Origin of the sequence: Duncaniella sp. B8 (assembly GCF_005304985.1) — a bacterium.
Lineage (GTDB): Bacteria > Bacteroidota > Bacteroidia > Bacteroidales > Muribaculaceae > Duncaniella > Duncaniella muris.
Genome location: NZ_CP040121.1, coordinates 1,499,460 through 1,614,802 on the forward strand (window position 1 = coordinate 1,499,460; position 115,343 = coordinate 1,614,802).

The 115,343-nt window shown below is 52.3% G+C and carries 91 protein-coding genes, 2 tRNA genes and 2 pseudogenes (2 of these 95 cut by a window edge); 37 read left to right on the forward strand and 58 right to left on the reverse strand.

All coding sequences use genetic code 11. The annotated features are described in order from the left end of the window. The 12 genes from FDZ78_RS06600 to FDZ78_RS06655 form a co-directional block, all read right to left on the reverse strand. A protein-coding gene (locus FDZ78_RS06600) for an outer membrane beta-barrel protein (RefSeq protein WP_107032076.1) crosses the window boundary here: on the reverse strand, positions 1-159 show its 5' portion. Its footprint begins 396 nt before the window's first position; the window shows 159 of its 555 coding nt (coding positions 1-159); its start codon is at positions 157-159; its stop codon lies off the left edge, out of view. Between the two features lie 433 nt (positions 160-592). Continuing rightward, the gene (locus FDZ78_RS06605) at positions 593-1,549 is read right to left on the reverse strand and encodes a hypothetical protein (protein ID WP_133166513.1); all 957 of its coding nucleotides are present in this window, start codon (positions 1,547-1,549) and stop codon (positions 593-595) included. A gap of 197 nt (positions 1,550-1,746) precedes the next feature. Next, entirely contained in the window at positions 1,747-5,310 is a 3,564-nt protein-coding gene (nifJ, locus tag FDZ78_RS06610) for a pyruvate:ferredoxin (flavodoxin) oxidoreductase (RefSeq protein WP_136408265.1), read from the reverse strand. 201 nt (positions 5,311-5,511) lie between these two features. Beyond that, on the reverse strand, positions 5,512-6,522 hold the full coding sequence (locus FDZ78_RS06615) for an aspartate-semialdehyde dehydrogenase (protein WP_136408266.1): 1,011 nt from the start codon (positions 6,520-6,522) through the stop codon (positions 5,512-5,514). A gap of 77 nt (positions 6,523-6,599) precedes the next feature. Continuing rightward, the gene (locus tag FDZ78_RS06620; RefSeq protein WP_240740358.1) at positions 6,600-8,444 is read right to left on the reverse strand and encodes a long-chain fatty acid--CoA ligase; all 1,845 of its coding nucleotides are present in this window, start codon (positions 8,442-8,444) and stop codon (positions 6,600-6,602) included. Between the two features lie 253 nt (positions 8,445-8,697). Further along, positions 8,698-9,588, reverse strand: a complete 891-nt coding sequence (locus FDZ78_RS06625) for a GLPGLI family protein (protein WP_168190007.1) — start codon at positions 9,586-9,588, stop codon at positions 8,698-8,700. A 14-nt stretch (positions 9,589-9,602) separates the two neighbouring features. Then, positions 9,603-10,532, reverse strand: coding sequence for a serine protease (locus tag FDZ78_RS06630; RefSeq protein WP_168181960.1), 930 nt, complete (start codon positions 10,530-10,532; stop codon positions 9,603-9,605). An 81-nt stretch (positions 10,533-10,613) separates the two neighbouring features. Next, complete coding sequence (locus FDZ78_RS06635) at positions 10,614-11,699, reverse strand: thioredoxin fold domain-containing protein (RefSeq protein ID WP_123398446.1); 1,086 nt, start codon at positions 11,697-11,699, stop codon at positions 10,614-10,616. A 221-nt stretch (positions 11,700-11,920) separates the two neighbouring features. After that, a complete protein-coding gene (locus FDZ78_RS06640) occupies positions 11,921-13,504 on the reverse strand; it encodes a PKD-like family lipoprotein (RefSeq protein ID WP_136408269.1) in 1,584 nt (527 codons plus the stop codon). 30 nt (positions 13,505-13,534) lie between these two features. Further along, entirely contained in the window at positions 13,535-14,407 is an 873-nt protein-coding gene (locus tag FDZ78_RS06645) for a DUF4843 domain-containing protein (protein WP_160630470.1), read from the reverse strand. Between the two features lie 19 nt (positions 14,408-14,426). Next, positions 14,427-15,983, reverse strand: coding sequence for a RagB/SusD family nutrient uptake outer membrane protein (locus FDZ78_RS06650; RefSeq protein ID WP_107032068.1), 1,557 nt, complete (start codon positions 15,981-15,983; stop codon positions 14,427-14,429). A 24-nt stretch (positions 15,984-16,007) separates the two neighbouring features. Continuing rightward, the gene (locus tag FDZ78_RS06655; RefSeq protein WP_136408271.1) at positions 16,008-19,097 is read right to left on the reverse strand and encodes a SusC/RagA family TonB-linked outer membrane protein; all 3,090 of its coding nucleotides are present in this window, start codon (positions 19,095-19,097) and stop codon (positions 16,008-16,010) included. 425 nt (positions 19,098-19,522) lie between these two features. Between FDZ78_RS06655 and FDZ78_RS06660 the strand changes: the two genes are divergently transcribed. Further along, positions 19,523-20,458, forward strand: a complete 936-nt coding sequence (locus FDZ78_RS06660; RefSeq protein WP_107032066.1) for a malate dehydrogenase — start codon at positions 19,523-19,525, stop codon at positions 20,456-20,458. A gap of 179 nt (positions 20,459-20,637) precedes the next feature. Next, positions 20,638-21,069 carry a co-chaperone YbbN gene (locus FDZ78_RS06665; RefSeq protein ID WP_123398443.1) on the forward strand — a complete coding sequence of 144 codons (432 nt, stop codon included), beginning with the start codon at positions 20,638-20,640 and terminating at the stop codon, positions 21,067-21,069. Between the two features lie 170 nt (positions 21,070-21,239). Here the strand turns inward: FDZ78_RS06665 and FDZ78_RS06670 are convergent, their stop codons facing one another. The 5 genes and pseudogenes from FDZ78_RS06670 to rlmN form a co-directional block, all read right to left on the reverse strand. Continuing rightward, entirely contained in the window at positions 21,240-21,464 is a 225-nt protein-coding gene (locus FDZ78_RS06670; protein ID WP_136408272.1) for an exo-alpha-sialidase, read from the reverse strand. Further along, positions 21,437-21,958 (reverse strand): annotated as a pseudogene (locus tag FDZ78_RS06675) (alpha-rhamnosidase); the annotation flags it as partial. The gene FDZ78_RS06670 and the pseudogene FDZ78_RS06675, both read right to left, overlap by 28 nt. 147 nt (positions 21,959-22,105) lie before the next feature. Next, positions 22,106-23,293, reverse strand: a complete 1,188-nt coding sequence (locus FDZ78_RS06680) for a TlpA disulfide reductase family protein (RefSeq protein ID WP_123398441.1) — start codon at positions 23,291-23,293, stop codon at positions 22,106-22,108. 270 nt (positions 23,294-23,563) lie between these two features. After that, the gene (gene pckA, locus FDZ78_RS06685) at positions 23,564-25,162 is read right to left on the reverse strand and encodes a phosphoenolpyruvate carboxykinase (ATP) (RefSeq protein ID WP_107032062.1); all 1,599 of its coding nucleotides are present in this window, start codon (positions 25,160-25,162) and stop codon (positions 23,564-23,566) included. 293 nt (positions 25,163-25,455) lie between these two features. Next, on the reverse strand, positions 25,456-26,535 hold the full coding sequence (gene rlmN, locus FDZ78_RS06690; protein ID WP_107032097.1) for a 23S rRNA (adenine(2503)-C(2))-methyltransferase RlmN: 1,080 nt from the start codon (positions 26,533-26,535) through the stop codon (positions 25,456-25,458). 275 nt (positions 26,536-26,810) lie between these two features. Between rlmN and FDZ78_RS06695 the strand changes: the two genes are divergently transcribed. Continuing rightward, a tRNA-Ala gene (locus tag FDZ78_RS06695) sits at positions 26,811-26,887 on the forward strand. A gap of 453 nt (positions 26,888-27,340) precedes the next feature. Here FDZ78_RS06695 and FDZ78_RS06700 read toward each other — a convergent pair. Further along, positions 27,341-28,753, reverse strand: coding sequence for an amidophosphoribosyltransferase (locus FDZ78_RS06700; protein ID WP_136408273.1), 1,413 nt, complete (start codon positions 28,751-28,753; stop codon positions 27,341-27,343). 197 nt (positions 28,754-28,950) lie between these two features. Here FDZ78_RS06700 and FDZ78_RS06705 point away from each other — a divergent pair, with 197 nt between their 5' ends. From FDZ78_RS06705 to FDZ78_RS06715, 3 genes are all read left to right on the forward strand, one after another. Next, positions 28,951-29,553, forward strand: a complete 603-nt coding sequence (locus FDZ78_RS06705; protein ID WP_123398756.1) for a Crp/Fnr family transcriptional regulator — start codon at positions 28,951-28,953, stop codon at positions 29,551-29,553. A 116-nt stretch (positions 29,554-29,669) separates the two neighbouring features. After that, a complete protein-coding gene (locus FDZ78_RS06710) occupies positions 29,670-31,475 on the forward strand; it encodes a transglutaminase family protein (protein ID WP_123398755.1) in 1,806 nt (601 codons plus the stop codon). Positions 31,476-31,521: 46 nt separating this feature from the next. After that, positions 31,522-33,720, forward strand: coding sequence for a DUF3857 domain-containing protein (locus FDZ78_RS06715; RefSeq protein WP_136408274.1), 2,199 nt, complete (start codon positions 31,522-31,524; stop codon positions 33,718-33,720). Positions 33,721-33,857: 137 nt separating this feature from the next. On the opposite strand, the gene gadC is transcribed toward FDZ78_RS06715, so the two are convergent. Beyond that, positions 33,858-35,477 (reverse strand): putative glutamine/gamma-aminobutyrate antiporter GadC, encoded by a 1,620-nt coding sequence (gene gadC / locus FDZ78_RS06720; protein ID WP_136408275.1) that lies wholly within the window; start codon positions 35,475-35,477, stop codon positions 33,858-33,860. Between the two features lie 158 nt (positions 35,478-35,635). After that, positions 35,636-35,710 (reverse strand) — tRNA-Pro (locus FDZ78_RS06725). A gap of 228 nt (positions 35,711-35,938) precedes the next feature. On the opposite strand from FDZ78_RS06725, the gene FDZ78_RS06730 reads away from it, so the two are divergent. The 8 genes and pseudogenes from FDZ78_RS06730 to recA all read left to right on the forward strand — a co-directional run. Then, the gene (locus FDZ78_RS06730) at positions 35,939-36,625 is read left to right on the forward strand and encodes a tol-pal system YbgF family protein (RefSeq protein WP_107032057.1); all 687 of its coding nucleotides are present in this window, start codon (positions 35,939-35,941) and stop codon (positions 36,623-36,625) included. A 184-nt stretch (positions 36,626-36,809) separates the two neighbouring features. Beyond that, entirely contained in the window at positions 36,810-40,742 is a 3,933-nt protein-coding gene (locus FDZ78_RS06735) for a pectinesterase family protein (protein WP_168181965.1), read from the forward strand. A 192-nt stretch (positions 40,743-40,934) separates the two neighbouring features. Next, positions 40,935-41,888 (forward strand): phosphoribosylaminoimidazolesuccinocarboxamide synthase, encoded by a 954-nt coding sequence (locus FDZ78_RS06740; RefSeq protein WP_123398752.1) that lies wholly within the window; start codon positions 40,935-40,937, stop codon positions 41,886-41,888. Then, a complete protein-coding gene (gene ubiE, locus FDZ78_RS06745; RefSeq protein ID WP_240740359.1) occupies positions 41,885-42,628 on the forward strand; it encodes a bifunctional demethylmenaquinone methyltransferase/2-methoxy-6-polyprenyl-1,4-benzoquinol methylase UbiE in 744 nt (247 codons plus the stop codon). Before FDZ78_RS06740 ends, ubiE begins: the two co-directional genes overlap by 4 nt. A 53-nt stretch (positions 42,629-42,681) precedes the next feature. After that, on the forward strand, positions 42,682-43,011 hold the full coding sequence (locus FDZ78_RS06750) for a DUF3467 domain-containing protein (protein WP_107032054.1): 330 nt from the start codon (positions 42,682-42,684) through the stop codon (positions 43,009-43,011). Positions 43,012-43,044: 33 nt separating this feature from the next. Next, positions 43,045-44,520 (forward strand): cysteine--tRNA ligase, encoded by a 1,476-nt coding sequence (gene cysS, locus FDZ78_RS06755; RefSeq protein ID WP_107032094.1) that lies wholly within the window; start codon positions 43,045-43,047, stop codon positions 44,518-44,520. Next, positions 44,505-45,728, forward strand: coding sequence for a mechanosensitive ion channel family protein (locus tag FDZ78_RS06760; RefSeq protein ID WP_136408277.1), 1,224 nt, complete (start codon positions 44,505-44,507; stop codon positions 45,726-45,728). The genes cysS and FDZ78_RS06760 overlap by 16 nt, the downstream gene beginning before the upstream one ends. A 589-nt stretch (positions 45,729-46,317) precedes the next feature. Beyond that, positions 46,318-47,301 (forward strand): annotated as a pseudogene (gene recA, locus FDZ78_RS06765) (recombinase RecA); the annotation flags it as partial. A gap of 286 nt (positions 47,302-47,587) precedes the next feature. Here the strand turns inward: recA and metF are convergent. The 9 genes from metF to FDZ78_RS06810 all read right to left on the reverse strand — a co-directional run bounded on the left by metF (position 47,588) and on the right by FDZ78_RS06810 (position 56,913). Then, positions 47,588-48,541, reverse strand: a complete 954-nt coding sequence (metF, locus tag FDZ78_RS06770; protein WP_107032051.1) for a methylenetetrahydrofolate reductase [NAD(P)H] — start codon at positions 48,539-48,541, stop codon at positions 47,588-47,590. An 88-nt stretch (positions 48,542-48,629) separates the two neighbouring features. Continuing rightward, complete coding sequence (locus FDZ78_RS06775) at positions 48,630-49,907, reverse strand: tetratricopeptide repeat protein (protein ID WP_136408282.1); 1,278 nt, start codon at positions 49,905-49,907, stop codon at positions 48,630-48,632. Positions 49,908-50,134: 227 nt separating this feature from the next. Next, entirely contained in the window at positions 50,135-51,067 is a 933-nt protein-coding gene (locus FDZ78_RS06780) for a glycosyltransferase family 2 protein (RefSeq protein ID WP_136408283.1), read from the reverse strand. A 36-nt stretch (positions 51,068-51,103) separates the two neighbouring features. Continuing rightward, complete coding sequence (locus FDZ78_RS06785; RefSeq protein ID WP_136408284.1) at positions 51,104-52,093, reverse strand: glycosyltransferase; 990 nt, start codon at positions 52,091-52,093, stop codon at positions 51,104-51,106. 23 nt (positions 52,094-52,116) lie between these two features. Continuing rightward, the gene (locus FDZ78_RS06790) at positions 52,117-52,740 is read right to left on the reverse strand and encodes a WbqC family protein (protein ID WP_136408285.1); all 624 of its coding nucleotides are present in this window, start codon (positions 52,738-52,740) and stop codon (positions 52,117-52,119) included. After that, positions 52,733-54,211 carry a signal peptidase I gene (gene lepB, locus FDZ78_RS06795; protein WP_136408286.1) on the reverse strand — a complete coding sequence of 493 codons (1,479 nt, stop codon included), beginning with the start codon at positions 54,209-54,211 and terminating at the stop codon, positions 52,733-52,735. The genes FDZ78_RS06790 and lepB overlap by 8 nt, the downstream gene beginning before the upstream one ends. A 27-nt stretch (positions 54,212-54,238) precedes the next feature. Continuing rightward, positions 54,239-55,033: a 4-hydroxy-tetrahydrodipicolinate reductase gene (locus FDZ78_RS06800; protein WP_136408287.1), complete on the reverse strand. Its 795-nt coding sequence runs from the start codon at positions 55,031-55,033 to the stop codon at positions 54,239-54,241. A 510-nt stretch (positions 55,034-55,543) separates the two neighbouring features. Then, on the reverse strand, positions 55,544-56,269 hold the full coding sequence (locus tag FDZ78_RS06805) for a hypothetical protein (protein ID WP_124075734.1): 726 nt from the start codon (positions 56,267-56,269) through the stop codon (positions 55,544-55,546). Positions 56,270-56,277: 8 nt separating this feature from the next. Next, positions 56,278-56,913 (reverse strand): hypothetical protein, encoded by a 636-nt coding sequence (locus FDZ78_RS06810; protein WP_124075735.1) that lies wholly within the window; start codon positions 56,911-56,913, stop codon positions 56,278-56,280. A 375-nt stretch (positions 56,914-57,288) separates the two neighbouring features. On the opposite strand from FDZ78_RS06810, the gene FDZ78_RS06815 reads away from it, so the two are divergent. From FDZ78_RS06815 to FDZ78_RS06830, 4 genes are all read left to right on the forward strand, one after another. Next, on the forward strand, positions 57,289-58,152 hold the full coding sequence (locus FDZ78_RS06815) for a hypothetical protein (RefSeq protein ID WP_136408288.1): 864 nt from the start codon (positions 57,289-57,291) through the stop codon (positions 58,150-58,152). A 55-nt stretch (positions 58,153-58,207) separates the two neighbouring features. Beyond that, positions 58,208-59,230, forward strand: a complete 1,023-nt coding sequence (locus FDZ78_RS06820) for a hypothetical protein (RefSeq protein ID WP_136408289.1) — start codon at positions 58,208-58,210, stop codon at positions 59,228-59,230. A 48-nt stretch (positions 59,231-59,278) separates the two neighbouring features. Beyond that, the gene (gene ribH / locus FDZ78_RS06825; RefSeq protein WP_136408290.1) at positions 59,279-59,758 is read left to right on the forward strand and encodes a 6,7-dimethyl-8-ribityllumazine synthase; all 480 of its coding nucleotides are present in this window, start codon (positions 59,279-59,281) and stop codon (positions 59,756-59,758) included. 84 nt (positions 59,759-59,842) lie between these two features. Continuing rightward, positions 59,843-61,126 carry a DUF2851 family protein gene (locus FDZ78_RS06830; RefSeq protein WP_107032036.1) on the forward strand — a complete coding sequence of 428 codons (1,284 nt, stop codon included), beginning with the start codon at positions 59,843-59,845 and terminating at the stop codon, positions 61,124-61,126. Positions 61,127-61,194: 68 nt separating this feature from the next. Here the strand turns inward: FDZ78_RS06830 and FDZ78_RS06835 are convergent, their stop codons facing one another. Next, complete coding sequence (locus FDZ78_RS06835; protein ID WP_107032035.1) at positions 61,195-62,349, reverse strand: MFS transporter; 1,155 nt, start codon at positions 62,347-62,349, stop codon at positions 61,195-61,197. Between the two features lie 140 nt (positions 62,350-62,489). On the opposite strand from FDZ78_RS06835, the gene FDZ78_RS06840 reads away from it, so the two are divergent. Beyond that, positions 62,490-63,257: an EFR1 family ferrodoxin gene (locus FDZ78_RS06840; protein ID WP_123398739.1), complete on the forward strand. Its 768-nt coding sequence runs from the start codon at positions 62,490-62,492 to the stop codon at positions 63,255-63,257. Between the two features lie 212 nt (positions 63,258-63,469). On the opposite strand, the gene FDZ78_RS06845 is transcribed toward FDZ78_RS06840, so the two are convergent. From FDZ78_RS06845 to pyrH, 9 genes are all read right to left on the reverse strand, one after another. Beyond that, on the reverse strand, positions 63,470-63,895 hold the full coding sequence (locus tag FDZ78_RS06845) for a hypothetical protein (protein ID WP_107032033.1): 426 nt from the start codon (positions 63,893-63,895) through the stop codon (positions 63,470-63,472). A 104-nt stretch (positions 63,896-63,999) separates the two neighbouring features. After that, on the reverse strand, positions 64,000-65,811 hold the full coding sequence (gene uvrC / locus FDZ78_RS06850; RefSeq protein WP_124075736.1) for an excinuclease ABC subunit UvrC: 1,812 nt from the start codon (positions 65,809-65,811) through the stop codon (positions 64,000-64,002). Positions 65,812-65,840: 29 nt separating this feature from the next. After that, positions 65,841-66,359 (reverse strand): adenine phosphoribosyltransferase, encoded by a 519-nt coding sequence (locus FDZ78_RS06855; RefSeq protein ID WP_107032031.1) that lies wholly within the window; start codon positions 66,357-66,359, stop codon positions 65,841-65,843. 65 nt (positions 66,360-66,424) lie between these two features. Next, complete coding sequence (gene mnmG, locus FDZ78_RS06860; RefSeq protein WP_136408291.1) at positions 66,425-68,305, reverse strand: tRNA uridine-5-carboxymethylaminomethyl(34) synthesis enzyme MnmG; 1,881 nt, start codon at positions 68,303-68,305, stop codon at positions 66,425-66,427. After that, positions 68,306-68,740: an rRNA maturation RNase YbeY gene (ybeY, locus tag FDZ78_RS06865; protein ID WP_136408292.1), complete on the reverse strand. Its 435-nt coding sequence runs from the start codon at positions 68,738-68,740 to the stop codon at positions 68,306-68,308. It abuts the gene before it with no gap. Positions 68,741-68,987: 247 nt separating this feature from the next. Beyond that, on the reverse strand, positions 68,988-69,905 hold the full coding sequence (locus tag FDZ78_RS06870; protein WP_136408293.1) for an LD-carboxypeptidase: 918 nt from the start codon (positions 69,903-69,905) through the stop codon (positions 68,988-68,990). Then, a complete protein-coding gene (locus tag FDZ78_RS06875; RefSeq protein ID WP_123398734.1) occupies positions 69,902-70,681 on the reverse strand; it encodes a radical SAM protein in 780 nt (259 codons plus the stop codon). The genes FDZ78_RS06870 and FDZ78_RS06875 overlap by 4 nt, the downstream gene beginning before the upstream one ends. Positions 70,682-70,939: 258 nt before the next feature. Next, on the reverse strand, positions 70,940-71,497 hold the full coding sequence (gene frr, locus FDZ78_RS06880) for a ribosome recycling factor (RefSeq protein ID WP_107032026.1): 558 nt from the start codon (positions 71,495-71,497) through the stop codon (positions 70,940-70,942). 101 nt (positions 71,498-71,598) lie between these two features. After that, the gene (gene pyrH / locus FDZ78_RS06885) at positions 71,599-72,309 is read right to left on the reverse strand and encodes a UMP kinase (RefSeq protein WP_107032093.1); all 711 of its coding nucleotides are present in this window, start codon (positions 72,307-72,309) and stop codon (positions 71,599-71,601) included. A 242-nt stretch (positions 72,310-72,551) separates the two neighbouring features. Here pyrH and FDZ78_RS06890 point away from each other — a divergent pair, with 242 nt between their 5' ends. Together FDZ78_RS06890 and FDZ78_RS06895 are read left to right on the forward strand one after the other, a co-directional pair. Then, entirely contained in the window at positions 72,552-73,223 is a 672-nt protein-coding gene (locus FDZ78_RS06890) for a response regulator transcription factor (RefSeq protein ID WP_136408294.1), read from the forward strand. Continuing rightward, the gene (locus tag FDZ78_RS06895; RefSeq protein WP_136408295.1) at positions 73,220-73,879 is read left to right on the forward strand and encodes a ribonuclease HII; all 660 of its coding nucleotides are present in this window, start codon (positions 73,220-73,222) and stop codon (positions 73,877-73,879) included. The genes FDZ78_RS06890 and FDZ78_RS06895 overlap by 4 nt, the downstream gene beginning before the upstream one ends. 83 nt (positions 73,880-73,962) lie before the next feature. Here the strand turns inward: FDZ78_RS06895 and FDZ78_RS06900 are convergent, their stop codons facing one another. Then, positions 73,963-74,724: a glycosyltransferase family 2 protein gene (locus tag FDZ78_RS06900; protein WP_136408296.1), complete on the reverse strand. Its 762-nt coding sequence runs from the start codon at positions 74,722-74,724 to the stop codon at positions 73,963-73,965. A 1,327-nt stretch (positions 74,725-76,051) separates the two neighbouring features. Between FDZ78_RS06900 and nadA the strand changes: the two genes are divergently transcribed. Both nadA and leuS read left to right on the forward strand, forming a co-directional pair. Further along, positions 76,052-77,017, forward strand: coding sequence for a quinolinate synthase NadA (gene nadA, locus FDZ78_RS06905; RefSeq protein ID WP_136408297.1), 966 nt, complete (start codon positions 76,052-76,054; stop codon positions 77,015-77,017). 18 nt (positions 77,018-77,035) lie between these two features. Then, positions 77,036-79,810, forward strand: coding sequence for a leucine--tRNA ligase (gene leuS, locus FDZ78_RS06910; RefSeq protein ID WP_123398730.1), 2,775 nt, complete (start codon positions 77,036-77,038; stop codon positions 79,808-79,810). Between the two features lie 96 nt (positions 79,811-79,906). On the opposite strand, the gene trmD is transcribed toward leuS, so the two are convergent. The 9 genes from trmD to FDZ78_RS06955 all read right to left on the reverse strand — a co-directional run bounded on the left by trmD (position 79,907) and on the right by FDZ78_RS06955 (position 88,097). Beyond that, positions 79,907-80,590 carry a tRNA (guanosine(37)-N1)-methyltransferase TrmD gene (gene trmD / locus FDZ78_RS06915; RefSeq protein WP_107033362.1) on the reverse strand — a complete coding sequence of 228 codons (684 nt, stop codon included), beginning with the start codon at positions 80,588-80,590 and terminating at the stop codon, positions 79,907-79,909. Between the two features lie 6 nt (positions 80,591-80,596). Beyond that, positions 80,597-81,994: a hypothetical protein gene (locus FDZ78_RS06920; protein ID WP_136408298.1), complete on the reverse strand. Its 1,398-nt coding sequence runs from the start codon at positions 81,992-81,994 to the stop codon at positions 80,597-80,599. A gap of 11 nt (positions 81,995-82,005) precedes the next feature. Then, a complete protein-coding gene (locus tag FDZ78_RS06925) occupies positions 82,006-82,470 on the reverse strand; it encodes a thioesterase family protein (RefSeq protein ID WP_107033360.1) in 465 nt (154 codons plus the stop codon). A gap of 16 nt (positions 82,471-82,486) precedes the next feature. Further along, on the reverse strand, positions 82,487-82,777 hold the full coding sequence (locus tag FDZ78_RS06930; RefSeq protein WP_136408299.1) for a DUF721 domain-containing protein: 291 nt from the start codon (positions 82,775-82,777) through the stop codon (positions 82,487-82,489). After that, complete coding sequence (locus FDZ78_RS06935; protein WP_123398757.1) at positions 82,774-83,877, reverse strand: DNA replication/repair protein RecF; 1,104 nt, start codon at positions 83,875-83,877, stop codon at positions 82,774-82,776. Before FDZ78_RS06935 ends, FDZ78_RS06930 begins: the two co-directional genes overlap by 4 nt. Before the next feature lie 23 nt (positions 83,878-83,900). Then, entirely contained in the window at positions 83,901-85,289 is a 1,389-nt protein-coding gene (locus tag FDZ78_RS06940; protein WP_123398727.1) for an alkaline phosphatase, read from the reverse strand. A 34-nt stretch (positions 85,290-85,323) separates the two neighbouring features. Next, positions 85,324-86,832: a GH3 auxin-responsive promoter family protein gene (locus FDZ78_RS06945; RefSeq protein ID WP_136408300.1), complete on the reverse strand. Its 1,509-nt coding sequence runs from the start codon at positions 86,830-86,832 to the stop codon at positions 85,324-85,326. An 80-nt stretch (positions 86,833-86,912) separates the two neighbouring features. After that, the gene (locus FDZ78_RS06950; RefSeq protein WP_123398725.1) at positions 86,913-87,620 is read right to left on the reverse strand and encodes a DUF4919 domain-containing protein; all 708 of its coding nucleotides are present in this window, start codon (positions 87,618-87,620) and stop codon (positions 86,913-86,915) included. A 3-nt stretch (positions 87,621-87,623) separates the two neighbouring features. Further along, entirely contained in the window at positions 87,624-88,097 is a 474-nt protein-coding gene (locus FDZ78_RS06955; protein ID WP_123398724.1) for a hypothetical protein, read from the reverse strand. Positions 88,098-88,366: 269 nt separating this feature from the next. Here FDZ78_RS06955 and FDZ78_RS06960 point away from each other — a divergent pair, with 269 nt between their 5' ends. From FDZ78_RS06960 to FDZ78_RS06990, 7 genes are all read left to right on the forward strand, one after another. Next, positions 88,367-89,374, forward strand: a complete 1,008-nt coding sequence (locus tag FDZ78_RS06960; RefSeq protein ID WP_168181973.1) for a lysylphosphatidylglycerol synthase transmembrane domain-containing protein — start codon at positions 88,367-88,369, stop codon at positions 89,372-89,374. Next, positions 89,371-89,952 carry a hypothetical protein gene (locus FDZ78_RS06965; RefSeq protein ID WP_107033352.1) on the forward strand — a complete coding sequence of 194 codons (582 nt, stop codon included), beginning with the start codon at positions 89,371-89,373 and terminating at the stop codon, positions 89,950-89,952. The genes FDZ78_RS06960 and FDZ78_RS06965 overlap by 4 nt, the downstream gene beginning before the upstream one ends. Positions 89,953-90,019: 67 nt before the next feature. Then, positions 90,020-91,285: a 3-phosphoshikimate 1-carboxyvinyltransferase gene (locus tag FDZ78_RS06970; protein ID WP_136408301.1), complete on the forward strand. Its 1,266-nt coding sequence runs from the start codon at positions 90,020-90,022 to the stop codon at positions 91,283-91,285. Positions 91,286-91,332: 47 nt separating this feature from the next. Continuing rightward, positions 91,333-91,731 (forward strand): phospholipase, encoded by a 399-nt coding sequence (locus FDZ78_RS06975; RefSeq protein ID WP_136408302.1) that lies wholly within the window; start codon positions 91,333-91,335, stop codon positions 91,729-91,731. Positions 91,732-91,754: 23 nt separating this feature from the next. Further along, on the forward strand, positions 91,755-92,558 hold the full coding sequence (locus FDZ78_RS06980) for a metal ABC transporter permease (RefSeq protein ID WP_240597853.1): 804 nt from the start codon (positions 91,755-91,757) through the stop codon (positions 92,556-92,558). A gap of 135 nt (positions 92,559-92,693) precedes the next feature. Next, positions 92,694-94,721 (forward strand): hypothetical protein, encoded by a 2,028-nt coding sequence (locus FDZ78_RS06985; RefSeq protein WP_136408303.1) that lies wholly within the window; start codon positions 92,694-92,696, stop codon positions 94,719-94,721. A gap of 201 nt (positions 94,722-94,922) precedes the next feature. Further along, positions 94,923-96,818 (forward strand): DNA polymerase III subunit gamma/tau, encoded by a 1,896-nt coding sequence (locus FDZ78_RS06990; RefSeq protein ID WP_124075737.1) that lies wholly within the window; start codon positions 94,923-94,925, stop codon positions 96,816-96,818. 436 nt (positions 96,819-97,254) lie between these two features. Here the strand turns inward: FDZ78_RS06990 and FDZ78_RS06995 are convergent, their stop codons facing one another. Next, entirely contained in the window at positions 97,255-99,327 is a 2,073-nt protein-coding gene (locus FDZ78_RS06995; protein WP_124075738.1) for a SurA N-terminal domain-containing protein, read from the reverse strand. A 288-nt stretch (positions 99,328-99,615) separates the two neighbouring features. Between FDZ78_RS06995 and FDZ78_RS07000 the strand changes: the two genes are divergently transcribed. Continuing rightward, positions 99,616-100,293, forward strand: coding sequence for an SGNH/GDSL hydrolase family protein (locus FDZ78_RS07000; RefSeq protein WP_107033250.1), 678 nt, complete (start codon positions 99,616-99,618; stop codon positions 100,291-100,293). Between the two features lie 82 nt (positions 100,294-100,375). Further along, positions 100,376-101,845, forward strand: coding sequence for a DUF1846 domain-containing protein (locus tag FDZ78_RS07005; RefSeq protein WP_124075739.1), 1,470 nt, complete (start codon positions 100,376-100,378; stop codon positions 101,843-101,845). Between the two features lie 166 nt (positions 101,846-102,011). Here FDZ78_RS07005 and FDZ78_RS07010 read toward each other — a convergent pair whose 3' ends face one another. The 5 genes from FDZ78_RS07010 to FDZ78_RS07030 form a co-directional block, all read right to left on the reverse strand. Beyond that, positions 102,012-102,344, reverse strand: coding sequence for a DUF4491 family protein (locus tag FDZ78_RS07010; protein ID WP_124075740.1), 333 nt, complete (start codon positions 102,342-102,344; stop codon positions 102,012-102,014). Positions 102,345-102,373: 29 nt separating this feature from the next. After that, a complete protein-coding gene (locus FDZ78_RS07015; RefSeq protein WP_124075741.1) occupies positions 102,374-102,880 on the reverse strand; it encodes a hypothetical protein in 507 nt (168 codons plus the stop codon). Between the two features lie 61 nt (positions 102,881-102,941). Beyond that, on the reverse strand, positions 102,942-103,607 hold the full coding sequence (locus FDZ78_RS07020; RefSeq protein WP_124075742.1) for a hypothetical protein: 666 nt from the start codon (positions 103,605-103,607) through the stop codon (positions 102,942-102,944). A gap of 59 nt (positions 103,608-103,666) precedes the next feature. Beyond that, the gene (locus FDZ78_RS07025) at positions 103,667-105,064 is read right to left on the reverse strand and encodes a DUF3078 domain-containing protein (protein WP_124075743.1); all 1,398 of its coding nucleotides are present in this window, start codon (positions 105,062-105,064) and stop codon (positions 103,667-103,669) included. A 226-nt stretch (positions 105,065-105,290) separates the two neighbouring features. Continuing rightward, positions 105,291-106,697, reverse strand: coding sequence for an OmpP1/FadL family transporter (locus FDZ78_RS07030; RefSeq protein ID WP_124075744.1), 1,407 nt, complete (start codon positions 106,695-106,697; stop codon positions 105,291-105,293). Between the two features lie 818 nt (positions 106,698-107,515). Here FDZ78_RS07030 and FDZ78_RS07035 point away from each other — a divergent pair. Continuing rightward, on the forward strand, positions 107,516-108,304 hold the full coding sequence (locus FDZ78_RS07035) for a hypothetical protein (protein ID WP_124075745.1): 789 nt from the start codon (positions 107,516-107,518) through the stop codon (positions 108,302-108,304). A gap of 17 nt (positions 108,305-108,321) precedes the next feature. After that, positions 108,322-108,591, forward strand: coding sequence for a fimbrillin family protein (locus FDZ78_RS07040; protein ID WP_205747846.1), 270 nt, complete (start codon positions 108,322-108,324; stop codon positions 108,589-108,591). Between the two features lie 23 nt (positions 108,592-108,614). Here the strand turns inward: FDZ78_RS07040 and FDZ78_RS07045 are convergent, their stop codons facing one another. Then, complete coding sequence (locus tag FDZ78_RS07045) at positions 108,615-109,841, reverse strand: transposase (RefSeq protein ID WP_136408044.1); 1,227 nt, start codon at positions 109,839-109,841, stop codon at positions 108,615-108,617. 18 nt (positions 109,842-109,859) lie between these two features. Here FDZ78_RS07045 and FDZ78_RS07050 point away from each other — a divergent pair, with 18 nt between their 5' ends. The 3 genes from FDZ78_RS07050 to FDZ78_RS07060 are packed head-to-tail and all read left to right on the forward strand — an operon-like array spanning position 109,860 to position 112,681. Then, a complete protein-coding gene (locus tag FDZ78_RS07050; protein ID WP_136408304.1) occupies positions 109,860-111,341 on the forward strand; it encodes a leucine-rich repeat domain-containing protein in 1,482 nt (493 codons plus the stop codon). Between the two features lie 28 nt (positions 111,342-111,369). Continuing rightward, complete coding sequence (locus FDZ78_RS07055) at positions 111,370-111,741, forward strand: transposase family protein (RefSeq protein WP_107037111.1); 372 nt, start codon at positions 111,370-111,372, stop codon at positions 111,739-111,741. After that, positions 111,716-112,681 (forward strand): transposase, encoded by a 966-nt coding sequence (locus tag FDZ78_RS07060; protein WP_240740261.1) that lies wholly within the window; start codon positions 111,716-111,718, stop codon positions 112,679-112,681. Before FDZ78_RS07055 ends, FDZ78_RS07060 begins: the two co-directional genes overlap by 26 nt. 264 nt (positions 112,682-112,945) lie before the next feature. Here FDZ78_RS07060 and FDZ78_RS07065 read toward each other — a convergent pair whose 3' ends face one another. Both FDZ78_RS07065 and yidC read right to left on the reverse strand, forming a co-directional pair. Then, positions 112,946-113,863 (reverse strand): ATP-binding protein, encoded by a 918-nt coding sequence (locus FDZ78_RS07065; protein WP_168181976.1) that lies wholly within the window; start codon positions 113,861-113,863, stop codon positions 112,946-112,948. A 246-nt stretch (positions 113,864-114,109) separates the two neighbouring features. Beyond that, a protein-coding gene (gene yidC / locus FDZ78_RS07070; protein WP_136408305.1) for a membrane protein insertase YidC crosses the window boundary here: on the reverse strand, positions 114,110-115,343 show its 3' portion. 854 nt of this gene lie beyond the right edge of the window; the window shows 1,234 of its 2,088 coding nt (coding positions 855-2,088); its start codon lies beyond the right edge, outside the window; it ends in the stop codon at positions 114,110-114,112.

Here is a 115,343-nt window from a genome sequence, read left to right on the forward strand (position 1 = left end):
TTTGAAATCACCGTAATCGGCACGTGCATTGGCCACGTCAAGACCTGCGCGGATACCGAGAGTCACTTTCTTGTCAGCTGCGTCAGAGTTCCAGAAAGTCTGTGCGGAAGCGCCTAGAGCGCATACTGCTGCAAAGGCAGCAATGAAAAACTTTTTCATGTGTGTAAATGAATTAATGATTGGTTTACTTAAGAGGGTGTTTCATAACAACAGTTAAAATCTGAGCGAAAGATTTGAGATGGATATGGCTCTGAATTGAAGGAGCATAGCGAGCTATGTGACTGAGATGAAGAGCCATATCCGCTCAAAACTTTCGGAGGCGATTGTATTGTCTTTTTGTAAATAGAGTATTCCATTTGTGAAAAATTTTAAGTTACCTGAGCCTTGGTGTCTCTTTTGCTAAATTGTTGAAGCTCGTCAGTCGCATAGCTCGCTATGCTTCTTCCTCCCTTGCAACAATTTATCTAAAAGATACACCACTCAGATTTTGACTCTTGTTATGAAACACCCTCTAAAACTTATTTTATGAAATTGCTTATAGCCGCTGTGTATTGAAAGGTTGCACAAAGTCAGCGTGGAGGTCAGGTCGAGGTCACTTCGCTTCCGAGAAATACCACGTGATCTTCTCGCGGTAGTTATCCCCGTCTTCTTCTTCAGAATATTCCTCCCAGATGGTCATATTCTTGCCGCTGAAGCTTGTGGTGATCAAGCCGGAGTCATCGTCGTCAAAGTCACCGATATCCCAGGAATAGCGGATGATGCCCTTGCTTTCGTTCTCCCAGCGCCATGAAGAGATGTCGAGTGAATTGTTAGAATAATCGTTGAGACCATAGAGGACCATGTAGGTGCCTGATTTGGTGAAGATGACCTGACGGGGAATCTCGTCTTCCTCCCAGCCGTCATCGCCCCACTCTTCCAATAAATCGTTTATCTTGTTGGCAGGTACGGTCCTGTCATACTTCTTTGACCCGTTGATCCAGACCTTGAGGTTGATCTTGTCGAAGTTCCAGGTGCGGCAGAGGGCATTTGTGCGGTCACTGTCTTTGTCAGCCACGGCCTTTGTTGCCGCAAGGGTCTGCGAACCTGACGAAGTGGTCACTGTCAGAGAATAAGCGTTGTCGCCGCCGGTATTGACGGTGATGGTGCCGAAGCCCTGGAGATTGTACTGGTTGTCACCGGTCTTGGTGTAGGTGCCGTAATAGATTCCGTTGAAATAGGCGCGCGACACTCGATCTGCCTCCTTCTTGCGGAACATGCCCGATGCCACTGTCTTGCTTGCCGCGGTCTGCTTTTCAGCTACAGCTGCCGCAGGGGCGTAGGAGTAATCCGAGGCTGAATTTGCGATGATCACATAGTTGCCGCTTGACGTGAATTCGATGGAACGGTAAGGACTGCCGGCCGACATTTCATACTTCGCACTTGAGCTTTCATACTCCGGAGTCGGGAGAGCGGGGATTCCATTGCCGTCATCATCACTGCCGCATGATGTCAACATAAATCCAAAACAAGCCACTACAGGCAACGCAATTGACAATAATCTTTTTTTCATAGCTAAAAAACTTAGTGTGTGAATTTTTATTATGATTGATTTGTGTTTGTTTGCAAAGGTAGACACTATTTAATAAATTACCCCCCCCAATAGTTAATTTTAGTTAATAACAACGTTTTTTACATAAAAAAGCCTCCCTGAGGCATCACTTCACGGATGCTTCAGGGAGGCGTCAGTTTTTATCTCAGAGTGAAAGATTATTTCACTTCGGGAGCGGGTTCAACACCCCACTGCTGCTGAGCGAGGCGACGGTAGTTGTTGTAGCGCCACTGAGCGTTTTCCTTGGCAGCTGCGAAGAGTTCGGCAGCTTCTGCAGGATACTGCTTCATTACGGAAGCGTAGCGCACCTCACCCTTGAGGAAGTCTTCGAACTTATCCCACTGCGGCTCCTTGGAGTCGAGAGAGAAGGGGTTCTTGCCTTCTTCTTCGAGTGCGGGGTTGTAGCGCCAGAGGTGCCAGTAACCGCATTCAACAGCCTTGGCCTGTTCTTCCTGGGCGTGGCCCATACCGGCGCGGATGCCGTGGTTGATACAGGGTGAGTAGGCGATTACCAGTGAGGGACCGTCATAAGCTTCAGCCTCGCGGAGGGCCTTGAGGGTCTGAGCGTTGTCGGCGCCCATAGCCACCTGTGCCACATATACGTAACCATAGGTAGAGGCGATGAGGCCGAGGTCTTTTTTACGGATGCGCTTGCCGGCAGCGGCGAACTTGGCGATAGCACCGATGGGGGTTGCTTTTGAAGACTGACCGCCGGTGTTTGAGTAAACCTCGGTGTCGAGCACGAGGACGTTGACGTTCTTGTTGCTTGCGAGCACGTGGTCGAGACCGCCGAAGCCGATGTCATAAGCGGCGCCGTCACCGGCGATGATCCACTGTGAGCGCTTGGCGATGTGTTCCTTGTTGGCGAGGATGCCTTTGCATACGTCGCAGCCACAGGCTTCGCAGAGAGGAACGATCTTTTCGGCAACTTCCGAAGTAACGGTGAAGTCGGTGCGGTTTTCGAGCCATTTGCCTGCGAGTTCCTTGATTTCGGCGCTGCAAGAGGGGCATTCGAGAGCCTGCTGCATGAGACCTGCGATGCGGGCCTGGAGTTTCTCGTGGGCGAGAGACATACCGAGACCGAATTCAGCGAAGTCTTCGAAGAGTGAGTTGGCCCATGCCACACCCTGACCCTTGGCGTTGGTGGTGTAGGGAGTCGAGGGAACAGAGCCTGAGTAGATTGAAGAACAGCCGGTGGCGTTGGCTACGATTTCGTGGTCGCCGTAGAGCTGAGAGATGAGTTTCACGTAGGGAGTCTCACCGCAGCCTGAGCAAGCGCCGGAGAATTCGAAGAGCGGAGTTGCGAACTGAGAGTTCTTGACGTTGCTCTTGATGTCAACGAGATCCTGCTTGGAAGCTACTTCCTTAACGCAGAAGTCCCATTCGTTCTGAACTTCGAGCTGGGTTTCGAGAGGCTTCATTTCGAGAGCCTTCACGCCCTTCTTGCCGGGGCAGACGAGCACACAGTTGCCGCAGCCGAGACAGTCGAGAACGTCGACGCTCTGGATGAAGCGCATACCGGTGAACTGCTTGCCGATTGCGGGGATGGTGTTGTCGTCGCCGAAGGGAGCTGCTGCCATTTCCTTTTCGTCAAGGACGAATGGACGGATAGCGGCGTGGGGGCAGACGAAAGCACACTTGTTACACTGGATACAGTTTTCTTCGAGCCATTCGGGGACGAAGGCTGCTACGCCACGCTTTTCGTAAGCGGCAGTGCCCTGTTCCCAGGTGCCGTCTTCGCGGCCTACGAAGTCGCTGACCTTGAGGAGGTCGCCGTCCTGGGCGTTGATGGGGCGAACGATCTTGTTGATGAATTCGGGATCGTTGTTTGCAGCGGCTGCTTCTTCAGCGAGGCTGCTCCAGGCCTTGTCGACGGGGAGCTGCTTGTATTCGCCACCGCGGTCAACGGCTGCGTAGTTCTTGTCGACAACGTCCTGACCTTTCTTGCCGTAGCTCTTGACGATGAATTTCTTCATCTGTTCTACAGCGAGATCAACGGGGATCACTTCGGTGATGCGGAAGAATGCGCTCTGGAGTATGGTGTTGGTACGGTTGCCGAGGCCGATTTCCTGAGCGATCTTGGTTGCGTTGATGTAGTAGACAGTGATGTCGTTGTCAGCGAAGTATTTCTTGATCTTGTTGGGGAGGTTCTTGGCAAGTTCCTCGCCTTCCCAGATGGTGTTGAGGAGGAATGTGCCGCCCTTGCGGAGACCGCGGGTAACGTCATACATGTGGAGGTAAGCCTGCACGTGACATGCCACGAAGTTAGGAGTGGTCACCAGGTAGGTAGAACGGATGGGATCGTCGCCGAAACGGAGGTGTGAGCAGGTGAAACCGCCTGACTTCTTTGAGTCATATGCAAAGTATGCCTGGCAGTATTTGTTGGTGTTGTCACCGATGATCTTCACGGAGTTCTTGTTGGCACCTACAGTACCGTCAGCACCGAGGCCGTAGAATTTGGCTTCGAAAGTACCTTCGCCGCCGAGAGCGATCTCTTCCTTCTGGGGAAGTGAAGTGAAGGTAACGTCATCCACGATACCCACTGTGAAGTGGTTCTTGGGAGTGGGGAGGGCGAGGTTTTCAAACACAGCGAGGATCTGTGCGGGAGTGGTGTCCTTTGAAGCGAGACCGTAGCGGCCACCGACGATAACGGGGGCATCGGCCTGGCCGTAGAAGCAGTCCTTGACGTCGAGATAGAGGGGCTCGCCGTTTGCTCCGGGTTCCTTGGTGCGGTCAAGCACGGCGATACGCTTTGCAGTCTTGGGGACAGCTGCGAGGAAGTGCTTTGCAGAGAAGGGACGATAGAGGTGAACGGAAACGAGACCTACCTTTTCGCCGTTTGCACGGAGGTGATCGATGGCTTCCTGAGCGGCCTGGGTAACAGAACCCATAGCGATGATTACGCGTTCGGCTTCGGGATCGCCGTAGTAGTTGAAGAGACCGTATTCACGACCGGTGATACGGGTGATTTCCTTCATGTATTCCTCAACGATTTCAGGAACGCGGTCGTAGTATTCGTTGCAAGCCTCACGGTGCTGGAAGAAAACGTCGCCGTTTTCAGCCATGCCGCGTGCGATGGGCTTTTCGGGGTTGAGGGCGCGTGAACGGAATTCAGCGAGAGCCTGCTGGTCAACCAGAGGAGCGAGATCGTTCTGATCCATCTCTTCGATCTTCTGGATTTCGTGAGAAGTACGGAAACCGTCGAAGAAGTTGATGAAGGGCACGCGGCTCTTGATGGTTGCGAGGTGGGCCACACCTGCGAGATCCATGACCTCCTGAACAGAACCTTCGGCGAGCATTGCGAAGCCTGTCTGACGGCAGGACATCACGTCCTGATGGTCACCGAAAATCGAGAGTGCGTGAGAAGCGAGTGTACGGGCCGAAACATGGAACACGCAGGGAAGAAGTTCACCGGCGATCTTGTACATGTTGGGGATCATCAGGAGAAGGCCCTGAGAGGCAGTGTAGGTTGTGGTGAGGGCACCGGCCTGAAGAGAACCGTGAACGGCTCCGGCGGCACCGCCTTCAGACTGCATTTCCTGTACCAGCACGGTTTCGCCAAAGATGTTTTTGCGACCGGCGGCAGCCCATTCGTCCACGTATTCAGCCATCGTTGACGAGGGAGTGATGGGGTAGATGGCGGCAACTTCCGAGAACATGTAGCTCACGTGAGCGGCAGCCTGGTTACCATCACAGGTCAAGAATTTTTTTTCTTTACTCATAGTGGTATGTAATCTATTTAAATAGAGATAATTATAATAAGTTTTGGTATCAGACATTGTCATCCTGAAGCGGAGGAGAGGTGTCATACCGTTTTGCTTATGGATGATTCGTCCGGCAAAAATACAAAAATTTTTCCTCCCTCACAAATAGGAAGGAGGAAAAATATCAGTGAGTTTCAGACAGATGTGTCAAAAAATGTATCAGCCGCGGGGGTGTGCGAGCATGTACTGTGCGATCTGTACGGCGTTGAGCGCTGCGCCTTTCTTGATCTGGTCGCCGACCAGCCAAAAGGTGAGTCCGTTGGGGTTGGCAATGTCTTTGCGCAGACGGCCGGCATAGACGGGATCATGGCCTGCGGCATCAAGAGGCATCGGATATTTCTTGGCTGCTGGTTCGTCGATAACCACCAGACCTTCAGCCTGTTCAAAGGCTTTGCGGGCCTGCTCGACGCTGATGGGCTGCTCGGTCTCTACCCAGACAGCTTCGCTGTGGGCGCGCATCACCGGGACACGGATGCAGGTGGCGCTGACTTCAAGCTCAGGAGCGTGCATGATCTTCTTGGTTTCGTTATACATCTTCATCTCTTCCTTGGTATAGTCGTTGTCAAGGAACACGTCGATGTGGGGAATGAGGTTGTAGGCAAGCTGATAGGCGAATTTCTCGACTGTGGGCTCTTTGCCTTCGGCGAGTTCGGCATACTGCTTTTCGAGCTCTGCCATAGCCACGGCGCCGGCACCGCTTGCTGCCTGATAGGTGGCGACATGGACGCGCTTGATTGGCGAGATGTCATTGAGTGGCTTGAGGGCCACTACCATGATGGCTGTGGTGCAGTTGGGGTTGGCGATGATGCCGCGAGGTGTGTTGAAGGCATCTTCGCCGTTGACTTCGGGTACTACCAGGGGCACGTCGGCGTCCATGCGGAATGCGCTTGAGTTGTCAATCATGATCGCACCGTGCTTGGTGATGGTCTCGGCGAATTCGCGCGAGACACCGGCTCCGGCCGATACGAATGCGAAATCAACACCCTGGAAGTCATCGTTGTGCTGGAGGAGTTTCACAGTGTGTTTCTCGCCACGGAATTCATAGGTGTTACCCGCACTGCGTTCCGATCCGAAGAGCAGAAGCTCGTCAATCGGGAAGTTCTGTTCGTCAAGGACCCTGAGAAACTCCTGACCTACGGCGCCACTGACGCCAACAATTGCTACTTTCATGCTTTAGAAGATTGTATGAAAAAATAATATGTGACTTGTTGATTTATTTTTCAGTTTATTCCGGATTGCTCTGCCGGTCAGTCTTCATACATGCTGTCGATGACTGATGCGTAGAGGCGGTTGACGGCCGCGCGGCGTATTTTCAGAGTGTTGGTCAGCTCGCCTTTCTCCATCGAGAACTCCTTGGGCAAAAGATTGAAGCGCTTGACTTTCTCATATGAGGCAAGGCGCTGCTGAAGGATTTCAAGGCGGTTGGTGTAGAGGCTTCTGACTTTCGGATCGGCCACAAGCTGTTCCATAGAGTCATAAGCTATTTTCTCTTTTGCCGCAAAGTCTTTAAGCACCTCGAAATCAGGAACAATGAGAGCGGAGACGAATTTGCGGCGGTCGCCTATGACTGCCACCTGGTCAATGTAACGGTCTTCACACAGAAGTGTCTCTATGGCCTGGGGCGCGATATATTTGCCGTTAGAGGTCTTGAAGAGGTCTTTAAGACGGTCGGTGAGGAAGAGGGCGCCGTGATCGTCGATATAGCCGGCATCGCCGGTGCGGAACCAGCCGTCGGCGGTGAATGCCTCGGCTGTTTCCTTGGGTTTGTTGTAGTAACCGCGCATGACCATCGGGCTTTTGACAAGGACCTCGTCGTTTTCACCGATGCGCACATTCACCAGAGGTATGGGGGTGCCGACAGAACCTATCTCCCACCCTGTCTGCGGGAAGCAGCACACGGTGGCTGTGGTTTCAGAAAGTCCGTAGCCTACCACTATATTGATGCCGCAGGCGTGAAAGAATTCAACTACTTTTGTCGAGACTGGAGCTCCGGCCGTAGGGAAGATGTTGCCGTGGTCAATGCCGATGGCTTCACGCAGGAGGCGGAACACACGGGCCTCAAAGAAGCGATAGCGTGTTTCGAGCCACCAGGGAGCCTTACGCCCGATACGGGCGTATTTCAGATTGCGCCGACGGCCCACTCTGAGAGCCTGACGGACCACCATGCGCATGAGCGGATTCATTGATGCGATCTTCTCGTGGACGGCGGTGTAGACTTTCTCCCAGAAGCGGGGCACCGAACACATGCAGGTGGGCCGCACCTGCTGGATAGTGGCCTGGATCTCCTGCGGATTACGGTTGACCGATACCTTGATTCCTTTGGTAAGACAGAAGTAGGTCCAGCCTTTTTCGAAAATGTGGCTTAAGGGGAGGAAGGCCATTGAGGTGTCATTTTCGTCAACCATAGTGATGCGCTGCCAATGGGCCTCCATTGCGGCATCGTAGTTGCCGTGGGTGAGGATGGCTCCTTTGGGCTCGCCGGTGGTGCCGGAGGTGTAGACCAGAGTGGCTATGTCATCAGGGACGGCCGCGGCTGCGCGGCTGTCGACTGTGGCCGCTATCTCTTCCGTGGCTGTCTCTCCGAGCTTCATGAAGTCAGTCCAAAGCATCGAGGTGCTGTCATTCTGATCAAGTTCGATGGTTTTGAGCGCCACAATGCGTTTGAGTGACTGACAGAGGGCCTGCGCCTCGCGGGCTATGCGGTATTGGGTCGTGTTGCCGACAAAGAGCAGCTCACAGCGAGCGTCGTTGATTATATAGACGAGCTGTTCGAGCGAACTGGTAGCATAGATCGAGACAGAGACGGCACGGTTGCGGAAACATGCAAAGTCGGTCACCAGATTCTCCGGACGGTTGGCGGAAAAGGTGGCCACATTATCGGACTCGCGGACTCCGAGAGCGGCAAGCGCAAGGGAGGCAGTGCGCACATCGGCGGCATAGCGTCGCCATGAGATGTCACGCCAGCGGTTTTCGTGGTCAGGGGCTGCAAGAGCGGCTTTATCGCCGAAGCGTTCTGCCTGACGTTCAGGCAGATCAGTCAGTATATTTGCTTTCAATACGTCAGATGCGGCAATCTTGGATTTCAAATTCATCAGCGCGGATTTTGGAGGCTGCATACACATATATTTATATGCAGCTATTTATGAGGGGGCAAAGTTAGCCACATTTTTTGCGCCACAGGCCTTTGGGATGCAAAAAAGTTTCTTTTTGTTAACATTTCCTCAGAAATTGCACATGCTGGTTAACATATCTTAATTCATCTTTGGCTAATCTTCACAAAATAAGGCATATAATGGAGCCGAGCCACATCTGCAATGTGCATCGCATCCATTATATGCCTGTTTATCAGCGCTCGATGGGATTGTCGATCTCGCAGGCATCGATTCCTGTCGAGGGGGTATATTTTTCGGGATAATGGCTTGAGTTCTTGCTCATCACACCTGACTGCTGCACATAACTGTTGTCAGAAAGCGAGAATACACGCAGTATTTTCCGGAATTCTTCAGGAGTGGCCTGAGCGAATTTTTCGGGCATCTTTATATAGAGCTTGCTGTCGGGGATGCTGTTGACAAGGCCGTTGAACATCCAGCAGACTTCGCGGTCGGCATCGGCGACTTCAAGCACCACGCCGGGCAGTCCGGTGAATGTCTGTGGTGCTCCCCTGTGTGGCAGATCGGTGGTGAACCATGCGGTCCAACGGCGTCCGCCGCGGTCAAGAGTTGCCTTGCGGCAGTTGTATTCACCGATTTTCTTTTCTTCATCTGTTATCTTCCAGTTGTTCTCGCACCTGGCATCGTCAAGAAGAAATTCTTCGGTGATTATGCGGTAGGTGCGGACCATGCGGCCTGACGAGGGATAGTAGAAATAGAAATTGGGTGTCAGATGATAGGCGAGGCTTCTGTCGCCGCCCTGTCCTTTCGGATTGGCCATGCGCCAGCGGGTCTCCCCTATTCCCTGATAGCTCATGTCAAGAGTCACATCAGGGCTTATGAGCACTACGCGGTCTTCTTCGAAACGGATGTTTTTCTTTTTGTTGCAGAGATAGCGCAGGCGGTAGCGCACGCCGTAGTCGGCTGTATCGGCTCCGGCATAGTAGGCGGCAGCCTCTTCTTTCATTTTGTTGACCATCTCATTGGCCTGCTGCGCTCCGGCATCTGGCTGCTTTTTCTGTTCCTGGGCGTTCACGCCGAGTCCCAGCATGAGGGCGACGGCTATTGCAAGTAGTTCTTTCTTCATTATCGTGCCGGGGATTAATCTGTGAAACATTCTCTGATCAGAAAGACGGGCACAGTCTGCTTGTATGCCATCTGAAAATTGCGATACTGCTGCGGCTGGGCATAGAGGGAGAATGTGGAGCTGACGAGCGCCACGAGGTTTCCGCAGTCATCGAAAATCGGGCCTCCGCTGGCTCCGACACCATAGTCGGAGGTGATTTCAAGGATATACTTGTCACGGCCGGTGCGCTTGTTGGTGCTGCGGGTGCAGTTAGACACCATTCCGTCGGTGAAATGATAGTAGGCTCCGGAGGGGTGCGACAGGCAGTAGACAGTAGTGCCCTGCGGGACATCTGTGCCGATGGAGGCCGGTGTGAGTTTGCGGCCGTTGGTGTCGACTCTGATGATGGCCATATCGTTTATCGGATCGACATGGAGCACCTGACGGAAGGGATAGATGTTGCCTTCATGGTCCATCAGGAAGCGCATCAGGTCGTTTTTGACTTCATGACCGAGGGCTCCGCTCAGCACCAGGTCGGCTACCACATGATAGTTTGTGGCACAGATTCCGTCAGAAGTGAGAGCTACAGCCGAGGCATTGCTGTAGGCCGAGTCAAGAGCATAGGCGTTGTTATGCTCGAAGCGGCAGACCACAAGCGAGCTTGGGCGGCAGAGCTCAAAGACCTCACGGGCCGAAAGCTTGCGCTTACGGGTCGGTGTCAGCACTCGCGATGAGGCCACGCGGCCATCGCTCAGTCCGGCTATGACATTGTGGCGCAAGGAGTCTGATCCCTGGCCGGGATGGGTCTTCATGTATTCACGCGCCAGAGCGGTAGCTGCCTCGACTTTGGCAGGATAGTCCTGGAAAAGTGCGTCATGGTCAGCATAAGCCTGTGGTGCCACACCCAGAAGAGCGAGCACCACAGCTATAAGTGACAAAGGCAGAGTAAACAGTTTCTTGTTCATCTGTTCTGTTTGATATGTTCGGGATTCTATTTTGAATTCATTTTGCGACATAATCGTGGTAGATCATGCTCCGGAAGAAGATCAGTCGCCAGACTCCATGCTGTTGAGCGAGCGGCCTACAACCTGGATGGCTACAGCTCCGAGTTCGCCGACGTGGGCACGGAGGAATTTTGAGAGCTGGAGTTTCATTGTGGCGTCCTTTTCATCGAAGAGACGGGGCACGTTGATAGCCAGAATATCTTTGGAACGAGCGCTCAGACGGCTGAAGTTGGATTCGCAGAAGGCAAGATAGTCGGCATCGTTCATCGAGGCGCGGTTTTCCACAAACTCATAGATGACGTGGTTGTCATTGTCTTTGTCAAATCCGAGATCGGCTATCTCTTTTTTGAGCTGGGCGAACTCTTCGGCCTTGTAGCCGCCTTCACGATACATGTAGCCAGAGAAATATGAACTGAGTTTGCGTCCGTAGAGGCTTGCAAGCACGGTGTTGATCTTGCTGGCTGTCTCACCTGTGAATTTGTTTTTGTGAGAGATCATGAAGCGGGCACGGTCATTGTCAAGATCAATGGTATAGACAGTGAAGATGAATTCATTCTCGGCTTTGAGACGGTCAGCTTCCGAGAGCGATGCGAAGTAGTCGTCAATCACCTTGAAACCTTCGTCTTCCTTGCGCTGTTCCATGAGCTGCATGGCGTAGCTGTTGACAACCTTCGGGGTGCGTTCGCCGGCTTCAAAGCGGGCGCGGATGCGTTCGGGCGACTGTTCGGGGTCAAGGTTGGCTGTGACTTTCTCAATGAATTTGGGACCGTCCATATAGCCTGAGAACTTGGCCACTTCCTTGCCGTCACCGTCCATCACTACGTAAGTGGGATAAGCTTTCACGCCATACTGCTTGGCAAGCGCGGCTCCTTCTTTTTCGGCATCAAGCTTGAGGGGGATGAATTTGGCGTTCATGAAATCGCCTACCTCCTTCTGTGGGAAGACTTTGTTTGACATCATCTTGCAAGGACCGCACCAAGTGGTGAAGAAGTCAACGAACACGAGTTTATTTTCTTTCTTTGCCGCTGCAAGAGCTTCTTCAAAAGAGACATGACGGAACTCTGTCTGAGCGGGAGCCACCAGGGCTGAAGCGCCTATAAGCAGAGAGGCAATGATAAATTTCTTCATAATTGTTGTTAGTGTAGGTGTTAAGGTTAATCTTGTTTTCTGAATATAAGACGGCCGAGTCTGCGGATCGTTACATCAACCGTCAAAAAAAATCTGTATTTCTGGCAGAGCCATTCCGGAGCCGGGGTCCGGAAAGGATATGAAAAGCCGCGTGAGGGCCTGACATCAGGGTCTTGTCCGCACGCGGCTCTATGATTGACTTCAATCGGATACAGAGCCCTTTAGTTAGGCCATTTCCATTCGATATCCTTGACTTTCAGTGTAGTTTCCCACTGCTGACCATCAAGGAAGCTGAAGCCGGCATTGGCGATATCAGGCACTTCCATCTTGTAGATCATGCCCTTGCCGGTGGCGTCATTATAGGTGGCCAAGAAGTACTCCTTGATCGAGCACTTTGACGAATAATCGGATTCAAGATAGGTGATGTCTCCGTCAAACTCATGGCTGATGCATGTGCCGCGGGTGTAGTCATACTGATAGAGGCGGTTGCCAACCGAGTAGAGCAAGACCAGACGGTTTGAGGAGAACATGTAGTGCGATGCCTTGTCTATGTCGACAGCCACAGCCTTATCCACGGCATAGAGCGGTGACTTTGTCGGATAGTAGCGGCGTGTCAGGTAGCTGTAATGGCCTGAGAAATACATAACGTAGTAGTTGTCTGCATCGTTGTCTTTGGCGAGAATATAGACAGGATTATCACCGTTGTAAAGATTCAGGCCGTTTTCACCATAAACCATAGTCCTGTTGTCTTGTCCGATTTCAAGATTCCATGTACCGCCGGGATAGTAATCGGTAATCTTCTCCATATATGTGGAATAAGCGCCCAGCATTCGTGCAAAGCACTGATTGTCGGTGTCATACACCAGCGCATTAAGCAGATTTGAATTGTTAAACGGGATGGTAGGCTGGATAAACGCCTTCGGATAGGGCTTGAAATAGTTATTTGACACGGCGCTGTAACGGTTGATGGCACCTCCATAGCCTCCAGAACTTACGTTACAGAACACTACGGCATCATCAAGTATCAGACCTCTGTAAGTTCTGGCACGGTTCTGCGTGGTTCCGTTGATAGCGTTTTTGGTGCCCTGACGAGGAAAGACATCGCGCACCTGCATCGGAGTCTGATGCGGAATTTCAAGCTCGACCAAGCCGGATTCATTGAATTCATCAATATATGATAGGGTCTCGCCAAATGTAAGTCTGTGGGCATAGTGGTCGGAAAGCAGCCAAAGGAACTGGTCATCTTCATTGGCCGAACCATAACCGCTGAAAACCATCTCTCTGGCACCGACAAGTCCTATCGGGTCCGTGATTACGCTTTCGGCATATGCTGTGTCGCGCTCCTGAGGCATGCAGAGCATGTCAAGACGCACTTGGCCAGTCTCCATATCGTCACCGAGCACAAGGAAACCGCGAAGGAAAGGTGAACCGACATTCAAGGTGGTTCTCTGCTGCTTTTCAAGCCCTGTCGTACGGTCTTTGACGGTGAAATAGAGCGAATAGACTCCGGGCGCTATATCAGCATGCCAGTCAAGATCCTTCTCGTTACTGATCACCACATGTGAAGCATGGGTGTTTATGCAGAAATGCCACTGATATTCGTAGTTGCTCAGATCCGTTCCGGCAAGCGAGCCGGAAAGCACCGGACTGATTTTCACATTGTCCATATAGGCAAGGGGTGCATATGATTCCTCTATGCCCTCGATCTCGATGACGTTGAGATGCTTATAGTTGTAATTGCCCTCGTCTTCTACACAGGCCGTCATCAGTCCGAGCGCCAGAAGGGGAAATATATATTTCTTCATTAATCCGATTTTTCTTTGATTCTACAATGTTTAGATCTCAGTCATATTGTCAGGCATTGTGCCGCTTGCCCATGAACAGCCTAAAACCCACATCATGGATCCGTCTTCGTCAATGACCCAGTGCTCGCGTCCCTTTTTGTATTGCTCAAGCAGATATTTCGAAACATAGTTGGCTATTCGCACAGAGCGGGTAGTCTTCATGACACTATTGGGATCTTTATCAAAATCTGAGACAGTCCATCCGAAGATTTCTTCAGAAATTTCCAGAATAAGCTTGTATTTTGTCTCTGAATATATACCGAACTTGTCATCGTTCCAGCCCTGGGGTTTGCGGAGATTACAATTTATAAAAATGTTGTGGATGGCGGGGTCAGCGTTTGTGCTCATAGGCTGAGTTTCCGTATTTTCATCGCGCAGAGGCATGTTCCCAATACCATTCGAACCAAAAGGCAGAGAGAAGTGCTCGCCGGGTATCAGCCGGAGCTGCAGCTGGATTGTTCCTTCCTCAGATCTGGGTGTGCGGTGTGTCATAAGTGATATATGGGTGCTGTTCTGACCTGCAAGAATAACGGCCTCATTAGAAGCAAGTTCATAATCTTCACCTGCCACAGCCGTTGTGCTGTCAGCCACAACTTCGATTCCGAACGGGCGGTCATAGTCGCGGATATGTCCGGCCACCTCTATCTTGATTCTCAACAGGGAATCTCTCTCGTCCATCACTCCGAAAGGTATGTAAGAGTAATTCTTGTGAGCCTGTCTCAGGGAGTCGTAATACGATACTCCATACTGCTGGTCAAAGAAAATGGCATCGACACCGTCATAAAACGCTATTTCATGCTCCTTACAGCTATAGGCGAGCGGAAGGGACACCAGGGCGCATATAAGATATATGATTTTTTTCATGATTTGTTCTGACTGTTTTTTACTTATTGGTTTCAGTTGCACGTTCGTCAAGCTCTTCCTGTGGGATAGGAACAACATAGTTTGTCTTGATCATTGAAGTAGTACCGTCTGCGCTGGTACCGGAGATTATCTGTTCTTCGCCACGGCGCTTGTAGAAGAAGAAGAGCTGTCCTTCTCCAATCACCTCGCGGGCCATCTCGTAGGTCAGAAGCTTGGCTAAATCTGTACTATTTTCATCTGCTTCCTCACACAGACGGTGGTGACGGATGGTGTTAATCAGACGGAATGCCTCTGAGCGGTCATTAGTACACTCGGCTGCAATCAGATAGACCTCGCTCAGACGCATGAGCGGCATCATGTAGCGATAGGTTTCACTTCCGTCAAGTACAGCGTCTTTTGTAAAGGATTCATATTTTGTCAGAGCCAGGGTGCTTTTGGCTTCTTCTCCATTTGACTCGGCTTCTTCAATTTCCGACTGGAGCGGCTCGACGAGTTTCCACATTTTCACACGGAGGTCATTGTCATCGTCATAGAACGTGCCGACCTTTGATTCATCTCCGGTAAGAGAGTTGCCGAAGAATGTCAGACGGCTTGAAAGAGCGCGAAGAGCAGAGCTGAAATATAAGCTTTGAATTTCAGAACGCTTGGTGTTGTAAAGCGAGAAGATAACTTCGGTCGAGAATAGGCAGTCCGGCTTTCCGGCTGCTTCTACCTGCTCTTTTGTAGCCCAGGGGAAAATCACAAGCTTGTCTGTTGTGACCTTGTCAAGAATTTCTTCAGTGGCGATACGGTAGGCTGTGGCCTTGTCACCCATCCAGAGATATGCGCGGGCCTGCAGAAGTTTGACAGCATAGTAGTTCATGCGCAACTGACGGAAAGAATAGTCATAGGCATAGACACCGTTGTCTTCTGTAACTTCGTTGCGCACACCGTCAGTGATGACCGGGTCATACTGACTCAGGAGTGTCTCGGCCTCGGCAAGATCTGCCAGAATCTTTTCCATGACTTCATTGGCAGGAAGCAAGGGCTGGATTTCACGCGATGATGAATTCTGATAAGGGATAGTCCGCATGGTCGGGTTTTCGGTGTAGATCGGACCGAACAGACGCAGAAGATCAAAGTGGAAGAAGGCACGAAGGGCCAGTGATTCTCCTCGGATTATGCCCAGCTGCGACTCAGTCAGCGGATTAGAGCCAGCGGTGTGCTCGATAACCACGTTGAGATTGGCGAGCAGCGTGTACATGTTGGCCCATATTGTGGCAAATGTTTTTTCAAGTTCCACATCGCTGTAGGCATATGTGGCATAGAGCTTCAGCGAGTGGTTTTTGTTTTCGGTCACATTGTAATATTGGGCCATCACGTCAATCGGGCCAGTCATGAGATTGCGTGAATAGACATCGTTCATGCTGAGATAGACACCGTTGAGAGCCGTCATATAACCACGGTAATCGGAAAACAGGGTGTTCTCCATGACCTTGTCTTCCATCTTCACTTCAAGCCAGTCGGCACATGAGGTGACGCTGACGGCAAGAAGCGAGGCGGCGAGTATTGATTTTACTTTATTTATAGTTTTCATAATAATGTCTGCTTTTTCAAGGGTTTAGAAGCTCAGGCCGAGCGAGATCGAGAATGAGCGCTGGAATGGATAGCTGAGGCCTCGTTCCTGCTTGATATTCGAGAGGCGGAATATGTCGTTCATATAAGCGCGGATGTCAAGTGACGATGCCCCGATAGTGCGGAGGAAAGGCATTGTTGTGGTGCGATAGCCAAAATTTATAGACGCGCAGCTGAGAGTGTGCTCTGTAGCCACGAAACGGCTGCTCTTATAGGTGGTCGATGTATCGTCGATTCGCTTGTATTTTGCGATATCGCCGGGCTTTTTCCAGCGGTCTGTCAGAGCGCGGAGGTCCTGGTTGTATCTGAGAGCCGATTTGGAAATGTTCTCTACTTTCTCCATCAGAGTGCTCAGGAAGATTTCAGCTCCGGAGCGGAAGGAGAATGTGGTTCCGAACGAGAATCCCTTATAGAGGAACGAGGTGCTGAGCGCGCCCGTGAAATCGGGGTTCGTATCTCCGTAAAGAACTTCGTCTTCAGAATTCCATTCGTAAGTATAGGTGCCGTCCTTGCGGATGAAAATTTCGTTACCGGTAGCAGGGTCGATGCCGGCCGAACGGACAATGTAGAGTCCGGATATGCTCGCACCGTCATACATGCGTTCGAGGCTCGAACTTCCTCGTCCTGATTCATTATACTGGTCAAGCTGGTTGCCGATCTTGTAATACTTGGTTGTATTGTGGTTGATGTTACCGTTGAAATACCAGTTGAGGTCAGGAGTACGGAATACATAGAAGGTGGCGTTAAGGCTTATCGAGCGGTTATCTGTGCCACCGATATTCATCGGAGCGGACGATGCACCGGTCGAGTGCGGCAGAGAGATGCGCACCAGTAGCGGATCGGTGATACGAGCCTGGTAAGAGGTGCTGAGCATAAGTTTCTGCTGGAACATATTAGCGCTGAGACCCACGTTATAGGTATTGGTCTTCTGCCATTTCAGACCGTTGTTGCCCCACTGGCTTACAAGTGCTGCCAGGCCGAAGGGGTTGGTGTAGTCATTAAAGTAATCATAGATACTTGACGCGAGCTTGGCATCATAGTTCTGGTTGCCAGGATTACCGTAAGAGGCATTGAGTTTCAGGTAGGAGATATATTTGTTGGGCTTGAACCATTTTTCGTTGTGTACGTTCCAGCCCACACCGATTGACCAGGTGTTGGTGAAGGGATCGTCGATACCGAACTGAGAGGCACCGCTGCGCGAGAGGTTGATGTCCATGAGGTAGCGCATGTCCCAGGCGTAGTTAAGGTTGGCGTAATAGCTGACGTTGCGGCTGTGGGTGTCAGTCGAACTTGGCCTGCCGCCTTCGGGATAGCCTACGGAGAAGTTCGGGTTGGAGAACTGGTCGTTGAGATAACCCTGCACACCATAAGAATGGCCTTTGGTATGGTTGTCGGATATCTGCATACCGGCCACCACGTTCAGGGTGTTGACGCCCCAGTATCCGCCGTAGGTGGCATTGAGGCGGCCGCTATAACGAGTGTTTGTCTGGTTGGTGTTGTTATACGAACCGCGCTTTCTGGGTTCCAGTCCGTCCTGAGAAGTTTCATTGGGCGAAACGTATGTCTCGTTGGTTGTCTTCGAAGTCGAATACTGGAGGTTACCGCGCAGACGCAGCTGACGGGTGGCGCGCCATTCAAACTGGAAGTTGTCAGTGATCGACATTATGTCACCCTTGCGATAGCTTCCCTGACGGAAATCCCAGAGCGGGTTCCAGATAGTCTCCCCACCTACGCTGGTGTCTTTATAGACGTATTTCGGAACCTGCCCGTCTTCTGTATATTTTTCATAGAAGGGGTTCATCTTCGCAAAAGCTGAGAATGCCACTGTTTCCTGGCTTGAGCCTGTATGCGAGATGGTGGTCTGGTTGGTGAAGTTGAAGTTGTCTACACGGTAGGAAAGAGTGATGTTGCCGTTGATCACATCGCGGTCTGAATTCTTCATGACACCCTGAGTCTTGTTGTAGGCCAGACCGGCTCCATAGCGGAATGCCTGGTCACCACCTTCTATATATACGTTATGGCTCTGGGTGTAGGCGGTACGCAGAGGCTCGTTCATCCAGTAGGTGTCATAGCCTTCCTTGACGAGGCGCAGGCGTTCAAGGTAGAGCTCGCGCTGTGGCTCAGCGATAGGAATGCCGTTTTCGTCAAGTCCGACAGTCGGGCCGCTAATTGGGGTATAGTTGTAAACACCTGAGAGACGTTCGAACTCAAGCTTCTGGGCTGCGTTCATGAGGTTGTAGTCGCTAAGGTCGGCCCATGCCACCTGAATAGATCCGTTATAAGTCAGACGCAGGCGGCCGGCGGTCGGCTTCTTGGTTTCGACCACAATCACACCGTTGGCGGCCTTCGAGCCGTAGATGGCTGTAGCGGAGGCATCCTTAAGTACAGATATGCTTTCCACACGGTCCATGTTGAGGTCACTGATTGTCTGAAGAGTTGTTTCGAAACCGTCAAGAATAAATAGAGGCTGGTTGGGGTCAGCTTCATATTCCTGGCTCAGAGCCTGGACATTCATCTTACCGTTGATCGAAATGTCAGCCAGAGCATTGGGGTCTGAGCCGAAATCGACATTCTCGGCAAGAACCACAGAGGGGTCGAGAAGAGCAAGGCTCTTCAGCACTCCCTGGGGAGCTATCTGCTTGAGATCTTCTGAGTTAAAAGTAGAGACCGTACCGGTAAAGCTTTCGATATTACGGGTATAGATACCGTTCACCACAACTTCCTGCATTGTTGCGGCATCTGTTTCAAGTCTCACTGTGACGGATTTGCCAGCCTGAACGCGCACTTCCTGCGGCTTCATGCCGATATAAGTGACGCGGAGTGTACAGGTGGTCTTATCCTTAAGACCGATGGTAAATTCGCCATCAGCATTTGTGGCGGCACCACTGCCCTTTTTGCCTACGACCATTACAGTCACGCCTGGGAGCGGCTCGTCTTCATCGTCGATCACGACGCCTCGGAAGTAGTTAAGTTTTTCACCTGCATCCGGCTTCCTTCCCTGAGCCACTGAGGTTTCCACCCCAAACAACAGGAAAACAAGACACAGAGCAAGAAGCTTGACTCCGTTAATTCTCATACTTTCGATAAGGTTAAATTTACTTGATTGGTTTATTTTTCATGTGTAGGTATGCCCAATAGGACAAACAGCGACATTGCAAATATAGGTAATGAATTTAGATTAAACAAACTTTTGCTTAAAAAAAGCTACCAAATCATACTAAATCTGAATGTCCAGAAGATCTTTATCGACAAAATGACAGCGGTTAACACTCTTTTAACACAAAAGGGTTAAAATTAACATTATCTCAACCATTCCGGCAAGCACAAAGACACCTGGGCTGGTCCGGAATTCGCCGGCTCTCTCCCTGCCGGCATATTAAAGAAATTTTTCATCAATTTATAGCCAAGGGTCGAAATCTTTTCCGTATATTTGCAAAGGATAAACTTCCAACAGCCAATTTTTATCATTCAATTCTATAAATTTCCAAAAATCAATTTCTTATGTCAAAGGTTACAGTTGTAGGCGCCGGTAATGTGGGCGCTACTTGTGCTGACGTGCTCGTAAAGCAGGGCATTGCTGACGAAGTGGTTCTTCTCGACATCAAAGAAGGTGTTGCTGAAGGAAAGGCTATGGACATCATGCAGACCGCCAACATTCTCAACATCAACACCCGCCTGGTAGGTGTCACCAACGATTATGAAATGACTGCCGGTTCTGATGTTGTTGTCATCACCTCCGGTATTCCCCGCAAGCCCGGCATGACCCGCGAAGAACTCATCGGCGTAAACGCAGGCATTGTGAAGTCTGTTACCGATCAGCTCCTCAAGCACTCTCCCAACGCTATCATTGTCTGCATCTCGAACCCGATGGACACCATGACCTACCTCATCCACAAGGTGAGCGGTCTGCCCAAAAACCGCATCATCGGCATGGGCGGTGCTCTTGACAGTGCACGCTTCAAATATTATCTCTCTCTCGGCCTCAACGCCAATCCCAACGAAATCGAAGGCATCGTGATCGGCGGCCACGGCGACACCACAATGATCCCCCTCGTGCGCTATGCCGCTTACCGCGGTGTTCCCGCCACCAACTACCTCCCCGCAGAGCAGCTCGCCAAGATCGCTGCCGACACTATGGTGGGCGGTGCCACTCTCACCAAGCTCCTCGGAACATCTGCATGGTATGCTCCCGGTGCGGCTGGAGCACAGGTTGTCAAGGCCGTTCTCCACAACGAAAAGAAACTCATCAGCTGCTCAGCCCTTCTCGATGGCGAATACGGTGAAAAAGACCTCTGCATCGGTGTTCCATGTATCCTCGGCAAGGACGGCATCGAAAAGATCGTTGAATTCGATCTCAATGATGAAGAAAAAGACCTCTTCCACAAAAGTGCGGAAGCTGTCCACAAGACAAACGCCGCTCTCGCCGGTGCTCTCTGATAGATTTTCCGGATGGTCTGTGGCCGCTTGAGGCCGCATGACCGGTTCAGAATAAACCGACAGCCCGCACTTCTCTGCCCGCAGGAGCCTCAGCTCTCTGCCGAGCCGCTGAAGTGCGGGCTTTTTATAAACAATTCAAAACAAATGCCACCAGGGCAACCAATCAAACTCTATTGACTATGACATTCAGGCGCCTCACTCTCTCCGTCTCTCTCTGCCTTTGCCTCTGCCTTGCAGCCTGCGGGAACAGAGAAAAGTCTTCAGCTTCTCAGTCCGAAGCGACCACCACTGCAGCACCTGCCAAGGATGCTCCGCTTACCGCTATCACTCCCCACGAAACCCTCCCTACCATCATCGACTTCAACGCCGTCTGGTGTGGTCCATGCCAGCGCTTCACACCTATTTTTGAAGAAGTAGCCAAGGAATATCATGGCAAAGCCATATTCATGTCAGTCGATGTCGACAAATCGTCCGAACTCGCCCGCATGTTTGAGGTCAGCTCCATCCCTCAGCTGACCATACTGATGCCTGACGGCACGGTCAAATCGGCTGTCGGGTTCATGGAGAAAAGCCAGTTTATAGACTTCATCACCCCTTACCTGCCGAAATAACAGGAGTTGTCCCATAGCCGGGTAGCTACGCCTGACGCACGCATGCCCGGAGCCTGACCCGGCAACCTCCATACATATATTATTATAATTCCGGCCCACAGACGCAGACCATTTTCTGCGACCTGCGGACCGGAATAATGTTTTGCAGCCAACTGTTCTGTCTGAACTCCCTACAGATCAATCTGCTTATATGCTACACGCTGACGACGCCAGGTGTAGACGCAATGTACCTTCCCGTCACGCTCCTGGATGATGGCCGGATAGGAATACTGGCTGACCGGCGAATTTTCAAGCATCAGTTCATGACGCCATGTCTCACCATCGTCACTAACAGCTATGCACAGCGGAGTCCGTCGGCACCGGGTGCTATTCCGGCAAGATGCTCGAAACACCACGGCAGCAGATCGCCGAGCAGCATCACATGATTGCCGCTGTTCATCGACGGCGCGGCCTTGTCGCCGTTCCAGAGTTCCCAGATGGTAGTCGCCCCGTTTTTAGTCATATATCCCCATGACGGATAGCTTTTATTGGTGGCTATCAGATAAGCCACATCGGCAAACCCGTTGTCAGACAATCCCCTCAGCAGCCATGAGATACCTATCACGCCACATGGCACATGGCCATTGTTGCGGGTGATGACATTTGCCACTACCTGCCTGGCCACTTCACCGCGCAGAGAGTCAGGCACGATGCCGAATGCCATAGGGAGCAGATTGGCGGTAGCAGTGTTGTTGCCATAGTAGACGCTGTCAGGGTAAAGCGGATGGCCGGGCACCGGCGATGTTCCGCGGTGGCATGTCAGGAAGCGGGCGTTAAAGGCATCCACAGACTTTAAACACAGTGCATCCCACTCGGCGGCATCTGCTTCACGCCCCTGGTGAAGGGCAAAATCTTTCGCTCAGATTTTAACTATTGTTATGAAACGCCCTCTTACTGAAAATCCGCGAGATTTTCACACCGCCAGTCAGCAAACAACCATTCTCAGCATGAGAGCACGGAAGGTAACCTGCTTCCGGCTATCCCCCCACCCCACATTCTAATCGCCGAGGAGTTCTTCAAGATAATCATAAAAATCCTCTCCCTCGCCACTGAAAGAGCGCAGAACCACTCCGTCAGGATCAATGACAACCTTGGTAGGATAGGCTTTCACATTATATGCGGCTTCGACAGTGCGGTCATCGCTGATCACCTGTGTCCAGAGCATACGGTTCTTTTTCAAGGCGCTTCGCCAGCCTTCTTCCGTGTCAGAGCAGGCTATGCTGACTATATTGAGACGGTCGGCATAGCGTTCATGACACTTTTTCATTCTCGGAATACCTCGGATGCACCATATGCACCACGATCCCCAGAAGTCAATCACGGTATATTTCCCTATCAGCGAATCTGACGGGAAAGTGCCACCCTCCGGCTTGCGCAGTCTGAACGGCGGCATCTGCCGTCCCTGCGCAAGCAGTGCCGCAGGACGGTTTTTGGCAGCCATCCTCTGAAGTGACATCAGTTGCATCACCTTAAGATCCTGCGCGATCTTGCACCCGAACCGGCCGCCACGGACTTCCGGCTCCAGGTTCTCAATTGCCGCTATGCCCCATCTGTCATCCAGTTGCACAAGACTGTAGGCCGCCTCGCTTTCCGGATGCGACATGACATAAGCCTCGCGCACAGCCCGGTAACGGTCATTGATCTGCTGTTCGGATTTCTGGCGCCCGCGCAAGAGCGCCACTCTGTCACCCCCGGAGGCAAGCCCGTCATTATATTCCATGACGGCAGCCGCGAGCTCCTCCTGAAAAGGACGCACAAATTCCCTGACCTTGGCCAGATCTTCGTAATATTCACTCCCGCCCACTTTCACTTTATAAAGCTCCTGCTCACGGCGAAGATCTCCCCTTAAAACAAGAGTCTCGTCAGGCACAAGAAATATTGAAAATCCTTTGTTGTCCTTCTCTGGCACAGACTTAAGCCTTATCCGGGCAAGCCAGGCATTTTTCAGAGATGCCGAAAACTCAAAATAACCATCCCTGACCGGCACGCGCTTACGCACCATCTTCCTGTCAGGTTCAAAAGAGATGTATTCGATCAGCAACACATCCTTGTCCACTCCATCCAACCGTCCGGACATGACAAAATTATCCTTTCCCCACCCCCTGACAGCTGTCAGCAGCAGAGCGGCGACCACAATTATAATGCGGACCATGCGTCCGGCAGTCAGTGTAAAAACTTTATCCATCGTCAGTCGGTCTTCTGTTAGCTTTCTGCAAAAATAATTATTTCCTGCATCCGGGCCAAATCCCAACGGCCATGCCGATAAGTAACTCTGAAAAATTAATTAGATCATCCATAGGAGCTACTTATGTCCATTATATCGCTTAATTTTGAAGAGTTACTTATAACGGATTGTTTAATACCAAGCTATAAAAAACAGTCACGGCCTGCCGGAACCGGCGGGCCGTGACCTTATCAAGTCATTGCTTTCGCGTGAAAGCAAGAGTTATGGTTTTTAGAGCTGGGGGCCAGCAGCAACGAGAGCCTTGCCTGCTTCGTGGCCTTCGAACTTCTTGAAGTTGTTGATGAACATTTCAGCGAGTTTGTCAGCCTTCTTGGTCCATTCTGCGGGATCGGTGTAGGTGTCGCGCGGATCAAGGATCTTGGGATCAACACCGGGGAGTTCGGTAGGAATGGTGAAGTCGAAGATGGGGAGCTGCTTGGTGGGAGCCTTGAGGATAGAACCGTCGAGGATAGCGTCGATGATACCACGGGTGTCGCGGATAGAGATACGCTTGCCAGTACCGTTCCAGCCGGTGTTCACGAGATATGCCTTTGCGCCGCTCTGTTCCATACGCTTAACGAGTTCTTCAGCGTATTTGGTGGGGTGGAGCGAAAGGAAGGCTGCGCCGAAGCATGCAGAGAAAGTGGGAGTAGGCTCAGTGATGCCACGTTCTGTACCGGCGAGCTTGCTGGTGAAGCCTGAGAGGAAGTAGTACTTGGTCTGTTCCGGAGTCAGGATAGAAACGGGAGGAAGCACACCGAATGCGTCAGCCGACAGGAAGATGACGTTCTTTGCGGCAGGACCGCGAGAAGGAACGATGATGTTCTTGATGTGGTTGATGGGGTAGCTTACGCGGGTGTTCTCGGTAACGCTCTTGTCAGTGAAGTCGATCTTGCCGTTAGCGTCAACAGTAACGTTTTCGAGAAGAGCGTCGCGAGTGATAGCGTTGTAGATATCGGGTTCGCTTTCTTTGTCGAGGTTGATGACCTTGGCGTAGCAGCCGCCTTCGTAGTTGAAGACACCGTTGTCGTCCCAGCCGTGTTCGTCGTCACCGATGAGCAGACGCTTCGGATCGGTTGAAAGGGTGGTCTTGCCTGTGCCTGAGAGGCCGAAGAAGATAGCGGTGTTTTCGCCCTGCTTGTCGGTGTTGGCCGAGCAGTGCATTGAAGCGATGCCGCGGAGAGGGTTGTAGTAGTTCATGAGTGAGAACATACCCTTCTTCATCTCGCCGCCATACCAGGTGTTGATGATGAGCTGCATGCGTTCGGTGAGGTTGAAGGCAACGCAGGTTTCAGAGTTGATTCCGAGTTCTTTCCAGTTCTCAACCTTAGCCTTTGAAGCGTTGAGAACAACGAAGTCGGGCTTGAAGTTCTTGAGTTCTTCTTCGGTGGGACGGATGAACATGTTGGTCACGAAGTGAGCCTGCCATGCCACTTCCATTACGAAGCGTACAGAAAGACGAGTGTCGGGGTTGGTTCCGCAGAATGCGTCTACAACATAGAGAGGCTTGTCTGAAAGTTCCTTGTCGGCGATTGCCTTGAGGGCTTTCCAGGCTTCGGGAGTGATGGGCTTGTTGTCATTCTTATACTCTTCAGAAGTCCACCAGATAGAGTTTGCGCTGGTTTCGTCCTTCACGAAGAATTTGTCCTTGGGCGAACGGCCGGTGTAGATACCTGTCATCACGTTGACAGCACCGAGTTCAGTTTCCTGACCTTTTTCGTAGCCGGTGAGCTCAGGGTTGGTTTCGTCGATGAAAAGCTGATCGTAGCTGGGGTTGTGGATCACCTTCGCACCGGTGATGCCATACTGGGATAAATCAATTGTACTCATTGTCGTTAAAGTAGAGTGTTTGATATGAAATTGATAATTATTGTTCCTAAAATTGATAATCTTTTAACCTTGAGGAAGGTCCTTTTTATCCGCTTGCAAAGTTACTTACTTTTTTCGGTATAGAGCCGGCAAATTAAAGAAATTTTTCTCTATTAATAATTTTTAATTAAATTGCTGCTTTCAAGGTCTGACAGATAGTCGTTACGCTCTTGCACGCTGTCCATAAGACACAACCTGCGACACCTATGATTGGTTCAGTTATGCACTGGCCCACAAAGCCTTTTTGTTGTTTTTTAACAATTCGCAACCCCTTCTTTTTCCACGGCTCCCTCCTTACCGCTGAGCATACCGCATGCAGCCTCGATGTCCTCGCCGCGCGATGTGCGGATGGTGGCGGTCACGCCGAGCTCATTGAGACGGTCACGGAAACGCTCCATTGTTTCCGTGTCTGCCGTGACATGGTCGAAACCCGGAATAGCATGGAAGCGGATCAGGTTGACACGGCAGTCCACCCCTTTGAGCAGACGCGCCAGCGCATCAGCATGGCGAAGATCGTCGTTCACCCCCCGCCACATTATATATTCGGCCGAAAGCCTGCGCTGATGGGCAAAGTCGTAATTCTTCATCACACCCATCACTCCCGCCACCGGGAAAGCCTTCTCAACCGGCATCAGATCTTCGCGTTCCTGCTTGAACGGCGAGTGGACACTGATGGCCACATGCACCTTGGTCTCGTCAAGCAGCCGGCGCAGACCGTCAAGCTTTCCGATGCTCGACACTGTGATGCGCTTCGGACTCCAGGCCAATCCCCAAGGCGCGGTAAGCACCTCCACCGCTTTCAGAACCTCTTCTATATTGTCCATAGGCTCCCCCATCCCCATGAACACTATGTTTGTAAGCGTCCGGCTCTCCGGAATAGCCATCACCTGATTGATGATGCCTGCCGCCGTGAGATTGCCGTGAAAACCCTGGCGCCCCGTCATGCAGAAGCGGCAGCCCATACGACACCCGGCCTGCGATGACACACACAGAGTGGCTCTCTCGCGGTCGGGAATATAGACTGCCTCAACATCGCGCCCACCGGCACCCCCGTCAAGAAAATCAAAGCCCTCCCCGCGTGTAGCGAAAAGATACTTCACTGTACCGTCGGTCGACCGAGCCTCGGCTATCGGTGCCTGCAGCCCCACACAATAATGCTCTTCAAGCCACTCACGCGAAGCCTTAGGCAGTTCGGTCATCTCGGAAACAGACTGCGAGCGGTTCACATAAAGCCTCCGCGCAATCTGCTTTGCGGCAAAACGGCGGAGTCCGGCCTCAGCGGCCACAGATTCAAGTTCACCAAGAGTCATGCCGATCAACGGCTTGCGGACCATATTCTGCTTTTCCATAAATTCAGAGCATATAAGCAACTCTTTCGAGTTAAAAATTAAACGATAAAAACGTGTTTCCTTCTTGAAAAAACGAGCCGCCTCATCCGGGAAGCGTCATGGAGTTGCGCTCAGACACACCTTTCCGAGCATTCGAAGCAAGCAGAGACAGCCATTTCAAGGTTGCTTAAGAAGCATTTCGATGCAAAATTACAAAAAAATCCGCCAAAATTTTGCTAAACTCAAAAATACTCCCTATCTTTGCTCCCGCAAAAGTGAAAGGGGTATTAGCTCATCTGGCTAGAGCGCGACACTGGCAGTGTCGAGGTGAGCGGTTCGAGTCCGCTATACTCCACCAAAGCGAATCGAGAATATCGGTTCGCTTTTTTGTTATATCATTATAAATGATTATATTTGACTTTGAATTGAAGGAGCATAGCGAGCTATGTGACTGAAATTAAGAGCCATAGCCGCTTAAAACTTTCGGAGGCGATTGTATTGTCTTTTTGGAAATAGGATATTCCATTTGTAAAAAATTTTATGTTACCTGAGCCTTGGTGTCTCTTTTGCTAAATTGTTGAAGCTCGTCAGTCGCATAGCTCGCTATGCTTCTTCCTCCCTTCCAACAATTTATCTAAAAGATACACCACTCAGATTTTAACTCTTGTTATGAAACACCCTCTAAAAAATCAAATAGCGTCAATTTTGCAAAATTGACGCTATTTGATGCTATCCGGTTAAAATGTTCTTGCCCCTGCAGATGGAGAGACTGGCTGTGATCAGATGCTGATGCAGGCGCGAGAATTCTGCATCAGAAGCAGCTGCTGCCGTCGAAGCAGTGGGTGCAGAGCTGACACTTGGGCAATCCGATGGATTTGACAAGGGTTTCGATCGGGTTGAATTTCAGTGATGTCAGTCCGAAACGGTCGCGGATGATGGAGACCATCTTCTCATATTCCGGAGAGCCGGTAGTGGCATATTTGTCAAGATTTGCGTCAGGATCTCCTTCGAGTTCCTGGATCACGCGGCGTGTGATCAGCTCAAGGTCACTCTTTGACGCCGAGAAGCCTACGAAAGGACAGCTGTAGACCAGCGGCGGGCAGGCGATTCGGATGTGTACTTCTTTCGCTCCGTAGTCATAGAGGATCTTGACGTTGTCGCGCAGCTGAGTACCGCGCACAATTGAATCATCGCAAAGCAACACCCGCTTGCCTTCGAGCATGGCACGGTTGGGGATGAGTTTCATTTTGGCTACAAGATCGCGCAGTTCCTGACGGCTGGGGGTGAAACTGCGGGGCCAGGTGGGAGTATATTTGGATATTGCGCGTTTGTAGGGCACTCCCTTTCCGTCAGCATAACCGAGAGCCATTCCGACACCGGAATCGGGGATTCCGCATGCGCAGTCAACCTCAGAGTCATCGGTCTGTCCCATTTCATAGCCCGACTGATAGCGCATGTCTTCGACGTTGCGGCCCTCGTAGCTTGATGTCGGGAAGCCATAGTAGACCCACAGGAAAGAGCATATCTGCATGCGCTCGTTGGGCTTGCGCATCTGCTCAACACCGTCGGCGGTCAGGCGCACGATCTCACCGGGACCGAGATAGCGGTCAATCTCGAAGTCGAGATTCGGAAAACTGCTCGACTCGCTGGTAGCGGCAAATGCGCCATCTTTACGGCCGATGACGATCGGAGTGCGGCCCCACTTGTCGCGGGCAGCGATGATGGCTCCGTCATCAGTCAGGAGAAGCATCGAGCATGAGCCCTTGATCTTGTTGAAAACGTTTTCAATACCTTCGGTAAAGTTCCTGCCCTGAATGATAAGCAGGGCTATCAGCTCGGTCTGGTTCGTATTGCCGGAGCTGAGTTCGCCGAAATGCATGTTGCCTTCAAGCATTTCTTTTTCAAGTTCCTTGATATTGGCGATCTTGGCGACTGTCACTATCGCAAACTTGCCGAGATGTGAATTGATCACTATCGGCTGCGGGTCGGTATCGCTTATGACCCCGATGCCTGCGTTGCCACGGAATTTTCCGAGATCAGATTCGAACTTGGTCCGGAAATAGGTATTTTCCAGATTGTGAATTGACCGGCAGAACTGCCCGTCGGCAGCATCGAAAGTAGCCATACCGGCACGGCGTGTACCCAGATGCGAATTATAGTCCGTACCGTAGAAAAGATCGGTCACGCAGCTTTGTCTGCCTACCGTTCCAAAGAAACCACTCATGGTGTTACAGAGTTTGGCTAAAAATTAAGAACTGTGATAATTATTCTAGCGCAAAGGTACGCATTTTTTCTCAGAGAAACATTATATTTGCATAGTTCAAATCCGGATTCTCATTCCGGCTATGTCAAAGATATTTCACAAACATCTCATGGTATCTCCCCTGTGAGTCATCTCTGGCCGGATATGCCTTTTACCACATGGCTGATCTCAAATTATACGACATCATTGACCTGGAACCGCTGCGCCGTTACATACTGACCAACGGCGAACGCCGCAGCTACCGCCGGCGGCAACACTTCTGCACCCTCAGCCGGCCAGCGCAGGAAATAGGTCTGGTAATTTCCGGCGGATTCGCATTCTCGCGCCCTGACTACAAAGGAGACCGCCAGATACTCTCGCTTGCTTTCACAGATGAAATAATCGGAGCCTACATAACTCCTGATTTTTCACGCCGCTCAGGCTTTGACATCACCGCCATGTGCGATTCTGAAGCAGCGGTGGTCAGCCTTGATGCCATGACTGACTATATCGACCGCGAGCTTCCGGGCTTCCGCCTGCAGTTCACCACAGCCATAGCCACGAGTTTCATGCTGCGCGGCATAGCCTACCGCTGCGAATCTCCCGAATCGCGCTACCTTGAACTGCTCAGACGCCTGCCTCATATCAACGGACAGATGTCAAATACCGCCATCGCATCCTATCTCGGGATAGCCCGCGAGACATTTGTGAGAATGCGCTCCAGACTGAATGACCAAATAAGAGATTCTGACCAAAACGGTGACACAGATCAGAGTTTCTGATCAATTATTCTTCTGCAGGTGTGATTTAAGTCACACTTTTTTTACTTTCTGATGGCTAACTTTGCAGTAGACATCTTCCAGACTTTCTGCAAATAACCAATCAGAGACTCTCCGCTATGCTGAAAAAACTGCTTCCCATCGCCTTACTGCTGACATGCCACACCTTTGCGACACATGCAGCCAAACCCGACGAGAATGTGGTCATTACCTCCGGCATCGAGGAATACCGCTTCGTGCAGGGCAAAAACGGACCTGAGATAAAACACTCCACAACCCTGGAATATCAGGCCACACGACGCTCCGAGCGCATCAGGCCTCACATATTCCACAGCAACATCATCTCCCTCGACAAAGCTTCCGGAGGAAAAGCGCAATACCGCAACGCCAACTCTCCGACCGTATTTCATGATGACAGCAAAGTCTGCTATTTCGACATTCTGCTGGACCGCAAGGACCGCAAGGCCAAAGTGCAGTTCCGGCGCACATTCGCTGACGGCGCCCACTTCACCGGAGTGTTTCCCTCCGAGGAATATCCGGTGCGCTCGAAGCAGATCGTTTTCCATATACCTGCATCGCTGCCTGCCATAGAACTCGTCGACCGTCACTTCCCGGCATCAGGAATCACACGCGATGACCGGACCGCACCGGACGGATCACGGACAATCACCTATAACGTCAGCTCTCTCCCCGAAATACCTGATGACACACACCAGCCCTCCGCCCTGTCTGCACTGCCCCACATAATGGTCAGAGGCTACTTCCCTGACTGCGACTCGCTCTACCGCTACCACCGCCCCATGCTCGATGTCGACACCGTGATAGCCGGAGCCAGCGCGACAGTAGCCGGTCTGACAGACGGAGCCAAAGACCGCCTAGAAGCCATAGGCCGGATCTACCGCCATGTGCAGCAAAACATCCGCTATGTGGCATTCGAAGCCGGAGAGGCCGCCTATCGGCCGGACACCCCCGCCGAAGTGATGCGCAAGCGCTACGGCGACTGCAAAGGCATGTCGCTGCTGCTCGCCACCCTTCTCAACCGCGCAGGCATCGAGGCCCGCATAGCCGCCGTGGGCACCGATGTCATACCCTTCCGTATAGCCGAAGCGCCCTCGCTTGCAGCCACAAACCACATGATCTGCATTGTCCCCGACGGCGATTCATGGCTCTTCCTCGACCCGACCCACGAACAGATCTCGGCCCGCCACATCCCGGAATGGATTCGCGGCAAAGACGCCATGATGTTTACTTCTGAGGGCTACCGCATGATAGAAATCCCCTCGACATCACCCGTAGCATCTGCCGATATACTGAATTACAACTACAGGCTGACCCCCGACGGGCTCTCAGGCATAGCCTACAGACACTACTCCGAGGACATGGCCGAACACTTCATCAAGAGCTATGCCGAAGTCCCCGGACAGCACCTCAACGAACTGCTTGCCAAAGCCCTTGTCCCCACACAGAGAGCAGCAGTGCCGGCAGACAGCATCACATATAAAAAGGATACTCCGGGCGAAATCACCTTCTGGGCACCGATACTCAACACTGCGGCGCTCACAGAGGCCGACAACACAATCTATATCGACATGAACACCTCCGGCGATCCTCTGACATCACGCATCGACACCGACGAGCGCCGCAGCGACTACCAGTTTCCCATGACAGGACTGATCAAAAGGCGCACCACAGTCATGATCCCTGAGAATGTCGATGTCACACTCCCCGACAACTACCGCCACGAAGGTCCAATTGCCGACTTCAGCTGCATTTTCAGCCGCGAAGGGCAGAAAATAAACATGACCAAGACCCTCCTGCTGCACACCGCCCGCCTCCCGCTTCAGGAGATCCCGGACTGGAACAAGGCTGTCAGCACCTGGAACGAAGCCTGCAACCAGCAGATCGAGATAAGACTCAGAAACTGATCACCACTGACCGACATATATCATCACATTGCCAATCCGAACCGATATGAAAAAAGTAATTCTCACCACAGTCGCTCTGATAAGCGCCCTACTCTCCTACGCAGACAGCAAGGAGGATTACCGCCGGTTTACCGACACGATCCGCGCGGAAGTCTATGCAATGAAACTCCCGGCTTTCAACGTAAAGGAAATACCTGACAAATACCGCAACGAATCGGCCGTAATCAAAGCCATCTATGAAGATGTCGATGCCAAGAAGAAGACCGGCTTCGGCCGAATGAGCGGCACTCTGCGCTTCTCACGCAAAGCCCAGGTGCAGGGGTCGCATCTGACACGCATGCTCATACACGTAAATGACAAAGCCGCCCTTGAAAAGTATTCGGAATTCGATTTCAGCACCGACAAGAAGACTCGAAACTGGGACGGATACGCGAAAAACCGCCGCGCTATGGGCGTGCGCCTCATCAAGCCCGACGGCCGCACCGTTGACATCGACACCTCTGAATTCATCGAGGTGGAAGAGGGAAAGAAAGGAGAAAAAAAGAGCCGAAAACTCGCCATCCCCGGACTTGAGACCGGCGATGACATCGACGTGTTCTTCTACACCGAATCGAAACTCCAGAACGTCCACCCCGATCCGATGGTCTTCACCCTTCGCGATGAAGCTCCGATCATGAACTATCAGATCCACTGTGTGGTCGATGACAATCTCACCACACAATACCGCACCCTCAACGGAGCTCCTGATTTCACCGTCAGCCGCGACGAAGACAAGAACTATGTGCTCGACCTCGAAATGACCGACATCCCCAAGGAACCCCGCCTGTGGTACAACTCCGACCAGCAGTCGCCTATGGTCAAAATCCACATATTCAACCGCCGTAACAGCGATGACTTCACTCCGAGAAGCGCCCGCAAAGACGGACTTCACGCCAACCCTGACGCCACACTCATCCAGGAAGACGTCTGGGATGCCAGAAGCTGGTGGATGCAACCGGGATCTGTCAGCGGCTCCATGCCCCAGGAATATATCCGCGACGGCAAGAAGATCGGCAAGACCTTGCAGAAACTCATGAAAGATGGGAAAATTACGGCGCAGCAGGCCGCTGACTACACCTACAATATATTATGTTATATCTACATCGCCAAACGTGGCGCACTCAACAATTTATCATTCTCAAAGCAGTTCAATTACGACCTTTGCTCCTTCAAAATCCCGCAAGACCCCGGAATCTCTACCCGTGATTCCTATGAACCGCTTGACCAGCTCATCAATCTTAACCACACCTTGGTTTTTGCCAGAGTCAGCGGAGATCAGCCTCGCTACTACTTCCCGCCCGTAGGTGGCATTCTGGCGCCATCTGACCTGCCGCCGTCGCTCCAGGGCCGCAAGGTGCTGATGTGGCGAAAATACAAAGAACGCAAAAAGAAACCGACCACGGATGCCGACTACATAACTCTGCCTATGACAAGCGCGGCCGACAACCGCAACGTCACCTCCGTCGAAGCAACAATTGACGGCACCACACTCAGCATCAGGCGTGAGGAAGCATACACCGGAGCCACTAAATCCGGCGGCTTCAGAGTGCTCAGCGAAGAAGATATCAACGAGGGCTATAAAGCCTGGCTGAACCGCTACGGTCTGACCGTGGACATCAAAGAAAACAAAAAAGAGGCCGCCGACCGCCAGGAGCGCTATGCCGACGGACGCAACGAGCAAAAAAACGATTTCAAGGAGGAAATCAAAGCATATCACGGAACTGACGCCTCGGAATTCTCATCCGGAAGCGTCACCTCAATCGGCATCGACCCCTCAGATCCGGAACTCAGATACAACATCAGCTATACTATGGACAACCTCGTGAAGCGCGCAGGCAAAAACCTGATCCTCTCAGCCGGAAAACTTATGAGCGGACAGATCGAAGCCCTGCCGTCGGATCGCGGGCGCACAGACGACGTCTATCTCCGCACTCCGCGCGAATACGTCACCCGCATCAGCCTGAAACTTCCTGCCGGCTATAGCGTCAACGCCCGTTCACTCGCAGCTCTTGACACTTCGGTCAGCAACGAGACCGGAAGTTTCACGGTCAGCGCTTCAGCACCTTCGGCCGATCTCGTCAACATCGAGATCACCAAGCGTTACAATGCGCATCTCCTCTCTGCCTCTGACTGGAGCGACCTGCTCAAAGTCCTGGACGCCGCCAACACATGGCAAGGCTCCACTCTGATTCTCGATAAGAAGTAAGGTGCCGGTCACCCGCCGCTTCTTCGGGCATCCAAAGCTCCTCTGACGGTCCTCTGCCCCGCCACAACGCTCTTCAAGCGCGCTCCGGGTCAGAGGGCCGTTGCTTTTACCCAGACAAAACGCCATGACTGAGGCCGCTACATATGTGGCTCACTGCCGTGGCGGGCTATGGCAACGGTTTCAGCCTCCTCCACCTCCTGCTCGGTAGGCTCATAGCCCGGAACCCACTTCGACACCTGATCAGGCTTGCGGCCCTCTATCTGCCAGTCAAAAGGATAGAAATGAGCATCAGGATTACGCCATGACGGCTTACGTCTGGCATAGACCACAAGAGGAATGGCGAGGAAAACAGCCACACCTATAATGATTATACCCACGTAGACCACCGGCGAACCGGTAGAGATCTGTGACGGAGGCAGGAAACTCAGCACCAGCGCAAGCAAGGCTCCGAGAATGCCGAGCCCGCAGACAATCACCTCACCGACTTTTCCACCCGGAACTCTGAATCCGCGCTTGCGACCCGGAGCCACACGGCGCAGACGGATAAAAGCCCCATAGATCAGCAGCACCATGATCAGATATATTATGGTGGCCATCTGCGACATGATCTGATAGGCCGACTCCACGGTAGGCAGCACAATCAGCACCAGGCAAAGCAGCGACACAAACACACCCTCGATCAAGAGGATCGGCTTGTTGACACCATTTTTGTTCACTGTCTGAAGTGACCGCGGAAGATATCCCGACTGCGCTACGGCCATCAGGCCTGTTGCCGGACCGGTGACAAGAGCACTGATCTGCCCTATCACACCTATCATAATAAGCAGAGCCATCACATTGCCGAGCCAGCTCAGTCCGAACGAAGCCCACAGAGACTTATAAGCCACAAGCAGCGACTGCAGCAGATCGATATTGTCAGACGGTATGATGATGCCTATGGCAAGAGTGCCGAGCGCATAGACAGCCACAATCACTATTATAGCGAGAAAAACCGACTTCGGGAAATCTCTCGCCGGATTGCTCATGTCATTGATATGGACAGCCTGAAGCTCCATGCCCGCATAGAACAGAAATATCGAGGCGGCAAGGACTATTGTTCCGGCATTGCCGAAATCAGGGAAAAACGAAACGTCGGTGAGATTGACCTGCTTGCCGAGGCAGACATAGAGAACGGCAAGCACAATCAGCACTGCGCCGGGAATGATGGTGCCCACCAGGCCGCCGCAGGTACTCAGCAGGTTCGCCGAACGCTGTCCGCGGAAGGCGTTGAATGTGGCAAGCCAATACATCAGCATCGCTATCACAATAGTGTAGACCTTGTTCGAAGCCAGGGCAGCATCGAAACTTTCAGGCCAGAATATATAGGCTAATGAAGCCGCACCGAACATAAGCACGGTAGGGAACCATATCACTATTGTCTGCCACTCCAGATACATGGCCGTCCAACCCCATCGTGGACCGAAAGCCTCCGACACCCAACGGTAGAGACCTCCGCTCTTGGTATAGGTGGAAGCCAGCTCGGCACACACCAGCGAAAACGGCAGCAGAAACACCAAAGCCGCAAAAAGATAGTAGAATATCGACTGGACACAATATTTCGCCTCCGACGGCAACCCGCGAAGACTCAGAATCGACGTAACGATCAGGACAGCCATAGCCGCCATAGTGACTGATCCTTTGGCCGTCGATACGATTTTCTTACGTCCTGACGCCGTTACAGGCGATTCATCAGGCGTAGTGACAGATTTCTTGTTCATATTCATAAGCCTATTTTTGTATATTCATACCCAGACTTATTTTCAACGCACCCGCCTTGGCAAAGGTTTGCATAAGGCCAATGAATCAGCCATCTCACCTATATAAAAAAGCGCAGGCCTCGGATCTTGCGATCTGAAGCCTGCGGCTGAAATGTTCGTCGGGGTGGCGGGATTCGAACTCGCGACCCCCTGCTCCCAAAGCAGGTGCGCTAACCGGACTGCGCTACGCCCCGGAACTATGGCGCAAAGTTAGACATTATTTTTCAATTATGCAACCCCTGACACATGTGAACACCAAAAATCAGTGAAGAATCCGACAGACAGCGGTCAAAAATCAGGCTAAAAATTTCATTTATTGGAGAATATGTATTAATTTTGCACTTTGGAACGCGACAACGAGCTAAAAACAAGGCTTTTAGTCGCACCGGAATCTGAATAAATCAAAAACGAATCACATAACAATGGCAAATAACAAGCCCAACAACGAACAGATCCACACCTCTATCGACGAGGTAAACGACACTCTCACCGGCCTCGGCGAAAAGGTGCAGAGCAACCCTAAAATCATCGTATGGTCGTGCATCGCAGTGGCCGCAGTCGTAGCAGCTGTCCTGATCTACGTCTATGCCATCCGCCAGCCCGGACAAAACGCCGCCAACAATGCCCTCGGCCAGGCCGACATGGAGCTTCTGATGGGCAACGACTCGATAGCCCTCGCCAAATACCAGCAGGTGGCAGCCGACCACGGCTACTCTGCCGGCAACCTTGCCAACCTCAACGCCGCTATCCTTCTCTACAAGCAGGGCAAATATGAGGACGCACTCAATCACCTTAAAAATTATGATGCCACAGAATCAATCATCGGCGCCGCTGCAAAATCACTTGAAGGTGACTGCTATGTAAACCTCAAGCAGTATCCCCAGGCCATCGAATGCTACAAGAGCGCAGTGAAGATCTCTGACAACAATCCCCACTACACACCCGCGTTCCTTCTCAAGGAAGCCACAGTGCTCCGCGAACAGAAAGACTACAAGGCTGAAGCCACCGTCTACGAGCAGATCGTAAAGGAATATCCCAACTACGGAGCCGAGATCGGTGTGGACATGCAGAAATATCTCGAACGCGCCAAAGACGCCGCTGCAAAATAAAGCACATCCAGCGCATTCAATTTCAAACAACAATACAGACGCTTGCCCTGCCGACCGGCTAAACACGGTCCTGGGCAAGTGTTTTTTTCAACAGACATCAGGCAATTTATTTAATTATACATCAGACACCAATTATAATCCGACACCCTTAATTATCTTTCATATGCCTTCCAAATCATTACACATGAAACAAATTTACCGCTATTTAATGGCGGGAGCACTCCTGGCCTCCGGCCTGCAATGCCTACCGCTGCCGGCAAGTGCTGCCGTCTCAGATCCGGATGGAGCGGTTGAAAAGTGGAGCAACGCTTCAACATCACCCAAAATCATTGACATAAACTTTTCAGACACATCATGGCCCGACACATGGCCTAAGGACCCCTCCAAACCGGACAAATGGACCGGAAGAGCGTGTCCGGAATGGGCTGATGACACCTATGTCAACGCCATAATAAACGTGCCGGTCATCGGGACAGAAGGAGTGACCTATCCGGTGCTGTTCCACAACTGCACCTTTGCCACCAAAGCATCAAACGGAGGTTCTGCGGCCGCTACTGCCGCATTCAGCCGCCAGTTCTACCACAATGAATCGGCCCCTGGCAGACCCGACTATGGGTACAACGACTGGAAAAGTCCGGGCCACACGGTGATGCTCGAAGACAATGTGGTTTATGAAAACGGCCGTCCGGTCAAAGGCGAAGCAGGCTTCGTGCAGATGTGTCGTGGAGCCTCTCTTGACAAGACCTCCTCTCTCCACGGATGGATGGAGATAGACCACATACCTTATGTGGAACGCATCCAGTGGTCATGGTCATCCACTTCATGGGGCAGAGGCATAAAGTGCGACATCAAAATCGGTGACGGAGAGTGGAAGCCGCTCGTCTGGGCCGGTTCCGAAAAGCAGAAACAAGGCTGGACCGTATTCTCCGACCAAGGTTACTTCATGGAAAATATCATTGACCGTCATGACGTGTCACTGCGCTGGCGCGTGTGGGACGGCGACGGCAAGGCTAATGCCGATGACCAGGTGCAGAAAGCGCCGTTTGACTGGCAGGCCATAGACCCGCTGGCAACGAAGCAGGCACCGAGAGTTCACAAGCTCCAGATATTCGGCGACCGCATAAGCGCCGAGCAGGCCGACTATGCCAAAGCTAATCCGGTAGGAGATGTGGGCGAACTCAGCGACCTCAGCAAATTCGGATTCACCCAGGAAGGCAACCAGAAGCCTGCGCCTGATGAAAACGCGCCCGTCACCCTGCTCTATGTCAATCCCGACGGTTCAGGCGACTACAGCACTATACAGGCCGCCATCAACGCCGTTCCTGACGGAACGAGAGGCATAATATACATAGCTTCAGGCATCTATGACGAAAACATCTACGCCGGCACCAAGGAGAATCACAATAAATTCATCTCCCTCATCGGCGCCGATGCCGCAACGACTATTCTGACATCATCAGTCAACCGCGGAGGCTCAAGCGGCAACAGTTACACCGACTGCGCGGCCCTCAACGTGTTCACCGAACGCTTCTACGCCGAAAACCTCACCATCCGCAACACCTCAGGCAATGTCGGACAGGCCGAAGCACTCTACACCGCAGCGGACGCCCATCTGTTCAAAAACTGCATCCTCGAAGGCTTCCAGGACACATATAAAGCCAACACCGGTGCCCGCGGTTACTTCACCGGCTGCAAGATCAGCGGCTCAACTGACTTCATCTATGACGGAGGCCTGGAATGGTTCGAAGGCTGCGACATCATCTGCCTCTACAACCCCAATGGCGGCTACATCACCGCTCCTGCTGAAGCCGGACTGACCCTCAACCGCACATTCTATCCCGAACTCTCTGCACAGGCATTCCGCGCAGGGCTCTTCTTCAACAGCTGCAACATTATGGCCGGCGAAGGCACAGGAGCCTCAACCTATTACCTCGGCCGTCCCTGGAAGGTGAATTCCGGAAGCATGTTCCTGAACTGCCGCCTCGGCAATCACATAAAGGCTGAAGGCTGGAAAGACTGGAACGGATCGGAAAACTCAGCGTCGCTTTACGAATACAAAAACCTCAACGCCGACGGCTCTCCGGCCGACATTTCGCGCCGCGCCGCCTTCTCCAGCCAGGCTTCAGACGCGGAAGTCGCCGCCTACATCAGTCCTGAGTTCCTGTTCAAAAAAGCATCAGAGATACCCTTTGACTTCAAAGCAATACTAAGCGGCACCGCCGAACCCTGCAACTTCACCGTAAGCCCTTCGTCATTCTCCTGGGAGAGCGGAGAAGATGCAGCGGGTTACATCATATACCGCAACGGCAAAATGGAATGTCTGAGCGTGGAGACAAGCTATACGCTCCCCGCCGGAGCAGAAGCCTCTGAATTCAGCGTGGCATCCATTTCACGCCACGGCGTCACCACGAAAGCCGTCAGCGCAAGCGAAGCAGCCCGTCTCATGGCCTTCCCGACAGCCGAAGGATTCGGAAAATATGCCACCGGCGGACGTGGCGGCAAGGTGGTCAAAGTCACCTCGACTGCCGACGACGGCACAGCCGGAACACTCCGCTGGGCATTCGACCAGCACAAAGGCGAGCCACTGACAATCATCTTCGAAGTCAGCGGAGACATAGCTCTGGCAAGCCCCCTGAATGTGAAAAGAGCCAACTGGACCCTGGCCGGACAGACCGCTCCCGGCGAAGGAATCGTCATCACCCGTAACAAACTCAACGTTGGCGGATCACAGAACTTCATTGTCCGCAACATGCGTTTCCGCATCGGGCAGAAAGACATGTCAGGCCAGATCATAGCCAACAACGCCCTCGGAGCCGAAAACTGCTCGAACTTTATTTTCGACCACTGCTCCTTCGGATGGTCGACAGAGGAAAACATGAACACCGCCGACTCACACTTCCTGACCGTGCAGTATTCCATGCTACACGAAGGCCTCTATAACGCCGGCCACGTCAAAGACGAGCGCGGCTATGCCTGCCAGTGGGGCGGATCGCCTGCCACCTACCACCACAATCTTCTTGCCCACAACAATTCCCGTTCGCCACGTTTCAACGGAGCCCGCGGCGAGGACCACGTGGTGTTCATGGAATATGTCAACAACGTCAACTACAACTATGGCAAACGCGGAGGCTGCTATGGTGGCGAAAACACAGCTCCGGTGTCAAACTACACCGGACTGAACTCAGTCCATGAATGCAACTTCATAAACAACTATTACAAGCCCGGACCATGGTCAGACAAGACCCGCATCGAATTCGTAAACTCAAGCTATGCCCGCAGCGGAGCCACTTCATGGGGCCCGGCCAAATGGTATATCAACGGCAATATAGCCGAAGGATTCCCCTCGGCCAACGCCGACAACTGGACTGCCATAGCCGTTGAGGGAAGCTACACGCTTGCCGACATCCGCGCCGACCAGCGCATTGTCACCGCAACCCCCTGGTATCAGCACTCCGCCCTCGGTCCGACCGGCAGATATATACCGGAAAACTATATGCTTTATGACATACAGAGCGCCGAAGAAGCCTTCAAGACCGTAGTCGAGAAAGCAGGCACCATCAACCGCGACAAAGTAGAACGCCGTGTGGCTGACGATGTGAAAAACGGCAAGGTCACATTCAGCGGTGACTTCGCAGGCGCCGGGATGGGCATGATCGACACCGAAGCCGATGCCGAAGGCTTCTTCCCCTACCGCAGCGACTACACAGTTCCGGCCGACACCGATGGTGACGGAATGCCCGATGAATGGGAAAAGGCCAACAACCTCGACCCGACCACACCTGACAACAACCTGGTCAACGCTGAGGGCTACACCGCGCTTGAAGTGTGGCTCAACTCGCTGATGGGCGAACTCTCCGACAATGACTTCCGCGAAAGCTCGATCGGCAATATCAGTGTCGACAACCGAATAGACTATGATAGTGCGAACCGCAGCCTCCGCGTGGGCGAAACCAGCATAGGCGCTCTGCTTGAGGTCTACGGTATCGACGGTCGCCGCATAGCCATGCAGACCATCTCTTCAGCCGAGACAAGCCTCGCCCATCTGCCAGAAGGAATCCTGCTGCTGCGCGTCTCGTCACGCTCCATCACTCCCGTCACACTGAAGATCAAACTCTGAGAAGCTGTCTGACAGCAATCTATCGAAAATCATAAAACCTGCCGTCAACACGGAATCATGCGATGCTCACGCCTCTTTACAGAGCGGCCTGAAAAATCATCATGTTTATTCCGGTGGCGGCAGGTTTTTTACCGCAATTTTTTGTAAATTTGCAGCAATCAACAAACACAACCATTCATTTTCCCAATCTCTATGGCTACAACTCTGGTCAACACCGATTTCAACTTTCCGGGACAGACCGCTGTCTACCACGGCAAAGTACGCGACGTCTACACCATCAATGACGATCTGCTTGTCATGGTCGCAACCGACCGCATCTCGGCTTTCGACGTAATTCTACCCAAAGGAATACCCTACAAGGGGCAGGCACTCAATCAGATCGCAGCTTCGTTTCTCGACGCTACCGCTGATATCGTTCCCAACTGGAAGATTGCGGTTCCCGACCCGATGGTGACCGTGGGCTACCGCTGCGAAGGCCTGCGTCTGGAAATGATTATCCGCGGCTATCTCGCAGGAAGCGCCTGGCGTGAATACAAAAACGGCATGCGTGAACTCTGCGGCGTCAAGCTCCCCGAAGGAATGGTGGAAAACCAGCGTTTCCCCGAACCGATCATCACCCCGACCACCAAAGCCGATGCCGGACACGACGAAAACATCTCGCGCGAGGAAGCCATCGCTCAGGGCATCGTGACCGAGGAACAGTTCGACACTATGGCCGCCTACACCCGCGCCCTCTTCAAACGCGGCTCGGAAATGGCTGCTGAAAAAGGTCTGATCCTCGTCGACACCAAATATGAATTCGGCCTGCGTGACGGAAAAGTCATCCTCATCGACGAGATCCACACCCCCGACTCCTCACGCTATTTCTATGCCGAAGGCTATGAGGAACGCCTCGCCAAGGGCGAACCCCAGCGCCAGCTCTCCAAAGAATTCGTACGCGAGTGGCTTATGGACCACGGCTTCATGGGCAAGGAAGGCCAGCAGGTGCCTGAAATGACCGATGAATTCTGCAATGAAGTCTCTGAACGCTATATCGAGCTTTACGAACACATCACCGGCGAGAAATTCGTTCCCGCTCCCGAAGAGCATCTTGACGACCGCATCGCACGCAACGTGCTCGACAGCCTCAACACTCTGAATCCTTGAAAGTAGAAGAGATCACACCTTACAACTCCGACTCCCGCCACAAAGCTGATCAGGTGCGCGAGATGTTCGACTCCATCGCCCCGGCTTATGACTTCATGAACCGGGCGATGACCTTTGGCATTGACCGCATCTGGCGGCGCAAGGCCGTTGACCTCCTGCGCCATGAACCCCACGGAGAGATCCTTGACATAGCCACCGGCACAGGCGATCTGGCCATATTGATGGCCCGCCGCCTGAACCCGTGCAGGGTCACAGGCGTTGACCTCTCGGAAGGAATGGTCGAGATAGGCCTCCGCAAAGTAGCTGAGCAGGGGCTGGAACAATGCGTAAGCCTCGGCATAGCCGACTGCCTGGCGCTACCCTTCGCCGACGGCTCGTTTGACTCAGTCACCTGCGCCTACGGTGTCCGTAACTTTCAGGACCTCGGCGCAGGCTACCGCGAGATGCTGCGCGTCTTACGTCCCGGAGGACGGATAGTGATCCTTGAGCTTTCCACCCCCGCATCCGCGTTTGTCAGACCGTTCTACAGGCTCTACACCCGCGGAATCATTCCCGCTGTAGGGCGGCTTGTATCCAAAGATGTCCGCGCCTACAGCTATCTGCCCGAATCAATAGCCGCAGTGCCGCAGCGCGAGCGCATGTGCGCCCTTATGGCAGAAGCAGGCTTTACCGGAGCCCGCTTCATACCGATGACCTTCGGGACATGCTGTATCTACACGGCAACCAAGCCCGTAACATAGCATCCGATCTATCTTATCTTATAAACTTATACCTCAAAAAAATTAAAACGACAATGGCAAACAACAATCCCAACGAAATAAAGATCGAACTTTCACCCGAAGTAGCCAAAGGCATCTACTCGAATCTCGCAGTGATTTCACACGGTGCCAATGAATTCTTCCTCGACTTCATCACAATGGCACCCAACATGCCCCAGGCTAAAGTGCAGTCACGTGTGATCATGACTCCTGAAAACGCCAAGAATCTGCTCGGCGCACTCATGGAAAATGTGAAGAAATACGAAGCTACTTTCGGCGAAATCCGCCCCAAACGCCCGGTAAACGGCGGCGGCAACCCCGGCGGCGAGATCCCCAACCCCTTCATCATGGGCGGAAAAGCCTGATCCCCCCTATCACGCAAGCGACTTATGAATCTGATTGAAAACAATTTTTCCATCTATAACACCCTGACGCGCACCAAGCAGCTTTTCAAACCGCTGCATGAAGGCAAAGTCGGCATGTATGTCTGCGGTCCGACAGTCTACGGCGACGGCCATCTCGGCCACGCCCGCCCGGCAATCACCTTTGACGTACTCTTCCGCTATCTGCGCCATCTGGGCTACAAAGTGCGCTACGTCCGCAACATCACCGACGTGGGCCATCTCGAACACGATGCCGACGACGGCGAGGACAAGATAGCCAAGAAAGCCCGCCTCGAACAGCTCGAACCGATGGAAGTGGTGCAGCACTATCTGACCCGCTACCATAAGGCTATGGAGGCTCTTAACGTGCTTCCGCCCTCAATCGAGCCTCACGCGTCAGGCCACATCATCGAACAGATCGAATACATCAAAAAGATCCTTGAAAGCGGCTATGCCTATATCTCGGACGGATCCGTCTATTTCGATGTGCCAAAATTCAACCGAGACCATCCCTACGGCAAACTGTCGGGCCGCAACGTTGACGAGCTTCTGAGCAACACCCGCGAGCTCGACGGCCAGGATCAGAAACACCATCCCGCCGACTTCGCCCTCTGGAAGAAGGCCGCGCCCGAACATATCATGCACTGGCCATCGCCCTGGAGCGAAGGCTTCCCCGGATGGCATCTTGAATGCTCTACAATGGGCGAGAAATATCTCGGTGAGAGCTTCGACATCCACGGCGGAGGCATGGACCTCATGTTCCCACATCATGAATGCGAGATAGCCCAGTCTGTGGCTCACAACGGTCATGACACAGTGCGCTACTGGATGCACAACAACATGATCACCATCAACGGCAAGAAAATGGGCAAGTCGCTGGGCAATTTCATAACCCTCGACGAGTTCTTCAACGGCACTCATCCGCTGCTCGAACAGCCCTACTCGCCGATGACCATACGCTTCTTCATACTCCAGGCCCACTATCGCGGAACAGTCGACTTCTCAAACGAGGCCCTCAAAGCCTCTGAGAAAGCCCTCGGACGCATGCTTGAAGGCTATCGCCGCCTGCAGGAGCTGACGCCGTCAGAAAGCTCTACAATCGACGTGAGCGACATCCGCCGCAAATGCTATGAGGCGATGGACGATGACATGAACACCCCGATGGTCATTGCCAATCTGTTCGATGCCCTGCGCCTGGTCAACCAGGTGAAAGACGGACATGCCACCGCCACTCAGGCCGATATCGACGAACTGAAGACCGTGTTTGACACCTTCCTTGTCGACATCCTCGGTGTCCGCACCGAAATGGCAGGCGACTCAGCCGAAGCCCTCAAGCCCTTCGAGGGAGCCGTAGAGCTGCTTCTTGATGTAAGAGCCAAGGCCAAAGCATCGAAAGACTGGGCCACGTCAGATCTTATCCGTGACCGTCTCGCCGCTCTCGGCTTCACGGTCAAAGACACTAAAGACGGTGCCGAATGGAGCCTGAGCTGACAGCCGGGTTCCTTAAATGGACCTCCGAAACACTGCACGGGTGGGGAGTGGGCGACAGCCTGCTCCGCGCCTGTGCCACTTTACTGACAGCCGGGACGATACTCATATGCGCCTGGCTGCTGTTCTATGCGCTCACCCGCTACGTGATTCCGGCTATCGACCGGCTGATCAGCCACACGGAAGCCAAGTGGGACGATGTGCTCTTCAACCCGCGTCTGCTGCGCGTGGTAGCCGAACTGGCCTGTGTGCTCCTGCTCCAGACCTTCCTGCCGCCGTCACTCGCACTTTATCCGACGCTACTGACCATTACGTCGCTCACGTTCCGCATACTGATTGTATGCGTCATAGTCCATCTGGTCAACCGCTTCCTTCTGGCTCTCTACGAGCTGATAGAAAGCTCCTCGTCAGGGCGCGCCTCTTCGCTCAAAGGCATCAGGCAGATGCTCCAGGTGATCTCCGTCTCGGTGGGTGTGATCATCATTATTTCCATCCTTGCCGACAAGAATCCGCTTACGGTTATAACCGGCCTCGGTGCCGCAGCCACGGTGCTCATGCTGGTGTTCAAGGACTCGATAATGGGAGTGGTGGCCGGTGTGCAGCTCACGCTCAACGACATGCTACGCCCCGGCGACTGGATCACGGTGCCCGCGCGCAATATCAACGGCACTGTGCTTGAAGTAGGCCTCACCACCGTGAAAGTACAGAATTTCGACATGACCATAGTCACCGTGCCTCCCTACTCTCTGGTGAGCGAATCGTTCCAGAACTGGCGCGGCATGTCTGACTCGCGCGGACGCCGCATAAACCGCTCGGTCACCATTGACGTTGACAGCGTCAGCTTCTGCGACCGCCGGACCATCGACAGACTCAAAGAAGAAGAATGGTGGGGCGATCTCGACCCCGAAGCGCAGCATGTCAACCTGACTCTGTTCCGCCGCTATCTTGAACACTACATCTCACGCCTGCCTGAACTGAAGACCAACGACAACATGATCTACATGGTGCGTGAGCTTGCCCCCACGCCGCAGGGCATTCCGCTGGAGCTATACTTCTTCACCTCGCTTACATCGTGGAAGCCCTACGAGCTGTTTACAGCCTCTGTCACGGACCATGTGCTGGCAGCAGTCCACCGCTTCGGCCTGCGCGTCTATCAGGCTCCCTCAGGCCGCGATATAGCCATGCTTGCCGAGGGTTTACGGCAAAGCTGAACAGACACGGAAGGAAATCACAAAACGTATATAAACGAAGAAGGCTGTCATCCCGACAGCCTTTATTCGTTTAATAAACCAATCATTATCACATTTCTTGCAATGGAAAAAGTAATTTTTGCTATGTACTTATTAAACATATCGTCCGGAAAATAGTTCACCGCAAAGGCGAATTTTATTCGGACGGCAATATTTTTTACTCTCAGGTGGCGTAATGACATGAAAAAAGCTGTCTCCCGACAGCTTTAATTCTTTTATAAACCAATCATTATCACATTTCTTGCAATGGAAAAAGTAATTTTGCTATGTACTTATTAAACACCACGTCCGCAGAATGGTTCACTGCAAATCAAAAAAATTTTTATTTATTTCTAATTTTTTTGACAACCTCCCTAAAAATCGCTAATTTAGCAATCTGAAAAATTTTGCCGGACCGCATATTATTAACTCATTTTAGCACACCTGTGCACCGATAAGGCACACCACCGGCCTTAACTTTGCATCATAAACAATTAGACCATAGAAATAAAAAGACATGGAAAAGAAAAAGACCACCATCAAGGCCCCGAAGGACAAAGAGCTTGACCCGATGAAAGCAAAGCTCAACGCCCTCAACCAGGCACTTGGAAATATAGAGAAAAACTACGGTCGCGGGGCCATCATGAAACTCGGCGATGAAAATATTGAAGACGTGGAAGTGATTCCCACCGGATCCATAGGCCTGAACTACGCTCTCGGCGTAGGAGGCTACCCCCGAGGACGAATCATCGAAATCTTCGGCCCGGAATCATCCGGTAAGACAACCCTTGCCATCCACGCCATAGCTGAAGCACAGAAAGCAGGAGGCATAGCCGCGATAATCGATGCCGAACACGCCTTTGACCGTTTCTACGCCGAAAAACTCGGAGTGGACGTCAACAACCTCTTCATGGCTCAGCCCGACAACGGCGAGCAGGCCCTCGAAATAGCCGAGCAGCTGATCCGCTCTTCGGCAATTGACATCCTCGTGATCGACTCTGTGGCCGCGCTGACCCCCAAAAGCGAAATCGACGGCGACATGGGCGACAAGAACGTGGGCGTACAGGCCCGCCTCATGTCACAGGCCATGAGAAAGCTGACCGGCACAATCTCCCGCACCAACACCACCTGCATCTTCATCAACCAGCTGCGCGAGAAGATCGGCGTGATGTTCGGTCCGTCAGAGACAACCACCGGCGGCAACGCCCTCAAATTTTACGCCTCTGTCCGAATCGACATCCGTCCGAGCACAGCTATCAAAGACGGTGACGATGTGCTCGGCAAACTCACCAAGGTCAAGGTTGTAAAAAACAAGGTTGCGCCTCCTTTCAAGCGCGCTGAATTCGACATCATGTTCGGCGAAGGCATCTCGCGCAGCGGCGAGATCATCGACCTCGGCGTAGAGCTCGGCATCATCAAGAAAAGCGGCTCCTGGTTCTCTTACAATGACACCAAGATAGCCCAGGGACGCGATGCAGCCAAGCGAGTGATCCGCGACAATCCCGAACTCGCCGATGAACTTGAAAACCTCATCATGGAAGCCCTCAAAGAAAAGGGCGGAGCCACTTCCGGCAAAAAGAGCCCGAAGCCTGCCGAAAAGAAAGCAGCCTCAAAAGCCTCGGATGATGAAGACGAGCCCAGCGCCGATGACATCAACTCAATAGCCGACGGCCTCTTTGACGACGAAGATCTGCCCGACGACTTCTCAATCGAAGAAGACATCTAAGAGAAACACACACATACCGACTTGAAAAAGCGCGGATGCTTTCCAAAAATAGAGAGCATCCGCGCTTTTTTATGTCCCGCCACCCCCTGAAAGAAGAGCCGGGAAATAGGATCTGTCAATAAATCTCTTTGGCTATGCGGCGAACCGATTCGGAAGCCATCAGAGTGTAGAAATGGATACTGGGCACACCGTGGGCTATAAGATCGCGGCACTGGCCGATACACCACTCTATGCCTACTTCTCTGACTTCGGCATCATCCTTGCACTTGCGCAGCTCTGAGGCAAAGGCCTCAGGGATATCCGAGCGGAACACACGTGGCAACACATTGAGCTGGTTGGCGAAAACCACAGGCTTGATGCCGGGCACGATGGGCACCGTGATACCGGCCTTGCGGCAGCGCTCCACGAAGTCAAAATACTTGCTGTTGTCAAAAAACATCTGTGTCACCAGATAGTCCGCACCGCCATCCACCTTCTGCTTGGCATAGTAGAGATCCGAGTCCATGTTAGGGGCCTCCTCATGCTTCTCCGGATAGCAGGCCATGCCATAGCTGAACGGAGTGGCATTCGGCTCGAAGGTCTCCCCGTCGGCGTAGATTCCACGGTTGAAATCATTGACCTGAGCCTGCAGGTCTGTGGCGTGACGGTTGATTTTTGTCGGATCATCAGACTTCTCAGGGCCCTTTATGTCGCCGCGGAGCAGCAGAAGATCGTGAACACCGAGGAAATTAAGGTCGATAAGCGCATATTCTGTCTCATCGCGGGTGAAACCCTTGCAGATGATATGCGGCACGGCAGTGATGCCATACTTGTTCTGTATAGCCGATGCGATAGCCACCGATCCAGGGCGCTTGCGCATCTTCTGGGGGCGGAAACTTCCGTCAGGCATCTCCTTGAAAATCATCTCACTGTGGTGCGATGTTATATTGATATACTTCGGATCGAAATCGCGGAGTTTGTCTATGATATTGTAGACCTTCTCGATACTGTTGCCCTTCAGCGGAGGCAATATCTCAAACGAGAAAGCCGTACGGCCCGGATTGGCCTGAAGATGATCTATTACTCTCATACTTTTTCTGATATACTTGATCTTTTTTATTGTACTATACTCATATATCTGTGCGCGTTCCTCTGACGTCTGATCTTTTACCGGCCTCCTACCGCCGCGCCCATTTTCCAAGCCCGAACAGACCGCGGCGGAAACGGGCTTTGTTGGCCTTTGCCTTCTCCAGACCGAAGTCTATAGCCCGGTCGAAATAATCTATCGCAAGCTTTATATTCTCATCCGTGCCGCGCCCGAAGCCATAAGCCACGCCCAGCGCGTTGAGCACCATAGCGTCAAGCGGCTCCCAGACATCAGCAAGATATCTCTCGGCCTCAGCCAGATAGCGATAGGCCTGACAATCGTCCTGCGAGGTTCCGAGACCATCCTGAAGCAGTATGCCGAGCTCTGCCGCAGCCTGCCATGAAGTCCGCTCGTCACAGTCGGCGTTTTCATGCGCCATTGACAGCCAGCGGTAGGCCTGCGAATAATCACACGGCAGGCTCCCGCGCCCCTCGAAATAAAAATTACCTATCTGGAACTGGGCCATCGGATGGCCGTCGCGGGCGGCTATGAGATAATATTCGAAAGCCTTGTCAGTATCCTCGTCCACACCATATCCGCGTCCGTAGCAAGTGCCCACATTGTAGGCCGACTTCTGATCGCCGAGTTCCACCGCCTTGCGGTAATATTCGAAAGCATGCGGAGCATCGTCATACTCGTCTTCAAGCCACTTGCCGTAGTCGTTACACACCAGCGCATCGCCCGTCTCGGCAAGCATCTCCATGTGCTCCTCGAAGACTTCTGTCTCCATTCCGGCAAGCCCAGACTCATAGATGGTACGGTAATTTCCGAACCCCGACCCCAAACCGGCTTCGAACGACTGCTGATAGTAATCGGCCGCTATCGGATAGGCATAGCGCTTATACTCCTCCGCCGAAGCAAATTTTTCGGCCTCTTCGGGGCAGATAAGCATATAATCGCCCCAGAACATCACATTGCCTATCATATAGAGACAGAACGCATCGCCGGCCTCGGCCTGTGAAAGTATCTCCTCATAGGCCTCAAAGAGCGAACCGAAAGGCATCTCCCCGGCCACATCCTGAGAAAGTTTGCCATTGCGCAGCGCACACAGCACCGCAGAGGCGCTGCCGAGCCTGACAGCCTTTTTCAGCAGATCAGAAGCCAGATCCTCGTCAACCGGGAAACCCGCTCCGCTCCACACATAGCTCTCGCCCAAATGGCAGCGTGCAAAGTAGCACATAGCGTCAGCATCTCCGGCCTCGGATGCCTTGCGCAGCATCTCGAAACCCTCGCGCATCTGCCGCGGGCTATGGCTGAGCCAGATCTTCTGGATAGCCCTCGCTACTTCGGTTGAATATCGTCCGTTCATTGGAGTATATGATTGTCAGTCTATAATATTTGCACTTCAGTAAAGGTATTCTATAATGAATGTAGTCGCTTTTGAAAAGCTGCATCTCGACAAAATTACGAAATTCCCTCCGAAACCACAGCATCCACACCCCGATCATGCCTGATTGTAACCGAATTTTCACAGCTGTAACCACATTGAAACATCGCCACGCCTCGGAATATTTCTTGCCATCCTGAACCGGAGATTCAGATAAGCCGCTTGGCAAGGGAGAAGAGACGCAGGCGTATGAGAGTTTTGACAAGCCATTCTCCTGCCGAAGAACTGCGGTGGGCCGCGAAACTCCTGCGCACCATCTCGCGCCGTAGAGCGCCACGCGCCTTGCCCGTGTCGGAACTACGCAGAAAGCGCAGTATCAGCGCCATATACTGCGGATAGACAAAGCGGTCCACATCGCGGCCAAGGGCCGCATCAAAGCGTGAGAGGAGATACCGGTGGAAACTTTCGTAATTGTCCACAGCCTCCATATCGGCCCGTGATGTCTCCGAGCCCTGACGATGGACATAATGATAGGCAGCCTTGTCAGCCATCCTCACCGACCGGCATCCTTCAAGATAGCGGAAATTGAAGCTGACATCCTCCAGCAGCCTGATCTCAGGGAAACGCAGTCGCGCCTCTCTGATAAGCTTCATGGAATATAGTTTACCGACCGGGGGATTGAATGCGCCGCCGGCAAGAGCCTGAAGAAACTCTCGGTTGTCACTGAATGAAGTGAACTCCGTGTCACACAGCCGCTGAGTCTCCATCCGGCCGTCAGGATAGTGATGGACAAGCGCTGTCACTGCAAGATCTCCGCCGACCGCAAGCAGGCTGCCGAGATAATCGCGGTCAACATAATCGTCGGAATCCACAAAGCACACCAGTTCCGACTCCGGCGAGCAATGGTCAAGGCCGAAATTGCGGGCCGATGCCGGGCCGCCGTTCTCCTTGGCAAGAAGTCTGATTCGCCGGTCGAAAAAGCGGCGCAATGTGGAGACGGAACCGTCCTTGGAACCATCGTCAACCAGCAGCAGTTCGAAATTCTCATAGTCCTGCCTCAGCAGGCTGTCCACACAGCGTCCGAGCGTCGCCGCACAGTTATAGACCGGGACAATTACTGATATCAGAGGAGAGGCCGTCATAGAGATGCAGGTTTAGATGTTGTTTAAAAACAACATCTAAAGGTAAATCAGTTTATACAGACGCTCGTAGAGCCGCCACCAGTGGAAACGACCGCAAAAATCAAAGAAAAAAGGGACATACGGCCTATAGGACGAAGGCAGAAGCCGCTGCCGTATCTTATCATAGCAGCCATATCTGTCATCAGCCGAAAGTGACGGCTGCGCCGACAGCCGGTCAGCCGTGATCGCCGCCAGCAGGCCGTCAAGACAGTAGACCTCCATCTTTTTTCTCACTGACAGGTTCTCAAATCCTTTCGACATAATTATTTCCCAGAAACGCTCAAGACCTGCAAGACGGACTGAAGCCGGGGCCGACATGGCCAATGAGGAATTGTCGGCGCTGCGGACATAGAAATAACCGGGATTCAGGCTGACATGACAATTTCTGACATGACGGAGATAGGAAAAGCAAAAAATTCCATCCTCTCCGAAAGTGATGTCACTTTCAAAACGCAGACAGTCCGAGTCGAGACTTTCACGGCGAAAAAGTTTGCCCCACACAAAGCCTAAGGCATCGGCTCTGAAAGCCGCCATAAGAGCCGGTAGGGCGCAATTGCCATTCCGGTCGGTCAGAAGTTCTCCGGCCAGCACATTGACAGCCCTCGGACTTTCACCCGGATTTACCACGGAATAGGCCGAAATGGCAAAGTCAGTGTCTTCACACCCGCTGATCAGTCTCTCCAGATAGTCAGGTGCCACATAATCATCGGAATCCACAAAGGTAAGCCACGTGCCGCGGGCGGTATCTATCCCGCAGTTGCGGGCAGCGGAAACTCCGCCATGTCCCGGAGTAAGCAGCCTGACCCTATTGTCATCGGCAGCATAGGCACTGACAATCCCGGCCGATCGGTCAGAACTGCCGTCATCCACGGCTATCAGCTCGAAATCGCCGAAGCTCTGGGCGAGCAGACTGTCAATGCAGCGCCGCAGAGAGGCTTCTGCATTATATACAGGTATAATTATGGATATTGCAGGTGATTGTGGCATCAGAAATCAGGTAAGAGAGATGTTCAGAGCCTGTCAAGATAGATGACGGCTTCAGGACCAAGATTGAAAATCAGATCGAGCACCGAAAGTCCGGAGATAAAACCCAGCTTGTCGGCACGGATCTGCCAGTACTGCGGCAGCACGATCTCACGGTCGGCGGGACCGGCCTCACAGACTGTCAGCGGAGCAGATTCCGCATCTGTGGCGGCAGGAAGTTCAAGAGTTTTTCTTATCCATGAATCCCAGGCGCCGGCAAGATCCCTGAGCAGGGGATAGCGCCCGCAGACTCCGTCGGTAAGCATAGGGAGCAGACGGTCTATATAGAATTCAAAATACGGAGTGCGCCCATAGGCGCTTTCTAGCGCCACACGGTGCACGTCCCACCACTGGCCATGATCCGAAATGCGGATCTCATCCCAGCGGCAATGCGAAGACTGAGGCTTGGCTATCGGAACCGTCAGTTCCAGACGTCCGCGGGTATCGGCTATGGCAAAACGGTGACTGTCCTTGAACCGCTTGTCGAATCGGCGGCTCCAGTCAAAACGCGCCTCCCCGCCCAACGCCGCGATGCGGGCATAGACCTCCGCCGGAGCACACAGCATCGGCGGAAGCAACAGCACGGTGACAGCTCTTCCGGCCTCACTCATATTTCGGTTTGTCAGGGTTGGCGTTCATGAAAATGCGGTCCCAACGGATGCCGCCGTTGAAGAGCGAGCGGTCTTTGTCAAAGGAGATCAGCACTCGCTCCGGCCGGCCTACTATATGGTCCTCAGGCACCAGCCCCCAGAAACGCGAGTCGAGCGAATTGTCGCGGTTATCGCCCATCATGAAATAATAGTCCATCTTGAACGTATAGCTGTCTTGCGGCTCACCGCCTATATAGAGCTTGCCGTCACGGAACTCGGCATCAGAATTGCCCTCATAGACACGGATCACACGCCCGTAGATGTCCCAGGCCCGCGGACCCATCTTGAGAGCAGCACCCTTGCGCGGAATCCAGATCTCGCCATAGTCGGCCGGAGTCCAGCCCTGGCTCACAGCCTCAGGGAAAAGAGGTTCGGGGGAGAATGAAGGCACCTTCATCACCTTGGCCACAGCCGGATCTAATTCAAGAGTCTTGACCATAGCGGGTGTCAGAGGAGAGATGTAGACCGGAGGCACAGTGCCGTCAGGGTTGACAGTGAATCCAAGTATCTGAAGACCTGAGATATCGTCAGGAGTAATATTGACCGAGTGACGGTCATCGGAGGCAATGCCGAGTTCATCCCACTTCGCCTCTGTCATAGCACCCTGGCGGAGCTGGAAGTAATGGTTGAACTGAACGTTTTCAGGCTGCTCGACAGGCTCTCCGTTGATATGGATCACGCCGTCTACAATCTTAAGCCACTCACCGGGCAGGCCTACAGCGCGCTTCACATAATTCTCACGGCGGTCAACCGGACGATAGACAACCTCGCCGAAAGTCTGTGGATTACGGAGAATGTTCTCACGTCCGTAAGCCCGCACCAGCGAATAATAGTCGGGATTGGTGACTTTAGTGGCCACTGTGTCACCGGCAGGGAAGTTGAACACCACAATGTCGCCCCGCTCCACCTGTCCGAGCCCTTTGAGGCGGTGGTAGGTCCACTGCGGAGTCTCCAGATAAGACTTGGTGTTGATGATCGGAAACGTGTTCTGCACCAGCGGGAAGTGGACCGGAGTCATCGGCACCCTTGGTCCGTAGGCCATCTTGTTGACCCACAGATAATCGCCTACAAGCAACGATTTTTCAAGCGATGACGAGGGTATCTGATAATTCTGCCCTATGAAGGTGAATACAAAGTAGACAAGAATAAGTGCGTAGACAATGGCATCCACCCAACTCATCACAGCCCTCACGGCAGCGCTTTTCGATTTCTTCCACCAGGTCAGAGGTATATATCCTGTTATGTAGATGTCAAAAAGAAGAAACCAGAACAGAGCCACCCACCAGTTGCCGAGCCATGCCACCCAAAGGAAAAAGATCAGCGAGACGATGGCAAAGCGCACCCAGCGTGAAGTGCGGTTGTCGGCCACACGGCGCCGGAAATCCTCAGCGAAACTTCCGCTTCCGGCAGTCTTGTCGTTATTTGTTGTCATATATTCAGTTTTAAGGAGAGATTCTTATTAAAGGAGATCCTGCATCATTTCATCAATCGAGAAAATGCCCTTCTTTCCCGCAATCCATTCGGCGGCCATCACGGCTCCAAGGGCGAATCCGTCGCGGCTCTTGGCGCGGTGCGTGATCTCGATAGTGTCAACCGGCGAGTCCCACTCGATGATGTGGGTGCCGGGCACCTCGCCTTCACGCAGACTCAGCACCGGAAGAGCACCATCTGCTATCATGGGCTTCGGTTCAAGACCGGCGGCGATCTGCGCCGGAGTCAGAGAAGCGTTCGAGCTGTCTACGCTGACCATTCCCTCGTCGGCCCAGGAACTGACGCGGTCATTCTCGGCTATGATACCCTCGGCGAGAGTGATGGCCGTGCCTGACGGATGGTCGAGTTTATGGACATGATGAGTCTCATACATATGAGGCTTATATTGTGGAAGATGGCTCATCAGACGGGCCAATTTGCGGTTGACAATATTAAATACATTGACCCCGATGCTGAAATTGCTTGAAGCCAGGAGAGCGCCACCTACTTCGCTTACGCGCTTCTCAACCTCATCGCGGCGGGCGGCCCAGCCGGTTGATCCGCAGACCACCGGCACTCCGGCTGCGGCAGCGCGCATCACATTGTCAGGCGCGGTCGAAGGGGTTGTGAACTCGATGGCAGCCTCAGCCGAAGCAAAGGCCTCGCCGTCAATATCTGCATTATTATCAACGTCAATTATTGCGACAATCTCATGGCCGCGTTCACGGGCGATGCGCTCGATGGCGTGACCCATCTTCCCGTAACCTATAAGGGCTATTTTCATAAATCTGTAATTCTTCTGAAGCGTGGAATCAGTGGCCCGCTGCGGGCCATAGATGTTGCAAATTTACACAAATTCTCCAATTTCAGCAATTTTCTTTCCAGGTCGGCATACAAAAACCGCTCAGAGCCATCCACAGCGGAAAACCCAGACTCGGATGACCCCGTCGGCCAATCTCTTTAGGGGTCAAAAATAAAATATTTTCAGGGGTCAAACCGACCTTGGCTCAGGGCGTCATCCGAGTCTGGGTTTTTCAACATAGGCCGCGACCGCCACGGCAAGACCGCCACCGTGACCGTAGAAAAGATCCGCGATTTCCTCTTCGCCATACTCCACGGAAAGACAGAAGTCTGCACCATGTCAGGCTCATTCAACATCTCAGACATCACCGGCAGATAATCCCACCGCCACACACATATATATAAGACAGATAGACCAAAGAGAGACAGAAGCGCCCCACAAAGCATCTGTCTCTCTTGATTTTATACCTGTTCCCGCATCATTAGGGCTCTATCAATGTACCCATTCATCATAAGCACCCATGAGAAATTTTTTGCGCCACTTTTTCCACTCCCGTCTATATGTTTTCCATTCAGCCTCATCTTCCCACATCCATTTGGCATCTTTCACCCCAAGAAAACGCTCATTCATAAATATGGATGCAGGAACAAAACGAAAAAACCGATCCCCGCAAAATTTTTCTCTTATCTCATCTTGGAGGCAACAACTGTCAGGACTGATTTCCATTAGAAAGAGTCCGTCATCAATTATTTTATACTTCTTTTTTTCCATTGTCCAATAGTCATGCCACCACGAATTATCATCTTTAAAATAACGGTCAATTATTAATGTATCACCCTCTACTTTGTAGATTCCGCCCATTGAATAACCATAGTTTCCGTCCTTAAATAAAACACCTCCAGTTTCAATGACCGCATCCATAAACTCACCGGACAGCAACTCTTCAGATACGCCTCTCAACCAGAAATAAATATTCGAAACAGCTCCGTCATCCCAAAGTCTGAAACCGTCTCCCTCCAGATAATTTGCACAATCTACATCAAAAAGGAGATAATAGCCGGATGTTTTCAAAAGTCCTGTCTCATTTGGCTTAAATCCTGAACTGAATAAGGCTCCCTGTCGGCTCCTGTCAAATTTGATCTCAGGCCCTTTAACTATCACACAGGCCGAACAGATAAACAACAGTAATATATTGACGATTAATTTATAACGTTTCATAGCCATCCCTATTTATTTCTAATTTCTTCTGATTTTTTATATATCTTCCACTCCGATCCTGATTCCCACATCCACTTTTTATTCTTGATGCTTTGTTTCGATGGAAAAGACAAAGACGAGAACATCGCTATGCGCCGATAGAGCTTACGGACTTTACAAATACGGTTAATTTCATTTTCAGTCGGCAAAGTCTCCACTGTATTCTCATCAATAATGATATATTCTTCTTTGCTCAGTTCCCATATTTTATACATCGGATTGTAGTAAATGTCTGTAAGCAGCTTTTCTCCTTTCACAAAGTAAATACCCTCACTGCCGAATGTCAGAAAATGTGCATCAATCAATTTCTCCATATTTTCCGAAGTCGCATCTTTAAGACATAAAAAATCCAAACTCAAAAAAGCCGATTCAATACATCCATCCTCAAAGAGTATAAAACCTCCACCTTTCAAAAATTTTGAACAGGATTCATCATATAATAAATAAAGGCCGGTGTTAAGAGTCCCGTCCGGATCAGCAGCATAGTGCGTAGTGAATAATGCTCTCTGATCCGCCTTTTTAAACTCTTTGTGAGGAAACAACATCACACATCCGGGAACAGATATCCCAATCAAGATAAATATCAAAAATCTAATGCTTTTCATGTCTTACTTTATTTATTACCATAAGCTATAAGGAGAATCCAGAGTAAACATAGAGTGCTGAAATGTTAAGTTCCTACAAAACTAAGTCATTTTATTTTAATTTCAAAACAAACAGTCGCAAAATGTTTATAATCATAACATTTACAACTTAGACAAATAAAATATTTAATTAACCGTCTTCTGTCCTTAAGTCTATTAATAAAGGAGATAATTATTTCTTGGGAATGGTGGTGCGAAAAGTCATGATTTTTGCTTAATTTTGCCGTGAGGTTGAAGAGTCTGCCGAGTGAACTTACTCGGTTTACAGACGTTACTCTTCTGACGGACCACGCCAAAGGCTTGTCCGCTCCTCTTTGACAACAGAATCATCAATTTATGAAAAAGGCAATCTATATCGGAGAGCTGTCGCTCAACGTGGCTCTGAGCCCGGATGGCTCAGCTCAGACAGGAGTGGGCGACTGGGCCGTGAACGCGGCGATGCTTGACGGACGCATGGAGCTCCCGACTCTCTGCGTCGGAGAGGCCGCTGCCGGAACTGTCGGCGACCATATAGTCAGAACGCTTGAAGAAGCCCGTGTCGACGTGACATCCGTTGACCGCTTCACCGAAGGTGTAAGCCCGGTCAGAATATTCTCCGATGGTGCCGACAGCCGGAAAGTGGACCACAGCCGCTTCCCCGCAGAACCGGTCAATGCCGTCTGGCCGAGAATAGATGAAGGCGACATAGTGGTCTACGGATCATACATGGCCCTCGAAGACCGCAACCATGCCCGGCTGCTCGAACTCCTGCGCCATGCCAAGGCCCGCAAAGCCTTCCTTATATATCTGCCATATTTCGAAGCCCATCAGGTGCCGAGAATCACACGGGTGATGCCGTCGGTGTTCGACTGCCTTGAACTGGCCGACCTCATAGTGGCCCGCGATGCCGACATCCGCGCAATCTTCGAAGGCAAAGAAACCGAAGCCATCTTCAAGGACCACATACTTTTCTACTGCCCGCGTTTCCTCCACATGGACCCCGTGGCAAAGAAACTCCGCTTCTTTGACGGCAACCGCTCATGGAGCCTGCTCTGCCACCCGACTGACAACACAGAACTGCAGTGGACCGCAGGAGCTCTCGCAGGCACCGTCAGAGCGCTCACAGAAGGCATGCGCGATCCTGACGAGATAATGAACCTCGCCAACGAGACAGCCCACAGCGAACTCGCTTCAGAGATCAACCATCCATGCTCACGCTGACCGAAACCACTCAAAACATCATCAACCATCCCCACACCCACCAAAGAGCCGACAGATGAAAGCCATATCCTTAGAGCCGGTATTCGCACAGACTACCACCGATATAGCCTCTCTCAGAAATTTGCTGAGACGCAACCGCTCAATGTCGGAAGTCCGCCATGCGATCGGCGACGCAGACTTCAACACAGCCTATGACTTTCTGCGCTCCACAGCTATGGAGATGGTTGAGAAAGGGGAGATCGACCGTGCCATCCACGGAGTCTGCGAAATTGACGAGCTGATCAGCCGCAACGGTGAGGAAGAACGCAATCTGCTCAACATCCACGCCGCCCTGATGCAGATTCTCACCGCTCTCTATATCGAGAAAGCCGACAGCGAGGCCGCCATGACCACCGCCGCATCGGCCCTCTCGCTTCTGGCCCAGGAACCGAAGCGCAAAGACGAGCCATTTCTAGCCATACTCGGCGCGCTGCTCTATGACATAGCCTATCTCCACACCGAACGCAAGGAGTACAAGCAGGCCGAGCGCGAACTGGCCAAATCGCTCAAAATCTTCGAGCGCCTGGCCAAGAACGATCCGGCCCGTTATGCCTCGCCTCACGTAATGGCCCTCAACGCCGCTACAGCCACCTACCGCAACCGCGTCAGCCAGGCCGAACTCCTGGCCCACTACCAGGCCGTAACCTCTACCTATCTGCAAATGGTCAGTGCCGGAGTGGAAGTGGAGGAAGCCACAAGCCGCCTGATCGACTCGATAACAGCCGAGGGCGACACACTCGTGCAGATGGGACGCCACCGCGAAGCCGTGCAGTACTACACCCGCGCGCTGAAATATCTGACCAAGATCGAACCTCAGTTCACCCTGCGGCACCTGCGCCTGTCAATAGCCCTCGGTGAATCCATGCTCCGCATAAGCGCCATGAAGGACAAGGGCATCCACCTGCTCAACACCATGCTCCATAAAGCCACAAAGATCAACGCCACCGACGAGCACCGCCGCATTGTCGACAGACTCTACAATGCCAAAAGCTCATCGCTCGACATACTCGGCCTCTGGCACAAGGTTTTCCCGAAATAAAAAGCCCGGAGACTGAAATTAAAACCAATCAAAACAAGGAACTTCACAATGTCACAGCACACCCCTACCAGCTCACTCCCCCGAATCAAAGACTTCAGAATAGCGATAGCAGTAGCCGAATGGAACGGCCACATCACCGGAGCCCTCCGCGACGGCGCTCTTGACACTCTGCGCAGCTACGGAATGCCCGAAAAAGACGTGACAGTGGTCAGCGTACCCGGAGCCGTAGAACTGACATTCGCAGCCTCTAAGCTCATCGAAACCGGATCATATGACGCCATCATAATCATTGGATGCGTGATAAAGGGCGACACTCCCCACTTCGACTACGTATGCCAGAGCGTGACCCAGGGCATGACCTCGCTCAACGCCGACTGTGACATCCCGGTGATTTTCGGAGTGCTCACCGTCAACGAAGAGCAGCAGGCTCTTGACCGCGCAGGCGGCTCGCTCGGCAACAAGGGTGCCGAAGCAGCCGAGACAGCAATCAAGATGGTAGCTCTCAACCGCCATATCGACGAGCTTTAAGCCCTCCGCCCTCCCGTTGGCTCAACGCCACCTCCTCATTCCTATATTCTCTCACCTCCCCGCCTCTCCACCGCAAACCCCTGAATGGAACGCCTGATGCAATACGTGTGGCAGCACCGTCTGTTGGAAACAACGGACATGGTCACTGTGGACGGGCGTAAAGTCACAGTCATAGACCCCGGTCGGCTCAACACCGATGCGGGGCCTGACTTTTTCAATGCCAAAATAAAACTTGGCGAAGCCATGTGGGCCGGTGACATCGAGATCCATGTCAGAGCAAGTGACTGGCACCGCCACCGCCACGACGGCGACCGCGCATATGACTCCGTGGTGCTCCATGTGGTCGACCGTGACGACACCGCCGTCAGACGCCACAACGGAGAGATAATTCCGCAGATGGTGATGAAATGCGAGCCGGAATTCCATATCCGCTATCATGAGCTGGTTGACCGCGCCGACATAGACCTGCCCTGTGCCGAGGAAATAAAGACCCTCGACTCGCTCCGCCTCACAGACTGGCTGACATCACTTGCCTATGAGCGCATATATTCCAAGGCCGCACACATTGAGGAACTCCTCGCCCGTTACACCGGTGACTGGGAACAGACCTGCTACGTGATCCTCGCCCGCGCCCTCGGATTCAGCACCAATTCCGAACCGATGGAGCGGCTGGCAATGTCACTGCCTCTGCATTTCCTGCGCAAGCACAGCGACTCGCAGCTGACTATGGAAGCCCTGTTTTTCGGCCAGGGAGGCTTCCTCGACAACGCTCCAAAAACCGATCCATATGTAGAAGAACTGATCAGGGAGCACAAATTCTTCGCCCATAAATTCTCTCTGCGCCCCCTTCAGCCTTTAGGCTGGAAAATGGCCCGTATGCGCCCCCACAATTTCCCCCACCGCCGCATAGCCCTTCTTGCGCAGCTCGTAGCCTCCGATTTCAGGCTCGTCAGAAAAATAACCAGTACCGAAAGTATCGACTCCCTGCGCGAACTCTTCCGCCAGCCGCTCACAGGCTACTGGGCCTGCCATTTCACTTTCGGGCCAGGCAGCGAACGCAACTTCGACACCCTCAGCCGGAACTCGGCCGACATTCTTATTATCAACGTGGCCATCCCGCTCCTGATGGCCTATGGCAACATGCACGGCGATGAAGAGATGACCCGTCGGGCAGTTGAATGGCTTCAGGAACTTCCGCCGGAAAGCAATTCGATTGTGACTCTTTTCTCAAACGCAGGCATCGGCTGCAAGGATGCCTTCACATCTCAGGCTCTCATCCAGCTGCGCCGCCGCTACTGCGAAGAGCGCAAATGTCTTTACTGCCGTCTCGGCCACAGTCTGCTTGCCAGACACGCCCGCCGCCGCTGAAAGACCTTCTCCGGCCCCGCGATTTGTTTCGCAGAAAATATCGCAAAGAAAAAGCCACGGAAACACCCCTAAAATCGACGCAAAGGCAGATAACGGAAGATTGCGTAGATCGCGGCCACAAGAGCGATAGAACCGCCCACAAAACCGATGTCGGCCATCATTCCGTGGTCACAGACAATGCCGCCTACAAAAGCGCCTCCGCCAATGCCGAGATTGAAGATTCCGGAGTAGAGACTCATGGCCACTGCCGAGTTGTGGGGCGCAAGCACTATGATCTCGTTCTGGAAAGCGATATTGTAGATCGTCATGGCAAGTCCCCACAGAATGCAGAGCAGCGCGAGCAGGCTCACCGACAGCGAGGCTACCGGGAGCAGAAGCAGAAGCATCACCGGAAGACCGATGCAGGCCATGCTGATGATCCGGCGCGGATAGCGGAAAAAATAACGGGTCATGACAGCGCTGCCGAGCAGACCGGCTATGCCGAAAAGAGCAAGTGTAAGAGTGATGGCCCTGGCTTGCATGTGGACAATACGGTCCATGAACGGCTCGACGTAGCTGTAGCCCGTGTAGTGTCCGGTCACAATCACGGCCGTGATGAAATAGACCATCAGCAGCGGGCGACTGGTGATCACATCGCGGAGCATGTCGCGCCGCGATTCGCCCTCTCCGCTGCGGGGCAGTGTGGGGAAGAAACGGAAAAGCCCTATAAGGATCAGTCCCGCCAGAAGACCGAGTGCGCCGAACGTGACACGCCATCCGGCAAGAAGACCGAGCATACGGCCGAGGGGCAGACCGGCTATAAGAGCGATGCCGCCGCCGGCTACAAGCGCACTCAAGGCTGTAGACCGCTTGCCGTCGGGGGTGACCGCAACTGCCATCGGCGGAGCTATGGACCAGAAAAGCGAATGGGCGCAGGCCACTCCGATACGCGATGCGAGGAGTGTCCAGTAACCCGTGGCGAGTACCGATCCGATGTGGCTGACAAAAAAGACTCCGACTATTATCAGCAGCAGTTTACGGAAATCCATGCGCGCACACCAGAGCATCAGCGGCAGAGAAAGCAGGGCTACAACCCAGGCATAGATAGAAATCAGCAGGCCGGCACGGGCTTCGCTGACTCCGAAGTCAGCGGCTATGTCGCTGAGAAGTCCGATAGGGGTTATCTCGGAGGTGTTGAATGTGAATCCCGCAACCGTGAGCAGGATCAAGGGCATCCATTTCATAAAACAATCTTTAAACTATTGAGAACCAATATAATGCACCATTTCACTGACATTTTGGCCTGCAAAATTAGCTAAAATCCCTTAGCTGACAAATTTTTATTGCTACTTTTGCAGACCCAACGCAGTTAACAGAAATCTGCATGACAGTAATTTATTTCACCGCCACCGGCAATTCGCTTGCCGTGGCCAGGCATATTGGCGGACGCTGCATAAGCGCCGTGACACTCCTGCGGCAAGCCGGCTCCGTCGAGCTCAGCGACCCTGAAGGGATAGGTCTTGTGATGCCTGTCTATTTCGGGCAGATACCCGCTGTGGTCACTCAGCTGATGCGCCGCCTCAGCCTACGGGCGCCATATCTCTTCGCCGTTCTGACCTACGGTGAGCTTGCCGGACGCGCGGCCACTCACATGTGCCGCTTAGGGAAGGAGACAGGCATCATATTCGACTACATCCGCACTATAAAGATGGTCGACAACAATTTCATAATCGTCAGTGTCAGCCGTCAGGTCAGAGACTGCGGACGCAAAAAAATCTCCGTCTGCATGGATGCGATAGCAGGGGAGATCAGGGAGCGGAAATGCTTTGTTGAGAAACCCGGAGTGGTTAGCAGGCTGATCGGAATTATTGAAGAACGGATGCCGCAGGGCCCGAAATTCGACAGCGGATTCAGCGTCGAGGCTGACAAGTGTAACGGCTGCGGAACCTGCGTCAAGGTTTGTCCGAATGCCAACGTGCAACTCGCCGGCGGCCATCCGCAATGGCAGGGCGACTGCCTGAAATGCACCGCCTGTTACCACAACTGTCCGCAGGGTGCCGTCAGATACCGCAATGAGCGCAGCCGCTACTGCTTCAGGAATCCGGCCGTCACGCTGCAGGATATAATCCATGCCAACAACCGGACCCGCTGAAACGGATCGGCACAGAACTTGTTAAATCACCCTCTGAAAAGAGGGATCAGTATCTAAAAAATTTAGTCTGCTCAGTATGGCTTATGCGGCCATGCAGATCAGACTAATTTTTTAGTTTCGGAATAATGACAATGAGGAGACGGTTCAAACGGAAGCAGCCAGGATTGCTACAGGAGCGCTACAGGATCGCTCCGGAATCACGACCAAGACCGCTATTTCAGACGGCTTAGAAATCCGGCCGGAATGCGGGAAAGAATATCGGAAAGCAGCCCTGCGGCACGGCGCAGATCGCCCTTGTCTTCCGACTTCTCGCAGATGCTTTTGACTTCGATCAGCGCCAGTGACAAAGCCCCGAATGTGGTCAGAAAAGGAAACTCAGGTATGGCCACAGAGCCGGAGTCACGGAGCAGGATAAAGGCGGCGATGGCCATGAAATCGACAAGCGAGAGAGCCATCAGAGCGAGATAGTAGCGCAGCAGTTTGTCGACGGAGCGGCGCAGCCCCCAGGAAGTACATTTCTCTCCTCTGGAGCGAGATTTCCGAAGGCCGCTGACAAGGTCGGCAATGACGGCGATGAAGACCCCAGAGTATTCCACACTCAGCAGAAGAAGGATCGGAAAGATACGTGTGAGATTCATGTCTGTTTCTTTGCAATTGGTTCTTGATAATGAAAATTTCATTGCAAAGATAAGGCCCCGCCACGGCCTTTAAGTGCGATGATGCGGGAAGGGCTGACAATAACTCACTCCTCGGCATGGAGGGCTCCGAAAACAATCGAAGCCTTGGCCGGACCGACCACTTCGGCAATGGCATCGAGGTCGGCTTCGCGCAGACGTCTGACGCTCTTGAAATGGGTCAGCAGTGCCGTGCGGGTTTTCTCTCCGACTCCCTTTATTCCGTCAAGTTCCGAGACAGCCTGCGACTTGCTGCGGCGGTCGCGGTGGTGGGTTATTCCGAAGCGGTGGGCCTCGTCGCGCAGGTGCTGTACCACCCGCAGAGTCTCGCTGTTTTTGTCGATATAGAGCGGAATGCTGTCACCCGGAAAATAGATTTCCTCAAGGCGCTTCGCAATGCCGACCACAGCTATTTTGCCCCTCAGCCCCATCTCGTCAAGAGCCTCCACAGCTGCCGACAGCTGACCTTTGCCACCGTCAACCACGATGAGCTGCGGCAACTCCCGTCCCTCGTTGACAAGGCGTGTGTAGCGCCTGGTCAGCACCTCTTTCATGGAGGCGAAATCGTCAGGTCCGACCACCGTCTTTATGTTGAAATGACGATAGTCCTTTTTGCTCGGACGCGCATCTTTGAAGACCACACATGAGGCCACGGGATTCGTGCCCTGGATGTTCGAATTGTCAAAACACTCTATGTGGCGCGGCAGTTCCGAGAGATGAAAATCAGACTGCATCCGCTTCAGAATCCTGTCGGCTCTCGTCTCCGGATTCCGTTTCTCCATTGTCTTGATCTTGTCCACCCGATGCTGGCGCGCGTTCTTCTGCGAGACCTCCAGCAGTTTGGCTTTGTCGCCGCGCTGAGGCATTATGAAGCGTACATCGGGCATCTCCACATCCGGCATTTCCGCCACTATCACATCGTCGAATTTCACTCCGAGACTCTCTGAAATTTCAGACATGGCATAGCCCAGAAGCTGCGCTTTCGACTCGTCAAGACGGCGCTTGAATTCGAGCGTGACCGACTTGACAACGGCACCGTGGCGCACGTGCATATAGTTAATGTAGACATCGCTGTCTTCATCGTCTATACCAAACACGTCAATGTCCTCGATGGTCTGCGAGACTATGACACTCTTGGCCTGATAGCGTCTGATCAGATCATACTGTTCCTTGAGTTCCTGAGCTTCTTCAAAACGCATTTCAAGCGAGAGTTTCTCCATTTCTCCCCGCAGATACGTCAGGAGTTCCCCGATGTCGCCACGCAGAATAGTGCGCACCTTTTCAATATCACGGCCATATTCCTCGGCCGACACAAGCCCCGTGCAGCACCCCTTGCAACGCTTGAGATGATAGTCGAGACAGAGACGGCCCTTGCCGGCCCGAACCCAGTCGAGAGTCATCGGCTGACGGCACGAACGGATGGAATAGAGCTTTCTGAGAAGATCAAGAGTGGCGCGCGCGCTGCCCGTGTCGGTATATGGGCCGTAGTATTTCGACCCGTCCTTTATGCGCTGGCGCGTCATGAAAACCCTCGGATAAGGCTCGTTTGTCACCACTATCCAGGGATAGGATTTGTCATCCTTCAGCAACACATTGTAGCGCGGCTGATACTCCTTGATCATCGAGGCTTCAAGGTTGAGCGCATCCTGCTCCGTAGGCACAACTATATAGCTCATGTCAGTGATGGCGCGCACCAGCAGATTGGTGCGGAGACTGTCATGCGTACGGTTGAAGTAAGAGCTTACACGCCGTTTGAGGTTTTTAGCCTTACCTACATAAATCACCGTACCCTCGGCGTCATAATACATATAGACGCCGGGGGTATCGGGAAGAATTGATATTTTTTCGGTCAGAGAGGCCGATTTCTTATGTTTGGCCAATGATATCGAAGGTATTTATCAAAGGTTGTTTAATATGTGATCAGCGAAGTCACTTCAGCATCGGCCGGAAGCACCGCACGTCCGTTGAGCGCCGAAAGCTCGATGATGAAGTTAATGTAAATCTTCTTAGGATTCATAGATTTTACAAGCTCGTAGGCGGCAGCCATTGTTCCGCCGGTGGCAAGCACATCGTCATGAAGCACCACGATGTCATCAGGAGTGATCGCATCGCGGTGGATCTCGATCACATCCTTTCCATACTCCTTGTCATATGAAGCCTGGATTGTATCGGCAGGAAGTTTGCCGGGCTTGCGGACGGGCACAAAGCCTGCTCCGAGTTCGAATGCGAGGATCGAACCGCCGATGAAGCCGCGTGACTCGATGCCTACAACTTTAGTAACACCTTTGTCGCGGTAAAGTTGGGAAAGGTCCCAGCCGATGATATGCAGACCGCGTGGATCTTTGAAAAGTGTGGTGAGATCCTTAAAAACTATACCCTTCTTAGGGAAGTCATAGACGTCGCGGATGCGCTGTTTCAGATATTCCATGATGTATTTGAATTTAGATTTATGATTCTTTTTAGTAAAATTGTTCCACGTGAAACAATGATTTTTCATCGTCCCATGAGCAACAGCAGTATGTTTATATCAGCCGGAGAGATGCCAGGAATGCGTGATGCCTGGGCTATGGTTTCGGGGTTGATGCGTTCGAGTTTCTGCCTGGCTTCAGTAGAGAGTGCGGTGAGCGACGCATAGTCGATCTTGCCGCGGATAGTCAGGTTCTCCAGCCGGCGGAGCTTGTCGGCTATCTGCTGCTCGCGCTGTATGTAGCCCTGATATTTCATCAGAATTTCGGCTGCCTCTATGATCTCCTGACGTCGCGCTTCTTCTATATTTTCTTTTATGAATTCGGCAAACGGCCCGATGCCTTTGGCAAGAATTTCAACCGTCAGGCCGGGGCGCAGAATCAGGTCATGGAGTTTCACGCCCTGCTTCAACGGCTGCTCTCCGATGCTTTCAAGATAGGGATTGATCAGCGATGCTTTCACTGAAAATTCACGGCAGAATTCAATGAGCGAGTCGCGCTGACGGCGTTTGCTTTCCATTTCATTGAAGCGGTAGTCGGTGGCGAGTCCTATGGCATGACCGCGCGGTGTGAGACGCATGTCGGCATCGTCCTGACGCAGAAGTATGCGGTATTCAGCGCGCGAGGTAAACATGCGGTAAGGCTCATCGACGCCCTTGGTGACGAGATCATCGATCAGCACTCCTATATAAGCTTCATCGCGCGCGAGGGTAAACGGCTCGGCTCCTTTGACCTTGAGAGCGGCATTGATTCCCGCTATCAGCCCCTGTCCGGCGGCTTCCTCATAACCGGTGGTACCGTTGACCTGACCGGCGAAATAGAGGCCGCTGACGAGCTTCGTCTCAAGTGTGTGATAGAGCTGCGTAGGGTCAAAAAAGTCATATTCGATAGCATAGCCGGGGCGGAAAATATGCACGTTGCGCAGAGCCGGAACTGTTTCCAGCGCCCGGATCTGGACATCGATCGGCAGCGATGACGAGAAGCCGTTAAGGTAATATTCGTTGGTCACCTCGCCTTCAGGTTCAAGGAAAAGCTGATGTTCGTCTTTGTCGGCAAAGGTTACGATTTTGGTTTCTATACTGGGGCAGTAACGCGGTCCGATGCTCTGGATCTGTCCGTTGTAGAGGGGAGAGAACGGCAGTCCTTCCCGAAGAATTCTGTGGGTTTCGGTATTGGTGTAGACCGTGTGGCATGGACGCTGACGTAGCTTGCGGTGAATGTTCGGCAGATAGCTGAACTTGTGGAAATCATTGTCACCGTCCTGGAGATTGGTCTGACTCCAGTCAACCGACCGGCCGTCGATACGCACTGGAGTTCCGGTCTTCATGCGGTCAGTAGTGAAGCCCAGTTCGCGCAATTGCTCGGTAAGACCATGCGAAGCCGGCTCTGAAACACGTCCTCCCGGCAGTTTCACCGGCCCGGTGTGCATCAGTCCATTCAGGAATGTGCCTGCGGTCAGCACCACGCATCTGGCCTTGAAAGTCACGCCGAGGCAGGTTGTCACGCCCGTCACACGTCCGTCCTCAATCAGCAGGCCGTTGGCCGAATCCTGCCAGATAGAGAGATTCGAGGTATTTTCAAGGATATTTCTCCACAGGCGCGAAAATTCCATACGGTCGCTCTGTGAGCGCGGGCTCCATACGGCCGGACCTTTGGAGCGGTTGAGCATACGAAACTGTATGGCACTCTCGTCGGTGACAACACCCATCATGCCTCCGAGAGCGTCTATTTCCCTAACTATCTGCCCCTTGGCAATTCCACCTACAGCAGGATTGCAGCTCATCTGGGCAATTTTGTTCATGTCAATAGTCATCAGCAGAGTCGACACACCAAGACGCGCGGCCGCATGAGCAGCCTCGCATCCGGCATGACCGGCGCCGATGACAATGACGTCATAGTCGAAGTTCATTTATGATTTTATTTCGTCAAGCAATACAAGTGCTTGGTTTTCAAAATTTTCCATTATCTCACGCTCACCCGGTCCCTTGTCGTTGATGCCACAGAGATGCAAGACTCCGTGGATGATTACTCTCAGAAGCTCACGCTGATAAGTGGCTCCCACGAGTTCGGAGTTCGAAAGCACCGTATCAAGGGAAATAAACATGTCGCCTGACACCATTCGCCCGCGCGAATAGTCAAAGGTGATGATATCGGTAAAATAGTCGTGATTCAGAAACCGGCGGTTGACCTCTATGATCTTCTGGTCATCGCAGAATATATAGGTGAGAGGCCCGACGATACGGTTGTGTGTTTTGGCCACCGCCGCTATCCACTTTTCCAAAAGCGGGGCGTCGATGTCAGGCATAAGGGTCACGCCGTCGGTCAGCCACTCAATTTTGTTCATGTTACAAAGTTAAGTATTTTTTCTATCTCGGTCAAATTTTATTTGACTCAATCGTCGAAAAGCCAAAATCGGACTTAATTCACTAAATCAAAACAGATTACCCGAATTTTAAGGCTCTGAGAATTAAAAATTCATTTTGGTCTGCACGGGTGGGCGTGAATTTTCAAAGGATTTTGCCTGAAACAGACCGGCCGCAGCACTGATGCCGATGCCGGAGCCTGAGCTGACGGAACAGTCCTCCTCTCCCCTACCCTATCGGTGTGATGACAGCTGAATTTCGTGTCACCTCAAGTCTGACAAGCGATGAACAGACGAGCGGCACATTGTGGTCCACGTGGCCCACCGGAATTCCATAGGCCACTGGATAAGAATAGTCAGCCACAATGCGGCTGATCATCTCCTCCATCGACGCCGACCCGCGGTCTGGAGCATAATCCGTAAAACGGCCCACCACCAGTCCGGCCAGATGACCGAGCACTCCGCTCAGGCGCAAAGTGTAGAGAATCCGCTCCACCTTATATATAGGTTCGGCAATGTCTTCGATGAAGAGAATGCGTCCGGGCCTTATGACATCAAACGGAGTGCTGAGCAGTCCGGCTATCACAGCGAGATTGCCACCCACCAGAAGACCTTCGGCTTCGCCGGGCCGGTTGAGCGGATGGCCGCCCGCACGCAGATCAGGCATGGCGCCTGAAAGAATTTCGAAAAGCCGGCGGGAATCCGTGTCGCGTCCGCGGTTCTCCGAAATGTGTTTCGTCATCGGAGCGTGGACTGACTTTATGCCGTGGCGGGTCATCAGGGCATGAAGAGCCGAGATGTCACTGTAGCCCACTATCCATTTCGGATCATCGCGCAGCGGCAGGCGGTCGAGCCGGTCGAGAAGATGGACCACGCCGTAGCCTCCGCGCGAGCAGATGATGGCGCGGGTGTCAGGATCGAGCAAAGCCGCTTCAAGGTCGGCATAACGCTCGTCATCCGTTCCGGCAAAAGTGCCGAAGCGGCCGAAAGTATTTTTGCCTACATAGGGCACCCACCCGCAGTCGGCAAGCACCGGAAGAGAATTGTAGACCACCTGCGGCTTGATGATTCCGGCGGGCGAGACTATTGCCACACGGTCGCCGTGGCGCAGCGGTCGCGGAGTCAGTATCGGGCGTTCCTCTGTCATGCTACCTGTACTTTTATGTCTGTGGCCAGGCTTATGCGCCGGGCAATTTCTTCAAGTTCCTCGCGCGACACCTTCTCAAGTCCCTGGGCCGGAGTCTGACGGTCGATCGAATAGATCATTATCTCGCGGGGCTGAATTCGCCGATAAGCCTCGATGAGCGCATCGACCTCTTCCGGAGTGGTATTGTCAATCCTGACACCCTCGTATTCGCCACGCAGAAACATGGTCTGGACTATGCACTGCCCTTTGAAACGGCAGAGCAGGTCGATGGCCTTTTCCGAGGTAAACGACGGCTGTGTAGGGCGGTCAATGGCGCGCATTGTCGCCGTAAGGGCCGAATCGAGTTTCAGAATATTGTTGTCGACTTTGCGCAGAGCCTCCTCCACATCGTGGCGGTCAAGGCGCGTGGAGTTGCTCAGTACACTGACTCTGGCCGACGGATAATAGCGGTCGCGCAGGCGCAGAGTGTCATCAATCACCCCTCCGAAATCAGGGTGGAGAGTAGGCTCGCCGTTGCCTGAGAAAGTGATCACATCAAGCGGTTCGCCGGCTTCGCTCATGTTTCTGAGGCGCGATTCGAGCAGGCGTGCCACCCGTTCGCGTGGCGCGAAACCGGTGGTTCCGGGGCCCTGGGCATTGAAACCGGCCTCGCAGTAGAGGCAGTCGAATGTGCATATCTTTCCATCGTCAGGAGTCAGATTGACCCCCAACGAAACGCCGAGCCGCCGCGATCTGATAGGCCCGAAAATAGTAGAGTGAAAGAGTACGGTCTGCATATCTTTTCTTAGAGATTATTCAGAAACTGAAATCATATTGACTTCATGTTTCTTTAAAACAAAATTAAGCAATTTTCGTCTCCTATCCGAAGAATTCAGCCTAAAAATCGCCATGCACCCCTGCAAAATGCAACAGAGAAGGCACGCCATCCGGAGCGGTAAATCGGCAGCTGACCCTGGAAAAACCAGCCCTGTCATCAAAAAACAAGCCGGCAGAGAATCTCCACCGGCTCTTTTATCGAGAAAAACTCCGTCAGATCAGACGGTCAGAATTTCTTTTTCCTTAGCAGCAAAAAGATCGTCAATCTTTTTGAGATACTTGTCATGAAGCTTCTGCACATCATTTTCAGCATCCTTCTCGACATCCTCGCTCATGCCCTGCTTCACGGCCTTTTTCAGACCTTCTATAGCATCGCGGCGGGCGTTGCGCACGCTCACTTTGGCATTCTCAGCCTCGCCTTTCGACTGCTTCACCAGCGCACGGCGGCGTTCTTCAGTCAGCGGTGGGATGGAAAGACGGATGACTTCTCCGTTGTTTTCAGGCATGATGCCGATCTCAGAGTTGATGATAGCTTTCTCAATCTCCTTGAACATGGCCTTTTCCCAGGGAGTGATGGTGATTGTACGGGCGTCAGGAACAGCCACGTTTGCAACCTGCGACACGGGCACATTGCTGCCGTAGTAGCTCACACGCACTGCGTCAAGAATCTTCGGATTGGCTTTGCCGGCACGGATATGGGCCAGCGATTCGTCAAGATAAGCCACGGCCATCTCCATTTTTTCTTCGGCCGGATTAAGGTAATCAGAGGGTTCCATAAAAGGGATGTATTTATTGGTTATTTCTGTTTCTAAAAACAATCGGTTTCACGGGGCCGGTCAGCTCTCATAAGGCAGACTCAGACCATCACAGGCGCGGGTCAGTAGACAAGAGTGCCGATGTTCTCGCCGCTGATGACCTTGAGAAGATTGCCCGGAGTGTCCATGTCGAACACAACGATGGGCAGATGGTTCTCCTTGCAGAGAGCGGTTGCCGTGAGGTCCATGACCTTGAGACCGCGGTTATAGACCTCGTCATAGGAAATCTTGTCAAACTTGACGGCAGCAGGATCTTTTTCGGGATCGGCCGTATAGATTCCGTCCACGCGGGTGCCTTTGAGCATCACGTCGGCCTCAACCTCGATGCCGCGCAGGGCGCTTCCGGTGTCAGTGGTGAAAAACGGATTGCCTGTGCCGCCGGCTATGATGGCCACTTCGCCGCGCTGAAGAGCCTCGATGGCCACACGATTTGAATAGTAGTCGCCGATAGGATACATGTTAAGGGCTGTAAGCACTTTTGCAGGCTGTCCGATAGATTCAAGAGCCGATGAAAGTGCCAGCGAATTGATCACCGTGGCGAGCATTCCCATCTGGTCGCCCTTGACACGGTTGAAACCTTTGGCAGCTCCTGAAAGACCGCGGAAAATATTGCCACCGCCTATGACGATGGCCACCTGAACACCCATAGAGCAGATCTCCATGATCTGTGACGCATATTCCGAAAGACGCTCGGTGTCTATCCCGTAGCCCTGCTTTCCCATGAGCGACTCGCCGCTGAGTTTAAGCAGCACTCTTTTGTATTTTGCTTCCATTTCCTTGTGCTTATATATAATATATGTGTCTGATGATCTTGTTTCAACAAAGGTAAGGATTATTCCTTTAAAAAATGACAATTCCATTTCAAAAGTCACACAATTCTGTTACAAATTTCTCAAATTTTGCAAAATCTCAGTATATTTGCTCCCGGATTTCATATCACTATCCTTCTCTCCGCATAACTATTTTGCAATCGTAAACACAACAGAAACAAAGAGTGACCCCTTCTATATTAATTGTGGACAATGACAGCGGCATCACCTCTCTGCTGATGGAAAATCTTCAGAGCGAGGGTTATGATGTCACGGCCGTAGGGCAGGCAGAAGATGCTTTGACTCTTCCGCTTGACACCTTTCAGCTTGTCATTTCAGAAGTGGTGCTTCCGGGAGAAATAGACGGTCTTGAACTGCTCGAACGCATGAAAGAAGACCGTATGACCCAACACGTTCCACTGATGTTCTGCACCGTCCGCGATGGCGAGCGCGACATCATAGCAGGGCTCAACGCCGGTGCCGACGATTACATCATCAAACCCTTCTCGCTGCGCGAGTTCATGGCCAGAATCCGCTCAGTGCTCCGCCGCCACCGCAATTTCGCACCCGCCGCCACCCAGCGCACCATTGAATACCGCACCCTGATCCTCAACATCGACTCGCGCACACTGATAATCGACGGCGAAACCCTGGCCCTCTCACCTACCGAATTTTCCATTCTGACACTGCTCATGCGCTCGCGCAACAAGCTCTTCCCGCGCGAAGACATCTTCTCATCCACTTGGCCCGGCGAAGAGATGACCAACCCGCGCCTTGTCGATGTCAACATCTCACGCCTGCGCAAAAAACTCGGATCCTACGGACAGCACATAGTCAACCGTTCGGGTCTCGGCTACGGTTTCATGGATTCGATATGAAAAAACTTTCATCACCACTGCCCTCCTCCACCACTCCGTTCATTCTCGAAGCAGGCTGCGATGAAGCCGGGCGCGGATGCCTGGCCGGACCCGTTTTCGCAGCTGCCGTAATTCTTCCCGACGGATATTCAAACCCGCTGCTCAACGATTCGAAAAAACTCACCGAAAAGCAGCGCGAGGAACTGCGTCCCATCATAGAACGTGATGCCATAGCCTGGGCCGTTGCCTCGGTTGACCATGAGGAAATAGACCGCATCAACATTCTCAACGCCTCGATCCTCGCCATGCACCGCGCCCTGGATTCGCTTGAGGTTACGCCGGGCGGAATCGCCGTTGACGGCAACCGTTTCAAACCATACCGCGACATAGCCCACGTGACCGTGGTCAAAGGCGATGCGAAATACGGCAACATAGCCGCGGCCTCGATCCTCGCCAAGACCCACCGCGACGAATTCATGCGTGATGCCGCCGCCTGCTATCCGGGCTATAACTGGGAAATCAACAAAGGTTATCCGACACGTGACCATCGCGAGGCCATCGCCGCCATTGGCCCGTCGCCCATCCACCGCATGACCTTCCGCCTGCTCCCCGACTCTGAGGAAAAGCCTACGAAGTCACCGAAAGCCGTCAGAGCGAAAAAATCAGGAAAGGCCTGACACAATAGCCGATCTTCAGAGATAGAGTTCCACTCCTAAAGGTGGTTTAAAAACAACCTCTTATAAAACACAAAAGCCATCCTTCAGCAGGATGACTTTTTTATTTTTCTTGCAGCCGTGTAGGCAAGCAGTTCAGCTCTGTATGACTGGCGGGATATCTCTCTCCCGACTTTTCCTTCAAAAATACCTCCGCAGTTCACAAACGTTTTCAAGAAAGCCTTCATCCCGTGAAGAAACGGAGAGAGAAACCCGATTTCCTCATCTTTGGCAGCAAGCACCTTGGCCTTCATCTTGGCATGGGAATTTATGACGGCCTCATACTGCTGCGGGGTGTCGCAGCGATAATGGAGAATATCTCCGTCAAGGAGCGCCGGACGCACCGAATCGCGGAAAATCACCACCTCTGAAACGTCGCGCAGGTTCCAGTTTGCATAACGCTTGTCAAACAAACGTATCTGCCTGTCGGGATACCAGCCGCAGTGTCTTACCGGAAAACCGCAGTAGAAATTCAGGCGCGCCACACTGTAGACCCTATGGCTGAAGCCTTCTTCTTTCAGACGCAGAATCGACTCCTGGAGGGCAGGCGAGAGCACCTCATCGGCATCAATCGAAAGCACATACTGGTGAGTGGTCAGCGATGTGGCATACTGGCGCTGCGCACCGAAACCGTCAAATTTCCTGACACTGATCCGGCATCCGTAGCGGCTGCATATGTCGACCGTGCGGTCTGTCGAGCCTGAATCCACCACTATTATCTCATCAGCTATCCCGCGCAGCGATTCCAGACAAGCACCTATGCGCTTCTCTTCATTAAAGGCAAGAATAGTAGCTGAAATTTTTTTCATTGTGTATAATAATATGACAATGTCTGACGTTTGCTAATACTGAGACAGCAAAAGTCTTGACACACGACGTTACAAATGTAGAACAAATAATTTATTTATTCAAAACTCTTTTTTTCAACTTGGTTCAAAGAATCTGAAAAAGGAGCAAAAAGTTACCCAAAACGCCCTATTAACAATAATTAACTATCGGGGGGGTAGTTTTAATAGATTATTTGTAATTTTGTTACTACTATAACGTCAGAAGGCTTATAGCTACTATCAAAGCAACGCATAACACAAAGTCAACTAAAAAAGTTAGGTTAAGGGAATAGAGAGACCGTGAGGTTTCTCTATTTTCTTTATATCCCTGCATGAGGCTTATTGCAATTTTGGAAAATTTGCCCGCGATTTTTCGGAAATCTCAGGTCACCCCGGCAAGCATACGGCCTGTAAAAATACTAAAGAAGAAAAATAAAATAATTCTCCGCATACCGTGTATAATTGATCCCGAAGCAAAAGATCGTGATGGTAAACCGGTGTCCTCAACCGGACACCACATTTGTTTGAATGTCTTTTTCCCCCCGACGCCTGCGCGCTTTGCGCTGCGGTGTCGGGGGCTACGAATAAATCAGTGTCCTGCCGGACACCCGCCGACTGCAGGCCACCCGGAGCCTCGACATATCAGTCCTCACACATCTATGGTGACCCTCCGGAACGCGCCTTGCGGACACCCGCAGACCTGCGGATCTGTCCGGGTCACGCAGTGCGTACTGAAACCGGATGGTGATGTCAAGTACCCTTTAAAAAGAAGAACCGGATAATCAATTTTTCGGCCGGCCGGACTGGAATCAGACTCCGCTGAAGGCTTGGTCAGGGGAAGTAAAAGAGGGATATAAAAGAAGACTGAAAAAGGAGGCTTCACGGAGTTATTAACAATGTTCAAAACTATGTTGAAAACTGTAAATAACATTTCAATGACTTTTTAAAGAATAGGCTTGCATATCTGAAAGCATGGACGATATAATACTTCCGGCTCACATTCAAAATAAGTTATCATAAATCTATCAAGCGGTTTTCAAGCCCCTTTTCAACAAAAAACCATTGTAAATCCCATGAAAAGTTTTTAACTTTGCACATTATTAACACGATGTTAATAACTAAATTAAACCACTGATTTATCGAGGTTTTATATGTTGATAACATTGTAACTAATGTAAATAGGACTTCAATAACCCATATATGCAAGAAATAGGCTGAAAAGTTATTCTACTTTTTAACATCCATCATATTTCTTCTTAATGAGTTTTTGGGAAAATTTTTTTCTTCAAAATAAAAAACCAATAAATAAATGAATGTTGAAAAAGGGTTCGTGGATGCTCCGGTTGATCCTTCAGTCGATCTCGTAGCCGAGATAAAAAGACTCAAGAAAGAAAAGAACGCCGTGGTCCTCGCGCACTATTATACTATCGGAGAAATTCAGGACCTCGCTGATTTCATAGGCGACTCTCTGGCTCTCGCACGGATCGCCGAAAAACTCGACAATGACATCATCGTCATGTGTGGCGTTCACTTCATGGGCGAGACTGTCAAGATACTCTGCCCTGACAAAAAAGTATTGGTACCCGATCTCAACGCCGGCTGCTCGCTCGCCGACAGCTGCCCTGCTCCTGAACTGGAAAAATTCATCGAAGAGCATCCCGGCCACACCGTGATCAGCTACGTCAACACTTCGGCTGCCGTGAAGGCTCTGACTGATATCGTGGTCACTTCCGGCAACGCGATGGATATTGTCAATTCCCTCCCCGCCGACGAGAAGATCATCTTCGGGCCGGACCGCAATCTCGGAAACTACATAAATTCGCAGACCGGACGCGAGATGATTCTCTGGGACGGTGCCTGCCACGTCCATGAACAGTTCTCGCTTGAAAAGATTCTCGAACTCAAAAAGCAGCATCCCGAAGCGAAAGTACTCGTGCATCCCGAATGTCCGAAACCGATCCGCCTTGTGGCTGACAAGGTAGGTTCGACCGCTGTCCTGCTCAAGTGGGCCGAGGAATGCGAATTCGACAGCTTTATCGTGGCCACCGAAAGCGGCATCCTACATGAGATGCGCCGCCGCTGTCCGCAGAAGACCTTCATCCCCGCTCCTCCCGCCGACTCTACCTGCGCCTGCAACGACTGCTCGTTCATGAAGCTCAACACTCTTCAGAAACTCTATAACACTCTGCGCTATGAACTGCCTGAAGTGACAGTCGACCCGGCCATCATCGACCGTGCACGCCGTCCGATCACACGGATGCTTGAAATAAAATAATTCCCCACCAACCGAATCATGGAATACAATCATAAAGATATTGAATCACGCTGGCAGAACTACTGGCGTGAAAACAAGGTCTACAAGACTGAGATCGACAAATCGCGTCCGAAATACTATGTGCTTGACATGTTTCCCTATCCGTCGGGGGCCGGTCTGCACGTTGGACATCCCTTGGGCTACATCGCCTCTGACATCTACTCGCGCTACAAGCGCCTGCAGGGCTTCAATGTGCTCCATCCTATGGGATACGATGCCTACGGTCTCCCCGCAGAGCAGTATGCCATCCAGACCGGACAGCACCCTGAGAAAACCACTACCGATAACATTGCCCGCTACCGTCAGCAGCTCGACCGCATAGGATTCTGCTATGACTGGGACCGCGAGGTGCGCACCTGCGACCCGAAATTCTACAAGTGGACCCAGTGGGCTTTCATGAAGATGGTGGAAAGCTACTATGACACCAAGCTTGACAAAGCGCAGCCCATTTCGAAACTCGTGGCCCATTTCGAGGAAAAAGGCTCCGAAGGCATCCATGCCGCATGTTCGGAAGAACTCCGTTTCACTGCCGACCGGTGGAAAGCGATGAGCGAGAAAGAGAAGAGCGACACCCTCATGAACTACCGCATTGCCTATCTCGGCAACACGATGGTCAACTGGTGTCCGCAACTCGGCACCGTACTCGCCAATGACGAGGTCAGCGAAGGTCTTTCGATCCGCGGCGGTTATCCGGTGGAACAGAAACTGATGTATCAGTGGTGTCTGCGCGTATCAGCCTACGCCCAGCGCCTCCTCGACGACCTCGACGGTCTCGACTGGACTGATTCGCTGAAAGAGACCCAGCGCAACTGGATAGGCCGTTCGGAAGGTGCCGAAATGCGTTTCAAAGTGGCCGGTTCGGATCTCGAACTTGAAATCTTCACTACCCGCGCCGACACTGTGTTCGGAGTTACCTTCATGGTGCTTGCGCCTGAAAGCGATTATGTAGACATGGTCACCACCGCCGAACAGCGCAAGGCCGTCGACGAATATCTCGACAGCACCAAGCACAAGACCGAGCGCGAACGCATGATCGACAAGAAAGTCTCTGGTGTCTTCTCAGGCTCATATGCCGTGAATCCTCTGACCGGAAAGGAAATTCCTATCTATATAAGCGACTACGTGCTTGCAGGCTACGGCACAGGTGCCATCATGGCCGTACCGGCCCATGACAGCCGCGACTACGCCTTTGCACGTCATTTTGATCTGCCCGTCATACCTCTGATAGAGGGCTGTGACGTTTCCGAGCAGAGCTTCGAGGCCAAGAGCGGCAAGATGATGAACAGCTCAAACGGCGAATTCTCGCTTGACGGTCTTGAAGTGCCTGAAGCCATCGCCGCCACCAAGCGCTACATAGCCGAGAAAGGCCTTGGCCGCGTCAAGGTCAACTATCGTCTGCGCGACGCCATTTTCAGCCGTCAGCGCTACTGGGGCGAACCATTCCCCGTATACTATAAAGATGGAATACCCCACCTGATGCCTGAATCGGCCCTGCCGCTGCTGCTGCCGGAGGTTGACAAGTATCTCCCCACCGAGACCGGCGAGCCGCCGCTGGGTCGCGCCAAGAACTGGGTAACCTCCGAAGGCTATCCCATCGAGCTTAACACCATGCCCGGTTTCGCAGGTTCTTCGGCCTACTATCTGCGCTATATGGACCCGGACAATAACGAAGCACTCGTGAGCCGCGAGGCCGATGAATACTGGCGCAATGTAGACCTCTACATCGGCGGTACCGAACACGCCACCGGTCACCTCATCTATTCGCGTTTCTGGAACAAGTTCCTCTATGACCTCGGTCATGTTGTAGAGCCCGAACCGTTCAAAAAGCTCATCAACCAGGGCATGATCCAGGGCCGCACAAGCTTTGTCTACCGCATCAAAGACACCAATACATTTGTGTCTCTCGGCCTTAAGGACCAGTATGACACCACCGCGATCCGCGTGGATGTCAACCGCGTCAGCAACGATGTGCTCGATATCGAAGCCTTCCGCGCATGGCGTCCGGAGTTCAAGGATGCTGAATTCATACTTGAAGACGGAAAATACATCTGCGGCTGGGCTGTAGAGAAGATGTCGAAATCAATGTTCAATGTGGTCAATCCCGATGACATTGTGGAGCGCTACGGAGCAGACACGCTGCGTCTATATGAAATGTTCCTCGGCCCGATCGAGCAGAGCAAGCCCTGGGACACCAACGGCATTGACGGCGTCAACCGTTTCATCAAGAAACTCTGGGCTCTCTACTTCAAGGGCGACAACTGCCTTGTGGATGACAGCAAGCCCTCGGCAGAAGCTCTCAAGGCCGTCCACAAGCTCATCAAGAAGGTGACAGCTGACATAGAGAACTTCTCTTACAATACATCAGTGGCCGCATTCATGATCTGTGTCAACGAGCTTTCGGCCTGCAAGTGTCACAGCCGCGAGGTGCTCGAACCTCTGGCAGTAGTGCTCGCACCCTTCGCTCCCCACGTGGCCGAAGAACTCTGGCACAGCGCCCTCGGCCATGACACCACCGTCAACGATGCCCGCTGGCCTGAATGGAACGAGGAATATCTCAAGGAAAACACCGCAAATTATGCCGTTTCCTTCAACGGTAAGGCGCGTTTCACCATCCAGGTACCTGCTGACCTTCCAAAGGACGAAGTCGAGAAACTGGCCCTTGAAAATGAATCCTCGGCCAAGTGGCTCGAAGGGAAGACTGTCAAGAAGATCATCGTAGTCCCCAACAAGATCGTCAACATCGTCATCGGCTGATAAAGCCTGACAAAATTTACTAATAAAAAGCGACAGATGGAATCCCGTATCGGAAACGGTGTTCCATCTGTCGCTTTTTATTTCTCCTGTTCTGATTTATTCCATTCCTTTGAGGAGATCTGGGCGGAGGAGACGGGTGCGGGCGAGGGCCTGCTCGTGTTTCCAGTCGTCGATCTTTGCAGCATGGCCTGAGAGAAGTATGTCAGGCACACGCCAGCCCTTGTATTCTGCCGGGCGGGTGTAGACGGGAGGAGCGAGAAGATTGTCCTGATACGAATCGCTCAGGGCGCTTTGTTCATCGCCAATGGCACCGGGGATCAGACGGATTATGGCATCGGCTATGACCACTGCCGGAATCTCGCCTCCGGTCAGCACATAGTCGCCTATCGAGATTTCTTTCGTGATGAGATGTTCGCGGATACGGTAGTCTATACCTTTGTAGTGGCCGCAGAGAATGATGAGGTTCTGCGACAGCGAGAGGGTGTTGGCCATCGGCTGGTCAAACTGTTCGCCGTCAGGCGATGTGAATATAACCTCGTCATAGTCACGCTGCGATTTCAGGTGGGCTATGGCGCGGTCTACCGGTTCGATCTGCATTACCATTCCTGCTTCGCCTCCGAAGGGGTAGTCATCGACCTTGCGGTGCTTGTTTGTGGTGTATTCACGCAGATTGTGGACCACTATTTCGCACAGTCCTTTGTCTTGCGCGCGTTTTAGAATCGAGCAGTTGAGAGGCGATTCGATCATTTCGGGGAGAACGGTGAGTATGTCTATTCTCATTTTCAGTTACAATTTGCTTTTTATGCGCCAGGGGGCGGGATAGAGGTTATTGGAGCGGCGTCCGAGGTTTTTGACAAAACCGAGCGGACGGCCTGAATATCTGAGCAGCACGAAGCCGCAGGGAGTGTCGTCAGGCAGCGTCACGGCATCGCCGCTGAGGTATGCCAGGGCCTCGTCACGGTTGATATCGGCTGTAGGAAATGCCGACTGCGAGAGAAGCGGGGAGAGTGCAAGCGGCTGGGAGGGTATCAGGTCGCGGCCTTTTACGGTGGCAAGCGGAATGCCTTCGTGGATCACGTCGATCTCTCCTTTGAGCTTACCGAGCAAATCCATATGGGCGGCAGGGAAGGCGCTTATGCGGTCGTTCTCAGCATAGAGTGTGACTTTCTCAGCCCATAGGCTGTCAATCCATCCGGAGGCTTCTTTTGGTATCTGTGTACGGCCGGATTTTCCTTTGCCTTTGGCTTTCTGATGTCTGGCCGGAGTGTCGGGGGAGAATGGTTTCCACTCCCCTTCCTTGCGGACCACAGCTACAAAGAGTCCCTCGCCTTTGAGTCTGTCGGGCATGAAGCGGTAGCAGTGGTGAGGTGTGGAGATGCCTGGAGCTATACCCCACTCCGGATCGACGTCTACGGCCACGCTTTCAGCACCGAGTTCTTCGATTATGCGTGAGACCATCTCCTCGTTTTCGAGACGGTTGAAAGTACAGGTGCTGTAGATTAGAAAACCGCCGGGTTTCAGTGAGGGCCAGAGGTTGGATATGATCATCCACTGGCGTTCGGCACATTCGCTGACAAGACCTTCCGACCATTGGGCTATGGCTTCGGGATCTTTCCGCATCATGCCTTCGCCTGAGCAGGGCACATCGGCTATGATCATGTCAAAACTGTTTTTGAGCCTGCGGAAGGCTGCTGTGTCGCCGCGGGTCACAACGGTGAATGGCGACGACCATTTGATGAGGTTCTCGCGCAGCACAGCCGCACGTGAGGGCACATACTCGTTGGCCACCGTCAGCGAACCTTCCGGCAGAGAGTCTATCGCGGCTGTGGTTTTGCCTCCTGGGGCGGCGCAGGAGTCGAGCACCCGCAGCGGCAGTCCGGAATCTTTGCAAAGTTGGCTGACCACATGGCTGTGGAACATCGAGGAGGCCTCCTGCACATAGTATCCGCCCTGATGAAGCAGCGGGTCGAAGGTGAAACGCGGACGCCGGTCAAGATAGAAGCCGTTGCGGCACCAGGGCACTTCAGCGCAGATCTCAGGCACTTCAGCGGCGCTTACATTTTTAGAGGCGTTGAGTCTGACTGACACGCAGGGCTCGCCCTCGGCGAGAGCATCGCCAAGCTGCGTCAGATTCATTTCTTTAAGTTTTTCGAGGAATATCTCAGGCAGAATGCGTCGGTCCATCGGAAGGCAGGTTAAGAGGGTGTGGCGCGCCGGAGTGGTCGGCCCTCATAGCGTTCGAATTTCTCGATCCACTCTTCGGAGATAGGTACCGAGGTGTTGGTGCGGATGTCGAAGCCCGACATTATGGTGCGGCAGGTGCATTTGACCTGACCGGTTTTGACAGCGCGTACACGCTGTTCGATCATCAGACTCTTTTCGCCAATCGAAACCACTCCGGTCTCCACCTCGATCTCTTCGTGGAAGAAGGTCGGGGCACAGAAGTTGGCGTTGATATTAACGATCACCACCCCCATTTTCCTGATGTCTACCTCACCGCCGTTGACCGCCTCGAAATAGCGTGCTTTGGCGAGATCCATGAAGGTAAGATAGACACTGTTGTTGAGATGTCCGAGCATGTCGATGTCATTGAATCGCATCTGCAGGGGCATCCGGTGGCGATAATTTTCTATGACAGATTCACAATAGTTTGAGCTCATTTGTCAGATAGTTTTTTTAATGAAACTGCACATCGCTGATTACCTCTGCGCCGACCACTCGGTTTATGGCTGAGATGAGCCTGTCGCGGTTGAACGAAAGCTCGTTTTTGAGCGGTGCGGAGGTAAGATAGACGTGCAGCACACCATCGCTGACATAGCGCCGGGTGGTGTAGCGGTTGATGGCAGGCCCTACCACGTCGATCCAAGCTGCGGCGGCTTTCTGGGCGTTGAGGCTTTCAGTCAGACCTGCCCGCTCCATCGCTTCGTCGATTATGCATGCTATATGTTTGGGATATGTACGTTTCATGAGTGCATCGGACTAAAGATACCGTTTTCCACCATCCACATCCGGTAGTCGCCGCCCGTGCGGCTCATTATCTCGTCGAGGTGTGTGCGGTTGGTGTCGGTGATGAAGATCTGTCCGAAGGAATCGGAGATGACAAGTTCCATGATGCGTTCCACTCTCGAAGCATCGAGTTTGTCGAAGATATCGTCAAGGAGCAGCAGCGGTCTTATTCCGGTGGCGCGGTGGAGGAAGTCATACTGGGCCAGGCGCAGGGCTATGGTGAAGGTCTTGCACTGTCCCTGCGAGCCGGTGCGGCGCATAGGCATGCCGTCAAGATCCATGCCGATGTCGTCGCGGTGGATACCTACGGAGGTATGTTTCACTATCTCGTCATGGCGGCGAGCCTCGTCGAGAAGAGTCTGCAGGGTGATGTCCGGACGGTTCAGACCGCTCTGATAGCTGAGGCTGACGTGTTCGCTGCTGCCGGCTATCGAGGAGTAGTAGCGGTCAAAAATTACTGTCAGTTCGGCAATGCGGGCGGCGCGGACAGAGTGGATGTAGTCAGCGGCCATCTCCATCACGATCTCTACGGCGGCATATAGATTCGGGTCGACCGAACCTTCGCGCAGCAGCTTGTTGCGTTGTTCGAGAGCACGGTTGTAGCGGATGAGGCTGTCGAGATACAGGGGGTCGCTCTGCGAGATCACCATATCCATCCAGTGGCGGCGTTCCTCTCCGCTCTCGCGTATGAGATCAATGTCTTGGGGGGCCACCATGACCAGCGGAAAGCTGCCTATGTGTGAGCTTAGCCGGTCATATTCCTTTCCGCCGCGTCTGAGACTTTTGCGCCGTCCGGCAGTGAGGCCGAGAGTGAGCTCCTCGTCGGTATCCTTGCGGACATATTTTCCGCGGGCCATCGCGAAGTCTTCGCCACGGCGGATAACCATTTTGTCAGGCACCCGTGAGAAACTCTTGCAGAAGCTCAGGAAGTATATGGCATCCAGCATGTTGCTTTTGCCCATGCCGTTGTTGCCGAGAAAACAGTTCACCTTTCCCGAAAACTCCAGACGGGCTTCCGGGATGTTCTTGAAATTGGTCAGTGACAGTTCTTCTAATCTCACAGAGTGCAAAATTACTCAAAAAATCACTTACCTTCCACTATATCGAGGATGATTTTCGGGATGTCGGTATTGTCGTTGAACGAAGCGAATTTCTCAGCGCCGACGCCGATGGCATAGACCGGCACCAGACCGCCGCTGTGGCCGTTGGTGGTCCAGCCGAGACCTGTGGCTTTGTCCATGATGTCAAAAACTGTCTGTGAGAACTCATCGAAGTTGTCATAGAGTGTTTTCTTGTCCTTGCCGTTGCGGAGCACCAGGCAGCGTTCGAAATCCTCTTTCAGCTTGGCGGTCTGCTCTTGGGTCACAGGCACAAATTTCCAGAAACCGAAATTGTCGGTCAGATATTCCTCCATATCTTCCCAGCGGTAGACGCGGCGGTCTCTCATGAGACTTTTGCAGTATCTGGAGAAGGCTGATTTCGACATTTTCTGATAGTCGATGTATTTGAGGCGCAGATTGTAGCCCACGGTGTTGTTGCCAAGGCCCATTCCGCCTGTCTCATGGTCTGCAGTGACCACGATGAGGGTTTCGTCAGGGTGGGCGAGATAGAAGTCATAGGCTACCTTGAGAGCTTCCTGGAAATTGAGGGTTTCCTTGATGACAGTGGCTCCGTCATTGGCATGGCTGGCATGGTCTATGTTGCCGCCTTCAACCATCATGAAAAAGCGGTCGCGGCCGTTTTTCTGAAGATGTCTGAGGCAGGCTTCGGTCATGACGGGGAGAGTGAGTACACCGGGAATGGAGTCGATCGTATAGCCGATGTTGCCGGTGTTGATCGAGTCGGTGTTGAGAAGCACCACACGGCGTGAGTCAATGGTTTCAAGAGCGTCTGTTCCGCGGACCACGGCCACGTTGTTCTCAACGAAATATTTCATCAGGTCTGTCGGGTTACCTTTTTTGTCCTTGATACCTCGCAGGTTTGAGCCGGCTATGAAGTCATAGCCGCAGGCGGCAGCATCTTTGCCTATCTCGTAATACATCGAGCGTTTGGGCACGTGGGTGTAGAAAGCGCCCGGAGTGGCATCGTCAGGAGCCACTGAGGTGACCAGCCCCACACCGAAGCCGTCATCAAAGAGGGTCTTTGCAACTGAGACAACCTCGGCCGAATCAGGAGTCATGCCGAGCATACCGTTGTTTGTCTTGTAGCCTGTCGAGAGGGCCGTTCCGGCGGCTGCCGAGTCGGTTACCGGGCTGGAAGCGGAGTAGGTGGTCAGAGTAGAGGCTACCGGAAACTGCATCATGAGCAGATGGTCATCATTGCCGAGCACCGTACGGTTATAGGCTTCGGCAGCCATGACCTGGCCCATTCCCATTCCATCGCCGATATAGTAGAAAATATATTTCGGAGTGCCGGCCATGATGGCTCCGGCAGCCGTCAGCATTGTCAGAAATGAAAATAATCTGGTTCTCATGAAAAGAAGTGTTTGTTTTGTATAGTTTGGATTATCAGTTGTATTTAAGAATTTCGTCAATCGGATGGCGTGAGTTTGACAGACGCGGCACTTTGCGCTGTCCGCCGAGTTTTCCTGTAGCCGCAAGCCATTTGTCGAATACACCTTTCCGGCCTTTGACTATGGTCAGCCGGTCGAGAAAAATTCCGTGGTTGCGCTTTGCCTCGTAGTCACTGTTTTCCTGCTGGAGCGCAAGGTCGAGCTGCCGGGCGAATTCATCGATTGATTCCGGCTCTCGGTTGAACTCTATCAGCCATTCGTGGCGTCCGCGTGAGTGGTCCGAGGCATAGACGGGTGCAGCCGTATAGTTTGATATCTCGCAGTCAAGAGTCTTGCAAACTTTTGTCAGCGCGGCCTCGGCGTTCTGGACCATCAGTTCCTCGCCGAATGCGTTGATGTAGCTTTTGGTGCGTCCGGCAATGGTGATCTTCAGCGGCTCCACCGATTCGATGCGCACCGTATCGCCCAGCGGATAGCGCCATAGGCCGTTACATGATGTGATCACAAGCTCGTAGATCTCCCCTTCCTCCACCTTCCATGCCGGAATGATCTCCGGGCGGTCTGAATCGGCTTCCTCCGTGCGGATGAATTCGAAGAAGGTTCCGCAGTCGAGCAGAAGCAGCATGGCCTGGTCGTCAATGGCGTTCTGGACAGCGAAGAATCCTTCAGAGGCATTGTAGCATTCCAGATAGCGCATTTTCGGATCTGTGATGTGGCTGTATTGCTCGCGGTAGGGGGCCATCGAGATGCCCCCGTGGAAGAAGACTTCGAGGTTGGGCCAGACATCGTGGATTGTCTGCGCGCCTTTTGCCTTGATGATCTGTTTGAGGACGGTGAGAAACCAGGAGGGGACGCCTGATATGTTGGTGATGTCATGGTCAGCCGCGGCGCTGACCAAAGCCGGGAGTTTTACCGCCCAGTCTTCAAGCAGAGCTATTCGTTTTGATGGAACGCGGGTCAGATTGACCAGCGGATTGATGTTTTCTATGAGGTTGGCCGAGAGATCGCCTACTCTGACTCCGGGAGGCAGAGTCAGTTCATTGGCGAAGCTGCCTCCGAGTATGAAGCTCTTGCCTGCGAAGATGCGGCTGTCGGGGTAGAGGCTGAGGTAGTGGCTGATCACAGAACTGCCCCCTTTATAGTGCGATCGGCTGAACGAGGCGGGGGTGACTGGTATGTATTTGCTCTTGCCGTCAGAGGTTCCTGACGACTGGGCGAAATTGCGGGTGAGGCCGGGCCACAGCACGTCTTTCTCTCCCGCTATCATTCTCATGACATAAGGGCGCAGCCCGGCATAGGCCGAGACAGACGGGAGCAGACGGCGGAAATCATCATATGACCGGACCTTGCTCAGGCCTTTTTCCGCGCCCCATTTTGTCTGTCGCAGATTGCGTAGCAGAAAGTCGAGCTGACCGAGTTGTATTTCCTGTGTGCGGCCGGTCCAGGAAAGCGCTTCTTTAACTCTCCTGCCGAGCAGGAAACGGGCAAGGGGTGTGAAATTCATTTTTGGCAGTCAGTGTTGATGATTATCAGAGTCAATGGCCGTGAAGGCTGTGTTTTCAACAACATTACGGCTGATGCGGTTCAGAGTTCGTCGGGATGCTTGCGGTAATATTCCTGAAGCAGAGGTCCGATATTGAAATAGAAGCCTCCGCGCTGCTTGCCTGATGAATCCTTGACGGTGATGTATTCGTATGAGGGATCGTAGAACACGTGGTCGGCCACGGAGTAGTCCATCATATTAAGAAGCACATATTCATGCTGCGGTTCTATGACATACCATGCGTTTTCCTCATCTTCGCCGGTTCCGGTCGAGACGATGGCCATGAGCAGATAGTTGAGCTTATACTGCCAGATGTTGGCCAGATTGTTTTTGCCTTTCTCCCGGAGGGCTTTTATGAGCATCACCATCTCTCCGAGATTGAAGGGATTGTCGGCAAGGGCTTTTTCGGCATACATTATCACCGAGTCACACTCCTGACGGGTCAGTTTGCGCGAGCGGTCAAGCACGTTGTACTGGATGTCGCGCTGCGAGGAGCGGTAGGGGTTATAGTCTTCCTGAAACATGTAGCCGAGGTAGAGATGGCGGTACTTGTCTATTTTCATCAGTGTGTCGTTGCGCTGGAACTCTTTCATGAGCCGCGGGTAATAGTAGGGCGACTTGCTGTCAAGAGTCTCAAGGCGTATTTTTTCCAGGTCGGGTTTCTCGCGTTTGAGCTGTTTTCCTGCCGACTGTGCTGCGGCACCGGCTGAAACGATTACTGAGAGTATGATGGATAGGAGGATGCGCATATTTCAGATTTTAAAGATGAGCCATAAAAGGGCGGTTCCGGCCATGCAGACGGCTATGACTGCGGGGAGTCCCTTGGCACAAAGATAGTTCAAAAATTTGGAAGATGGAAATCCGAGAGCTTTTCCGGCTGGAGTCTTGCTGTAGGCTATTCCTCCGAGAATGGCTCCCACCACACCTCCTATGATCATCCATGCGTGGGAGATTACGAGGCCTGTCATGGCTCCTGCAAGAGCAGCACCTGCTATGTAGCCAAGTCCGCGCCGCGATCCGGAGATGCTTTTTGGCAGCATGAACGAGAGGACCACCACGATGATGGTGGCTATCCCCCAGAAAATCAAAGTGGAGACTGTGGGAAGCGAGGCTTTGACTGCGGCCACACACAGGCCTGCATAGACGGCGATGATTCCGTAGCGGTTCGAAGCGAAGACAAGACCAAGTCCTGCGAGCAGAAGGATGACGGTGATCAGTATCAGCATGGCTAATTATTGAATAGTTGAAGTGAGCTTTCGGTTGATGGTTTCTGGCGGTGTTTTCTAATTTAACGTAAATTATCGGCCCAATGTTGCTGCAGAGTGTTAAAAGTCGTACTTTTGCATTAATAAAAGCACGTTAAAAGCACGTTCAATGAGCGGCATAAGTAACTCTGAGAAATTATCAGCAGGAGCTACTTAACATTATATTTTTATTAAACCTCTTGATTTTGAAGAGTCACTTACAGTCAACAAAAACTAATTTTTTTGGCACTTTGCTGAAATATGGCGTTCCGCTTGTCATTTCGGTAGGGCTTTGCTGGCTTTTGTTCAGCAACGATGATATTGATCTGGCAGGAATGATGGAGATTGTCAGGCGGGAATGTGATTTCCGGTGGATTCTGCTCAATCTGCTCCTCGGCATCATGGCCCAGGTTTTCCGCGCGGCCCGATGGCAGATACAGCTGAGGGCTCTTGATATACGCCCCCCGTTCCGGCAGCTGGTGCTTAGCATCTTCGGCACGTATTCGGTCAATCTTGTGTTTCCGCGCCTTGGAGAGGTGTGGCGCACAGGCTATATAGCGGCCCGCGAGCGCGCCCCGTTCACTACGGTGTTCGGTTCGATGGTGGCCGACCGCCTGGCCGACACTCTGACCGTGCTGATTCTTCTATTGCTGACTTTCATACCGGCCGGAGCGCAGCTCAGAGAATATCTTGGACAGAGCGGAGGCGCTTTGGCCCGGATCAGTGAGATTCTGGGCTCTCCCCTGCTCTGGGGTTTTGTGATAGCCGCAATGGCCGCTGTCTGGTTTGTGTTTGTAAGATTTCCTGAGCATAAGGTGATAGCCCGTCTGCGCTCTATCATAAGCGGCCTGTGGAAGGGATTCGCGGTAGTGATCACAATGCCCGGTCGCGGACGGTGGCTGATCTTCACGGTGCTTATATGGAGCTGCTATATCATGTCGCTCTATTGCGCTTTCAGAGCCTTCCCGCTTACAGCCGAGGTGCTGGTGATTCACGGGCCTACTGCTCTGGCTGTATGCTTTGTGCTGACGAGTCTTGCTATGGGAGTGCCCTCTAACGGCGGCATAGGACCCTGGCAGTGGGCCATGATTTTCGGCCTCACTCTCTATTCGGCAGGTGTGGCTGGCCTCACACATGAATATGCTCTGACTTTCGCCAATCTCGTGATGGGTGTGCAGACTCTGATGCTGATTGTCCAGGGACTTTTCACTTTCGGCTGCATAGCTTTTTCAAAACGTTCAAAACCACTGTCAAAATGAAATTCGACGATAGCGACGAGGACTACTTCCTCCATGATTTCAGCCGTAAAGACCGTCAGTCGGAAGAAGATCAGCGGCACTCCCCTACTCCTGATCCGTCTGATCCGGCCACCCGGCCGGCGGCACCGTCATTCGATTTTTCCGATGGCGGCTCTGACAGTTTACGGACAGCGGAAGCCGGAGAGACGCGCCGCAAACGCGGCCACGGATGGCTGTGGTTTTTCCTTGTCGTTGCGGTAGTGCTTGCCGCCGCGGTTACCATACGTTATTTTGTGCCTTACGTCACTGAGTCACGTGTCACCGGCTATGTGACTCTCGTGGAAAAACGCGGCATTGTCTTCCCTACCTTCGAGGGCGAGATGGTCAGCGAATCACAGCTGGCCGACACTACCCGCATCTATTCCCGCGATCTCAGTTTCAGCATTCCAGACGATGATCTGGCACTGCGGCTGCAGCAGTATCAGGGCACAGGGCGTCCGGTGACTGTCACCTTCAAGCGTTATTACGGCACTCTGCCTTGGCGTGGCGCGTCAAACACGGTGGCTGTAGATTTCATGCCGGCTGAAAAGCAGCGCTGACAGACGGTAGTAAAAAACACATCAATCCAACCGAATTACTCACACCTCTCCCCCTATTATTTCTAAAGTGGACTACAGAATACTTCCTCCCGACGGTTTTTTAGAAGCGCGGCTGCGGCTTCCGCTTTCAAAGAGCATGAGCAACCGTGCTCTGATCATCAACGCTCTGACTCCCGGAGCATCCGAACTTGAAAACGTGGCCGAATGTGATGACACCGACGCAATGCGCCGGGCACTTTCGTCGCTTGACGCAGATGTGATAAACATAGGCGCAGCTGGAACCACTATGCGCTTCCTGACAGCTTTCATAGCCTCACGGCCAAGATGCAGCCTGCTGCTCGACGGCAGCGAGCGTATGCGTCACCGCCCTATAGCTGTGCTTGTCGATGCTCTGCGCTCGCTTGGAGCCGATATAGAATATGCCGGAGAGGAGGGCTTTCCGCCTCTGCGCATCAGTGGCCGCCGTCTGAAAGGCGGAGAGCTGACTCTCGACTCTACGGTTAGCTCGCAGTATATCTCGGCTCTTCTGATGGTGGCGCCGCTTATGGAGGAGGGTCTGAAGCTTACGCTGAAAGGAGAGACCGTGTCGCGCCCCTACATACTGATGACATTGAAAATGATGTCGGAAGCAGGTATAGAGAGCGAGTTTGCAGGCAACACTGTGAGCATAGCTCCGCAGGCCTACAAAGCATGGAACTTCCGGGTTGAGGGCGACTGGAGCGCCGCCGCCGCCTGGTATGAGATCGAGGCTCTTTCATCGGGCACCGTTACAATTGACAATCTCTGCCGCGAGTCGTTTCAGGGTGACCGCAAGCTGGCCGACATATTCGGGCATTTAGGCGTTGTGACCGAATGGGAGGGAGAGGACGGAGGCTCTGACCTTGTGGCATCTCCTGACCAGGATGCACGCCTGCGGATTGATTTCTCTGATACTCCTGACCTTGCGCAATATGTCATTGTGACCTGCGCTATGCTCGGCATACCGTTTCATTTCACCGGTCTGTCGACCCTCGCCATCAAGGAGACAGACCGGGTGAAGGCCGTCTGCACCGAAATGGCCAGACTCGGCATATTCATGCAGCCGGAGGGCAACGACGTGCTTTCGTGGGAAGGTCAGCGGCGGCCTATGACCGAACTTCCGCGTTTCGACACTTATGATGACCACCGAATGGCCATGTGCTTGGCTCCGGTGGCTCTGTTCGTGCCGGGCATAATCATCAATGATGTGGAGGTTGTCAGCAAGTCTTATCCTGAATTCTGGGATGAACTGAGGCGCGCGGGTTTCACTCTTCTTGACGGAGACGCACCTCTCCCCGACCCTGACGACGAATGATCTTTGCAGATAATCACCAATATTACTTGACTACTGACTGACTACAGATGACAGGCGCACTGATTATACTCGCTGTGACAGTTCTGACAGGACTGATTCTCTATCTTACCCATAGGCCGGATAGCGCATCTGCAAATGAAGGCGACTCCCCTGCCCTTTCAGGCTCTCATGACTCTGACGGAGAGGAGTGTTGCGGACTTCATGCCGTGTGTGAGAAAGGCCTCTCCCCAACCGAAGGTCCTGTCTATTTCGACGATGAGGAACTCGACCGTTTCGCAGGCCGTCAGCCCGACAGCTATACCGAAAGTGAGGTTGAAGAGTTCCGCGAGGTGCTTTACACACTTCTGCCCTCTGACATCTATCCGTGGGGTGCCTCTCTGACCCGGCGTGACATAGCTCTCCCCTATTCTCTGCGTGACGAATGGCTTATGCTGGTCAACGGCTGAAGCCCTCTAAGAGCCCTATAATTATGATAGAGATACTGCAATATGACTTTTTCAGGAGTGCTGTGATCGGAGTCCTGCTCCTGAGTGTGGCTTCGGCTATAATCGGCACCTATATAGTGACGCGCCGCCTCGTCTCCATATCAGGGGGCATCACCCATGCCTGCTTCGGAGGTCTCGGACTGGGATACTTCCTCGGATGCAACCCTATTGCAATGGCCGCGCTTTTCGCTGTAGGATCATCGCTTGGGGTTGACTGGATGGCCAGGCGCCACAGAGTGCGCGAGGATTCGGCTATTGCTGTCATATGGGCGTTGGGCATGGCCTTGGGCACACTTTTCATTTTCCTTACTCCCGGCTATGTGCCAGAACTTAATGCCTTCCTGTTCGGCAACATCCTGACCATCACTCACGGCGATCTCTGGACATTCGGCATTTTTACCGCAGTGTTGCTGCTCTTTGTGGCCGCTTTTTTCCGTAAGATAGTCATCTGTGCCTTTGACCCTGACTTTGCACGGGTGTGTCGTCTGCCTGTCACCTTCATCACTACGGCCATGACTGTTCTGGTGGCTGTCTGCATAGTTCTTACAATCCGTCTGGTGGGTGTGATGCTGCTGATGTCCATGCTTTCACTGCCTCAGATGATAGCCGAGGTGTTCTGCAACCGTTTCAAGTCCATGATGCTGCTTTCGGTGCTGGTTTCGCTGCTTTGCTGCCTCGGCGGACTGTTTATGGCTACCGTTGTCGATGTGCCATGTTCGGCACTGATAGTACTGACCATGACTGCGGCCTATATGGCCGTGCGCCTTTACAAAGCCATAGCCGGCTGAGGACGGCCGGCGGTGCGCCATACCTCACGGCGCCCCTGTCCGGGGCGTTTTGAATTTTGAAGCTATTTTGGTGGGGATAGAGATTTTTAGTACTTTTGCAGCTAATTACACTCTATAGATAACCCATACAGGATTATGCCCGAATATTCATATCTTCACGTAGCTTTCAGGGGTGAGGTCCAGGGAGTGACACGCACTCTCTATTCATATCCCTCTGAAGAAGAAGGTGACTTTGACCCGCGCTGGAATTCAACTCTCGTCGAACCCGGAGCCGCCGTCAAGCGCTTTCTCAACGCCAACGAATGTTACATACTTCAGTCAACGCCGCGCGGACATTATTTTTCGCTTATCACACGCAACGCTCTGAGCCCTGAGCGCGGCTACATGATGATATCCATCCTTGTCAGCGATGGCTGTTCACTGACAGGCCGTCAGCTGATGAACTCGTTCACCAATCTGAAAAAGGCTCTTATCGAGGATGAAAATCTCACTGACTCTGCTGTTGAAGAGGCCTTTGCCCAGGCTTCGGTGCCTGCGGAGCCTCTGAAGCTTGAGGCCTGGCGCTACAAGGCTCCAGCTGATGACGAAAAGCCCGCTGAAGCTGCTTACCGCACATATATCTCACAGCAGGAACTGGAGTCTATCTTCTCATTTCCCTGCCAGCCGGGCTATGAAGGATACCGCTGCATCATTGTTGTCTCGGCCACTACTTCGCTGCGTCCGGGCGTGAAGATGCCTCGCATCACCGCTCCCATACGCAAACTCTATTCGGTGGTGTGTCCGGAAGGGGTGACTGCATCGAGCCTGCAGGTCTATGACGGTGACCGTCTGGAACTTTCTTTCAGCAAGGAAGGTTTCAACACCCATGTGGAGACAGTGATAGTTGGCACTCCTTCGGCCTATACAAAGTATGAAGGCTCAACAATTGCCGTGCGCTCGGCCTCACAGACCGGCATACGTTTCGAACGCCGCATACCCGTCAAAGTGCTTTCTGCCAAGGGGGTGGCTCTCAACGGCTATACTATTACCCTCAACGGCCGGCCCGTCAATACGATGGACCCTTTTATCGAGCTTTTCGAAAAGGACCTGCAGCCCGACACAGAGGTGGAGATCACCGTGCAGTCAAACAATTACCGCACTCTCAAACTTAAGAAACCCTCGGCCGAGATGCTGGTGACAGAGGAACTTGAACTTGTCATGCAGCCTATAGAGCAGGGAGTTACCCTGCGTCTGGATTTCGGCGACGGACGGGTGTTCGAGCAGCAGATCTCCATTGAAAAAAACACTCCTGAATATAACCGCCTGCACTCAGGGAATTTTCACGGATTCCGTGCTCACCGACTTGTGACCCAGGATGACAGCGAGGTCTATAATGTGGATGTCCGAATCACCAGTCGCCCGGTGGCTCCAAATTTCGAGTCGGCACGTGGAGAATCTGCTACCGAACCAGCCCACAAGGCTCCGAAATTCGAGAATGTTTCTGATGAGGCCAGGCCCGAACGTCGCCCGATTGACGCCAGTCTCCCCGTGGCCGAAGGCCGTCGCGAAGCTGATAAAGAGGTTGCAGATACGGGTTCTAAACCTGATTTCGACTATGATGATGACGATGACGACGATTCAGCAGAGCTCAGACCTTGGTATCGCCGCGCAGCTTTCCTTTGGGGAGGTCTCGCAGTGATAGTGGCGGTGGTAGCTCTTGCATGGCTCCTGCCGCAATACACAGGCTCGTCTGACGATCCGGCTCCTGCCGAAGAGTTTGCGGCCGATGCCAATTCGGATCAGACAGTTGCTCAGGCTCCGGTGGCTCTGAGCCCCGAAGAGCAGGCAGATGTTGACTATCTCAACTCGAATCCGGTCTGGGATCTGGCCAAGATTCAGAGCGATATGGGAAAATCGCTGTTCCAGGCCATCGGTGAAGGTGATATTGACGCAGTTGTCAACAATCCTTACTATGCCGTGACCGGACGCTGCACCAATGAGAAAGCCAATCTTGTGGCAGACCTGATCTGGCGCGCAAAAGGATCTTTCAGCGATGCCGCCAACCGCCGCACAATGCGTTCAACTATCAAGAACGGTTCGATAGATCTGAAAGCCTTCTCTGACAATCTGGCCAAGCGCCGCCCGTCGGAAAAAGCCAACGAAGCCCCGCGCCCGGTGAAATAAGTGGTTCAGGATCTCATTCCCTGACAGTCACTCCGTCACGGTCCACACCTTAATATTATATAGGAAATATATAAACCGATCATTTTTCGCAGCTCCGGTCATTCAGCATGGCCGGAGCTGCTTGTCATCTGCACCGGACCGAAGGTGAAATGTCAGTCGCAGGCTTGGAAAAACGGAGAATAGTGTGTAAATTTGTGGAATATGGAAAACTATATAGTTTCAGCCAGGAAGTATCGTCCGGCCACGTTTGACAGCGTGGTGGGGCAGCAGGCGCTCACTGCCACTCTGAAGAATGCTATAGCCACTCACCGTCTGGCCCACAGCTATCTTTTCTGCGGCTCGCGTGGTGTCGGCAAGACCTCCTGCGCCCGAATTTTCGCCAAGACAATCAACTGTGCCAATCCTTCACCTGACGGAGAGGCATGCAACGAGTGTGACAGCTGCCGTGCGTTCAACGACGGCAATTCGCTCAATATCATAGAGCTTGACGCCGCTTCAAACAACGGTGTCGATGACATCCGCCAGCTTGTGGAGCAGGTGCAGATACCGCCTTCGCAGGGATCTTACCGCGTGTTTATAGTCGATGAGGTCCACATGCTGTCGCCCGCGGCATTCAATGCCTTTCTGAAGACCCTTGAAGAGCCGCCGTCATATGTGATTTTCATCCTCGCCACCACTGAGAAACACAAGATTATCCCTACCATACTCTCGCGCTGCCAGATCTACGATTTCAAGCGTATAACCGTGCGCGACATGATCGACCATCTCTCATATGTGGCCTCGAAAGAGGGCATGACAGCTGATCCGGCGGCTCTCAACATCATAGCCCGCAAGGCCGACGGCGCCATGCGCGACGCGCTTTCGATCTTTGACCAGGTGGCGGCATCGTCAAGAGGCAACATCACCTATCAGAGCGCCATCGACAATCTCAACGTGCTTGATTACAATTACTATAACCGCCTTCTCGACTGTTTCCTCGAAGGAAAAGTGCTGGAGACATGGATGATCTACAAAGAGATCCGTGACCGCGGTTTTGATTCGCACTTCTTCATAAACGGACTGGCAGACTATATGCGCGATCTCATGGTGGCGCGTGATCCGTCAACAATAGTTCTCCTTGAAGCCGACGATGAAGCCCGCAAGGCTATGGCCGTTACGGCTGCCAAGTGTTCGCCTGACTTCATCTATCGGGCCATGAATCTCTGCAATGAAGCGGATCTGAATTACCGGACGGCCTCTAACAAGCAGTTCCTGATAGAACTGACGCTTGCCAAGATATGCCAATTGCTAAGCCCCTCCCACAATAACGGCGCCCAGGGTGAGGGGCGGTTACAGAAAATCTCGTCAGGCGCCTCTGATCGGAGCCAGTCACCGGCTGCAAATCCTGCATCATCGCAGCCCGCACCTTCGCCACAGAGTGGGGGAGTGCAGCCTGCATCCATGCCACAGGTCATGTCTGCCACACCTTCGCAGCCTCAAGCAGCTCCGTCAATGCAGCCGGCTCCTGCGGCAAGGTCCATGACGCAGCATCAGCCTGCTTATCAGAGTCCGGCCACACCGACTCCCATAGTCTCTGCTCCCTCAGCCGGTTACAAGGCGGCTCCTGCGCGTCAGGCTGTTCCATTGAAGAGACCTCTGATGCGACCGGCCGGAACATTTTCTATAAATCATTCCAAGGATGCCTCGCAGTCTGCCTCGGCGCAGCCGGGCATCGGGACGACAGCGCCGAAGCGCAACGAACCTTATACCCGCGATCAGCTCAACAAGGCCTGGCAGAATTTCATGCAGGCTCACCCTACGGAACACATTCTGATCAACACCATGCGTGCGTCGTTTCCGGCGCCTCAGGAGGGCCATACCTATAAGATAATGGTGGAAAACGAAATGCAGCGTCAGACTGTGGAGCTGGCTTTTCCGGCGCTCCTGCAGGCTGTGCGCGACGAGCTTTCCAACGATCATTTCTCTCTGACCGTAGAGATAAACCAGGGCGCAGCCTCGCCCCACACCTGGAACGAGCGTGAAGTGCTCAACCACATGGTTGAAAACATCCCGGCCCTCCGTGGCTTCATTGACGATCTCGGCCTTACAATAGGGTAGGGCCCCCGCGAGCCGACCTCAGTGAGATGGTAAATCGGTGTCCTGCAGGACGTCAGCATCCACGGACAACGCGACATGGTGCCTGGCAAAGGAGGTTGATCCCGGTCGGAACGCGGACGGCGGAATGTCTCAACAGTATTGGATTCCGGATGCAGCGCGGCGGGCATGGTCTCCGGCGGGCTGGTGTCCGACAGGACACCGTTTTACTCGTAGCCCCCGACACCGTGCGCAGCACAAGGTGTCGGGGGAATAGATTACATATCATATTGAGAATGTCCGGCAGGACATTGATTTACAGGGCCGGATGGTTGCGGGCTGCTATCAGGTCTCGGTCTCGGCCGGATGTCACTGTCAATATCTACTAAAAAAGACCTGGGCTTGTGTCGGATATATGACACAAGCCCAGGCCTTTTTTTATCTGATAATCGACAGCTTCTTATTTATAGAAGGCGTTGATGTTGTTGGTCACTTTCTTGTTACCGATGAGGATGCGGTCAAGAGTGTTGATCATACGGGCGGCACCGCGCTGCTGGTTGTAGCGGATGGTGTTTTCGTCGAGGTCGAAGGGACGGCCTGCATTGTCGATTTCTGTAACCTGCATTACTATTACTGCATTGTTGCCCTGAAGAGGACCTACGAGAGCGCCCTTCTGAGCGTTGGCGATCTTACCCATGACAACGCTTTCGTTCATTCCGAGGCCGGGGATCATATACTGGCCGAAGTTTACGGTAGTAGTGTCAACCGAGGTCTTCATGAGCTGAGCATAGCCGGCGATGTCTTTGGCCTTGCCTTCATAGTCGGCGATGAGTTTAGCTGCTTTCTTGTTGTTGATGGCACGTGAAGCGAGGATTGCGTGAACCTGCTTGTCGCGTACGGGAACATAGCCGCCGTCATAGATGTCGTCAAGAGCCACGGCGAGGAAGCGTCCGGTCTGGATATCGCCGAACACTGGCGATACCTGGCCTTTCTTGGCATCCATTACCCATGCCACAGCGTTGTGTGAGTCATTGAGGTTGCCGATCATGGGCGAAGATGCAGTAACGGTGGCGGGGAAGGTGGTGTAGCCGGCTTCCTGAGCGTGTTCCACGAAGTCTTTGGCAGTCTTGTTTTCTTCAACATATTTGCGGAGAGCTGCGTCGAGATCGTTGACAGTAGCGTTTGACGGTTCGGTGGTGAAGGTCACGCTTGCGAGGTCGTAGACAGCCACGGGAGCTTTGCGTTCGTTCACGCGGAAGATGCGGCCGCCTTCTGCGAGGGTGTCAGGGGTGAAGTAGACGCCGGTGGCGCGGTCGGCGATGAGTTCTTTCATCGGAGCGTAGTTTGCGTCAAGCAGAGAGATCTCCATGTCTTTCTGTGACTGGGCCACGAGGGGCGATGAGGCTACGCTGTCAAGCGAGACGCCTGAGTTGAGGAGACCTACGAGAGAGTCAACCTGCGATTTTGAACCCTGCACTGCGAGGAAGTCGATCTTGACATCGGCTACTTCCATTTCTTTGCCGAGGAGCTTGGCGAGCAGATAGTCGTTGCCGGTTTTGCTGACGAGCACTGCCTTGCCTACAGAGAGAGAATCGACTGCGCTTTTCAGGCGGGCCTGCTTGTCGAGGTCGGTCTGGGAGATCTTGCGGCGGTCAACCACGAATTCTGGCATGTCGGTCAGACCCTGCATTTCTGCGTTTGAGTTGAGGGCCACCAGAGCATCTTCAACTTTCTTCTGACCGGCGAGGATGTCGGCTTCAGAGGGCACGATGCTGACTGCTATATAGTTGGCCAGGCGGCTGGGCTCATCGATAGCATAGCGGGCTTTCTCGTCGTTGTAGAGAGCATTGATGTCGCTTTCGCTGGCTTCGAAGTCCTCGTCCTTGAGGGTCGAGTAATCCTGCTTGGCGTAGACCACGTGAGAAGTTGAGGCGTTGTCGTCATAGAGAGCCTTGGCGTCAAGTTCATTGGCCACGAGGGTTCCTGCGAAAAGGTTCTGAAACTTCTGCTGGAGGATCATGCGCTCCACAGATTTTTCGAGGTCGAGCCAATAAGCCTGGAGCTGCTGGGCCTGAGCCTGCTGCATGCCGTATTTGGTCGGGTTGAATGCCATGTCATGGGCGGTTTTTGCGTCGGGCACACCGAGCTGCTGCTGCACCATGCGGTCTACATACTGTGAATTCTTGCCGACCATCATTTCTGTGAGTTCCTGGTCGGTCACGGTCAGACCGAGATCATTGATTTCATTCTCGAAAAGTTTTTCGGCGATCATGGAATTGAGCACCTGCTGCTGGAGCACGGCGTTGTCCATGCGCTGGTTCTGAGCCTGAGCCTGCTGTGAGGCTTCCTGCACACGGCGCTGGAATTCCTGAATGTCAATCTTGTTGCCGTCGACTTTTGCAATGGTAGTTCCGGTGCCGAAGAGTGTGCGGCCCGAAGTAAAGAAGTCACCGATGATAAAAGCCAGCAGACCGGCTCCAACGATGATGAGCAAGAGAGCTGACTTGCTACGGATTTTTTCTAAAGTTGCCATTAGATATGTTTAGATGATTTTTGATTTAAGCGTGTGGTTAGAACAGATTTCAGATACAATGCCCGAAATTAACGCACAAAGATAGCATAAATTCCATTTAATACAAAATTACGAGGGTGTAAAAAGTGAAAGCAGAGAGCAATATAGCCCTCCGGCGCGACGTTTTATATCAGAATGCCACTTCTCGCTCTCAGGTGTCAGCCCGCTTTTCTGTGTGACCGGGGGTGGGAGAGCTCTGGAATAAACGAGGCTTAAACAGTTTTAAAAAACCTATTTATAATTATAAGAATGAAAAAGTTACTCTTCCTTGTTTTTTTTGTCGTAGCGCTTGCCGCCGGTGCTGTCAGTCCGCGTACAGGGGTTTCGATCCTCGGCGATTCCTATTCCACATTCCAGGGCCATATGTCGCCAGACACCAATCTTGTGTGGTATTACTCCAAGCCCAAGCTTGAGCAAACTGATGTGACTGACGTGAAGCAGACCTGGTGGCAGCAGCTCATACGCGAGAAAGGCTGGAGGTTGGTGACAAACAATTCTTATTCCGGAGCCACTATCTGCAACCGCGGATATGACGGCAAGGACTACACCGACCGTTCGTTTCTGACCCGTGCCAAAACTCTCGGCTCGCCTGACGTGATTCTTATTTTCGGAGGCACAAATGATTCATGGGCCGGAGTGGAAGTAGGGGAATATGAGACTCCTGAAGGCAAGAAACCTGACTATTATACTCTCCGTCCCGCTCTTGACCGCATGCTTCGCATCATGAAGGACTACTATCCCGGCACCGAGATCTATTTTATAGTCAATTCCGAACTGCGTCCCGAAGTGACTGAGTCGATTCTGACCCTCTGCGGCCGTCACGGAGTCAAGACCGTCAGCCTGTCTGACATCGACAAAATGGCCGGCCATCCCACAGTCAAGGGCATGACCCAGATAGCCGAACAGGTAGGCGCCGCAATAGACTGACGGGGCCTCTTAAGAAATTTTTGCAGATTTTTGCGTCGATTTTTGCTCGGATGACCGGAAATGACTAATTTTGTAATCCGTTATGAAATACGGTTTTGACAACGAGAAATATCTCAAAATTCAGTCCGAACACATCAAGGAGCGCATAGCTCAGTTCGGCAACAAGCTTTACCTCGAACTCGGAGGCAAACTCTTTGACGACCACCATGCAAGCCGCGTCTTGCCCGGTTTTCAGCCCGACAGCAAGCTCAGAATGCTCAGCCAGCTGAGTGACCATGCCGAGATTGTGATAGTCATCAGCGCGCTTGACATCGAGAAAAACAAGGTGCGCAACGACCTTGGAATCACCTATGACATGGACGTACTGCGTCTGCGCAGGGAGTTCCAGAACCGCGGATTCCTTGTCGGCTCAGTGGTTGTCACCCACTACAACGGCCAGAGCAGCGCCGAAGCTTTCCGTCAGAAGCTTGAGCGCATGGGCATCCCCACCTATTACCACTATATAATCGACGGCTATCCAACCAATGTCGACCTCATCGACTCCGAGGAGGGCTTCGGACGCAACGATTATGTGGAGACCTCGCGTCCGCTCGTCATCGTCACCGCCCCCGGTCCCGGCAGCGGCAAGATGGCAGTCTGTCTCAGCCAGCTCTACAATGAACACAAGCGTGGCATCGAGGCCGGATATGCCAAATTCGAGACATTCCCCGTGTGGAGCCTCCCCCTGAAACATCCCGTCAACATAGCCTACGAGGCTGCCACAGCCGACCTCAATGACGTCAACATGATCGACCCCTTTCATCTTGAAGCCTATGGAAAGACGGCGATCAACTATAACCGTGACATCGAGATCTTCCCCGTGCTTAACTCTCTCTTCGAGGGCATCTATGGCAAGAATCCCTACAAGTCGCCCACCGACATGGGTGTCAACATGGTCGGTTTCTGCATCAATGACGACGATGTCTGCTGCGATGCCTCGAAAAACGAGATCATCCGCCGCTACTACACAGCTCTCAACCGCTTCGCCCAGGGCGAATCAAACGAGGGTGAGGTCAACAAGATCGCGCTTCTCTTCAAGCAGGCTAAGATCGACACCTCATACCGCCGTCCTATCAAAGCCGCCAAAGAGCGGGCCGAGCGCAGCGGTGTTCCATGTTCGGCCATCGAGCTTGCCGACGGCACTATCATCACAGCCGAGACCAGTGCCCTGCTCGGTCCGAGTGCCGCGCTGATACTCAACGCCGTCAAGCACCTTGCCGGTATTGACCATTCGGTCAAGCTGATTCCTCAGGATATGATCGAGCCTATTCAGAACACCAAGATCAACTATCTGCGCAGCCGCAATCCGCGACTTCATACCGACGAAGTTCTGGTGGCGCTCTCAGTGCTCAGCACTCATGACGAAAACTGCCGCCGTGCGCTTGAAAAGCTTCCCGAACTCAATGGCTGTCAGGTCCACTCTACTGTAATGCTTGGCGAGGTCGACCATAAGATTTTCAAGAAACTCGGCGTAGGTCTCACCTGTGACCCCCAGAAGAAAGTCAAGAACTGAGACCTTTTATAGAACTCATAGAGGCTGTTTAACAACTTATTAGACAGCCTCTATTAAGATTATCCATATGAAATCTAATGTATATTAGATCGGTTAATTTTGAAGAGTTACTTACGCAAAAGAATTCTTATAAACAGATGTCATTTTGCTTGTTTTTGCGTGAATTTTATATGGATTCCGGGTCTTTGCTTTTGGTTTTTCGTTTCGGGTTGGCGGGAAACCATCCGCGGGCCACTCGTTTTTCCTGTTCGAAGATCTCTCCTATGGTCCAGAATGACGAGAATGAGAAAACTCCTAAAAGCGATGACCAGAAGACGTCGCTGACCACTATCGAGGCGGCTATTCCGACAATTCCAAGAAGCAGGAAGCACCACCAGCAGCGGGTGCCGAAGTGATATTCACATTTTATGGTGACGGGGTGGAAGATTCCGATTATCAGGAATGTGCAGACTCCTATGGTGAGTCCGAGAACGTGGTGTTCGGCCAGTAGTTCGGTCATTTCGTGTAAGTAGTTTATGAAATGTGTTGTTATTTTGTTTCTGTTGTCATCGGCAGGGTCACGCAGCTGTTCACCTTGCAGCTTACATCGTAGGGGGTTACGTTGGCTGTGCGCGGGCGGCGTGAATAGCGATAGTAGAATGAATTCTGGGTGTCCCATGAGGGGAACTGTATCCGGCGGGTGGTGCCGGAGGGTATGTCGGCTCTGACTCTGCGGACGGCCTGGTGGAGGGTGCGGCCCTGCATGTCGGTATAGTCGAGGGTTATTTCTATCTCGCTTATTCCGGTTCCGAGGCTGTTGCTGACAAAGAGACTTTCCACCCGTGAGCCGAGCGGCTTGTCATAGCCTGAAAGCCTGACTCTGTCAGCCGCCGGGGCGCAGATGGTGTCAAAGGCTGTCTCTGCCGCAGGCGGCACATTCTCTGACTTGGCTGTGGCGGCAGTGCGCAGTTTTCCGCGCAGAGTCTTGTCGGCTCTCAGCGGAAGAGCCGGCAGAAGCGTCAGCAGCATTATCAGTAGTGTCCGTAGCAGGGTCATGAATTGTCAGATTAGTTGTGTGGCATGAAGTCTGGTGTTTGTCGGTCAGGCGGTCGTCCGGTCAGAGATAGCGTGGTTCTGATGGAATGGACGGAGCGGGAAACACCCGCAGACAACCCTGTATGGCTCCGGGATTTTTCTCCTGCCTCGTGAACAGATAGCGGTACATGTAGGGCAGGAGCCGCCACCAGTTGAATCTAAGCGATGATCCGTAGTCGCTGATTGATATTCGGCTGTCGTCATCGGTAAGAGTCACGGTAAATTTTTTCGGAGCGTGGAGAGTTGTTCCGTTGTCGAGGCGCGAGGTGTAGATCCGGGCGTCATAGACTCCGCGTTTCGCCGTGGGGGTGAGATAGCCCATTACGGTGCCGGGACGCAGGGCCATGTCGGCTGCGCGTACAATCACCATCCGGTAGACGGTTGTCTCGGCCTCATACTCACCGACGGCTCTGTCACTATTGCGCTCTATGGCCATCAGAGATCCTTCCGATGCAAAGCGCCAGAGGCCTTCCACGGCGTGGAGCGGCATCTGCGCGAGCCGGTCGGTCACACTGTCGGGTTTCGAGTAGCCGCTGACCACCTGCGACCGTCCGGGCACGTTCTCAAGGACACTCTTTTCGATTCTCTTTGCCGCCGGAGCGCAGAGAAACAATGCTGACAGCAGCAATGTCAGCAGCAACCGTCGCGGCGGGCGGATGTTTGAAGTGGAGTTGTAGGTTACAGTCACTGGTCGGAGAGAGTAGGGGTGGTGGAGAGTATAGGGTATGGCGATAGTGTGTATCAGTGTCAGATTGTAGCGAACTTATAGGCGAATCCGAACGAAAGTATCTCCTTGAACTGGAATTTGTGCCAGTCGGGATCGTCACAGTCGGGAGTCGATGAGTCGTAGCGCATGTGGACGAATATCTGGGTGGTCAGGAATCTGTTGATGTTGAACATGAAGGTGTTTTCCCAGTCTCCGTAGGCATAGCTGTAGTCCGAGAAGACAAACAGACGCGAACGCATGCTGATATTGTCGCAGATCTGCCAGGTTATCTTGCCCTCGGCGCTCGAACCGTATTCGCTTACCGTGTGTCGGCCCGGCTCAATACCGTATGACGTCTCATTCATGTGTTTGTTGAAACAGGTCTTCATGTTCCATGAAAGGGGAGAGATGGAGGCATCGAGGGTGAATGTCTTCTTGGGGTTGGCGTAGTTGTAGGTCATACCGACACCGACGTTGAGCTCGCCGGGCGACATGAAAGCACCTTTGAGTTCGTGGGTGTTTGGCTTGTAGTTTTTAAGAAACTGGGTCTTGAAGGAGACGTTGGTCGAGTAATACCAGCGCTTCGATGCCTTGTAGCCTACGAGCATGTTGAACTGGAAAAGGTCTTCCGACACCGAATAGTTGCGCAGCGAGTCGTTCGGAGCGTCGTTCATGCCGAGCTTGTACTGGAATGTTGTCTCGAAGAGGAATTTTTTGTGGAATGCGGGGTTGAGCTTGACGTTGTAATAAAGATTGACAAGCATGTTGAGGTTCTTGTTGCCGCCCTGATACCAGTTGGGCGAGACGTAGGCCTGCGAAAACTGCACCGATCCGTTGAACGTCTTGAGCCAATGGCGTTTGTAGAACTGGGCTTCAAGTTTCTGCTCAGGTGCTTTCTCCGGTATTATTTCGGCTATGACAATCTTGGCTGTCTTGGGGTCAACGTTGGCTTCGAACTTTTTGGGAGGTTCGGGCAGTGAGGCCTCGTCATATCGCACAAGATACGGAGTGCGCACCACCACTGCCTGACGGGCATGGCGTATCAGATCGTTGTGGTAGAGGTCGGTGACGAGCCATCCGAAGGTATTGGGGTCAAGCGGGCTGTCGGCCAGCGGTGCTGATTTGCTCACTCTCATGGTGTCGAGAAACTGGAATGAGCTGAACACAGCCGGACGGAAATAATAGGCGGGCAGGGGAGTGGTCACAATATCTTCAACCGCAGTGCTGTCCTGGACCTCCGGGCTTTCGGCTGCCGGTGCAAGAAGCTGCAGCATGTCATCCGGATTATCCGGATTGAGATTATGGATGGTGGAGTTGTAGATTTCGGAGCGGGTGTAGGGTGCTCCGAAGAGTGTGAGCTCCGGCACGTGGATCACTGCGGCCTGCGAAAGACCCGCTACGCCGACAAAAATACCTGCAAAAATTGACCTGATGTTCATAATGGCTGATTATGGACTTTAAAAACCCTCTCGGAGCATGAGAGGCCATACTCCTAATTATTTGCAAAATTAGCAAAAAAAATCAGAAAAAAGGAAGCCGGCAGATCATTAGAGTTAAAAAACGCCATAATCCCGCGGCAAAGCGGCGGATTATGGCGTTCCGTTGTATAGAAACAATTTCTTAGATGCGGTTCCCCGACGTTAACAAATATCGGGGAACGGGGGCTTAGAAGCTGTAGCTTACGCCTATCGAGGGGATGAAGGCATGGAGCTTATAGTCGGCGGTGAAAGTGCCTGAAGGCTTGAAGCCGAGTGCCTCGATCTGCTGCTGGGGCAGTCCGGCGGCTGTGAGCTTTTTGATCATCTGGCCTCCGAGCAGGTCGGCATACTCGCAGCTGGCATTGTCGACACCCATTCCGGCCACATACATGAAGCCGAGGTCGATTGACAGGCTGGAGATCGGACGGAAGGAGAGACCAACCGTAGGCTCTACCTTGGTCATGCCGGGAGTTTCGGGGTTGTAATAGTTCTTGTTGACAGGCGATGTGTCGACCATCAGGCCGGCGCGCACGTCAAAGCGGTTGGTGACGGCAAACTCTGCGCCAAGCGAGTAGCACCACGAGTTCTTGTATTTCTTCTCGATGTGCTGGTTATAGTCTGCGAGCTGTTCGCTGAGAAACTCGATGTCGAGCTGGCGGTAGGTGTGCCATCCGGTCAGACGGGCGTCGAAAGCGAGTGTCAGACGGTCGATGGGCTTGTAGGATACACCCAGACCCAACACCCACGGGCAGGGCATCTCGGCTTTGAAATTGGCCTTGTTGAGCAGGTCGAGGCTTTCGCCGAGGAGGTTCTGTGAAAGATCGTTGGCATATGACACCGTTGCGTCGCCGGCCTTGACCTTCATCGGCATGCGCGAACGGAACGAGGCGCCTACAGTCAGCCCGTCGGTGATGTCATACATCGCGCCTACGTTGAAGCCCACTGTCATCTCGGCCTGGCCCTTGAGGTTGACTGACGCCGGAGTGGTCGATCCGAAACCGGGAGTGCCTGCCGGAAGCTGTCCGAGTGCTGTAAGGGCTGCTATGGTGCGGTCAGTGGTCTCGGCGGTCACAAGGCCCTTGTTGAGGTCCACGCTGCCCCATGAGATCATGGCTCCGGCACCAACCGAGAGTTTCGGAGTGATGGCCCAGGCTACGGTAGGCTGTATGGTGAACACCTTGAGGTTTACGTTCTGGTTGAGCACGGCGCCGGGCCAGTTGTCGGTCCAGTTGATCGACGAGCCGTAGGGGGTATAGAACGAGATACCGGCCTTGAGATTGTCGTAGATCGAGAATGCGGCATGCACACCTATCGGGGTCGAGATGCCGTTGTCGGTCTTGTAGTCCTTGCCGTTGACAGTAGCGGTGGCGGTAGGCATGATTCCGGTGAGCGAGCCTGACAGATCGAGAGTCTTGTCCATGAAGCCCATACCGGCGGGATTGAAAAACATGCTCTCGGCTCCGAGTTTGAGAGCCACACCCGTGTGGCCCATGCCGATCTGCTTGGCCGACAGAGAGTTGATCTGATAGCCTTCGGCGTAGGCGGTGCCACACACAGCGGCAGCGGCAAGAGCCGAACAAATAAATTTCTTCATATCGAATTATTTGGTGATAGTTGCAGAAAAGATTCTGGCTGTGGCGATCCTGACCTTCGTATCGGCCGAAAGATCAGCGCATACAGCAATCTCCCGGCAGCTATTGCCGTGGCCTGCGGAAGCCTTCTGCACTGTGTAAAAATTTTGGAAATCGCCCGCAAAGGTAGCCCCTCCCCCTGACGCGACCAAAGAAATGCACACAATTTAACAATAAAATTGCTCTAAAACACTTTGAAATTGTTCTGATTTTCCCGCCGACAAACCTCCGAACCCACCACAGCCCCTACATTGCATATTTCCTAATTAAATGTGCATTAACTATTCCATATAAAAATTAACAAATAAAAACACAGCCCCGTCCTTAGCCTTATCCGAACGCCATATTTTAGGATAGGCTTGTAGGATAGGCCCATGATTATCTCTCTTTCAATTGATGGATTTTTATGATATTTGCATTTGAATTCGCATCTGTGACTGTAGAGACAGCCTCATCGGATTCAACTTTTCGTTGAATGATGGAGAATTCCATCGAAAAGGTGTTATTGAATTTTTATCTTCCATACTCAAACTTGGCGGTTTGTATTATTCCCGAAGATAAATAGACAATGGCACCTGCATCGGTAGCTATACCCGTATGCCTCCGTGAGGGGGTACTCTGTATATGCTCAATCGGTGTGGGGCTGTCGTCTTATCCGGGAATATAGGCACGCCAAGGCCTGAGTATGGGATAAGAACGAGATACAATCCTCACACCTTTTTCTATGTCTGAATCTAAAACGATGTTTCAGGGGGATTGAGAAACACATCTCAATATATTAATGTGCACAGAAACTGTTCCGCAATTCGAAGAAAAACGCTTTAAAGAGATCGCCGCCGGTGTCTTCGTCTTTGAAGGGCAGGATATAAGTCTTGAAACAAAGATTTATAAATATATGGATCTCTCGGCTCTGTTCGGGATTATGGACGGCCATTTTCGCATAAGCCGCCGTAAGGATTACTCGGATGTTTATGAGCACGGGGTGGTCACACTCCGCTGTGCCGAATTTTTGTTGCCTGCGGGAGAATCGGCCACTGAGAATGATCGGAAGCGTAGGGCTGAATACGAAAAATTTCGCAAATCGGCAGCAAACCTACTTTGTTCCTGCTTCACTGTCGCGCATGATGAAATGCACTGCATGTGGAAATCATTCACCTCAGGCTATACCGGAATAAGAATAGAAACCACAGTCGGAGCATTTGCTGAGAGTCTGAAAGACAAAGGTATTAAATTGTTCATTGGCACCATGCGATATTATAGCATTGATATGGGTGCTATTGACAGAACCGGGTATATTTTTGCAAAAAACAAGTGCTACAGTCCTGAATCTGAATTGAGAATCTACTTTAAGCTTGAAGAAAAAACGGAATGCGGCGGTTACAATCAGTTTGATGAGAATTGCTATCTGAATGTGGATGGCAGCAAGCTGGTTCAGTCTGTATTGCTGTCACCATTCATCCCTGGTTCATCCTGTTTTAAAGGCTGGCTCCTGACATCAATCCAAAATCAATATCATGATTTGAAAAATAAAATCTCGCATTCATCCATAAAGGTTGCAGATAAATTTTGATAATCTGTAAGATTCATGTGTTTGAGTTACTTATTAATAAACCAATAAATCAATTAATTATGAAGTTAGAAAAATTCTTTATCGGCTTGCTTTTAGCCGTAAGTCTTGTGGCCTGTTCAAAGGACGATGAGCCGGAAAACGGCGGTTCAAAACCGGGCACCGAACAGCCTGAAAACAGCTCCTCAGTGACAATCAATCCCGATGGCTCGACATCTACAAAGTCGGTGTTCTCTCCTATTGACGAGACAACATTTTATATTGATTATGTAAAATCAATGATTCGGTAAAATTTGAGGTCGTTCAGTCTTGGCTAAGCCGCTAACTGAGCCAACCGATGGTTTATTTTCTGAATTATTTTTAGATGCGGAGATTTTCCGCAAGTCGAAATAATTGTTGAGGCGAGATAAGATTCAAACATAAGCCGTTTGAACTGCGCTACCGAAAGATCCGGATAATCCTTCCTTATGACCTCTTTGCAGACATTGAGGGCTGTGAAGGAAAGATTGAACGCAAAGTCAAGCCGCTCCCTGTCGCGGGTCTGCTGTGACTGAAGTCCGGTAAACTGCTTGGCATCGCGTATACCGAACTCAATCTGAAAGCGGGTGCGGTAGAAACCGATGATCTTTTCAGGCCTCATGTTGGTGTCGGTAGAGAAGTAAAGAAGAGGCTCTGCGTTTTCAACCGGACAGACCACGATACGGATGTCGCGTTTCAATGCCCTCGAATGTACGACCGCCGTGTGACATCGGGTTTTGTTTCCTTTGGAATCCTCATATATGAATGAAGTGAACACGGATATGTCAAGGCTGGAGAAATCCACTTTCTCTCCATACTTTTTCTTTCTGCCGCGTCTTCGCGGGGCGGAGGAATCCGGTATGGCCAGATACCTCAGATATGAGTTGGCACGTAATCTCCCGACAAATCGAAATCCCATGCCAATCACTTCATTTACAAACTCATATTTGGAGAAAAAGGCATCGGCAACCAGAATATCCGTCAGTGAGAGCAGCTCTGCCGCCTTTGACCTGACAAGTGCCACATACCAGTCAAGCATTGACATGTGCTTCTCGGACTCAAGAGTCTTGAAGTTCGGTGACTGGACAGCACCCAGCATCACGCATGTATGTTTACTCAGACTTATTGCCCCGATCGCCATTATCTCCAGACCGCGTTTGACACGTTGTGCCACCCCTGACCAGAAACGGCCTATGCCATACGTCAGTCTGCCTGCTTTTGAAATGAACGACGGATCGATTGCCACTGCCATGTCATGGGCCGGCCCAAAACAATCCTGCGCCATACCTATGTTGACTTTCATCCAGTCTACGGATGTCTTGAAATTGGAGGCAAAGGTCTTGGCTGTACGACCGCCATAGCGCGACAGCCGGGTAAAATTGACTTTGCCCGGAATCAACGCTACAGTGCGTATTGTTAAAATCAGCCAGTTGAGGAACCTTTTGCTCATCTTGGTTGTAGTATTTTCAAATACCGACTTACACCGAAAGGTGAAGTCTTTGAGAATCGCCAATACGTTCATACGCTAAGTTTTTTTATAATGAACGATTTGGCGATTCATTTGTATTTGATAATTCGTTATATTAACTTAAGTTTCAACTACTTCTGTAATTTTTACCGAATCATTGTAAAATATAAAATAGTAGATTCTCACCTTGAAATAATAGGCTATGACCCTGTAGAACTCAAAGGAGATGTAAAGCCATATGCGACAGTGAAATACTTGGGTACTACGTATAATACCAGGATTATAGCAGAGGAGGCATTTAGAGGGAGCTCTATAACAAGTATAAATATCCCCAATTCAGTTACCGAGATTGGTGGCTCTGCCTTTTCCGGTTGCAGTTTCCTGACAAGTATCACCATACCAAATTCAGTTACCGAGATTGAACGCTCAGCCTTTGAGGGTTGTAGTTCCCTGGCAAGTGTTACCATACCAAATTCAGTTACCGAGATTGAACGCTCAGCCTTTGAGGGTTGTAGTTCCCTGGCAAGTGTTACCATTCCAAATTCAGTTACCGGGATTGGAGGCTCAGCCTTTGAGGGTTGTAGTTCCCTGACAAGTGTTACCATACCAAATTCAGTTACCGGGATTGGAGGCTCAGCCTTTGAGGGTTGTAGTTCCCTGACAAGTATCACCATTCCTAATACAATTACTTACATTAGTGCCGATGCCTTTAAGGGTTGCAGTTCCCTGACAAGTATCACCATACCAAATTCAGTTACCGGGATTGGAGGCTCAGCCTTTGAGGGTTGTAGTTCCCTGACAAGTATCACCATTCCAAATTCAGTTACTGGGATTGGTGACTCTGCCTTTTCTTATTGCAGTTCCCTGACAAGTGTCACCATTCCAAATTCAGTGACTGAGATTAGAAGCTCAACCTTTTCCGGTTGCAGTTCCCTGGCAAGTGTTACCATTCCAAATTCAGTTACTGGGATTGGTGACTCTGCCTTTAAGGGTTGCAGTTCCCTGGCAAGTGTTACCATTCCAAATTCAGTTACTGGGATTGGTGACTCTGCCTTTAAGGGTTGCAGTTCCCTGACAAGTATCACCATTCCAAATTCAGTTACTGGGATTGGAGGCTCAGCCTTTTCTTATTGCAGTTCCCTGACAAGTATCACCATTCCAAATTCAGTTACTGAGATTAGAATCTTAACCTTTTCCGGTTGCAGTTCCCTGGCAAGTGTTACCATTCCAAATTCAGTTACTGGGATTGGTGACTCTGCCTTTTCTTATTGCAGTTCCCTGACAAGTGTCACTATCCCCAATTCAGTGACCGAGATTGAACAGAGTACATTTTTTAAGTGCAGCTCCTTGGTCGAGATTATAATTCCAAGTTCTGTTGTAGAAGTTTTTGAGAATTCGTTTTATGGGTGCTATATGTTGTCTGATATTTATGTAGGAGGAATACCAAGTTTAAGGCATAATATGTTTAATCCTTTACCAGATGAAGTATATGCTAATGCTGTTCTTCATGTGAAAGCTGAAAATATGGGGTCAAGCCGAAAGCACGGTGCATGAATTTTGAGAAAAGTGTTAAATTTGTGGCATGAAAACCGCAGATGCAATATGGATGTGCCTGCCCGAGGGCATGGACGAACTATTTGAAATGGTGCGCTTCGAGCGCACGGAACAGTCCTATGACATATGGCTTGACGAAAAGAAGAAACTGTCTGATGAAGACTATCGTAATCCAAATATCGTAGCGCGAGGCTATACGGATTATGTAACAATACAGGACTATCCGATGCGTGGACGGCCTGTATTTCTTCACATGCGCAAGAACAAGTGGTGGGACAGGCAGACCAACGAAATCTTCAGCTACAATCTCGAACTTCCCAACGAGGAAGGAACACGACTCAGCGCCGAGTTCGTGGCTTTTTTAAAAGACGAAGGTGGAGACGACAGCCCTGTCGATTAAACAGATAGCGCAGATGTACTGCGTCAACGGCAAACATTTTGCCGACTTGTACCGCAATAAGATAAGCGGTTACGCCGACTGGTGCGAACAGGAGCTTGGCTGTGGGTTCTATTTCAACGCCGATAATATCGGCCCTTACATGAGTCTTGATGAGACGTGTCTGAGCAACGGGGAGGTATGGACGTTCCTGACCAACAAGGACGGCCACGGAGGCAAGGGAACACTTGCGGCAGCCATTCCCGGAACAAAGAGTGACGAAATTATATCCATACTCATCGGAGCTATGGAGAAATCAATCAGACGCAGGGTCAAGGAAGTGACCTGCGATCTCTCGCCATCAATGATGCTCATAGCCGCAGAAGTGTTCTATAACGCCCATGTAGTCAACGACCGTTTTCATGTCCAACAGGTCTATAATGAGGCCGTTGACGAAATCCGCATTGACATTCGCCGACAGCTCATCGCAGAGGAAAACAACCGCAACAAGTCCGAACCGCCGGTAACGTACTCCAACGGAGAGACCATGCGCCAGATACTGGCTCGCAGCAAACACACTCTGATGATGTCGCAGAACAAATGGACTGACATACAGCGCCATCGTGTCAACATACTGTTCAAATACTATCCAATATTGAAGGCTGCATACAGCCTTGCGATGGAGCTGCGCAAGATTTTCAACGCTAAAATCTCACCGACAAAAGCCATGGGGAGGATGAACAAGTGGTATGAAAAGGTAATGGCATTGGGTAACAACAACTTCCGCTCGGTAATCAAAACATTCAAGAACCACGCCCCAACAATCCTGAACTATTTCCGTCGTCGTGCGACCAATGCCTCTGCCGAGGCATTCAACTCTAAAGTCAAAATATTTCGCTCACAAATGCGTGGTGTCCGGGACCGCGACTTCTTCATCTTCCGATTAGTCAAACTCTACGCCTAAAAATTTAACACTTCTAATTGCCCAATTTAACATATGCACCGTGCTTTCGGCTTGAGCCAAAATATGGACTGGTTCAAATCTAATTCTTGGTCTCGGTTTAAAAACATAGTAGGAGATTATAGTGGAGAATAGAACCGTTTGGATGAATAGGTTAGTCTCAATCTCAGCACTCTAAAAAGCAAAGCGAGGTCGTGAATCGGAAGTGCACGACCTCGCTTTTAAATGTTACACAGCGATAGAAGAGTAGCTTGACGGCTTGGCTGCTTATTTCTGTTCCGAGCCGTTTGAAAGCCAGAGTTTGAAGAGTTTGTCGGTAATCTCGTATGGAGTGCCACGCTTTTCAGGATCGGTTTTGCGTATCGTATTGTCCTGCACAAGTTGTTGCAGGTATGGAGAGAGGCTACCTGCCGGAGCCGATATCAGCTCACGGAGTTGAGAGAGGTTTAATGGAGAAGCTGACTTTGAGAGTGATATCAGTATTTTTTGTGAATAAGCCGGAAAACTCTCAAATCTGGCGCGGTATATAGGCGCCGATAGAGTGGCCAGTTCTTTCAGGTCGTTGTCCGGCCAGTCAGATCTGTCTATGATATCGCAGGCAATCTTTACAGAGCGTATCACCGGCGGCTGATAGGCAAGCAGGGCTGACAGGCGTTTAGCTTTTTCTTCCGGGAGATTTAATGTTTCTGACAGCGAATCCTGAGTAATGGCAGGGATATAGATGGTCCTGACACCTTCAAAAAAAGGTGCCTTATAGTCGGCCAGGGCCTCGCTGATTTTCGGGACTGCAGCGATGAGCATAGGAGCCTCCGGCTGATAGAGATAGTTTCGCAGAAGATACTGATCATCAAACGGGCTTCTGTTGAAGAAGAAGTCAAGATCGTCAATGATTACAATGCGCCGTCTGTCGCCATTTCCTTTAAGAGGCCGGGTGCCGTCATAATCAGTCCCTTCGATGGCCTTTATGATATCGTTGCTGCTGAAAAATTCTTTCCCGTCAAGCAGCTGTACTGATTCTCCCCAGCCGTTTTCCCGAAGCCGTCGGGCCAACTCAATAAGCAGAGTGGTTTTGCCCGATCCGAAACTTCCGATCAGGAACAAAGGCTGAGGTATATGGCCTACAGATTTCTCAGCCTCAATGTGGAGCATCATATGGCTGAGGGTCTGTTCGGATATATTTAACATATTATGTAGTATAGTATTACACATAGAGTGTAAATACATAGCAAATGTATAAAAAAAATTATATATAAGAAAATTTATATATAAGATTTTTTATACAACTGTCTCTCCTCTGTGGTTCCCTCTGCGGGGTGGGGTGGGAAAAGCAGCTCCTTCTGACTGCCGGGTTGGCTGTCGGAAGGAGCTGCTTTGATGGGGATATGGTGGAGGTCAGCGGAGGGGCTGACCGCTCTCCTGAGTGCGTGGTGATCAGCGGCGGCCCTGGCGTTTCTGCTGTTCGCGGAGCATCTGCTGCTGTTTGCGCTGGGCCTCTTCGAGACGGGCCATGAAACCTGATTTCTTTTTGGGCTTCTTTGCGGCCTCGGCCATTTTGGCGCGCATCTTGTCTTCGCTGACAACCTTGCGGAAGATGTAGGTCTGCACGATGGTGATCAGCAGTGACAGGAAGTAGTAGTAGCTCAGGCCGGCGGCATAGTTGTTGAAGATGAAGAGGAACATCACGGGCATCAGATACATCATCCACTTCATGCCCGGCATACCTGAAGATGCCTGGTTCTGCATGTTGATGCGGGTGTAGATGATGTTGACCACGGTCATCAGCAGACAGAAGAGGCTGATGTGGTTGCCGAATGTGCTTGAGATAAACGGAATGTTGGCCGACCACGAGATGATGGCGTCAGGGGCCGAGAGATCCTTGGCCCAGAGGAATGATTCGCCTCTCAGCTCGATGGCCGAGGGGAAGAACCAGAACATGGCCACGAGGATAGGCATCTGAAGCAGCATGGGCAGACAGCCTGAAAGCGGATTGGCTCCTGCGCGTGAGTAGAGAGCCATAGTCTCCTGCTGGCGCTTCATGGCGTTTTCGTTGCCGGGATACTTGTCATTGATGGCCTTGATTTCAGGCGCGAGCAGGCGCATACGGGCCTGTGAAATCATGCTCTTGTAGGTGAAGGGGAAGAGGATGATCTTGATGAAGATGGTCAGCAGCAGGATGATGATGCCGTAGTTGGAGATAAAGGAGCCCAGCAGCGTGAACACCGGAATGATGATCAGCGTGTTGATCCAGCGGAAGATGGGCCATCCGAGGGGTATCAGCTTGGTCAGGTGCATGTTTTCTTCGGGGAAGATCTCTTTCTCCACCGCGCTCATCACGGGGTAGGAGTTCGGGCCGAGATACATCACGAACGAGGCCGGATTGGCCGCGGCGGCTGAGTATTCGACCGTCATGTCACACTGCATGGCCTTGATGAAGTCTGGGTCATCCTTAAGCACGGTGCTCTTCAGGTTGCCGCCGCTGAAATTAGTGCGGGCCATGAGCACGGCCGAGAAGAACTGGTTCTTGCAGCTGATCCATTTCAGGCGCTGGTTGATCTCCTCGTCATCGTCCGAACCCTCGCTTAGGTTGTCGACATCGCCGTCGGTAAACATATAGTAGAGCGCCGAGTTGCGTTCCTCGAACACACGGCCGGCCTCATTGCGGCGC

Excerpts from the sequence above, each read along its gene's own strand:
- FDZ78_RS06605 (WP_133166513.1), bottom strand. The coding sequence starts at position 1,549 with ATGAAAAAAAGATTATTGTCAATTGCGTTGCCTGTAGTGGCTTGTTTT.
- nifJ (WP_136408265.1), bottom strand. The coding sequence starts at position 5,310 with ATGAGTAAAGAAAAAAAATTCTTGACCTGTGATGGTAACCAGGCTGCC.
- FDZ78_RS06615 (WP_136408266.1), bottom strand. The coding sequence starts at position 6,522 with ATGAAAGTAGCAATTGTTGGCGTCAGTGGCGCCGTAGGTCAGGAGTTT.
- FDZ78_RS06620 (WP_240740358.1), bottom strand. The coding sequence starts at position 8,444 with ATGAATTTGAAATCCAAGATTGCCGCATCTGACGTATTGAAAGCAAAT.
- FDZ78_RS06625 (WP_168190007.1), bottom strand. The coding sequence starts at position 9,588 with ATGAAGAAAGAACTACTTGCAATAGCCGTCGCCCTCATGCTGGGACTC.
- FDZ78_RS06630 (WP_168181960.1), bottom strand. The coding sequence starts at position 10,532 with ATGAACAAGAAACTGTTTACTCTGCCTTTGTCACTTATAGCTGTGGTG.
- FDZ78_RS06635 (WP_123398446.1), bottom strand. The coding sequence starts at position 11,699 with ATGAAGAAATTTATCATTGCCTCTCTGCTTATAGGCGCTTCAGCCCTG.
- FDZ78_RS06640 (WP_136408269.1), bottom strand. The coding sequence starts at position 13,504 with ATGAAGAAATATATATTTCCCCTTCTGGCGCTCGGACTGATGACGGCC.
- FDZ78_RS06645 (WP_160630470.1), bottom strand. The coding sequence starts at position 14,407 with ATGAAAAAAATCATATATCTTATATGCGCCCTGGTGTCCCTTCCGCTC.
- FDZ78_RS06650 (WP_107032068.1), bottom strand. The coding sequence starts at position 15,983 with ATGAAAACTATAAATAAAGTAAAATCAATACTCGCCGCCTCGCTTCTT.
- FDZ78_RS06655 (WP_136408271.1), bottom strand. The coding sequence starts at position 19,097 with ATGAGAATTAACGGAGTCAAGCTTCTTGCTCTGTGTCTTGTTTTCCTG.
- FDZ78_RS06660 (WP_107032066.1), top strand. The coding sequence starts at position 19,523 with ATGTCAAAGGTTACAGTTGTAGGCGCCGGTAATGTGGGCGCTACTTGT.
- FDZ78_RS06665 (WP_123398443.1), top strand. The coding sequence starts at position 20,638 with ATGACATTCAGGCGCCTCACTCTCTCCGTCTCTCTCTGCCTTTGCCTC.
- FDZ78_RS06680 (WP_123398441.1), bottom strand. The coding sequence starts at position 23,293 with ATGGATAAAGTTTTTACACTGACTGCCGGACGCATGGTCCGCATTATA.
- pckA (WP_107032062.1), bottom strand. The coding sequence starts at position 25,162 with ATGAGTACAATTGATTTATCCCAGTATGGCATCACCGGTGCGAAGGTG.
- rlmN (WP_107032097.1), bottom strand. The coding sequence starts at position 26,535 with ATGGTCCGCAAGCCGTTGATCGGCATGACTCTTGGTGAACTTGAATCT.
- FDZ78_RS06700 (WP_136408273.1), bottom strand. The coding sequence starts at position 28,753 with ATGAGTGGTTTCTTTGGAACGGTAGGCAGACAAAGCTGCGTGACCGAT.
- FDZ78_RS06705 (WP_123398756.1), top strand. The coding sequence starts at position 28,951 with ATGGCTGATCTCAAATTATACGACATCATTGACCTGGAACCGCTGCGC.
- FDZ78_RS06710 (WP_123398755.1), top strand. The coding sequence starts at position 29,670 with ATGCTGAAAAAACTGCTTCCCATCGCCTTACTGCTGACATGCCACACC.
- FDZ78_RS06715 (WP_136408274.1), top strand. The coding sequence starts at position 31,522 with ATGAAAAAAGTAATTCTCACCACAGTCGCTCTGATAAGCGCCCTACTC.
- gadC (WP_136408275.1), bottom strand. The coding sequence starts at position 35,477 with ATGAACAAGAAATCTGTCACTACGCCTGATGAATCGCCTGTAACGGCG.
- FDZ78_RS06730 (WP_107032057.1), top strand. The coding sequence starts at position 35,939 with ATGGCAAATAACAAGCCCAACAACGAACAGATCCACACCTCTATCGAC.
- FDZ78_RS06735 (WP_168181965.1), top strand. The coding sequence starts at position 36,810 with ATGAAACAAATTTACCGCTATTTAATGGCGGGAGCACTCCTGGCCTCC.
- FDZ78_RS06740 (WP_123398752.1), top strand. The coding sequence starts at position 40,935 with ATGGCTACAACTCTGGTCAACACCGATTTCAACTTTCCGGGACAGACC.
- FDZ78_RS06750 (WP_107032054.1), top strand. The coding sequence starts at position 42,682 with ATGGCAAACAACAATCCCAACGAAATAAAGATCGAACTTTCACCCGAA.
- FDZ78_RS06760 (WP_136408277.1), top strand. The coding sequence starts at position 44,505 with ATGGAGCCTGAGCTGACAGCCGGGTTCCTTAAATGGACCTCCGAAACA.
- metF (WP_107032051.1), bottom strand. The coding sequence starts at position 48,541 with ATGAGAGTAATAGATCATCTTCAGGCCAATCCGGGCCGTACGGCTTTC.
- FDZ78_RS06775 (WP_136408282.1), bottom strand. The coding sequence starts at position 49,907 with ATGAACGGACGATATTCAACCGAAGTAGCGAGGGCTATCCAGAAGATC.
- FDZ78_RS06780 (WP_136408283.1), bottom strand. The coding sequence starts at position 51,067 with ATGACGGCCTCTCCTCTGATATCAGTAATTGTCCCGGTCTATAACTGT.
- FDZ78_RS06785 (WP_136408284.1), bottom strand. The coding sequence starts at position 52,093 with ATGCCACAATCACCTGCAATATCCATAATTATACCTGTATATAATGCA.
- FDZ78_RS06790 (WP_136408285.1), bottom strand. The coding sequence starts at position 52,740 with ATGAGTGAGGCCGGAAGAGCTGTCACCGTGCTGTTGCTTCCGCCGATG.
- lepB (WP_136408286.1), bottom strand. The coding sequence starts at position 54,211 with ATGACAACAAATAACGACAAGACTGCCGGAAGCGGAAGTTTCGCTGAG.
- FDZ78_RS06800 (WP_136408287.1), bottom strand. The coding sequence starts at position 55,033 with ATGAAAATAGCCCTTATAGGTTACGGGAAGATGGGTCACGCCATCGAG.
- FDZ78_RS06805 (WP_124075734.1), bottom strand. The coding sequence starts at position 56,269 with ATGAAACGTTATAAATTAATCGTCAATATATTACTGTTGTTTATCTGT.
- FDZ78_RS06810 (WP_124075735.1), bottom strand. The coding sequence starts at position 56,913 with ATGAAAAGCATTAGATTTTTGATATTTATCTTGATTGGGATATCTGTT.
- FDZ78_RS06815 (WP_136408288.1), top strand. The coding sequence starts at position 57,289 with ATGAAAAAGGCAATCTATATCGGAGAGCTGTCGCTCAACGTGGCTCTG.
- FDZ78_RS06820 (WP_136408289.1), top strand. The coding sequence starts at position 58,208 with ATGAAAGCCATATCCTTAGAGCCGGTATTCGCACAGACTACCACCGAT.
- ribH (WP_136408290.1), top strand. The coding sequence starts at position 59,279 with ATGTCACAGCACACCCCTACCAGCTCACTCCCCCGAATCAAAGACTTC.
- FDZ78_RS06830 (WP_107032036.1), top strand. The coding sequence starts at position 59,843 with ATGGAACGCCTGATGCAATACGTGTGGCAGCACCGTCTGTTGGAAACA.
- FDZ78_RS06835 (WP_107032035.1), bottom strand. The coding sequence starts at position 62,349 with ATGAAATGGATGCCCTTGATCCTGCTCACGGTTGCGGGATTCACATTC.
- FDZ78_RS06840 (WP_123398739.1), top strand. The coding sequence starts at position 62,490 with ATGACAGTAATTTATTTCACCGCCACCGGCAATTCGCTTGCCGTGGCC.
- FDZ78_RS06845 (WP_107032033.1), bottom strand. The coding sequence starts at position 63,895 with ATGAATCTCACACGTATCTTTCCGATCCTTCTTCTGCTGAGTGTGGAA.
- FDZ78_RS06855 (WP_107032031.1), bottom strand. The coding sequence starts at position 66,359 with ATGGAATATCTGAAACAGCGCATCCGCGACGTCTATGACTTCCCTAAG.
- mnmG (WP_136408291.1), bottom strand. The coding sequence starts at position 68,305 with ATGAACTTCGACTATGACGTCATTGTCATCGGCGCCGGTCATGCCGGA.
- ybeY (WP_136408292.1), bottom strand. The coding sequence starts at position 68,740 with ATGAACAAAATTGAGTGGCTGACCGACGGCGTGACCCTTATGCCTGAC.
- FDZ78_RS06870 (WP_136408293.1), bottom strand. The coding sequence starts at position 69,905 with ATGACAGAGGAACGCCCGATACTGACTCCGCGACCGCTGCGCCACGGC.
- FDZ78_RS06875 (WP_123398734.1), bottom strand. The coding sequence starts at position 70,681 with ATGCAGACCGTACTCTTTCACTCTACTATTTTCGGGCCTATCAGATCG.
- frr (WP_107032026.1), bottom strand. The coding sequence starts at position 71,497 with ATGGAACCCTCTGATTACCTTAATCCGGCCGAAGAAAAAATGGAGATG.
- pyrH (WP_107032093.1), bottom strand. The coding sequence starts at position 72,309 with ATGGAAGCAAAATACAAAAGAGTGCTGCTTAAACTCAGCGGCGAGTCG.
- FDZ78_RS06895 (WP_136408295.1), top strand. The coding sequence starts at position 73,220 with ATGAAAAAACTTTCATCACCACTGCCCTCCTCCACCACTCCGTTCATT.
- FDZ78_RS06900 (WP_136408296.1), bottom strand. The coding sequence starts at position 74,724 with ATGAAAAAAATTTCAGCTACTATTCTTGCCTTTAATGAAGAGAAGCGC.
- nadA (WP_136408297.1), top strand. The coding sequence starts at position 76,052 with ATGAATGTTGAAAAAGGGTTCGTGGATGCTCCGGTTGATCCTTCAGTC.
- leuS (WP_123398730.1), top strand. The coding sequence starts at position 77,036 with ATGGAATACAATCATAAAGATATTGAATCACGCTGGCAGAACTACTGG.
- trmD (WP_107033362.1), bottom strand. The coding sequence starts at position 80,590 with ATGAGAATAGACATACTCACCGTTCTCCCCGAAATGATCGAATCGCCT.
- FDZ78_RS06920 (WP_136408298.1), bottom strand. The coding sequence starts at position 81,994 with ATGGACCGACGCATTCTGCCTGAGATATTCCTCGAAAAACTTAAAGAA.
- FDZ78_RS06925 (WP_107033360.1), bottom strand. The coding sequence starts at position 82,470 with ATGAGCTCAAACTATTGTGAATCTGTCATAGAAAATTATCGCCACCGG.
- FDZ78_RS06930 (WP_136408299.1), bottom strand. The coding sequence starts at position 82,777 with ATGAAACGTACATATCCCAAACATATAGCATGCATAATCGACGAAGCG.
- FDZ78_RS06940 (WP_123398727.1), bottom strand. The coding sequence starts at position 85,289 with ATGAGAACCAGATTATTTTCATTTCTGACAATGCTGACGGCTGCCGGA.
- FDZ78_RS06945 (WP_136408300.1), bottom strand. The coding sequence starts at position 86,832 with ATGAATTTCACACCCCTTGCCCGTTTCCTGCTCGGCAGGAGAGTTAAA.
- FDZ78_RS06950 (WP_123398725.1), bottom strand. The coding sequence starts at position 87,620 with ATGCGCATCCTCCTATCCATCATACTCTCAGTAATCGTTTCAGCCGGT.
- FDZ78_RS06955 (WP_123398724.1), bottom strand. The coding sequence starts at position 88,097 with ATGCTGATACTGATCACCGTCATCCTTCTGCTCGCAGGACTTGGTCTT.
- FDZ78_RS06965 (WP_107033352.1), top strand. The coding sequence starts at position 89,371 with ATGAAATTCGACGATAGCGACGAGGACTACTTCCTCCATGATTTCAGC.
- FDZ78_RS06975 (WP_136408302.1), top strand. The coding sequence starts at position 91,333 with ATGACAGGCGCACTGATTATACTCGCTGTGACAGTTCTGACAGGACTG.
- FDZ78_RS06980 (WP_240597853.1), top strand. The coding sequence starts at position 91,755 with ATGATAGAGATACTGCAATATGACTTTTTCAGGAGTGCTGTGATCGGA.
- FDZ78_RS06985 (WP_136408303.1), top strand. The coding sequence starts at position 92,694 with ATGCCCGAATATTCATATCTTCACGTAGCTTTCAGGGGTGAGGTCCAG.
- FDZ78_RS06990 (WP_124075737.1), top strand. The coding sequence starts at position 94,923 with ATGGAAAACTATATAGTTTCAGCCAGGAAGTATCGTCCGGCCACGTTT.
- FDZ78_RS06995 (WP_124075738.1), bottom strand. The coding sequence starts at position 99,327 with ATGGCAACTTTAGAAAAAATCCGTAGCAAGTCAGCTCTCTTGCTCATC.
- FDZ78_RS07000 (WP_107033250.1), top strand. The coding sequence starts at position 99,616 with ATGAAAAAGTTACTCTTCCTTGTTTTTTTTGTCGTAGCGCTTGCCGCC.
- FDZ78_RS07005 (WP_124075739.1), top strand. The coding sequence starts at position 100,376 with ATGAAATACGGTTTTGACAACGAGAAATATCTCAAAATTCAGTCCGAA.
- FDZ78_RS07010 (WP_124075740.1), bottom strand. The coding sequence starts at position 102,344 with ATGACCGAACTACTGGCCGAACACCACGTTCTCGGACTCACCATAGGA.
- FDZ78_RS07015 (WP_124075741.1), bottom strand. The coding sequence starts at position 102,880 with ATGACCCTGCTACGGACACTACTGATAATGCTGCTGACGCTTCTGCCG.
- FDZ78_RS07025 (WP_124075743.1), bottom strand. The coding sequence starts at position 105,064 with ATGAACATCAGGTCAATTTTTGCAGGTATTTTTGTCGGCGTAGCGGGT.
- FDZ78_RS07030 (WP_124075744.1), bottom strand. The coding sequence starts at position 106,697 with ATGAAGAAATTTATTTGTTCGGCTCTTGCCGCTGCCGCTGTGTGTGGC.
- FDZ78_RS07035 (WP_124075745.1), top strand. The coding sequence starts at position 107,516 with ATGTGCACAGAAACTGTTCCGCAATTCGAAGAAAAACGCTTTAAAGAG.
- FDZ78_RS07045 (WP_136408044.1), bottom strand. The coding sequence starts at position 109,841 with ATGAACGTATTGGCGATTCTCAAAGACTTCACCTTTCGGTGTAAGTCG.
- FDZ78_RS07050 (WP_136408304.1), top strand. The coding sequence starts at position 109,860 with ATGAACGATTTGGCGATTCATTTGTATTTGATAATTCGTTATATTAAC.
- FDZ78_RS07055 (WP_107037111.1), top strand. The coding sequence starts at position 111,370 with ATGAAAACCGCAGATGCAATATGGATGTGCCTGCCCGAGGGCATGGAC.
- FDZ78_RS07065 (WP_168181976.1), bottom strand. The coding sequence starts at position 113,863 with ATGTTAAATATATCCGAACAGACCCTCAGCCATATGATGCTCCACATT.